This is a genomic window from Streptomyces sp. NPDC023157 (genome assembly GCF_055560575.1).
On the sequence record NZ_JBVHIL010000007.1, the window covers coordinates 1 to 110,116 of the forward strand.

The window sequence follows — 110,116 nt, forward strand, 5'->3', positions numbered from 1 at the left end:
ATCGCCGACTTCCAGGGCATCCAGTTCATGCTCGCCGACATGGCCATGAAGCTCGAAGCCGCCCGCCAGCTCACCTACGCCGCCGCCGCCAAGTCCGAACGACTCGACGGCGACCTCACCTTCTTCGGCGCCGCCGCCAAGTGCTTCGCCTCCGACGTCGCCATGGAGGTCACCACCGACGCCGTCCAGCTCCTCGGCGGCTACGGCTACACCCGCGACTACCCCGTCGAGCGCATGATGCGCGACGCCAAGATCACCCAGATCTACGAAGGCACCAACCAGGTCCAGCGCATCGTCATGGCCCGCAACCTCCCGTAACCACCCGCCCGTTGAAAGGAGACAGGCCGTGACCCTGAAGATCGCTGTCTGTGTGAAGTACGTTCCCGACGCCACCGGCGACCGCGGTTTCGCCGACGACCTGACCGTCGACCGCGACGAGGTGGACGGGCTGCTCTCGGAGCTCGACGAGTACGCGGTGGAGCAGGCTCTGCGGATCTCCGAGGAGGCCGACGACGCCGAGGTGACCGTGGTCACGGTCGGCCCCGACGACGCCAAGGACGCGCTGCGCAAGGCGCTGTCGATGGGCGCGGACAAGGCCGTGCACGTCAACGACGACTCCATCCACGGCTCGGACGTCATCGGCACCTCCGCGATCCTCGCCAAGGCCCTGGAGAAGACCGGGTTCGACCTGATCGTCTGCGGCATGGCCTCGACCGACGGCACCATGGGCGTGCTGCCCGCGCTGCTCGCCGAGCGCCTGAACCTGCCCCAGGCGACCCTGCTCTCCGAGGTGTCGGTCGAGGACGGGACCGTCAAGGGCCGCCGCGACGGGGACGCCGCCAGCGAGCAGCTGGAGGCCCCGCTGCCGGCCGTCGTCTCGGTCACCGACCAGTCGGGCGAGGCGCGCTACCCCTCCTTCAAGGGGATCATGGCCGCCAAGAAGAAGCCGGTCGAGGAGCTGGACCTGGACGACCTCGGCATCGACGCCGACGAGGTCGGCCTCGCGGGCTCCTGGACGCTGGTCGAGTCGGCGGACGCCCGCCCGGCCCGTACGCAGGGCACGATCGTCACGGACGAGGGCGACGGCGGCAAGCAGCTCGCCGCGTTCCTCGCCACCCAGAAGTTCATCTGACCCACCGTCACCATCCCTCAGGAGCAAGGAATCATGGCTGAGATCCTGGTTCTCGTGGACCACGCCGACGGTGCGGTCCGCAAGCCGGCCCTCGAACTGCTGACCCTGGCCCGCCGCATCGGCGAGCCCACGGCCGTCGTGCTCGGCGCCGGGGAGGCCGCGGCCTCCGTCGCCGCGAAGGCCGGCGAGTACGGCGCGGCGACCGTGTACGTCGTCGACGGCCCCGAGTTCGACGAGCAGCTCGTCGTGCCGAAGGTCGACGCGCTCACCCAGATCGCCCGGGACAAGGGCGTCGCCGCCGTCCTGGTGACCTCCTCCGGCGAGGGCAAGGAGGTCGCGGCGCGCGTGGCGCTGCGTCTGGGCTCGGGCCTGATCACCGACGCGGTGGAGCTGGAGGCCGGCGCCAACGGCCCGGTCGCCACCCAGTCGGTCTTCGCCGCCTCGTACCAGGTGAAGTCGGCCGTCTCGCACGGCGTTCCGGTCATCACCGTCAAGCCGAACTCCGCCGCCCCGGAGGCCGCTCCGGCCGCCGGTACGGTCGAGAACGTCTCCGTCGCCTTCACGGGCAACGCGGCCAGGGTCGTCTCGCGCACCCCGCGGGTCTCCACCGGGCGTCCGGAGCTGACCGAGTCGGCGATCGTGGTCTCCGGCGGCCGCGGTGTCGGCGCGGCCGAGGGCTTCGGCGTCGTGGAGACGCTGGCCGACTCGCTCGGCGCGGCCGTCGGCGCCTCGCGCGCCGCGGTGGACGCGGGCTGGTACCCGCACTCCAACCAGGTGGGCCAGACCGGCAAGCAGGTCTCCCCGCAGCTGTACATCGCGGCGGGCATCTCCGGCGCGATCCAGCACCGGGCCGGCATGCAGACCTCGAAGACGATCGTCGCGGTCAACAAGGACGCCGAGGCGCCGATCTTCGACCTGGTCGACTACGGCGTGGTGGGTGACCTGTTCGAGGTGCTGCCGCAGCTCACGGACGAGATCGGCGCGCGCTGACGCCGAGGTCATAGGAAAGGGGCGGGTGGCACTCTGTGCCACCCGCCCCTTTCGTGATCCCCTTCAGAACCAGCCGTCCAGCGCGACCTCCTCGCAGAGCCGGACGACCGGCCTGCGCCCCGCACCGAGGGTTCCGGGGGCGATCCTGACCCGGACGCCGGGGCGCACGGCGTGCGGCGGCCCGTCGACCCGGCAGCGCACGACGAAGCCCTCGGCCATGTGCACCGGCCAGAGGTCGGCCTCGGCGGCGGTGAAGCCGCGCCGTACCGATATCACGCCTTCCCCGGCGCTGAGTTCGGGGGCGAGGTCGGTCGACCCGCAGGTCGGGCAGAGCAGGCGCTGGAAGGTGGTGGTGTGGCACCAGCGGCAGCGCTGGAAGTGGAGCTCGGGCTCGGCGGCCGGTTCCTCGACGAGGACGGCGGTCCCGCTGCGCAGACCCGTGAATCCGGTGTGGAACACGATGCTTCTCCTAGCACTCGGCGGCTCAACCGTGCATGGAGCAAAGATATGGCACTGAGTGCCAGCAAATAAAGACCTGAGTTCCCTCAATTGACGATACTGAGATCCCCGCGGGTCCCTAGCTCTCCCCGAGACTCGACTCCACCTCGCGCACCACGCGCCACATCGGGGTGGAGCGCTTGGTGATCACCACGACCACGTCGTCGTCGCCCTCGACAGGGGCCGCCACGTCCGGGCTCCAGGTCTCCCGGACGAACTCCAGGGCCCGGTCCACCTCGACCAGCGGGTCGCCCTCGCCGCCCGAGCGCAGCCAGTGGCGCAGCGCGTGGTTGTGCGCGGCGACGACGGCGGCCGCGACCACGTTGGCCCGCAGGGTGCCGTCGCGGCGGTCGGCGAACCGGGTGCGGAGATAGTCGCCGAGGGTCTTCTCGTACCGCCAGACCACCGAAAGCTCATACGTCCGCAGGCCGGTCACCTCACGGGTGAGGCGGTAGCGCTGGACGGAGAAGGTGGGGTTCTCGGCGTACATCCGCATGACGAGCCGGGTGGCCTCGCAGACCCGGACCAGCGGGTCGTCGGCGTCCTCGCTCGCGGCGAGGAACTCGGTCATGTCGGCCAGGCTCTGCTCGTGGTCGGGGAAGACCACGTCCTCCTTGGACGGGAAGTACCGGAAGAAGGACCGCCGGCCCACCCCGGCCGTCTTCACGATGTCGTCGACCGTGGTCTGCTCGTAGCCGCGCTCCAGGAAGAGCTGGAAGGCCGCCGCGACGAGGGAGTCACGCATCGAGGGCTTGGCGGGGTGGGTGCTCATACCCCGAAATTTAGCACTCGGATCCCTCGCACGGCGGCACTTGGTGCCACGGCTGGGGTCAGCGGGCGGCCATGCGCAGGGCGCCGTCCATCCGGATGGTCTCGCCGTTGAGGTAGTCGTGCTCGGCGATCATGGTGACCAGGCGGGCGTACTCCTCGGGGCGGGCGAGCCGCTGGGGGAAGGTGACGCTCGCGGCGAGCCCGGCCCTGATCTCCTCGCTGAAGCCGGCCATCATCGGGGTGTCGACGATGCCGGGGGCGACCGTGACGACCCGGATGCCGTACTGGGCGAGGTCCCGGGCGGCGGTGACCGTCATCCCGGCGACGCCGGCCTTGGAGGCCGCGTACGCGATCTGGCCGACCTGCCCCTCGAAGGCGGCGATGGAGGCGGTGTTGACGACGAGTCCGCGCTGCCCGTTCCCGTCGGGCTCCCGGCGGGCGATGGACTCGGCGGCGAGGCGCAGCACGTTGAAGGTGCCGACCAGGTTGACGTCCAGGACGGTCCGGAAGAGCGCCAGGTCGTGCGGCCCCTTGCGGCCGAGGATCCGCGCCGAGGGGGCGATGCCCGCGCAGTTGACCGCGAGCCGCAGTTCGGCGCCGTCCTCGTCGATCCGCGCGAGCGCCGCCCGGACCTGCTCCTCGTCGGTGACGTCGGCGGCGATCAGGGTGACCCCGTCCACCCCGCCCTCGGCCCCCGCGACGGCCTTGTCGAGGTCGAGGCCGTAGACGGTGGCCCCCTTCGCGGCGAGCGCGGCGGCGGTGGCGGCCCCGAGCCCCGAGGCGGCACCGGTGACGAGTGCGGCGGAACCAGCGATGTCCATGGATCTCCTTGTGTGCGCGTGCGTCTGCTTACAGCGGCCTGCTCATGAAGAGGGCGGTCTCGCCCTCGCTCGCCGTCCCCCGGTAGAGGGTGGTGTCGAGCCCGCAGAGCTCGAAACCCATCCGGCGGTAGGCGCGGACGGCGGGCGCGTTCACGTTCGTCACCTCCAGCCACGCGGTGTGCGCGCCGAGGCGCCGCCCGTGGGCGCAGGCCCGCTCCATCAGGGCCTGTCCGACGCCGGCGCCGCGGTGGGTGGGCGCCACGGCGATGGTGTGGACGACGAGGCGCCGGTTCCACTCCTCCACGCCGACGGCGACGAAGCCGCGCACCAGACCGGCGTCGACGGCGACCTCGACGTGCAGGCCGCCGGAGCCGACGCCGCCGTCGTCCTCCTCCTCGGGGAACACCTTCACGAGCGGCGGGTCGACCGGGGTCTCGCGCAGCGTGAAGCCGTCCGGGCCGGCCAGCACCTCGTACACCCGGTCCGTCGTGAAGGAGTCGTCGACCGCCTCGATCGCCCCCCGGTCGTCAGGCTCCGCCGGCCGGTAGACGAGCGGCGGAGCGGGACGCGGGGTGGGACCCGGGGCGGGACCCGAGGTGGGGCTACTTCCATTCCCAGAGCTTCGCAGTGGCCTTACCGCTTTCTTCCGTCTCGAACTCGAAGACGCCGGCGATCGCGTTGAGCCGGCTGAAGGCCTCGGCGCCGGTCTCGAAGAAGATCGCGCCGCGCCAGTGCACCGTGCCCGCCTCGTCCATGCGGCCGACGCCGGAGCCGTGCCAGGTGATCGTGGCACCGCCCTGCGCCATGATGACGCCCTGGCCCTCCCCGAAGAGCGTGCCCTCGGCGTCCATGGCCGATTCGTACGTACCCAGGTCCTTGATCCCGACGCCCAGCAGCGTGCCGGTCGCCGCGAACGAGGCTTCGAGGATGGGGTGCCCGCCGTCCGTGGACAGCACCCGGATGCCCGTGGTCTGTCCCTGTTCCTCACCGATCAGGTCGCCCAGCATGAGGGGACTCCTCTCCGGTCATGACGGTGGGGGGTCCCCGGACGGAGCCTGGGGAGTCCCCTCTCCCGGACTACGCCCGTCGGGGTGGCCCGGCAACCGGAACGGGTCAGGCCTTCAGCTGGCGGCTGATGACCAGCCGCTGGATCTGGTTGGTGCCCTCGAAGATCTGCATGATCTTGGCCTCGCGCATGTACCGCTCGACCGGGAAGTCCCGGGTGTAGCCGTAGCCGCCGAGCACCTGGACGGCGTCCGTGGTGACCTTCATCGCCGTGTCAGTGGCGATCAGCTTGGCCGCGCTGGCCTGGCGGCTGAAGGGCCGGCCCAGGTCGCGGCGGCGGGCCGCGTCGAGGTAGGTGGCGCGGGCCGCGTCAACGGCGGCGGCCATGTCGGCGAGGAGGAAGCCCAGGCCCTGGTGGTCGACGATCTTGCGTCCGAAGGTGCTGCGCTCGTTGGCGTACGCGACGGCGGCGGACAGCGCGGCCTGGGCGAGGCCGGTGGCGCAGGCGGCGATACCGAGGCGGCCCGAGTCGAGGGCGCTGAACGCGATCTGGAGGCCCTGCCCCTCGTCGCCGATGCGCCGGCCGGCGTCGATGAGGGCGCCGTCCCAGTGGGCGGAGGTGGTGGGAACGGCCTGGAGGCCCATCTTGCGCTCGGGCTTGCCGAAGGTGAGGCCCTCGGTCTCGCCCGGGGCGAGGAAGCAGGAGATGCCGTGGCTGCCCGGCGCGGTGCGGGCGAAGAGGGTGTAGAAGCCGGCCTTGCCGCCGTGGGTGATCCACGCCTTGTTGCCGGTGACGCGGTAGGCCGCACCATCGGTGGTGAGCTCCGCCTTGCAGGAGAGTGCGGCGGCGTCGGAGCCGGCCTGCGGCTCGGAGAGGCTGTAGCCGCCGATGCGGCGCCCTTCGAGCATCTCGGGCAGCCAGCGCTCCTTCTGCTCGGGCGTGCCGAAGGCGTGCAGCGGGTGGCAGGCGAGCGTGTGGACGCTGGTGGCGACGGCGACGGCGGCCCAGCGGGCGGCGAGCTCTTCGAGGACCTGGAGGTACACCTCGTAGGGCTGGCCTCCGCCACCGAACTCCTCGGGGTACGCGAGACCGAGCAGCCCGGCCCCGCCGAGGGTCGCGAACAGGCCTTCCGGGTACGTCTCGGCGGCCTCGTGCTCGTCGACGCGGGGCGCGAGCTCCTTGTCGGCGATCTCCCGCGTGAGGGCGATGAGGTCCGCGGCTTCGGGGGTGGGAAGCAGGCGGTCGACATCCATGGCGACTCCAGTCAGGACGCGAGCAGATCGCGAAACGGTACTGCAAGGGGTACGGCAGTACCGGTGAGAGTAGCGCAGATGGGTGCGGGAGTAACCCCCCGAACGGGTCGACCCGGCATACTGTTCGGGTGATCGAGACCTCCGCCGCCGACGCGCCCAAGCTCACGGGCCGGGGTGCCGCCCGCCGCTCCGAGCTCTTCGAGAAGCTGGTGACGCTGCTCGTCGGCGAGGGGTTCGCCCAGCTGACCCTGGACGATCTCGCGGCCCGGCTGCACTGCTCCAAGCGCACCCTGTACGGACTGGCCGGCAGCAAGGAGCAGCTGGTCCGGGCCGCCGTCGTGCACTTCTTCAGGCGCGCGACCGTGCGCGTCGAGGCGGTGCTGGCCGCCGCGACCGGACCGGCCGAACGCCTGGCCGCCTATCTGCGGGCCGTCTCCGCCGAACTGGCCCCGGTCTCCCCGCGCTTCTTCGACGACGTGGCCGCCTTCGAACCGGCCGCCGAGGTGTACGAGCGCAACACGCGCGCGGCGGCCGGCCGGGTCCAGGAGCTCATCGAGGAGGGCGTGACGGCCGGCGTCTTCCGCGAGGTGCACGTCACCTTCGCCGCCGACGTCATCGCCTCGGTTATGGTCCGCATCCAGCGCCGCCAGGTCGCCACCGCCACCGGCCTCGCCGACGCCGAGGCCTACGACCAGCTGGCGGAACTCCTGCTCAACGGTCTGCGCCGGGGCTAGGCCACACCCCTCGCCGGGAACATGGCCGGTTCCCGCCCGCGTACGGTCACTCTGCGCTGATGATCCACTACCGTGTGGCGCGCAACCCGTCCCTTCCTGAGGAGACCTCCGCGTGGAGCACACCCGTACCGCCCTGAGAATCCGGGCCGTTCTCGCCGCCCTCGGCGTCACCGCCGCCCTCGCCACCGCGCCCGCCGCGGCCGAGCCGGCCCCCGCGCCCGCGCCCCGGGCGAAGGCCGCGCCGCACGAGCCGTGCACCGGCGAGTTCGAGGGCGACAAGCGGCTCGGGCCGAAGTACCTGCCGAAGAAGTGGCAGGAGCCCGTGGGCCCGCTGCTGAGGAACTACCACCGCACCGGCCGGCTCTCCTCCGCCGACTTCCTCAAGAAGTACTGGGAGGGCCCGGCCGACACCGGCAGCTGGAAGTACCCGCCGAACGACGGCTTCGGTGAGGTCAACGGGACCGTCGACAAGGCCCCCGAGCTGCTCCAGGAGGGTGAGCGGCTCGACCGATTCGGCTCCGAGTACGGGGGCTACCTCGCCCCCGCCGGCGACGCCTACGCCAAGCGGGCACTACCCCCGCAGAACCTCAACACCCGGGACGCGGCCTTCGTCTGCGACTACCACCTGTACGAAGTGACGAAGTCGTTCGTGGTCTGGGAGGGCTCCATCGCGCCCTGGTTCGAACAGCCGGGCGGCGGCCGCCAGATCAAGCTGGACGCGGCCTTCCTGAACCCGGGCGAGGGCCAGCGGCTCAACGTCAAGTGGCTGCTCGACAACGGCTATCTGGTACGACTGGCCGCGTGACCGAACGCGCACGGCTCGCGCGGGCACTCCGGGAGGCCGGGGTGCCCGACGAGCTCTACTGGATCGAGGGCGTGCACCAGCCCGTCCCCCCGCCGCCGGACTTCGTCTATCTGCGGGCGGCGCCGGACGGGCCCGGCTGGGAGACCGGCGTGTACGAGCGCGGCGCCCACCACCCGGTCGCCCGCCACGCCACGGAGGCGGAGGCCTGCGCCCACCTCCGTACGCTCGCGCTCTAGGGTCTGTCCGGCGGATCAGGGTCGGGTAGGTCGCGGCGTCTGGTGCGGTGCATCGCAAGGCGCCGGAGCGTCCTGATAGCGGAGCTATCGGGGCGTTTCGGCAACGCGGCGAGGTGCCGTGCCAGGCGCCGCGGCCCCGGCCATGATCCGCCGGACAGACCCTAGGCTCGCGCTCCCGGTCAGGCCACGGAGCCGAGCCGGCCGGCCGCTTCCAAAGGGCCGTCGTGGTGGATGGGGGTGTGCGCGCCGGTGAGCGCGGCGCCGGTGCCGCCGCGGCGGTTGGCGACGATCTCGGCGCCGATGGACAGGGCGGTCTCCTCCGGCGTACGGGCGCCGAGGTCGAGGCCGATCGGGGAGCGCAGCCTGGCGAGTTCGAGTTCGGTGACGCCGACCTCGCGCAGGCGCTTGTTGCGGTCCTCGTGGGTGCGGCGGGAGCCCATGGCGCCCACGTAGGCGACGGGCAGCTTGAGCGCGGCCTGGAGGAGGGGGACGTCGAACTTGGCGTCGTGGGTGAGGACGCACAGGACGGTGCGGGTGTCGACGTCGGTGGTGGCGAGGTAGCGGTGGGGCCAGGCGACGACGATCTCGTCGGCCTCGGGGAAGCGCGCCTCGGTGGCGAAGACCGGGCGGGCGTCGCAGACGGTGACGTGGTAGCCGAGGAACTTGCCGATCCGGACCAGCGCGGCGGCGAAGTCGATGGCGCCGAAGACGATCATGCGCGGGGCGGGGACGGAGGACTCCACGAGGAGGGTCAGCGGCTGTCCGCAGCGGCTGCCGTCCTCGCCTATCTCCACGGTCCCGGTGCGGCCCGCGTCCAGCATCGCGCGGGCCTCGGCGGCGGCCGTGCGGTCGAGCTCGGGATGGCCGCCGAGCACACCCTCGTACGAGCCGTCGGGGTGGACCAGGAGCGCCCGGCCCCTCAGGTCGTCGGGTCCTTCGACGATCCGGGCGAGGGCGGCCGCCTCACCGGAGACGGCGGCCGCGAGCGCGGCGGGGTAGACCCCGCCGTGGACCGGGGTGACGAGGATGTCGATGATCCCGCCGCAGGTCAGACCGACGGCGAAGGCGTCCTCGTCGCTGTAGCCGAAGCGCTCGACGACCGTGCGGCCGTCCTCCAGCGCCTGCTGGCACAGCTCGTAGACGGCGCCCTCCACACATCCGCCGGAGACCGATCCGATCGCCGTGCCGTCGCTGTCGACGGCGAGTGCGGCGCCCGGTTGCCGGGGCGCGCTCCCGCCGACCGCCACCACGGTGGCGACGGCGAACTCGCGTCCCTGCTCGACCCACCGGTGCAGCTCTTCGGCGATGTCCAGCATCTCGAACTCCTCGGATTGTTGTGTGGAGGGCGACGTTACGGGCGTCAGCCGACGCCCAGCCAACTCTCGATCGGGTGGATCGCGAAGTAGATGACGAAGACGGCCGTCAGCGCCCACATGAAGCCGCCGACCTCCCTCGCCTTGCCCTGCGCGCTCTTGATGACCGCGTAGGAGATGACGCCGGCCGCGACACCGGTGGTGATGGTGTACGTGAAGGGCATCAGGACCACGGTGAGGAACACCGGGATCGCGACGGAGCGGTCGCTCCAGTCGACGTGCTTGGCGTTCTGCATCATCATCGAGCCGATGACGACCAGGGCCGCGGCGGCGACCTCCTGCGGGACGATCGCGGTGAGCGGCGTGAAGAACAGGCACAGGGCGAAGAACGCGCCGGTGACCACGGAGGCCAGGCCGGTACGGGCGCCCTCGCCGACGCCGGTGGCGGACTCGACGAAGACCGTCTGGCCCGAGGCGCCGCCCGCTCCGCCGAGGATGCCGCCGGCGCCGTCGATGAACAGCGCCTTGGACAGGCCCGGCATGCGGCCCTTGTCGTCGGCCAGCTTGGCCTCGGTGCCGACGCCCAGGATGGTCGCCATGGCGTCGAAGAAGCCGGCCAGCACCAGGGTGAAGACGATCATGGTGATGGTGATGTACCCGACGTCGCCCCAGCCGCTGAAGGACACGTTCCCGATGAGCGAGAAGTCCGGGGCGGAGACGGCGCTGCCGTGCAGCTCGGGGGCGCCGGAGAACCAGGCCTTGGCCGGGATGTCGGCGACCGCGTTGAGGACGGCGGCGACGCCCGTGCCGGCGATGATGCCGATGAGGATGGCGCCGGGGATGTTGCGGGACTGCAGGGCGAAGATCAGCAGCAGGGTGAAGGCGAAGATCAGGACGGGCCAGCCTTCGAGCTCACCGGCCGGGCCGAGGGTCACGGGACCGCCGCCGGGGGCCGGGTTCTCGTGGACGAAGCCGGCCTTCACGAAGCCGATGATCGCGATGAAGAGACCGATGCCGATGGTGATGGCGTGCTTGAGCGCGAGGGGTATCGCGTTCATGATCATCTCGCGGAGGCCGGTGACCACCAGGAGACAGATCACCGCACCGTACGCGACCGACATGCCCATGGCCTGCGGCCAGGTCATGACCGGCACGACCTGCGAGGCCATCACGCCGGAGACGCTGAGGCCCGCGGCGAGGGCGAGCGGGACCTTGCCCCAGAAGCCCATCAGGAGAGTGGTCGCCGCCGCGCAGAGCGCGGTGGCGGTGATCAGCGCGGGCTGGCTGAGGACGTTTCCGTCGACATCCTTGCCGCCGAGGATCAGGGGGTTGAGCAGGAGAATGTACGCCATCGCCATGAAGGTGGTGACGCCGCCGCGGATCTCCGTCGCGACGGTGGATCCTCTCTCCGAGATGTGAAAGTACCGGTCGAGCCAAGACCTGCCGGCGGGGTTGCGCGAGCCGTTGCCCGCGTCCTCCGCCGTGGTCCTGGGCTCCACTGACGACTGGGTCATGGGGCCTACTCCCAAGGTTCAAAGGGGCACCCGCATCAGACTTCGAAGGTGTTCTGATCTGTGAAGCTGCGGGATTTGGGAAATCAAGTGGGCTGCACGACCCGGGGGACGGCCCGAGACGAACGGGTGTTACCGAGTACCGCGGTTCCCCGGACGGTGCGGGCGGGGGAAGTGTGACGTTCCTGGGAGGCACGCACCGTCCGGAGAGGTCCTACAGGGTGCCGGTGAGCGCCTCGGGGCGGACCGGCGTCTTGTTGAGCTCCAGGCCCGTCGCGTTCCGGATCGCCGCGAGGACGGCCGGGGTGGACGACAGGGTCGGGGCCTCGCCGAGTCCCCGCAGGCCGTACGGCGCGTTGGGGTCGGCCAGTTCGAGGACGTCGACCGGGATGGTCGGCGTGTCGAGGATCGTGGGGATCAGGTAGTCCGTGAAGGAGGGGTTGCGCACCTTCGCGGTCTTCGGGTCCACGATGATCTCTTCCATCACCGCGACGCCCAGGCCCTGGGTGGTGCCACCCTGGATCTGGCCGACGACGGAGAGCATGTTGAGCGCCTTGCCGACGTCCTGGGCGGTGGCGAGCTCGATGACCTTGACGAGGCCGAGCTCGGTGTCCACCTCCACCACCGCGCGGTGCGCGGCGAAGGTGTACTGGACGTGGCCGTCGCCCTGGCCGGTGACCAGGTCGAACGGCACGGTCGCACGGTGCCGGAACTCGAGTTCGAGGTCGATCGGCTCCTCGCCCTCCAGGATGTCCGCGAGGGTCGCGAGCACCTCGCCGCCGTCGGTGACGACCTTGCCGCCCTCCAGGAGCAGCTCGGCGGTCGCCCAGGCGGGGTGGTAGGAGCCGTTCTTGCGGCGGCCGATCTCCAGGACCTTCTCGCGGACGGCCTCGCAGGTGTTCTTCACCGCGCCACCGGTCATGTACGTCTGCCGGGAGGCGGACGTCGAACCGGCGGAACCGACCTGGGTGTCGGCCGGGTGGATGGTCACCTGCGTGACGCCGAGCTCCGTACGGGCGATCTGGGCGTGCACGGTGACACCGCCCTGGCCGACCTCGGCCATGGCCGTGTGGACCATCGCGACGGGTTCGCCGTTGATGACCTGGAGCACCACGCGGGCGGTCGAGTAGTCGTCGAAGCCCTCGGAGAAGCCGACGTTCTTGATGCCGACGGCGTAGCCGACGCCGCGGACGACGCCCTCGCCGTGCGTGGTGTTGGACAGGCCGCCGGGCAGCGCGCGGACGTCCGCGCCCTCGCCCGCGGTCTCCCACTGGCGCTCCATCGGCAGCGGCCGGGCCTTGACCCGGCGCAGCAGCTCGGCGACCGGGGCCGGCGAGTCCACGACCTGGCCGGTCGGCATGAGCGTGCCCTGCTCCATGGCGTTGATCTGGCGGAACTCGACCGGGTCCATGCCCAGCTTGGCCGCCAGCTTGTCCATCTGCGCCTCGTACGCGAAGCACGCCTGGACCGCGCCGAAGCCGCGCATGGCGCCGCAGGGCGGGTTGTTGGTGTAGAGGGCGACCGCCTCGATCTCGACGTCGTCGACCACGTACGGGCCGGCGCCGAGCGAGGAGGCGTTGCCGACGACGGCCGGGGAGGCCGAGGCGTAGGCACCGCCGTCGAGGACGATCCGGGCCTTCAGGTGGGTGAGCTTGCCGTCCTTGGTGGCGCCGTGCTCGTAGTGCAGCTTCGCCGGGTGGCGGTGCACGTGCCCGAAGAAGGACTCGAAGCGGTTGTAGACGATCTTGACCGGCTTGCCGGTGCGCAGCGCCAGCAGGCAGGCGTGGATCTGCATCGAGATGTCCTCGCGGCCGCCGAAGGCACCGCCGACGCCGGAGAGCGTCATGCGGACCTTCTCCTCGGGCAGGCCGAGGACGGGGGCGATCTGCTTGAGGTCCGAGTGCAGCCACTGGGTGGCGACGTAGAGGTCGACGCCGCCGTCCTCGGAGGGCACGGCCAGGCCGGACTCCGGGCCGAGGAAGGCCTGGTCCTGCATGCCGAAGACGTACTCGCCCTCGACGATCACGTCGGCCCGCTTGCGGGCCTCCGCCACGTCGCCGCGGATGATCGGCTGGCGGTGCACGATGTTCGGGTGCGGGACGTGGCCGGAGTGGTGGTCGTCGCGGCCCTCGTGGATCAGCGGCGCGTCGGGAGCGAGCGCGGAGGCCTCGTCGGTGACGACGGGCAGCTCCCGGTACTCGATCCTGATCTTGGCGGCGGCGCGGCGGGCGGTCTCCGGGTGGTCGGCGGCGACCAGCGCCACCGGCTCGCCGTGGTGCCGTACCTTGCCGTGGGCCAGGACGGGGGTGTCCTGGATCTCCAGGCCGTAGTGCTTCATCTCGGCCGGCAGGTCGTCGTAGGTCAGCACGGCGTAGACGCCGGACATCGCGACGGCCTCGGAGATGTCGATGGAGACGATCTCGGCGTGGGCGACGGTGGAGCGCAGGGTCTGGCCCCACAGCATGTCCTCGTGCCACATGTCCGAGGAGTAGGCGAACTCGCCGGTCACCTTGAGGGTGCCGTCGGGGCGGAGCGTGGACTCGCCGATGCCGCCCTTGGTGTGGTTCTGCGTGACGTTCGTCGGCGTGCCCGCCGGAACGGTGCGCGTGTTCTGCGCCATGGTCAGACCGCCTCTCCCTGACGGGCGGCCGCCAGGCGGACCGCGTCGAGGATCTTCTCGTAGCCCGTGCAGCGGCAGAGGTTGCCGGACAGGGCCTCGCGGATGTCCTGGTCGGACGGGTCGCCCTGGCGCTCCAGGAGCTCGTCGGCCGCGATCAGCAGGCCCGGGGTGCAGAATCCGCACTGGACGGCGCCGGCGTCGATGAACGCCTGCTGGATCGGGGAGAGCTCCACGCCCTCGCCGGTCTGCGAGTCCTGGCCCGGGCGCGCCTGCCACTTCTTGGCCTCGTCGAGCGAGGTGCCGCAGGCTCCGGAGGCGCAGCCCCCGTGCTCGGCCCCGTGCTCGGCGCGCTCCTTGGCGAACTCGGCGAGACCCTCGACGGTGACGACCTCGCGGCCCTCGACCTGGCCGGCGGCGACGAGGCAGGAACAGACCGGCACGCCGTCCAGGCGGACCGTGCAGGAACCGCACTCGCCCTGCTCGCAGGCGTTCTTGGAGCCGGGCAGGCCCATCCGCTCACGCAGCACGTAGAGGAGGGACTCGCCCTCCCAGACGTCGTCGGCTTCCTGCGGACGTCCGTTGACCGTGAAATTGACGCGCATGGTTATGCAGCTCCCTCAAGCGTGCGGCCGTTGCCGCGGTACTGCTCCCAGGTCCAGCCGAGCTGGCGGCGAGCCATGATGCCGACGGCGTGGCGGCGGTACTTGGCGGTGCCACGGACGTCGTCGATCGGGTTGGCGGCACCCGAGCACAGGTCGGCGAACTGCTTGGCGATCGACGGGGTGATGATCTTGCCGCTGTCCCAGAAGCCGCCCTCCTCCAGAGCCGCGTTCAGGAAGGCCTCGGCCTCCTTGGCGCGGATCGGGGTGGGCGCGGCGGAGCCGATGCCGGTCCGTACGGTCCGGGTCTCCGGGTGCAGCGCGAGGCCGAAGGCGCACACGGCGATGACCATCGCGTTGCGGGTGCCGACCTTGGAGTACTGCTGGGGACCGTCCGCCTTCTTCACGTGGACGGTCTTGATGAGCTCGTCGGGCTCCAGCGCGTTGCGCTTCACGCCCGTGTAGAACGCGTCGATCGGGATGAAGCGGGTGCCGCGCACCGACTCGACCTCGACCTCGGCACCGGCCGCGAGGAGCGCCGGGTGGGCGTCACCGGCGGGCGACGCGGTGCCCAGGTTGCCGCCGACGCCGCCGCGGTTGCGGATCTGCGGGGAGGCCACCGTGTGCGAGGCGAGCGCCAGACCGGGCAGCTCGGCCCGGAGGTTCTCCATGATCCGCGTGTACGGGACGGAGGCACCGAGGCGTACGTTCTCCTCGCCGACCTCCCACTCGCTCAGCAGCTCGATACGGTTCAGGTCCAGGAGGTACTCGGGACGCCGGTGGTCGAAGTTGATCTCGACCATGATGTCGGTACCACCCGCGATGGGCACGGCCGTGGGGTGCTCGGCCTTGGCGGCGAGCGCCTCCTCCCAGCTGGCGGGGCGAAGGAAGTCCATGGTGGCTCTCTTCTTGTGCTTCTAGTGAACGGGGGGTCGTCCTTACGGGGCTGGGGGGACGGCCGGCCCTCGACGATCTCTTCATGTGCTGTTAACGCGGTGTGTGGCCTAGTACACAAGCCCGTGTCGCCGGGGTGCAGTCACCGAAAACATGAAGGAGTTGGCTGGCTGCCATCCTCGTCTTGTAGATTCGAACGAAAGGCGGGAAACAGCAACCTCTTCGTTTTCCCCTGGAAACGGTGGCACCACGCCACCGGCGACAACGCGACACCCACGAGAAGGAACGGCGGCGACATCATGCGGCTGCGCGCACTGCTGGAGAACGACGCGCTGGGGCTGCGCCTGCTCGGCGGCGACGAGGAGCTGGACCGCACCGTCCGTGGCGTGATGACGACGGACCTCAAGGACCCCAGCCGCTATCTTTCGGGGGGCGAGCTGGTCCTCACCGGCCTCGCCTGGCTGCGGGACGCGACCGACGCCGAGCCCTTCGTACGGATCCTGGCCTCGGCCGGGGTGGCCGCGCTGGCCGCCGGAGAAGCCGAGCTCGGGGACATCCCCGACGACCTCGTACAGGCGTGTTCACGCCACCGGCTTCCCCTGTTCGCAGTAAACGAGTCCGTTGCTTTCGCGACGATCACCGAGCATGTTGTTCGACAGGTCTCCGGCGAGCGGGCAGGCGACCTGGCCGCCGTCGTCGACCGCCACAGACGCCTCATGACCTCCGGCCCGGCCGGCGGCGGCCCCGAGGTCGTCCTCGACCTCCTCGGCTCCGACCTGGACCTCCGTGCCTGGGTGCTCTCCCCCACCGGCCGCCAGATCGCCGGCGCCGGCGAGCCCCTGGAACCCTCCCTCGCCGCCACCCTGGCCGGCGAACACCTCGCCGCCACCCGCACCGGGCGGCGCGGCCCGCACCGCCTGAACCTCGGCGGAAACACCTACTCGCTCTTCCCGATCCGCAACACCGGCCGCGGCGCCGCCCCCGCCGCCGCGCGCGACGTCCGCGAGACCCTCCTCTCCGACTGGCTCCTCGCCGTCGAGGCCGACGCCGGCGACTGGCCGGCCGCCCGGCTCGACCTGCTCCAGGGCGTCACCCAGCTGATCGCCGTCGAACGGGACCGCCGCGACGCCTCCCGCACGGTGCGGCGCCGGCTCGCCCAGGAGGTCCTTGAGCTCGTCCAGTCCGGCGCCGCCCCCGCCGAGATCGCCGCCCGCCTGCGGGTCGCCGCCCCCGTGCTGCTGCCCGGCCTCGGCAGCGCCCCGCACTGGCAGGTCGTCGTCGCCCGGGTCGAGTGGGAGGAATCCGGACAGGGCCAGGCCATCGACAGCGGCCCCATCGCCCAGGCGCTCCTCGAGGAGATCCTCGTCGACCCCGCGAGCGCCGGCGCCGACTCCTCGGACCGCATCGCCGTCGCCCACAGCGGCGACGAGGCCATCGCCCTCGTCCCGCTCGCCGCCGCCCCGCTCCCCGACAGCGAGGACGAGCCGCCCGCCGTCGCCCTCGGCCTGCACGCCGACGCCCTGCTCGCCGCCGTCCGCGCCCCGCTCTCCTCCGGGCTCTCCGACGACGGCCGGCTCACCCTGGGCGTCAGCGCCGCCGTCCACTCCGCCGAGGGCCTGCGCGGCGCCCTGGAGGAGGCCCGGCACGCCCGCCGGGTCGCCGCCGCCCGCCCCGGCCGGGTCTGCGCCGCCGGACACCACGAGCTGGCCTCCCACGTCCTGCTGCTGCCCTTCGTCCCCGACGACGTGCGGCGCGCCTTCACCGCCCGGCTGCTCGACCCGCTGCGCGACTACGACCGCCGGCACCGCGCGGAGCTCATCCCGACCCTGGAGGCCTTCCTCGACTGCGACGGCTCCTGGACCCGCTGCGCCACCCGCCTGCACCTGCACGTGAACACGCTGCGGTACCGGGTCGGCCGGATCGAGCAGCTCACCGGCCGTGACCTGTCCCGCCTGGAGGACAAGCTGGACTTCTTCCTCGCGTTGCGGATGAGCTGACGGTTCATCTCTTCGGGTGATCACGGGAACTGACGGGGCGGCAGGCGACTGCCGCCCCTTTCCGCGCCCCGCGCGCCCTCCACTCCCCCTCCCCTTGTGAATTCTTTCACCCGACCCCTTGGCCCCGCCCCCGCGGGCGTGCTGAGATGCCGTCCTACTCACAGCTCAATGGCGCGCTCGGGGAGGGCAATGTGGCGTACGGCCGAGAAACCCCACTGGAGACCGCGGTCTGGAGACTCCGCTCCCGCGGTTGCTGGACGGACGCGGCCGAACTGCTCACCCCCCACGCGGCGGAGCCCGCCGCGGCCCTGGAGCGGGCGGCGCTCCTGATCGAACGCTGCCTCTACACCGAACAGGGCTGGGGCGACGCCGAGGAGGCCCTGCGGGCCGCCGAAGCCGTGGCCAGGACCGACGAGGAGCGCGGGGCCGCGGCCTGCGAACGCGGCTACCTCGCCTACGCCTCGACCCTGCTCGGAGTACGGGACCGGGCCGACGAGGCCCGTGCGGCGCTCGGCCGCGCGGCGGCCCTGATCGACCCCGACACCTCCGGGCGGGCCCTGCTCGACTTCCGGCGCGGGCTGATCGCCCAGAACCTCGGCGAGTCCCCGCAGGCCGCCCGGGCCGCTTACCGCCGGGCCCACGAAGGGGCGACTGCGCACGGCGACACCCTGCTGCTCTCCTTCACCTGGCGGCACCTCGCCGGACTCGCCCTGCGCGAGGGCGAGTTGGCCGAGGCCCGGCACGGGTTCACCGAATCGCTGCGGATCCGGGAGGAGTTGGGCTACCTGGTGGGTACCGCGCCCGCGCTGGCCTCGCTCGCCGAGGCCGAGACCGAACCTGAGGCGGGGCGGCTGCGGGCCGAGGCCGAGCGGCTGTTCCGGCTGCTGGGGGGCGTGCCTACGTGGCTGGCAGCGCAGTTGACGCCTCGGCCTGCGATCTGAGGGGGCGGGCGGCGGGAGTGGGTGCGGTTCGTTTGCCTCCTCAGGTGCGTTCCATGCACACCAGTGCCTCGTCCAGGCCCACCAGCAGGTGCCCGTCCGGTGTCACCGCCACCGCTCTCACGGGCGGGCCCGGGCGGTAGGAGCGGTGGGTCTTCTGCTCTATGTCGTGGAGTTCCACGGAGCCGTCGGACCAGGCCACGGCGGCGAAGGGGCCGTGCGGCGTCTCCGTCGCGTGGAGCGAGACGACCGGCGAGGGGCGCTCGGCCAGGGGCTGGGGCTCCGGGTCCCGGCCCGGGGTCCACAGGCGAACCGTTCCGTCGCCGCCTCCGCTGCACACGAACGGCGTCTCCGACTCCACCGCGCCCACCGCCGTCACCCGCCCGCTGTGGAGGGACGCCTGGTGCAGGCCGGTCAGGCCGAAGGCGTGCACGGAGCCGAGCCTGTCGCCCACGACGACCGAGCCGGAGATGGCTGCCAGCGCCGTGCCGGGGTGCCGGGTCAGGGTCGCCGAGACCGCTTCGGTGAGGCGCTGGAGGTAGGGCGGCCTCGGCTCCCTGCCCCGTACGGTGTGCAGCCGGCCGCGCTCGTCCAGGAGCAGGACCGTTCCGTCCGGTGCCGGCGCCAGGGCGATGACGCGGCCCGTGACCGGGTGGTCCAGTCGGCCCAGCGGGTGCGCGTCGGCCGCCCCCAGGAGGCGTACGGCGCCCCCCAGGTCGGCGGCCAGCAGCGTGCCGCCCTGCACGGCGAGCGCCGCCACGGGGCCCGGCCAGGGCGGGGCCACGTCCCCCACCACCCGGCTCCACCGCAGCCGCCAGCGCGCGGGCCCGGCCGCCTCTTCCAGCGCGGGGCGCAGTCTCGGGTCGGCCCCGTCGCCCAGGACGGCGAGCAGCGCCAGGGCCCGGTCGGCGGGGGTGCGGGCCATGCAGAGTGCCTGCCCGGCGCGCAGCCAGGCCGGGCGCAGGCCGCCGTGCTCGTCGGAGGCGTCACGGACGTACCCGGTGGTGACGGTGAAGGGGTCGGCCGCGCAGACCGCTACGGGGTCGGAGAGGTTCGGGGAGGCGTCGGCCGGTCCTTGCCTCGTTTCGGCCGTTTCACCTGTTTCGCCGCGGGCAGCCCCTCCGTCCGGTCTCTCCTCGCGCTCCTCGTCCCGCGGGTCCACTCTCGCGACCCGTCCCTCGGCGAGGAGCGCGTGCTCGGGGGTGCCCTCCCGGGTTTCCACGACCACCCGTACGCGGCCCAGGGTGGCGAGGTCCCGCAGCAGTTCGGCGATCGGGACGGGTTCGGCGGCGGCGTGCAGGGCGGGGAGGAGCAGGACGGTGCGGGGGGCTCGGCCGGTTTCCGTGGTGGCGAGGACGCGGACCAGGTCGGCGGGCGAGGTCGCGACGACGCCGAGGCGGCCCGCGACGGCCCACGCGGTGCCGAGGGCGGTCTGGCCGGTCAGCGGGACGAGGGCGCGGGCGGTGCGGCGGCGGCCCGCGCCACGGGGGCCGTGGCCCGCGAGCCAGTCGAGCAGGCCGGGCGCTTCGTTGACGAGGCAGAGGCGGGGGGCCTCGGGGTCGGTGAGCCAGCCGAGCAGGGCCGAGGCCCCGGGGAGCTCCGCGCGGACGGACGGCATGGGCACCTCTCGCGACGGATGTCGTGCTGACGTTGTCGACCTTAGTCGCCCGTGGCGCCCCAGTCGTCAGTCCTGCGCTCCGGTGAAATGCTCCCGCACGAGTGAGGAGACGACCGGCAGGTCCTGGGCGACGAGGGCGTCGAGCAGGGCGCCGTGTTCGGCGGCGTCCGCGACGAGGTCGCCGTGCCGGGTGGCGGGGGCGCTCACCAGCGGCCACTGGGAGCGGCGGTGGAGGTCGTCGGCGATGACGAGGAGCTGTTCGTTGCCGGCGAGGGCGAGGACGGCGCGGTGGAAGGCGCGGTCGGCCTCGGCGTAGTGGGCGCGGTCGCCCCGGGCGGCGGCGGCTCCGGTGGCCTCGGCGAGCGGGCGGAGTTCCGCCCAGCGGGCGGCGGGGACCGTGCGGGCGAGGCGGAGCATGACGGGGACCTCGATGAGCGCGCGGACCTCCGCGAGTTCGGCGAGCTCGCGCGGGGTGCGTTCGGTGACCCGGAAGCCCCGGTTGGGGACGACCTCGACGGCGCCCTCGGTGGCGAGCTGCTGCATGGCCTCGCGCACGGGGGTGGCGGAGACGCCGAAGCGTTCGCCGAGGGCGGGGGCGGAGTAGACCTCGCCGGGCACCAGCTCGCCGGCGACCAGGGCGGTGCGGAGGGCTTCGAGGATCTGGCCGCGGACGGAGTGGCGGCGGACGGCGCGCGGCGCGAGGCCGGGGGCCGGGGGTTCGCCGTGGGTGTGTTCGCCCCTGGCTTCGTGGACGCGGGCCTGCTCGGGGACCCGTGCGTCACCGTACGGCGACGCGGCCGAGCGGTCCGTGGTCCGCTCGCGCGTGCTGCCCTGCTCCACCCGGGTCCTCCTGCGCTTTGGTGCCGGGCCCGGCTCGCGGTGCCGGGGTCCCCCGTGCACGATAGGCGGACGGCGTCGCAGTTCAAACACCATGCGTATCGGGTAAGGTAAGGCTAACCTGCTAACGATCGCGATTCGGTGGTCCCGTATGGCCGTCCCCGCTCTGCTGCCGTCTCCCCCCGCCTCGCCCGTCGCGGCCTCCTACGCCCGGCTCGGCGAGGTCTTCTCCGGTCTGCGCGTCGACGAACTCGCCCGGGACGAACGGATGCCGCGCGGCGACGGCTGGGTCGGCGCGGACGAGCTCGGCGCCGGCGGCGGCGTCCTGGACGCCTTCCTCGCCTGGGACGAGGCGCAGGTGCTGCGCGACTACGGGCGCTCGGCCCGGCCCGACGTGGTGGCGAGTTTCGGACTGCACCGGTACGCCTGGCCCGCCTGCCTGCTCGTGACGCTCCCCTGGTTCCTGCACCGCCGGGTCCCCCGGCTGCCCGCGCGGAACGTGGCCTTCCAGCGTGCCCTCGGGCGGCTCGCGGTCCGGGTCGAGGAGTTCGCCTGTCTGCCCGGCGACCCCGCCGCCGCACTGCCCGGCGCCCGGGTGGTCCCGGACGAGGAGGCGCTGCGGGCCGAGGTGCGGGCCTCGCTCGGCGAGCACTTCGAGGAGCTGCTGGCCGGCTTCGGGCCCCGGATGCGCCGTGGCCGGCGGGCGCTGTGGGGCATGGTGACGGACGAGATCGTCGAGGGGCTCTGGTACGTCGGGGAGCTGCTCGACGAGGAGGACCGGGCCATGGCGGAGCTGGAGCTGCTGATGCCCGGCGCCTCCAAGCCGTTCGTGGGCGCCGCGGGCTTCCGTGCGCTCGAAGGCTCGGCCGAGGTGTGCGGAGCGACCCGTTCCACCCGCGACCGGGCGACCTGCTGCTTCTTCTACACGCTGCGCCCCGAGGACACCTGTCTGACCTGCCCGCGCACCGCCGACCCCGAGCGGGTCCGCAGGCTCGCCGTGACCGCCTGACCGACTCGTGCCGCTACGCCACCCCCAGGGGTGGCGTGATTCGAACTCAACTCCCGCTGTTCGCGTACGAGTTCGACCAGATGGCACCTATTCGTATGCCGTACGGCCCCGATGGCGTGCTCTTGTCCCGAAACCCCGTGGCCGCGCTGTCCGGTCGGCCAGTATGGGCGGCCGTATCGCCCTAACTGCGAGGCACCACTGCGAGGCAAGGGACATCGCCATGAGACTGACCGACATATCGCTGGACTGGCTGCTTCCGGGCGGCGTGATGGTGGCGGGAGTCCTGACGGCGGTGGCGGTGCTCGCGCGCGGGAAGCGCGCCGGTGACCAGGCCGCGGCCGACGACTCCTGGGAGCGCAGCGAGGAACGCCGCAGACGCAAGGAGGCGGTCTACGGCACCGCCTCCTACGTCCTGCTCTTCTGCTGCGCCGCGGTCGCGGCGGCGCTCTCGTTCCACGGCCTCGTCGGCTTCGGCCGGCAGAACCTCAACCTCACCGGGGGCTGGGAGTACCTGGTCCCGTTCGGCCTCGACGGCGCGGCGATGTTCTGCTCGGTGCTCGCCGTCCGCGAGGCCAGCCACGGCGACGCGGCCCTCGGCTCGCGCCTCCTGGTGTGGACCTTCGCGGGGGCCGCGGCCTGGTTCAACTGGGTGCACGCCCCGCGCGGCCTGGGCCACGCGGGGGCCCCGCAGTTCTTCTCGGGGATGTCCCTGTCGGCGGCGGTCCTCTTCGACCGGGCGCTGAAGCAGACCAGGCGGGCCGCGCTGCGCGAGCAGGGCCTGATCCCGAGGCCGCTGCCGCAGATCCGGATGGTCCGCTGGCTGCGGGCGCCCCGGGAGACCTTCGGCGCCTGGTCGCTGATGCTCCTGGAAGGCGTACGGACGCTGGACGAGGCCGTCGACGAGGTGCGCGAGGACCGCAAGGAGAGGGAGGCCAACCGGATCCGCAGACGGGAGCAGGCGAAGCTGGACCGGGCGCGCCTGAAGGCGCTCAACCGGCAGCACCGCGCGTTCGGGCGCGGCGGCGGCCGTCAGGTGGAGGTGTCGGCCCTGGGGACCGGCACGGGTGCGGGCTCCGCGACGCCGGTGCAGGCCGCCGTCGCGGAGCCCGCCATAGCGGACCCCGGACAGTTGCCGCTTCGACACCGGCCCTCCCTCCAAGCCGTGAAGGGCGCTGAGGCGCGCACGGGCGAGTCCCGGACGGTGGACCTCACCGCCGAGGACGACACCCAGACGCTGCCCCGGCTCGACTCCCTTGAGCGCAAACTGGCGGACCTGGAGCAGCAGTTCGGCTGAGCTCCGGTACGCGGGTACGCGCACGCCCCCCACTGGACGGCGGGGCCGCCCTCAGGCGGCCCCGCCGTTCAGTTCGAACCAGACCACCTTGCCCACGCCGTGGTTCTCGACCCCCCACGAGTCGGCGAGCGCCTGCACCAGGACCAGTCCTCTGCCGTGCGTGCCGTCCTCGGCGCGCGGCGTCCGCGAGCGGTGCAGCCCGGAGACGAAGTCCCGGACCTCGACCCGCAGCTGCTCGGGGGCGACGGTGGCGGTGACGACCGCCCCGTTGTCCGTGTGGATCAGGGCGTTGGTCACCAGCTCGCTGGTCAGCAGCTCCGCGACGTCGCCGGCGCCCGGCGCGCCCCACGTCGCGAGCATCGCCCGCAAGGCGTGCCGCACCTCGGGCACCGCGGTGAGATCCGCGCCCCCCACCTTTCTGAGCAGTTGAGTCGGCTGTCGCGCCTCCCCGGCCATATCCCCCACCCTGCGTCGGATCGAACAGGTTCACGGGGATGCATGCCCCCTGGGGAGGCCCGCATTCACGGGTGGGGCGGACCGTCAGGGGCGGGGCACGTTGCGCAGGTTGGATCGGGCCATCTGGAGCATCCGGCCCACTCCGCCGTCGAGGACGATCTTGCTGGCGGAGAGGGCGAAGCCGGTGACCATCTCGGCGCTGATCCTGGGCGGGATGGAGAGCGCGTTGGGGTCGGTGACGACGTCCACGAGGGCCGGGCCCCTGTGCTTGAAGGCGTCCTTGAGGGCGCTCGTGAGCTGTTTCGGCTTCTCCACGCGGACGCCGTAGGCGCCGGCCGCGCGGGCGATGGCGGCGAAGTCGGGGTTCTTGTTGGTGGTCCCGTACGAGGGGAGTCCGGACACGAGCATCTCCAGCTCGACCATGCCGAGCGAGGAGTTGTTGAAGACGATCACCTTCACCGGCAGGTCGTACTGGACCAGGGTGAGGAAGTCGCCCATCAGCATGGAGAAGCCGCCGTCGCCGGACATCGAGATCACCTGGCGGTTCCGGTCGGTGAACTGGGCACCGATCGCCTGCGGCAGGGCGTTGGCCATGGAGCCGTGGCTGAAGGAGCCGATGATGCGGCGGCGCCCGTTGGGTGAGACGTAGCGGGCGGCCCAGACGTTGCACATGCCGGTGTCGACGGTGAACACGGCGTCGTCGTCGGCGAGTTCGTCGAGGACGGAGGCGACGTACTCGGGGTGGATGGGGACGTGCTTCTCCACCTTGCGGGTGTACGCCTTGACCACGCCCTCCAGTGCGCCGGCGTGCTTCTTCAGCATCTTGTCCAGGAAGCGGCGGTCCGTCTTGGCCCGGACGCGCGGGATGACGCAGCGCAGGGTCTCGCGGACATCGCCCCAGACGGCGAGGTCGAGCCGGGAGCGCCGGCCGAGCCGCTCGGGCCGTACGTCCACCTGGACGATCTTGACGTCGTCGGGCAGGAAGGCGTTGTACGGGAAGTCGGTGCCGAGCAGGATCAGCAGGTCGCACTCGTGGGTGGCCTCGTAGGCGGCGCCGTAGCCGAGCAGTCCGCTCATGCCGACGTCGTACGGATTGTCGTACTGGATCCATTCCTTGCCGCGCAGCGCGTGTCCGACGGGTGCCTTCACGCGCTCGGCGAACTGCATGACCTCGGCGTGCGCGCCCGCGGTGCCGCTGCCGCAGAACAGCGTCACCCGTTCGGCGGAGTCGATCAGCCGGACGAGGGCTTCGATCTCGGTGTCGCCGGGGCGGACGGTGGGCCGGGAGGTGACCAGGGCGATCTCGGGGGCCTTCTCCGGCGCGGGCTCGGAGGCGACGTCGCCGGGCAGCGACACGACGCTGACGCCGCTCTGGCCGACCGCGTGCTGGATCGCGGTGTGGAGCAGCCGGGGCATCTGCTTCGGGGTGGAGATCAGCTCGCTGTAGTGGCTGCACTCGCGGAACAGCTGGTCCGGGTGGGTCTCCTGGAAGTAGCCGAGCCCGATCTCGCCGGACGGGATGTGGGAAGCCAGCGCGAGGACCGGGGCCATGGAGCGGTGGGCGTCGTACAGGCCGTTGATGAGGTGCAGGTTGCCCGGGCCGCAGGAGCCGGCGCAGGCGGCCAGCTTGCCGGTGATCTGGGCCTCGGCGCCGGCCGCGAAGGCGGCGACCTCTTCGTGCCGCACCTGGATCCAGTCGATGCCGGAGGTACGGCGGATCGCGTCGACGACCGGGTTCAGGCTGTCGCCGACCACTCCGTAGAGGCGCTGGACGCCCGCGCGGACGAGGATGTCGACGAACTGTTCTGCGACATTCTGTTTGGCCATGGGTCCATCAACCCATGGCCGGGGAGGTTACGCCTCCCAGACGCCCACCCCCGTGCGGTCGTCGGCGTAGCCGGTCACGCGCAACTGGGTGTCGGCGAGGAAGGCGGCCAGACCGGGCGGTTCGGCGCCCGCCCAGCGGGTGGCGAGCTCGCGGGCGAGGGCGGGTTCGCCGCGCAGCGGTTCGGCGAGGCCGTGGGAGGCGAGCAGCAGGGTGTCGCCTGGACGGGCGACGGAGGCGCGGAAGCGGAACGGTTCGGCCGGGGGCGGCAGCGGTTGCTCCACGAGGGGGCCGGGGGCGGTGGTGATGCCGAGGTCCATGGTGAGGCGGTCGCCCTCCTCGGTGGCCTCCGGCACGTCGGGCGTCCGCACGGGCGGCGAGCCGTAGCCCACGACGGGGGCGCCGACGGTGGTTTCGGGGAGCAGCGGTTCGATGTCCTGCCAGGCGCCGTCGCGCAGCCGGAAGAGGCCACCGGTGCCGATGCCGAAGAAGACCCGGGTGCGGCAGCCGGGGTCGGCGGAGAGCAGCAGACAGCGCAGGCCCGCCGTGTACGCGTCCGGGTCGAGGCCCCGTTCGGCGGCGCGGGTGCGCAGGCGGCCGTAGGTGCGGTCGGTGAGCCGGTGGAGGCCGGACTTGAGGTCGCCGCGGCGGCCGGAGCGGATGTCCTCGGAGAGCCGGGCGTGGCTGCGGCCGACGGCTTCGGCGATCCAGCGGCAGACGTCGGCGGCGGCGAGGTGGGCGTGTTCGGCGGCGCGCTGTCCGGCGGCGACGGCGACGAGGACGAGGGCGGCCTCGTCGTGGCCGAAGCGGGCGGTGAGGAGCGCGTCGCGGCGGGGTTCGCCGCGGAAGCGGGCGGAGTCGCCGCGGACGGAGGCGGCGCGCAGGGTGTAGGCGCCGTAGCGGGCCCCGTCGAGGACGGTGTCGGCGACGAGTTCGTCGAGCTCCCCGGGCCGGGCGGCGGGCAGGGCGGTGGGCTCGGCCTCGTAGGTGGGCGGCCGGCTGCCGACGTGTCCGGTACGGGGGCGGGGCGCGGGGACCTGGAGGGTGGGTGCCGTCAGGGGCTCGTCGGCGGGTGCCCCGAGGGGTGCCTCGGTGGGTGCCGGCACCGGCTTCTCCGCGGGCGGGCGGTCCGGGGGCGCCTCGTCAGGAGGCGTCTCCAGGGTCGTGGTCCTGGACGCGGAGTCGAAGCGGTCGTCGAGGCTGTCGGGCGTCGGGACGGGCCCGGTGTCCGGGGCCGAGGCGTCGTAGAGCTTGTCCCACCAGTTGTCCCCCTGCTGAGTCATGCCCTTATTGTCCACCGCACAGGCCGTCTGAAAACGGGACATCCGGAAATGTGTCGTGGAAAGCCCGGTGGCGAACGGGTGGGAAGGGAAATGGTCCGCCGGGCGACCCCACCCCCCACGGGAAGGACGCCCGGCGGACCGGCGTGATCAGCGCACGTCGTAAGCGCGGACCACGGTCTGGGTGACGGAGTTGCCGTTGGCGTCCGTCAGTTCGGTCTTCAGGGTGACCTGCTTGCCGGTCGCGCCCGCGTGGTTCACGGTCGCGGTCCAGCCGTCGCCCTGCTGGGAGACCCGGGCCGAGGTCCAGGTCTCACCTCCGTCGTAGGAGTACGAGAGCCTGGCCGAGGTGAGGGCCGCGGGGGTGTAGCCCGCGTGACCCGTCGCGCTGAGGCCGATCCGCTGGCCGTCGGCCGCGGCGAGGGTCTTGAGTCCGTCCTCCGGAAGGTCGTACCGGGGGAAGAGAATCGGGATGCCCTGAGAATAGACGCTCGGGTCCGACTTGGAGGTGAATTTCCACACCGAGTTGACGGACGTGGAGCGGGCCCACACCCTGCTGCCGATCTTCATGGTGTTCTGCTCGAGCGTGTACGCGCCGGGCTCGGCCGGGACCTCGAAGACGCCGAACGGCCAGCCGGTCTCGCCGATGGTCTCGCCGTCCCTGCTCAGGCGCAGGTTGCCGATGTCACCGAAGGAGCCGGGCTCGGCGTGGTGGGTGGTGTCGCCCCACAGGGCGTCGGCGAAGCCGATGAGGTCGCCCTGGCGTTCGGCGACGAGGACCGGCTTCCCGGTGGCGTCGCGCGGGGCGGTGGGGACGAGGACGCCGTCGTACCAGCGCTCGGTGCGCCGCTCGCCGGCGCGGTAGGTGTGCGCGCCGCCGACCATGAGCTCACCGAAGGGGAAGCTGCTGCCGATCAGCTGCCGCCAGGCCGTGTCGCCCGCGGAGTAGTACTCGGTGCGGGTGCCGGGCGCCGGGACGGTCTCCAGCGAACCGAAGGAGACGGCGGTGCCGTCGGGCCGGTAGGCGGCCGGGAACTCGACGAAGTCGGTGGCGATGCCGGAGGAGCCGTAGGTGGCCTCCGTGCGGCCGAGGGCGCGGTCCTCGACGCGGTGGTTCCGGTCGTCGCGGATCGGGCCGGTCTCGGGGAAGGCGAGGTTGTAGAGGTAGGGGCTCTTCGCGGTGGCCTTCCAGGAGAGGGTGACCTCGCCGGCGGAGAGCTTGCCGAGCAGCGCGACGGCCTCGTCGGCGGGGACGGAGAGCACCGGCAGACCGAGACCGGTGAACCCGCCGCCGGGGTACCAGCGCCCTGCGGCCTGGTGGTACGTGACGACGGCGACGGCTCCGGCCGCCTTGGCGTCGCGGGCGACGGTGCCCGCGCCGGTGCTGTCGTCGGGCAGGCGGACCAGGGCGATCCGGCCCCGCACTCCCGCGGCCTTGAGCTCGTCGGGGGTGCCGGTGCCCGCGTCGACGAGGCGGGCGGAGCCGGTGCCGTCGAGGTTGTCGGAGGCGATGGACGCGGTCAGCGGGTGCAGGCGCGTGCCGTCGTCGGTCGTGAGGCGCTCGATCTGCGGGGCGGCGGCGCGCCAGTAGCTGCCGAACTCGAAGTCGCCGTCGTCGGCGCGGCCTTCGACGGACGCATAGTAGCCGCGGACGGTGCGCGGTCCGGTGGCGGTGCCGGCGTGCAGCCAGGTGTCGTCCCACGAGCGGGCGAACGCGAGGGTGGCGCCTCGGGGTTCGGACGGCTTGTCGGTGCGGACCGTGAGGCGGTGGGCCTGCCGGGCGTCGAGGACGACGGTGGTGTCCTTCTTCAGCTCCAGCTGCGGGCGGGCCAGGTAGCTGATCGAGTCGGTCAGCTTGGCGCCCTCGCCGGCGTCGGGGGTGGTGACGAAGGAGGAGAGGAAGTAGCTGCCGGCGCGCAGGCGGTAGACCTGGTCGGCGGAGCCCTCGTTGAAGCGGCGGGAGCCGGAGGCGTCGTCGGTGCCGATGACGTCGACGGAGGAGGCTCCGTCGGCCGCCTTGCCCTGGCGGTCGATCAGCTTGACGCGCAGGGTGAGGGTCTCGGGCTCGACGTACAGCGCGAACGGGGTGGAGACGTGCACACGGCCCTTGCCGGCGGCGGCGCCGGTGGCGACCACGCGGCCGGTGACGTCGCCGTACTGGGCGCGCTCCAGGTGGGCGGCGGGGTCGATACGGAGCGGGACCTGGACGGTGGCGCCGGCCGCGACGGTGACGGTGCGCGCGCCGAGCCGGGCGACCGGGGAGCGGACGGCGGAGCCGTCGTTGCCGGTGAGCTTCTCGACGGCGAGGGAGAGCGTGACGGGCCGGTCGCCGGTGTTGGTGTAGGGGACGGTCACGGTGGTGCGGTCGCTGCTGTCCTGCGGCCAGTTGAAGGTGCCGCCCTGGACGGCGGGGGCGCTGAGGACGGTCTGGTCGACGGCGGCCTTGACGTCGAGGCGGCCGCCGCCGACCTGACGGGCGTCGCCGGGGACGCCGCTGTCGGCGGAGGAGACGAGGGCGGCCTTGATCTGCTGGGCGGTCCAGTCGGGGTGGCGCTGCTTGACGATGGCGGCGGCGCCCGCGACGTGCGGGGTGGCCATCGAGGTGCCGGACATCGACTGGTAGGCGTAGACGCCGCGGCCGCCGGCCGCCGCCGCGGAGATGCCGACGCCGGGCGCGGCGATCTCCGGCTTGAGGGTGTGGGCCGCGTCGGACGCCGGGCCTCGGCTGGAGAAGTACGCGGTGGAGTCGTCGCGGTCGGTGGCGCCGACGGTGAGGACGCCCGCCGCGCAGCCGGGCGAGGAGACGGTGTTGTTGCCGGGACCGGAGTTTCCGGCGGCGATGACGAACAACGTGCCCTTGCTCTGGGCGAGTTGTTCGGCGGCGACGCTCATCGGATCGGTGCAGTCGGTCTCGGAGGGGTTGCCGAGGCTCATGGAGACGACGTCGGCGCCCTGGGCGACGGCCCATTCCATGCCGGCGATGATCCACGAAGTGGCGCCGGAACCCGAGTCGTTGAGGACCTTGCCGTTGAGGAGGGCCGCGCCGGGCGCGACGCCCTTCTTCTTGCCGCCGCTGGCGGCGCCGGAGCCGCCGACGGTGGAGATGGTGTGGGTGCCGTGACCCTGGCGGTCGTCGGCGCTGTCGGAGTCGGTGAAGTTCTCCGAGGCGACGATCCGGCCCTTGAGGTCGGGGTGTTCGGCGTCGGCGCCGGTGTCGAGGACGGCGACCTTGGTGCCGGTGCCGTCGTAGCCGGCGGCCCAGGCCTCTGGGGCGTGGACCTGGGCGGTGGAACGCTCCAGGGTGGCCTGGACCTTGCGGTCGAGCCACAGCTTGCGCAGGCCGCCGGCCGAGCGGGCGGCGGGTGCGGTGACATCGGCCCAGAAGGTGGCGGCCTGCTTCTTGTCGGCCTTGAGGGCGACGGCGTCGACGGTCTTCAGGACCTGGCCGCGGGTGGCGCCGCGCGGGGCGGGCGGGACCGTGCGGGCGGTGGCCAGATCCATGCCGTACACGCCGATCAGCGGCAGGGTGGCGGAGGTGGCGTCGTCGTAGCCCTGGCGGACCAGGCCGGTGACGTTGAACAGCTCCTCGTCGACCCGGCCCGCGGCCAGCGCGGCGGTGGCGCCCTCGGGGTAGACGTACAGGTCCTGGCCGGAGCGGCGGGTCTGGACGAGCGGCACGGTGCCGTCCTCGCGGGGCAGCGCGGCGGCGGCCGGGTTGCCTTCGGCGTCGCGGGTGAGCACGACCCGGTCGCCGGTCACCAGGGTGACGGTGGCGGGCCGCTGCCCGCTCCTGGCGGCGGCGTCACTGCCGACCAGCGGTCGCTTGCCGGTCGCCTGGGCGTCCTGCGGCGCTGCGGCCGCGGACGCCGCGACCGCGGTGACGGCCAGGACGGCGGCGGTCGCCGCCCCCAGGGCCGTACGCGAAATCGGGCGCATCGCTCTCCCCATCTGATTCCGGCCATCCGGGCATAAGGGCCCTATGTCCGGAGGCTGTTGGTGCTGCGGTGGCGCCACATTGGCAGAGGTGAGGGTGGTGCAGGCAGGATGGGCGAGGCGGGAATGCGCCGTGGCCGTTTCCCGCCAACGCATCAACGGAACGAACGCGTCCGGTGGACATCCGGTGAATGTCCGGGTCGTCCGGGGACGTCCGGTGAGGGGTGGGGTCAGGGATGCTGGGTGCGATAGGACTCGACGAACGACAGGAGTCCGCCTACCGCGCGCTCGTCGCACTGGGCGCGGCGGAGGTCTCCGATCTCGCCCACCGCCTCGCGCTGCCGGAGAACGACACCGAGCGGGCGCTGCGCCGCCTCGAATCGCAGGGGCTCGCCGCCCAGTCCTCCGCGCGCACCGGCCGCTGGGTCGCCGCACCGCCCGGCGTCGCGCTCGGGGCGCTGCTCACCCAGCAGCGGCACGAGCTGGAGCAGGCCGAGCTGGCGGCGGCGCTGCTGGCCCAGGAGTACCGCGCCGAGGCGACCGAGCCCGCCGTGCACGACCTGGTGGAGGTGGTGACCGGCGCGGGCGCCGTCACCCACCGTTTCCTCCAGCTCCAGCTCGGCGCGACCGAGGAGGTCTGCGCGCTGGTGACGGGCAAGCCGATCGCGGTGTCCGGCATGGAGAACGACGCGGAGGCGCAGGCAGCGGAGCGGGGCGTGCGCTACCGGGTGGTCATCGAGCGCGAGGTGCTGACGCTGCCCTCGGGGCTGCTGGAGCTGTCGGCGGCGCTCGGCCGCGAGGAGCGGATCCGGATCGTGGACCGGGTGCCGACCAAGCTGGTGGTCGCGGACCGGTCCCTGGCCATGGTCCCGCTCACCGGCCGCGGCGCGGAGCCCGCCGCGCTCGTCGTGCACGCCAGCGGCCTGCTCGAATCGCTGATGGGCCTCTTCGAGTCGGTGTGGCGGGAGGCGCTGCCGCTGCGGCTCGGCGCGGGCGCGCAGGTCACCCAGGACGAGAACCCCGGCCCGGACCCGACGGACCTGGAGATCCTCTCGCTGCTGCTCGCCGGGATGACGGACGCGAGCGTGGCGAAGCAGCTGGAGCTGGGCCTGCGCACGGTCCAGCGGCGGGTGAAGGGCCTGATGGAGCTGACCGGGGTGACGACCCGGCTGCAGCTGGGGTGGCACGCGTACGAGAAGGGGTGGGTGGCCCGGCGGTAGGGGCGGGGGCGGGGCCGGGCGGTAGCAGCGGGGGCGTGGCCGGGTGGCGGACCGGGCGTCAGGGGCGGAGGCACGGCCCGGTGGCGGGGCCCGGCGTCGGGAGGCAGGGGCGGTGACGGGGGCGCCGTGGGGTGGCCGTAAGGTGGCGGCCGATTTCCGCCTCCATCCCCCACCTCGTATCTCCCCTTCCTGCCAAGGAGCACCCCCATGAACGGAAGGCGCCGCCGCGCCCTGCTGGCCGCCGTCACCCCGATGCTGGAGCCCGGGGAGCGGGTGGAGGTGACGACCATCGTGGGTCTCAGCACCGTGTCGGTGCGCCGGACGGCGGCCTTCGGGGTCGCCTCGGCGATCGCGAGCGGCGGGGCGCTGACGGTGGTTCCGGTGCCCACGCCCATGTACCTGGCGATGACCGACCGCCGGCTGCTGGTCTTCGAGGCCGACCAGACCTTCGCGAAGCCGGTGGGGCACCGGATGACGATCCAGCGCGCGCACCTCTTCCGCTCGGAGATCAAGGAGCGGCTCCTCAACTCCTCCTTCGTGCTCTCCTCGCCGTACAGCGAGAGCTCGCTGAAGATCGTCTTTCCGCTGATCAGCCGCCGGGAACGGCACCTGGTCGCCGCCGCGATACCGCTCGCCGGCTGACCCGTACGTCCGCCGCGACCTGCGAGAACGGGCGGATTCCTGCACCCTTGGCAGATGGGTGTGTGGCAGCTCCTGCTGATCGCGATGGTGATGCTGCTCGGACTGTTCGGGGTGCTGACGCCCGGCGTGCCGGGGACGTGGCTGGTGTGGGCGGCCATGCTCTGGTGGGCGCTGCACGAGCAGACCGGGCTGGCGTGGATCCTGCTGGTCTCCTCGACGGGTCTGCTGCTCCTCACCCAGGTGGTCGTATGGCAGCTGCCGCCGCGCCGCTTCCGGGGCGTCGGCATCACCCGGCGGATGGTCGCGTACGCGGGAGTGGGCGCCGTCCTGGGGTTTCTGCTGATCCCGGTGGTCGGCGCGATCCCCGGTTTCGTCGGCGGCGTCTACCTCTCCGAGCGGCTGCGGCTCGGCGGCCACGGCCAGGCGCGGGCGGCCACCCGCACGGTGATGCGGGCGGCCGGGACGAGCGTCCTGGTGGAGCTGTTCGCCTGTCTGCTGATCGTGGGGGCGTGGGCGGGCGCGGTGATCTGGGGCTGAGGCCCGCCTCTCGGGGGTTCAGCCGGTGACGCGCAGGTAGCGGGCGGCGTACGAGCGCCAGGGCCGCCACTCCGGACGGTCCGGCAGGCCCTCCGGGGCGACGTCGGGGTCGCCGAGGGCGCGGGTGCGGATGACGGCGGCGGCGCGGGCGGTCAGGCCCGGCACGGCGGCCAGGGCGGCGGCGGTGGCGGCGCGGTCGGCGCCCGGGTCGAGCCGGACGGTGCCGTCGGCGAGCGCGGTGGCGAGCGGGCCCGCGAGCGGGTCGCCCGTCAGGGCGGCGGGCTCGGGGAAGACGTGGGTGAGGCTGCCGCAGGCGGTCTCCAGCGGGGTGCCGTGCGCCCCGACGAGCCGGGCGGCGTGCGCCGGGCCGACGAGGGTCCGTACCGCGAACTCCTCCGGTTCGGCCGTGCCCGGCGAGCGGACGCCCGGACGGGCCGCGACCTCGACGGCGAGGGCGGGGTCGGCGCCGAGCCGGTCGGCGACCGCGTACGGGTCGGCGTCCAGGTCGAGGAGTCTGCGCAGCCGCTGGACGGCGGTGGTGAGGTCGCGCAGCTCGGTGAGGTGGATGCGGGCCTCCAGCCAGCGGCCCGGGGAGCGTTCGTCGACGGAGACGATCCCGGTGCCGTACGGGAGGCGCAGGGTGCGCCGGTAGGTGCGGGCGCCGGGGGTCCCGACGACCTCCTCGACACCGGGCAGGGCCTCGGCGGCGAGCAGGTCGAAGACCTCACCCGCCGCGTACGGGCCCCGGTGGGCCAGCCGCAGCGGCACCCCGGCGGCGAGCGCGGTGCGCGGCCCGGCGCCGGTGCCGGACTCCTCGCGCAGCTGGGTCGGGGTGCGGGCGTAGATCGCGCGGATGGTGTCGTTGAACTGGCGGACGCTGGCGAACCCGGCCGCGAAGGCGATCTCGGTGACGGGCAGGCCGGTGGTCTGCAGGAGAAGTCGCGCGGTGTGGGCGCGCTGGGCGCGGGCCAGGGCGACCGGCCCGGCGCCGAGCTCGGCGGTGAGCTGGCGCTGCACCTGCCGGGCGCTGTAGCCGAGCCGGTCGGCGAGACCGGGCACACCCTCGCGGTCGACGACACCGTCGCCGATCATGCGTACGGCGCGCCCGACGACGTCGGCCCGGACGTTCCACTCGGCGGAGCCGGGCACGGCGTCGGGGCGGCAGCGGCGGCAGGCCCGGAAGCCGTGGCCCTGGGCGGCCGCGGCGGTGGGGAAGAAGCTGACGTTGCGCCGCTTGGGGGTGACGGCGGGGCAGCTGGGGCGGCAGTAGATGCCGGTGGTGGAGACGGCGAAGAAGAACACGCCGTCGAAGCGGGCGTCGCGGCTGCTGACCGCCTCGTACCGGGTGTCCTCGTCGGTGCCCCGGGGCGGGGGCGTGAGCGTCTCCGTCATGCCTTCCAGTGTGCGGGAGCGCCCTGGACCCGGCTGGCGGTTTTCGGACGCCGAGAGCCGAGAGCCGGGGCTGGAAGCCGGGAGCCGTCGGTGGGGGCGGGGGCACGGTGCCCCCGCCCCCGCCGACGGCGCGGCCGGGCCGGTTCAGCGGACGCGGCCCCGCTTGATGTCCATGGCGGCGCGGCCCTCGGCGCCCCTGCGCTTCCAGTCCTTCAGCATCTCCGTGCGCAGCCGCGCGTCGGTCTTGGCGGCGAGCCGCTGGTTCTCGCGGATCAGCTTGCGGTAGCTGTCGAGGCGCCGCTCGGGCAGGGTGCCGTCCTCGATGGCGGCGGCGACGGCGCAGCCGGGCTCCGTCTCGTGGGCGCAGTCCGGGAAGCGGCAGTCGGCGGCCAGCTCCTCGATCTCGCTGAAGACCTGGCCGACGCCCGCCTCGGCGTCCCAGAGGCCGACGCCGCGCAGTCCGGGCGTGTCGATGAGCACCCCGCCGCCGGGCAGCACGAGCAGGTTGCGGGTGGTGGTGGTGTGCCGGCCCTTGCCGTCCACGTCGCGGGCGGCCTGGACCTCCATCGCGTCCTGGCCGAGCAGCGTGTTGGCGAGGGTCGACTTCCCGGCGCCGGAGACGCCGAGCAGCACGCTCGTACCGCCCGAGGCGACAGCGTGGAGCACGTCGAGCCCCTCGCCGGTGTGCGAGCTGACGGGCAGCACCTGGACACCGGGGGCGACGGTCTCGACGTCCTCGACCAGGTAGGAGAGTCCGACCGGGTCGGGCACCAGGTCGGCCTTGCTCAGCACGACGAGCGGCTGGGCGCCGGACTCCCAGGCCAGGGCGAGGAAGCGTTCGATGCGCCCGAGGTCGAGCTCGACGGCGAGCGAGACCGTGATGATCGCGTGGTCGACGTTGGCGGCGAGGATCTGCCCCTCGGACCGCTTGGACGAGGTGGACCGGGCGAACGCGGTACGGCGGGGCAGGCAGGCCCGTACGTAACGCGGGTCGTTGACGCCCTCGGGGTCGACGGCGGCCCAGTCGCCGGTGCAGATGACCCGCAGCGGGTCGTGCGGGGTGACGAAGGCCGTGTCGGCGCGCACGAGTCCGGCCTCGGTCATGAGGTCGCACTGGCCGCGGTCGACCCGGACGACCCGGCCGGGCAGCAGGCCCTGCGCCGCGTACGGAGCGAACTCGGCGGCCCAGGCGTCGTCCCAGCCGTAGGCGCGCAGGGAGGACGGGTCGAGGGTGGAGCGGGAATCGGCGGTGGAACGGGAAGTGGAACGGGAAAGCGAGGAAGACAAGGGGGACCCTTCACAGGGGTGGCCCCGGCATCGCGCGTCGGTGCGCGCGGAAAGTGGGAGACGTCAGCCGGTGGGGAACGTCAGCCGGTGGCCACGGAGGTGGTGTGGACAAACATCTGGATGTGGGCGGCGCCCGTCGTGACGACAGCCATCGGTCACACCTCCTGGTCGTGTGGGTCTCCTGACCGCGATCTTCGCGGTGCGCTCACCGTAACGGAGGCCGGGCCGGAGGCGCCAAGCATTTTCCGGGCGGTCATCTGCCCGTGGTGGTGCGGCACCGGCGCTCGGGTGGTTTTCGAGCCGCTGCCCGCCGATACCGCTGGTGCACACACGGTGAGGATCGTGGTGGTGGGCACCGCCGGCCGCCCGACCGTCACCACGGGCGGCCTGGTCCACCTCACGTAGCGGCCCGGCAGCCCCTCCGCGCGCTCACGGCCCCGGTGTCCGATCCGTACAAGACGGGCGGCCCGGGGCCGTCTACGTTCGGGGACATGGACACCAAGCGACCCACCCCGCGCCTCGACGTCATCGGCCTGGTCACCGCCGACCTGGGCGCCTCCCTCGCCTTCTACCGGCTGCTCGGCCTGGACCTCCCGCCCGGCGCCGAGAACGCCCCGCACGTGGAGCTGGCCCTGCCCGGCGGGCCGCGCGTGCTGTGGGACACGGAGGAGACCGTCCGCTCCTACGATCCGGCCTGGACCCGCCCCTCCGGCGGCGACCGGGTCGCCCTCGCCTTCCGCTGCCAGGACCCCGACGAGGTCGACGCGGTCTACGCGACCCTGACCGACGCCGGACACCGCGGGCACCTCAAGCCCTGGGACGCCGTGTGGGGCCAGCGGTACGCGGTGGTGCTCGACCCGGACGGAGCGGCGGTGTCGCTCTACGCCGACCACGCCGACGCGGCGGCGGACGGGGCCCCTGGGGCGGACGCCGCGTAGGACGCCGTTTCAGCCGCCACATAGGACGCCGTATAGCCCGTCAGGGTCGTCCCCGTCAGGGCCCGCATCTCGCGGGCCAGATGGGCCTGGTCGACGCAGCCCGCGCGGTACGCCGCCTCCGCGTACGGCACGCCCGCCCGCACCAGCGCGAGCGCCCGCCGCAAGCGCAGGATCCGGGCCAGTGTCTTCGGCCCGTAGCCGAAGGCGGCGAGGGAACGCCGGTGCAACTGCCGGGCGCCCAGCCCGACCGCGTCGGCGGCGGCCCCGACCCCGTCGCCCGCCCGCAGCCGGGCGACGACGGCCCGCAGCAGCGGATCGGGGGCGGGCGCCCCGGCGGCCCGGCGCAGCACCAGGCCCTCCAGGGCGGCGGCGCGGTCGGCGGCGCCGGTCACGCCGTCGGCGAGCCGGCGGGCCTCGCGGGCGCCCCACAGGTCGGCGAGGTCGACCCGCCGGTCGCGCAGGGCGCTCGCCTCGACGCCGAGCACGCCCGGTGCCTCACCGGGCGCGAACCGCAGGCCCGCGTAGTGTGCGGCGAAGCCGTCCGGGAGGTACGCGCGAGTGTCCGGGCCCGCGACCAGGAGACGGCCGTCGGCCCAGATCAGGTCCATGCACCCGTCCGGCAGGACCGGTCGGGTGCCGGGGTCGGCGGGGCCGGTGGCACGGGTCCAGACGACCGCGCCGGCGAGCCGGGCGGGGCGCTCCTCGTACATCCCACCAGGGTAGGCCGGGCCCGGCCCTGCCGCTGATCCGCTGACACGGGCGGGGCCGTCGGACAGAATGGGGCCCGAACCAACTGTTCGGGCCACGGGGGTAGTTGTGGGCACACTTATGGAGTTCGGCACGGCGGACGGCACGGTCCTGGTCGAAGCGGACGGTGATCAGCCGGGCGCCCGGCCCGTCTCCCGTGGCGGCAACTCCCTGGTCAGGGCGGGCCAGACGCTGGACGAGGCGCTCGTGGGGATCCGCGCGGCGGCCGAGTCCGCGCTCGCCGTGTTCCGGGGCGGTGCGCTCCGGCCGGACGCGGTGGAGCTGGAGTTCGGGGTGAAGCTGACGGCCGAGGCGGGCGCGGTGATCGCGAAGACGGCCGTCGAGGGGCATCTGACGGTGAAGCTGTCCTGGACACCGGACGGCGACGGCCCGCAGGCCACGGTCACGGCGCCGACGGCCGCCTCGGACGGGACAACGGGCACGTCGGGCACGGCGGGCACGGCGGCGGACGGGACGGCCACGGGCTCGGCGCCGAACCGGACGCCGGACGGGACCTCGGACGCCACGGCGGGCGCTCCCGCCACCAGCGCGACGGGCACCGCGGGCGCGGGCGCCGCCGAGGCGGGTGCCGGAGCCATCGCCGGCCCGCGCTGATGGGCTCCCCCGCCTGGCACGTGCGGGTCGACGGTGCGGGGCTGGTGCTGGGCTCCGGGTTCCTCGTCGCCGCCGACACCGTGCTGACCTGCGCCCATGTGGTCGACGGCCTCGCGGACGCCACGGTCTGGTTCCCCGGCGCCCACGGCCTCGGCGAGGTGCCGGCCCGGGTCGCCCGGCGGGGCCCCTGGGGCGGTGGCCGCACCGACCCCGGCGATGTCGCGGTGCTGACCCTGGACCGGCCGGTGCCGGTCCCGCCGATCGCGTTCGCGGGGCCCGAGGGCGTCGGCGAGGACGGGGAACCCCCGCGGCTCGTGGCGTACGGCTTCCCCGACGGGTACGCGCGGGAGGGCGCCCAGACGGAGCTGCGGACGACCTCGGCCGGGCAGCTGATCCACGACGAGTGGCAGCAGGCGGAGTACTGGAAGGGGTTCGGGCAGGAGCCCTCGCACGGGTTCAGCGGGGCCGCGGCCATGCGCGCCGCCGACGGGGCCGTGGTCGGGATGGTCGCCTCGTACGACCCGGTGGTGCGCAACGCCCGGATCATCCCCGCCCGGATCCTGGCCCGCTACGTCCCGGCCCTCGCCGCGCTCGTGCCCACGCCGGGCTGTTCCCCCGAGGAGAAGCGCGGCCTCCTCGACCTGGTGGAGCGGGCCGGGCCGCTGCCCGTCCCGGTGGAGCGGCTGCTCGCCGCGGCGACCGGCCCGCTGGGCCCCGTGCTGCCGCCCGCGCCGCCCCGCGACCTGTGGCAGGGCGTGTGGCACCTGCTCACCGAGACCACGCCGGGGCGCGGCCGGGTGCCGCTCGCCGAACTCGCCCTGCGGGTGGCCGACCTGATGGACGACGAGGAGCTGCGGCGCGCGTTCCGGGTGTGGGCGCGGGCGCACCGGGACCGGCACCAGGGGCCCCGGCCGGTGTCCGGGTGCGACGACGAGCCCCGGCACGAGACCGCGCCGTACGCCCCGCACGGCCATGCCCGTGAGCGCGCCCAGCCGGCCGCGCCGGCGGCGGCGCCGGGCGGTCCGCTGCCCTGGGCGCCGATCCTGGTCGAGGTGCGGCGCAGCGGCGCCGACGGCAGCACCGTGATCGCGGAGGTGTCGGTGTACCGGGGCGGGGACCGCATCCTCGTCAGCGAACGGCGCCTGGTCGCCGCCAAGTTACGGGGCTGGGTCCTCGACCGGATCGACGAGGCGTACGAGGAGATCGTCGACGGGCGTCCGCTGATCGCGTTCGCGCTGCCCCGGTCCTGGCTGAACAAGGACGTCGACCAGTGGACCCGCAAGCGCGGCAAGGAGCCTCCGCTGGGCTGTAGTTCGCCGGTGGTCGTGCTCGATCACGACCGGCGTTCCAAGGGCCGGCAGCAGTTCGCGCTCAAGCGGGTGTGGGAGGAGCTGGACCGGCAGGACGGCTCGCCGCTGCACCGGGTCGCCTGCGCCACCCCGCAGGGGGCCGCGCAGCTGTCGGTGCTCCTCCAGGACGTGCGCGGCGCGGTGGGTTTCGCCCGGCCGCCGACGGCGTCCCGGGAGCGCAGTCTGTACGGCGCGGCGCTGGACGCGCCCGCGCCGATCGTGCTGTGGCCGCGCAACGGCTGCCCGCCGGGCGGGCCGTGCACGGGGAACTGCTCGGGCACCGGCTTCCTGGACCGGATCGCGGAGCGGATCTCCCGGCTCCCTCCGGCCGAACTCCCGGACGTCGTCTTCCGGTTGCGCAAGGAGGCCTTTCTGCACGAGGGGCCCGAACCGCACTGGGCGGCGCACGTGTCCCTGGTGTGGGAGGACCCGCGCCGGTTTCCCGAGGTCCGTCCCCTGCGCCACTCCCCCGTCGGCTGAACGTCCGTCCCGTACCCACTCCTTGGAGCAGCAGGCATGTCCCTCTGGCCCGTCTACACCGGATCCAGCGCGCCGCACGACGGCGTCGACGCGCTGCCCGCGCCGCCGCCGTGGCGCGCGTTCGACGGCGGGCCGGCGCTGCCGGCGGCCCGGGAGGAGGACGCGGCGGGCGGTGCGCCGGGCCGGGTGCACCGGGCCCGCACGTACCAGCCGACGCCGGAGACGGTGCAGCTGGTCAACGCGGCGCTGCATCTGCGACGGCCGCTGCTCGTGACGGGCCCGCCGGGGAGCGGCAAGTCCAGCCTGCCGTACGCGGTGGCGCGCGAGCTGCGGCTCGGCCGGGTGCTGCGGTGGAACGTCACGAGCCGCACGGCGCTGACCGACGGCCTCTACCGTTACGACCCGCTGTCGCGGCTGTACGCGGCCGGGCGGGCCGTCGCCAGTGAGCCGCTGCCCGGGGAGGCGGCGGTCGAGGACCATCTGCGGCTCGGCCCGCTGGGCACCGCCCTGCTGCCGTACGAGCGGCCCCGGGTGCTGCTCATCGACGAGATCGACAAGAGCGACCTCGACCTCCCCAACGACCTGCTGCACGTCCTGGAGGAGGGGCAGTACGAGATCCCCGAGCTGGTGCGGGCGGCCCGCTCGCATCCGGTGGCCGAGGTGATGGTCGCGGACGCGGAGGAGCGGGTGCCGGTCCGGCACGGCGAGGTGCGGTGCCGGGCCTTCCCGTTCGTCGTCCTCACCAGCAACGGCGAGCGGGAGTTCCCGCCGGCGTTCCTGCGCCGCTGTGTGCGGCTCGAACTGCACCAGCCGCCGCGCCGGCAGCTGGAGGACATCGTGCGGGCGCACCTGGGCGAGCTCGACGAGCGGGACCACGCGCTCGTCGACACGTTCCTGCGCCGGGGCAGCGCGGGCGAACTCGCCACGGACCAGCTGCTCAACGCGATCTACCTGACCCGGACGGCCGGCCTGGACGCCGGGTCGCGGGAGGAGCTGGCGAAGGCGCTGATGCCGTATCTGGGACGGGCGGCGGAGTCCTGGGACGTCGATGACGTCTGACCGGGCGGCCGGGGAGGCGCTGACCGCCCTGGCGGGCATCCTGACGGCGGCCGGGCAGGAGCCGCCGACCGGGCGGGAGCTGGCGGAACTGCTGTGGCTGGCGCGGCAGATGGGGACGCCTGAGCGGCCGGCGGAGCGGCCGGTGCGGCCCGCTCCGGAGCCCGCGCCGCCCGACTGGCGGCCCTCGGAGCCGCTCCGGCCGACGCCCCTCGCGCTCCCTCCCGGTCCGGACCCGGCCCCGGCCGCGCCGCCCCGGGTGCCGCTGCACACCCCCGCCGCCGCGCCCGAGCCGAGGCCCTCGCCGCGGCCCGCGTCCCGGCCGGGGCCCGCCGCGCCCTCACACACCTCGCTGCTGGCGCCCGCGCCGCCGATGCTGGCCCGGCCGCTCGCCCTCCAGCGTTCGCTGCGCCCGCTGCGCCGGACCGTGCCGAGCGCGGCCGGGCGGGAGCTGGACGAGGCCGCGACCGCCGACCGGATCGCCGCGCTCGGGGCCCGGCGGCGGTTGTGGCTGCCGGTGCTGCGGCCCCGGCAGGAGCGCTGGCTGCACCTGCGGATCGTCCTCGACACGGGCCCGACGATGACGATGTGGCGTCCGCTGGCGCGCGAGCTGCACACGGCCCTCGCGCAGACCGGGGCGTTCCGCACGCTCGACGTGCTGCGGCTCGGCGAGGACGGGCGACTGCCCCGGCGCCACCGGGAGCGGGGGCGTACGGCGGTGCTCGTGGTCAGCGACGCGATGGGGCCGCAGTGGCACGAGGGGCCGGCCGGCATGCGGTGGCGGGGCACGCTCGCCGCGCTGGCCCGGGAGGCGCCCGTCGCGCTGCTCCAGCCGCTGCCGGAGCGCCTGTGGCGGCACACGGCGGCGCCCGCCGTGCCGGGCCGGTTCGTCTCGCCGGCGGCGGGGGTCCCCAACGCGGCCCTGGAGTTCACCCCGTACGACGGCGCACCCGGCCGGGCGGGCGTCCCGCTGCCCGTCCTGGAGCCGACCGACGTGTGGCTCGGCCACTGGGCCGCGCTGGTCGCCTCCCCGGCCGGTACGGAGGTGCCGGGCGCGGCGGCCTTCGTGACGCCCTGCGGGCCGGCGGCCCCGGACGACGCGCTCGTCCCGGAGGACACCGACCCCGAGGAACTGGTGCTGCGCTTCCGCGCCCTGGCCTCGCCGCAGGCCTTCCGGCTCGCCGCGCACCTGGCGGTCGGCTCGGCGCGGCTGCCGGTGATGCGGCTGGTCCAGGCGGCGGTGGAGGAACGCCCCGAGCCGCAGCACCTGGCGGAGGTCGTCCTCAGCGGCATGCTCCGCGCCCACCCGGGCGCGGACCCCGGCGCGTACGCGTTCCGCCCCGGGGTCCGCGAGGTCCTCCTCGGCGCCCTCCCCCGCACCTCCCTCATCCGCACGGCCGCACTCCTGGCCCGCGTCAGCGCCGAGATCGACGCCCGCGCGGGCGCCCTGCCGGGCGAGTTCCGCGCCCTGGTGGAGAGCCTGGAGGGGCGGGGCGCGGACCGCGCGATGGGACGGCCGTTCGCGCTGGTGAGCGAGGAGAGCGTGCGGTTGCTGCGGGGGCCGGAGTGGGTGCCGCCGGCCTCGGCGGCGGAGCCGGACCCGGAGCCGGACGCGGCTCGGCCGCGGCTGCTCGCCGGGCGCTACGCGCTCCTGGAGGCCCGGCCCGGCCCGGCGGGCGAGGAGCTGTGGCAGGCCCACGACCGCGAGCAGGACCGCCGGGTCCTGATCCGTATCCATCCCTTCCCCGCACCGCCCGGCTTCGCGGCCCGCGTGGAGGCCCTGCGGGGCGTCGGCCACCCCCACCTCCTCAGCGTCCTGGACGGCCTGGAGCTCGAAGGCCGGTGCGCCGTCGTCCTGCCGGGCATCGCCGGCACGACGCTGCGCGAGCAGTTGACCGCCTCTCCCGACGGCCTGCCGTCGTTCCGCGCCCTGTACGGCGCCGGTGAGATCGCCTCCGCCCTCCTCGCGCTGCACGAGGCCGGGTTCGTGCACGGCGCCGTGCGGACGGACCGCGTCCTGCTGACCCGGCAGGAGAGGCCGCTGCTCGGAGAGCCGGCTCCGGCGCCGGAGCAACGGGCCGAGGACGACCTGTACGACCTGGGCCGGCTGCTGTACGAGATGGCCACCGGCAGGGACCTGCGGGCCGAGGACGACCCGGACGACCCCCAGGCGTCCGTCCGCGCCGTGCGACAGGACGTGCCCCTCGCGCTCGAACAGGGCATCCTCGGCCTGCTGTCCGACCACCTCGCGCACCGCCACGACGCCCTGCGCCGGCTGGCGGGCCTGGTCCGCTCCCTCGGGGCGCGCCCGTGGGGCGCCGTGCCCGGCCCGAGCTACCGGATCCTCGGGCCGGTCAAGGCCTGGTTCGACCCGCTGCCCGAACGGGACGCACTCCTGCTGGCCGGGCTGCTTCTGGAACGAGGACAGTTCGTCGACATGGGAGCCCTGCCGTTCTACACCGGCGGCGAGCCCCACCTCATCACCGACGTGATGGCCCATCTGGAGCGGCTGCGGGCCGACGGGCACCCGATCGAGACGGAGGGGCCGGCGGCCCGGATCGACCTGTCCGACACGCGCTTCGACCTGGTCGCCTCCGAGCGGCTCGCGGAGCGCGCGGCCGAGGCGGCGCGGAACGGCGACCGCGCGGCGGGCACCGAGCTGTACCGGGCGGCCCTCGCGCTGTGGCGGTCGGAGCCCCTGGCGGGCCTCCCGGGCCGGTGGGCGAGCCTGGAGCGGCGCAAGCTGACGAGTCTGCGGGCGAGCTGGCAGGAGCGGCTGGCGGCGCTGTCGGAGGGCGCGGAGGCGCGGGGTGCGCGGCTGCTGGCCGTCGCCACGGGCGCTGACGCCGGGGGCTCCGCCATCAGGGAGTTCGCGTCCGTGCTGCGCGTCCTCGGGCTGGAGGGCGTCGGCTCCACGCCGATGACCCGCCTCTCGGACTTCCCGCCCGAGGTGGCGGTCCGGCTGGCCGCGGACGCCGCCGTCGCCGACTGGCGCGAGCCGGGGCCGCGACGGCCCGTCGTCCTGCGGCTGGTCGTGGCCGGCGAGGCAGTCGACACGGAGGACCTCACGCGGGTGGTCCTGGCTCAGGCCGCGCGGGCCGGGGCGGCGGCTGAGCGGGGGCCGCAGCTGCTGCTCGCGTATCCGCGGTGGATCCACGACGCCCTGCCCGAGAGGCTCCGCCTGCGGGCGCGCGGGGCGCCGGGACCGCAGGGCTGGATGTGGCTGAAGATCGTTCCACCGCTGGAGGTGACGCCGACGTCGGTGCCGCAACCCGCGGTTCCCGTCCCCTGGCCGCAGGAGCCGGCCCCGGCGCGACCCCGTGGCTTCCTGTCCCGCCTCTTCCGGCGGAAGCCCCCGCCCTAGGCTGTGTGTCGAAAGTGGATCTGGTGCTGTGGATGATCACGGTTCATGGGTCGGGGAGATCTCACGGACGAGCAGTGGGCGGTGCTGGAGCCGTTGTTGCCGAAGGGCACGAAGGCGGGCCGGCCACCTGTCTGGCCTCGGCGGCAGCTGATCGACGGCATACGGTTCCGTGTCCGTACAGGGGTTCCCTGGCGGGACGTGCCCGTCGAGTACGGGCCGTGGGGCCGGGTCTACGACTTGTTCCGCCGGTGGCAGCGGAACGGCACCTGGCATCAGGTCTTCACCCGGCTGCAGTCCTTGGCCGACGCGAAGGGGAGGATCACGTGGGACCTGAGCGTCGACTCCATGGTCTGTCGTGCTCATCAGCATGCGGCTGGGGCCCGCAGGCAGGGTGACCTGCAGAAGGAACCGCCAGGCGGTGTGTTCACCGAACCCGAGGATCACGGACTGGGTCGCTCACGCGGCGGGTTCACCACCAAGTTGCACCTGGCCATCGAGCAGGGTCAGAAACCCATGTCGATCGTGATCACGGCCGGGCAGCGCGGCGACTCGCCGCAGTTCGAACCCGTGTTGGACAAGGTCCGCGTGCCCCGCATCGGTCCGGGACGGCCACGCGTCCGCCCCAACCGCGTGCGGGCCGACACAAGGCGTACGCCTCCCGCAGGAACCGCGGCTACCTGCGCCGCCGCGGGATTCGCTGCACCATCCCGGACAAGGCCGACCAGGCCCGCAACCGCCGAAGGCTCGGTTCCCGCGGCGGCCGGCCGCCGCGCTTCGACCCGGCCGACTACCGCGAGCGCCACGCGGTCGAGTGTGGGATCAACCGCCTCAAGAGGAACCGCGCTGTCGCCACGCGGTACGACAAACTCGCTGTCCGCTACGAAGCGACAGTCCTGGTCGCGGCGATCAACGAGTGGCTGTAATCCTTCACTGAAAAGGCATCGGGGTCCACAGCAACGCCTCCCGCCAGCCCTGTCGATCGTGAGCCCAGTCCATCATCACCTTGGCGGTCGACTCTTCTGGGCCGAACACTTCATGAAGCCTTGGAACGTGGGCCTGGTAGTGCTTGTCTGCACTGCCTTCGCGGTACTCGACCTGGTAGCTGAGGTCGTCGTTCAGGTACACCTGAATGTAATGCTGATCCACAAGCTCCAGATCGAGTCTTTCCAGGATCACAAACCGGTGCGACAAGTTCATCTCAGACAGCAGGTCGTGCAGAACCTCCTCGGTCGGATCGTCCACGGTACGACCGCCCGCTTCAACTACACGCAGCACTGGCTTTAGCATGCACGCGACTGTACCGACCCATAGGACTCAACTGCCCAGCCGTCCACAACCTCCCGAGGCAGAACACCTAAGGCGCGTCCTTGTCCCACCCCGAGTGCAGCCGTGACTTCACGTCGTCCGGCGGCAGGAACTTCGACCAGCGTTCGGGGAACTCCGACGGCATGTCCGGGTCGTCCTCGTCCACGTCGTCCTCCTCCGACCGCAGCCGGGCGACCAGGTCGGCGGCCTGGACGGCGCGGGCGCGTTCGCCGGCCTCGCGGGCGGCGGCGGTGGCGACGGAGGGCCAGACGCGGTCGATGGCCGCGTTGACGGCGGCGCCGACGAGGACGGCGAAGGCGGAGATGCCGATCCACAGGAGGACGGCGATGGGGGCGGCGAGGGAGCCGTAGATGGTGGGGCCCTCGACCTGGCTGGTCAGGTAGATGCGGAGGAGGAAGCTGCCGAGGACCCACATGGCGAGGGCGACGAGCGCGCCGGGGATGTCCTCGATCCACGGGGAGCGGACCGGGACGGACACGTGGTACAGGGTCGTCAGGAAGGCGATGGAGAGCAGGATGACCGTCGGCCAGTACAGGACGGAGACGACTTCCGTGCCCCAGGGGAGGAGCTCGACGATCCGGTCCGGTCCGACGACCGCGAGCGGCAGTACGACGGCGCCGATCAGCAGGGCCACGATGTAGAGGAGGAAGGAGAGGAGCCTGGTCTTCACGATGCCGCGGTGGCCGTCGAGGCCGTACATGACGGTGATGGTGTCGATGAAGACGTTGACGGCGCGGGAGCCCGACCAGAGGGCGATGGCGAAGCCCAGGGAGATCAGCTCGGGCCGTTTGCCCTCGGTGACGCCTTCCAGCAGGGGGCGGGCGAACTCGTTGACGCCCCGGTCGGAGAGGACCGTTCCGGCGGCGTGGAGGATGTTCTCCTCAAGGCTGGAGACGGTGTTGGTGTTGGTCCAGTCGTCGGCGTAGCCGAGGAGGGCGATCAGGCCGAGCAGCAGGGGTGGCAGGGACAGCAGGGTGAAGAACGCGGCTTCGGCGGCGAGCCCGAGGATCCGGTACTCGATGCACGAGTTCACGGTGTCCTTGAGGAGCAGCCAGGCCATCTTCCGCTTCGAGACGTTGCGGTAGAGGACGCGAGCGCGGTGGAGCCGGCTCCAGGGCCGCCGCTCGGGCCTGTCGGGTGTTTCGTTTGCTGCCTGCACCTCCTTACCGTATCGGCATGACTGACGGCACCCACACCGTGACCAACCAGGCTCCGCCCCTGGTCGGCCATGACGTCTTCTCGACCGACCGGGCCCTCGCAGAGGCCGTGGAACGGCATCTGCCGCCGGAGCTGTACGCGCAGGCGCGCGAGGAGCTCGTGGCCTTCGGCGTCTCGGCGGGCTCGGCCCAGGCACTGGAGTGGGGGACGCTCGCGAACGCCTGTGCGCCCCGGTTGCGGACCCACGACCGGTACGGCAACCGGATCGACGAGGTGGAGTTCCATCCGGCCTGGCACCGGCTGCTCGGGCGCGGGGTGGCGGCGGGTCTGACGGACGCGTGGGGCCGGCCGGGCGGGCATGTGCGGCGGGCGGCGGGTTTCCTGCTGGCCTCGCAGGTGGAGGCGGGCCACGGCTGCCCGCTGTCGATGACGCACGCGGCGGTGCCGGCGCTGCGGGCGGAGCCGGAACTGGCGGCGCTCTGGGAGCCGCTGATCGCCTCCCGGGTGTACGAGCAGGGGCTGCGGCCGCCGCTGGAGAAGACGGGCGTGCTGCTCGGGATGGGGATGACGGAGAAGCAGGGCGGCAGCGACGTCCGGGCGAACACCACCCGGGCGGAGCCGCTGGCGGAGGACGGGGCGTACGTCCTGACGGGGCACAAGTGGTTCTGTTCGGCGCCGATGTCGGACGGGTTCCTGGTGCTGGCGCAGGCTCCTGGTGGCCTGACGTGTTTTCTGGTGCCCCGGGTGCTGCCGGACGGCACGCGCAACGCGTTCGCGATCCAGCGGCTCAAGGACAAGCTGGGCAACCGGTCGAACGCCTCCGCCGAGGTCGAGTTCGACGGGTCGACCTGGGCGCGCCGGGTCGGCGAGGAGGGGCGCGGGGTGCGCACGATCATCGGGATGGTGGCGGCGACCCGGCTCGACTGCGTGCTGGGCTCTGCGGCGCTGATGCGGCAGGCGGTGGCGCAGGCGGTGCACCACGCCTCGTACCGGAAGGCGTTCGGCGGGCTGCTCGTCGACAAGCCGCTGATGCGCAACGTGCTCGCCGATCTGGCACTGGAGTCGGAGGCGGCGACGGTGCTGGGGCTGCGGCTCGCGGCGGCGTACGACGGCGGGAGCGAGGCGGACCGGGCGCTGCTGCGGATCGCGGTGCCGGTGGCGAAGTTCTGGGTGACGAAGCGGTGCACGCCGGTGGTGGCGGAGGCGCTGGAGTGCCTGGGCGGGAACGGGTACGTGGAGGAGTCGGGGCTGCCGCGGCTGCTGCGGGAGTCGCCGCTGAACTCGGTCTGGGAGGGCGCGGGCAATGTGCAGGCGCTCGACGTGCTGCGGGTGCTCCAGCGGGAGCCGGCGGCGTTGAACGCCTTCCTGGGCGAGGTGGGGCGGGCGCGCGGCGCGGATCACCGGCTGGACCGGGCGATCCGGGACATGCTGGCCGAGCTCGCCGACCTGGAGGGCATCGAGGCGCGGGCCCGGCGGCTGGTGGAGCGGATGGCGCGGGTGCTCCAGGGGGCGCTGCTGGTGCGGTGGGCGCCGCCCGAGGTGGCGGACGCGTTCTGCGCCTCGCGGCTGGGCGGGGACTGGGGGGCGTCGTTCGGGACGCTGCCGCACACGCTGGACCTGGCGGCGGTGGTGGAGCGGGCCCGACCGGCCGCCTGAACGCTGTGCGGTGAGCGGGCCCGACCGGCCGCGTGAACGCTGTGCGGTGAGCGGGCCTGACCGGCCGCGTGAACTCGCGTGCGGTCGGCCCGTCTTCGGGGTGATGTCCGCGCGTGCCCAGGGGTGGACCCGTGGGGGCGGCCGCCGGTCGGCGGGCGCTCCGGGGGGGTCGGCACGCGCGGAAAAGCCGAGGGTGGTGCTGCGCCGACACGGCACCACCCTCCGCTTCGGCTCCAGACTCCTCGACGGGGGCGGGGGTCGCCAGAGTTGCAAAGGGTTGCAGGATTACCCGAAGCACCCCGCGCGTCGCTCTCCGGAGCGGCACGATGGGCGGCAGAACTCCGGACCGGGCACGACCACCCGGGGACCGAACCGACACAGCACCGCGGGGAGCTGGGAGGGACCGATGAACAACAAGAAGCTGGACCTGAACCGGCTCGCCGCGATGGACGCCGGCAAGGCGAGCCGGCTGCTGCACCAGGTGCGCGAGGAGACCCTGGCCGGCCGGACGCCGCCGGTGGCGCCCCGCCCGGTCATCGACGCGTCCTGGCAGCGCATGTTCCGGATCGGCCTCGACCCGGACCAGACCACGAGCAGTGTGCTCCTGGAGCGCGAGGAGCTGGAGCAGCGGCGCCGGGCGACGGTGCTCGGCGAGGTGATGCGGACGCTGAGCGCGGGCCTGGCGGGGATCGCCGACGCCTCCCTGCAGATCATGGTCGTGACGGACGAGCAGGGCCGGGTGCTGTGGCGCGAGGGCAACCTGGGGGTGCTGCGGCAGGCCAACGGGATCTGTCTGGAGGAGGGCGCGGCCTGGAGCGAGCAGTCGACCGGGACGAACGCGGTGGGCACGGCGCTCGCGATGGACCGGGCCGTGCAGGTCCACTCGGCCGAGCACTACGTGCACACCCTGCACAACTGGACCTGCGCCGCCGCACCGGTGCACGATCCGCGCGACCAGCGGCTGCTCGGCATCGTCGACGTGAGCGGCCCGGCGTCCAGCTTCCATCCGGCGACGCTGGCGCTGGTCGGTTCGGTGGCGCAGCTCGCCGAGGCGGAGATGCGCCAGCGGCATCTGCGGTCGATCGAGCGGCTGCGGTCGGTGGCGGCGCCGATCCTGTGCCGGGTGGGCGGCCGGGCCGTCGCCGTCGACACCCACGGCTGGACGGCCGCGGTGACCGGGATGGCGCCGGTGGACCGGCTCGCGCTGCCCAAGTCATTCCGGGCCGGCCGGGTGTGGCTGCCCTCGCTGGGGATGTGCGCGGTGGAGCCGCTGCCGGGCGGCTGGCTGCTGCGGGCCGAGGAGGAGACGCGGGCGGCCGACACCGCCTCGGGCGCGGTGAGCCGGGTGGTGCTCGACCTGACCGGGCCGCGCCGCTGCACGGTGTCCGTGTCGGGCGCGGTCGGCAGCTGGTCCCAGGAGCTGAGCCCGCGCCACGCCGAGCTGCTGTACGTGCTCGCGCTGCACCCGGAGGGCCGGACGGCGGCGGAGCTGGCGCAGGACGTGTTCGGGGACCGGACGCGGACGGTGACGGTACGGGCCGAGATGTCGCGGGTGCGGCGCAACCTGGCGGGGGTCCTCGCCCACCGCCCGTACCGCTTCGGCGAGGAGGTCGAGGTGGAGCTGCGCCGCCCCGCCCACCCGGCGGACCTGCTGCCCCGGTCCACGGCCCCCGCGGTCCTGGCCGCGCGGACGGCGACGGGACCGCGGGGCTAGCGGGCCCGGCGGCCCGGAGCCCGGAGCCCGGCGCCCCGGCAGCCCGGCGACCCGGCGACCCGGCAGCCCGGCAGCCCCCGCAGTCCCCGCGTCGCGCACCCCCGCCGTACCCCTTACTGATCGTTTCAGAAAGAAGTCCGCAAGTTCGACGGCAGGCACTACTCGTCTCGATCAAGCGGTATTCGGTGTCCCCGGACGGTCGCCCTCCTGGTCCGGCCATTCAGCGGCCCGGTTCGGCGAAGAGGACACCAGGCCCCACGCCTTCTCCTTCCCCGTGTGCAGCACCAGCCCGGTGGGACGGGTCGATGGTCTCAGCGAGGGTGACCCGCCGTCCGTATACGCGGGTGATCGTCGGCGTGTGGTGGCGGACTGTCTCGGACCCGGGCACCGGTTCCGGCCATTCTTGTCGAAGTGTGTTTTTCTGGTGATCATTCTGTGTAATTTCGCGTTCCGAAAAGCGTCGTTCGCCCTGGCGCCCGGCGCGGACGGTGCCTGGCGTCGTGGCGGCTCCATCCCCTTCCGCAGACAGGAATCGTGATGACCACCCCGAGCACTGGAACACCCGACACCGCTCCGACGAGCACGGCCCCTGCGGCGAGCAAGCCGCCCGGGTTCGAGGTGGACAAGGCGATGCTGGACGGCGCGACGCCGAAGGACCTGCTCCCGTCCACCGGCAACTACCCGACGGAGGTCGTCCGGTACCAGTCGGTGGTGCTCACCGACATCCCCGGGGCGACGCCGGCGCGTGCCCTGACCGGCGCGATCGACCTCGGCGAGGAGAACCTGCCGTTCTACGACCGGCCCGCCGAGGGCATGGTCGTCACGACGGAGCAGAGCTGGTCGGCCCAGGGCGTCACGCTCGGCCGGCTGCTGCACAGCCTGGCCCTCGCGCCCGGCGAGAGCACCCGGGTCGCGGTCGTCGACTGGCAGCACACCACCCGGGCCACCGGCACCGAGAACGCGTCCGAGAACGACGTGCTGTCCGGGACGACCGACCAGAACCGATCGATCAGCGAGGTCGCGAACGCGATCGCCCGCGAGGAGCAGTACGGCAGCTCCCAGGGCTTCGAGTTCGGCCAGTCGTCCAGCTCCGGGGGCAGTGTCGGCGTCGCGCTCTTCGGCCTCGGCGGCGGCGGCAACTGGAGCAAGTCGTCGAACATGGGCATCGCGAGCGCGGTCTCGCGTTCCACGGGCGTGCGGTCGGTGGCGCAGGAGGCGACGCAGCGGATCAGCGCGCGGACCCAGCAGCTGGCGACCGCTGCACGCAGCCGGAACATGACTGTCGTACGCGAGACATCGCAGACGGAGAAAGACCAGGTCATGACCCGGGTCGTGACCAACTACAACCACATGCACGCCATGTCGGTGCAGTACTACGAGGTCGTCCAGGTCTACACCGTGACGACGAAGCCGACCAGGCTGGAACGCTGTCTGTTCATCCCGCTGCAGGAGCTGACCTTCACCCACACCAGCCTCCAGCGGTACAAGGACGTCCTCGCGTCGGTGGCGCCGGTCGACTGGGCGGAGAAGATCCGCACGGCGAACCCGTTCGACACCGCCGTGCGCAAGCTCGACGTGTGCGCGGCGCCGGAAGCTGCGGAGAAGCAGGACTTCGGCGGGGTGGAGCTGGCCGACATCGCCGCTTCGGCCATGGGCGTGTACGGGGTACGCAAGGCCGACGGCAACCCCGTCAAGTTCGATCCCGCGACCCAGCAGTGGAAGCCGCTGCCCACCACGGGACTGAGCGGCGGCCTGAGCCGGATCGCACCGGGCAAGGACACCGTCTGGGCGATCCGGGCCGACAAGTCCGTCATGCAGTTCGACGGGACGACCTGGCGCAGCGACACGGGGGCCGCCGGGACGCGCGTCGCCTGCGGCGCGGACGGCACGGTCTACCACGTGGGTGGCCTCAACACTCTCTACCAACGCACCCTGAACGGCACATGGACGGACCTGGGGGTCGCGGCCGACGAGATAGCCGCCACCGGCAAGGACAAGGTGTGGTACTCCCGGCAGGGAGTCGTGTACGAGCGCAGCGGCACCGGCTGGGCGCAGCGCAACGGGGCCGGGGTGCAGCGCCTGTCGGCCACTGCCGACGGTGCGGTCTGGGCCGTCGTGCAGTCCCCGACCAGCACGGAGACCATGCTCTTCCGTCTGGAGCCCGGTGCGACGACCTTGGTGCGCCCTGCGACGGGCGCCCTCCGCGACGTCGTCGGGGTGGCGCAGGTCGCCTCGGCCGCCCCCGGCGACTACTGGGCGCTCATGAACAACGGCACGCTCAGCCGGATCCTGGCGCGCGAGGCGCCGATAGCCTTCGAGGACCAGCCGAAGGCCGACTCCGCCTACGCGTCCAGGATCGACGTCTGGACCGACGACGCGGGGATCCGCGGCATCCAGGTGGTCTTCCCCAGCCACGCCTTCAGCTGCGGCGACACCGGCGGCTCGGGCCTGCAGCAGGCGTCCTACGTCTTCGGCGGCGCCGACAAGCTGATCTCCTACGAAGCCTGGTCCGGCACGGCCGCCCGCGGCAGCCTCGCCGGGCTGCGCCTGAAGATGACCTCGGGCGTGGCGAACTTCGGCATCGCCGCGACCACCACCGTCGCACCCGACCTGTCCGAGGACGCCGGCGGCGCCTCCGCGATCTGCGGCCTCTTCGGCTCGACCGTGCGCTCCGGCAGCCGCACCTACGTCGCGTCCATCGGCTTCCACGTACGGGGCGGGAACGTGCCCCAGGCGGTCTTGGACCACCTGAACGACAACCGCCGCCACTACAGCCAGGCCGTATGGGCCAACGCCGACGAGCTCACCCTCAGCCGCATCCTCGCCAACTACTCCTACACCCCGGCGGGATCCAGTCAGGGGCCCGTCCCCCTCGGCATGCTCCTTGACCCGAAGCCCATCGCCGCCACCGGCAACTACCTCGGCTTCCGCTGGAACTTCGCCAGCGAGCAGGAGCGCGAGGAGTGGACCAAGGCTCGCCAGCCGGGCGACAGCACCTTCGGTACGCCGGTGGCCCACACGATCGCCATCGCCACCAACGGCGTCTTCGCAGAGGCCGTCCTCGGCCGGTCCAACTCGGCCGAGAAGATCGACCTCACCCGCTTCTGGAACTGGAAGGACTCGCCCATCCAGATCACACCGGCCGACATCGCCCCGGTGTCCACCGGCAGCCGCGGGCAGAACCTCGACACCACGGCGGCCGGCCTGGGCGTCTCCCAGGCGCAGTTCACGCCGCTGGTGGCGATGCCCGACCCGGTCGGCCTCCAGACGGCGGCGCAGACCCTGGCCACCGCGAACCTGTTCCGCGACATGAGCGGCCTCGACAGCATGAGCCAGGTGCTCAGCAAGGGAATCGAGGCCGCCGCCGGGAACGACAAGGAAGCCGGCATACGCGCCCAGGAAGCGCTGAAGACCGCCACCGAACACGTGCAGAAGATGGCCCAGATCGCGGTCGACGCCGTCGGCAAGGTGGCACCGCTCGCGACCGGCGGAGCCGGAGGAGGCAACCTCAGCGCCCTCGGCGGCATGCTCAACCAGGGCGGCAAGGCCGACGCGCCCGAGTCCACGCCCGCCCCCGCCTCCGCCTCCGGCGGGCAGTCCGACGCGAAGGCCTGACCACCGCACCGAGCGGGTCCGGTCCGTAACCCGGGCCCGCCCCACCAAACGAACAGCGACACCCCACACGTGGGTGTGCCGGAGACTCATGGCTCGCACGTCTTCTTCCAGGGCCCTTCGCTCCGCAACGAGTCGAATCCCGGACGATCTGTGGGAGCGGATGGCTCCCCTGCCGCCACCCGCTCCCGAGCGACGCCACCGCCATCCCGGGCGACCCCGAGTTCCGGACAGGACGGCTCTCGTCGGCATCCTGTACGTGCTGCGGACGGGCGTCGCCTGGCGTGACGTCCCCGCCGAGACCGTGAGCTGCTCCGGAGTGATGATCAGTTAGTACCGCTGATGCCGCGCCGCGCCCGAGGGAGCCGTCCGCGGCCTGTCCGCATGCCGGACAATGTGTCCGAGGACACCCGGTCCACCCCCGTCGCCTGTAGGAATCCGCCGCTCCACATGATGCGATAAGCCCATGAGCATCACTCTCACCACCTGGTCGCTGGAACAGACCTCGCCGTCCGATCTGAACCCGGTCGCCCCGCCGGAGGGCGTCGATCTGCGGATCGAGCGCGCCGGGGTGCCCTCGGCGGAGTTCAGCCGCTTCCTCTATACCGCGGTCGGCGGCGACATCCGCTGGACCGACCGGCTGTCGCTGACCTACCCGCAGTGGCAGGAGATCGTGGAGAAGCCGGGCGCCGAGATCTGGGTGGCGTACGAGAACGGGACACCGGCCGGCTATGTCGAGCTGGACCCGCAGGACGACGGGGTCGTGGAGATCGTCTACTTCGGCCTGATCCCCGCCTTCCGGGGCCGGCGGATCGGCGGCCGCCTGCTGTCGTACGGGGTGGAGCGCGCCTGGGACCTGGCCGAGCGCTGGCCGGACCGGGAGCCGACCAAGCGGGTCTGGCTGCACACCTGCTCCCTGGACGGCCCGCACGCGATGAGCAACTACGAGCGCCGCGGCTTCCGTCTGTTCGACACGAAAACCGAGGAGACCGAGGAGACCGCGAACCCGGGGCCGTGGCCGGGCGCGTACGCCTGAGCCATCGCGTTCCACTCGCCGAAGGGGCCCTGAACTGGGCCCCTTTCGCGTGACCCAGACCACACCATCTCGCTCTTCGAGACACCGATGTCCACATTCTGGATAATGCTGGACTGGGTCCAAAGTCCCGTGACACGCTTCCGTCATGTCTGGAACTGGAATTGCCTTGGTGAGTCGGCGGCACGTCGACCTAGGCCGCATGTCCAGCGCCATCTGTTCGGCGCGCTGATCGAACCAGCACCGCCGCGCATCTTCCTGCTGTCCCTTTCTCTGCGCACTGTCGCGCCGCCCTCCATCCTGAGCGCGAGTGTGCAGGTCAGAGCCGCCCTCCCGCAGTCCCGAAGGACATATCGCCATGGCCGCCACCCCGGAAAACCCCACTCCCGCCGCCGCCCGCCGCAAGACCGGGCGCCACCGCGGCGAGGGTCAGTGGGCCGCGGGGCACTTCACCCCGCTGAACGGCAATGAGCAGTTCAAGAAGGACGACGACGGTCTCAATGTACGGACACGTATTGAGACGATCTACTCCAAGCGTGGATTCGACTCCATCGACCCCAACGACCTGCGCGGCCGGATGCGCTGGTGGGGCCTGTACACCCAGCGCCGCGAGGGTCTGGACGGCACCAAGACCGGTGTCCTGGAGCCGGAGGAGCTGGACGCCGAGTACTTCATGCTCCGCGTCCGCGTCGACGGCGGCCGGCTGACCACCGAGCAGCTGCGGGTCATCGGCGAGATCTCACAGGAGTTCGCGCGCGGCACCGCCGACCTCACCGACCGGCAGAACGTCCAGTACCACTGGATCCGGATCGAGGACGTCCCGGAGATCTGGAACCGCCTGGAGGCGGTCGGCCTCTCCACCACCGAGGCCTGCGGCGACACCCCGCGCGTCATCCTCGGCTCGCCCGTCGCCGGCATCGCCGTGAACGAGATCATCGACGGCACCCCCGCCATCGAGGAGATCCAGCGCCGCATCGTCGGCAACCCGGAGTTCTCCAACCTGCCCCGCAAGTTCAAGTCGGCGGTCTCCGGCTCGCCGCTGCTCGACGTGGCGCACGAGATCAACGACATCTCCTTCGTCGGCGTGCACCACCCGGAGCACGGCCCCGGCTTCGACGTCTGGGTCGGCGGCGGCCTCTCCACCAACCCCAAGCTGGGCGTCCGGCTCGGCACCTGGGTCTCCCTGGACGAGGTGCCCGACGTCTACGAGGGCGTCATCTCGATCTTCCGCGACTACGGCTACCGCCGGCTGCGCACCCGCGCCCGCCTGAAGTTCCTGGTCGCCGACTGGGGCCCGGAGAAGTTCCGCCAGGTCCTGGAGGACGAGTACCTCCAGCGCAAGCTGACCGACGGGCCCGCCCCCGAGCAGCCGGCCGGCCGCTGGCGCGACCACGTGGGCGTCCACAAGCAGCTCGACGGGCGCTTCTACGTGGGCTTCGCCCCGCGCGTCGGCCGGGTCGACGGCACCACCCTGACGAAGATCGCCGAGATCGCCGAGGCGCACGGTTCGGGCCGGGTCCGCACCACCGCCGAGCAGAAGATGATCGTCCTGGACATCGAGGAGGCGCAGGTCGACTCGATCGTCTCCGCCCTGGAGTCCCTGGACCTGCGGGTGACCCCCTCGCCGTTCCGGCGCGGCACGATGGCCTGCACCGGCATCGAGTTCTGCAAGCTGGCCATCGTCGAGACCAAGGCGCGCGGCGCCTCGCTCATCGACGAACTGGAGCGCCGCATCCCGGAGTTCGACGAGCCGATCACCATCAACATCAACGGCTGCCCGAACGCCTGCGCCCGCATCCAGGTCGCCGACATCGGTCTCAAGGGCCAGCTGGTCCTGGACGACGAGGGCAACCGGGTCGAGGGCTACCAGGTGCACCTCGGCGGCGCGCTCGGCCTGGAGGCCGGCTTCGGCCGCAAGGTCCGCGGCCTCAAGGTCACCTCGGCCGAGCTGCCCGACTACGTCGAGCGGGTCCTCACGCGCTTCCAGGCGGAGCGCGAGGACGGCGAGCGCTTCGCCACCTGGGCGGCGCGCGCGTCGGAGGAGGCGCTGTCGTGAGCGAGCGAGCCGCCCCCTTCCACTGCCCCTACTGCGGGGACGAGGACCTGCGTCCGCACGAGCAGGGCCATGGCGCGTGGGAATGCAGGGCCTGCAGTCGAGCCTTCCAGCTGAAGTTCCTGGGGCTCCTCGCCCCGGAGACTTCGGGCAACACCCCTGGGAGGGAACAGATATGACGGTCACTCGGATCGCGCGGGACGCCACCGCGGCCGACCTTCAGGCACTCGCCGAGCAGGCCGGCCGCGAGCTGGAGGACGCCTCCGCGCTGGAGATCCTCCAGTGGGCCGCCGGCACCTTCGGGGAGCGCTTCTGCGTCACCTCCTCCATGGAGGACGCGGTCGTCGCCCACCTCGCCTCCCGCGCCCTGCCCGGTGTCGACGTCGTCTTCCTCGACACCGGCTACCACTTCCCCGAGACGATCGGCACCCGTGACGCGGTCGACGCGGTCATGGACGTCAACGTCATCACCCTGACCCCGCGTCAGACGGTGGAGGAGCAGGACGCCGAGTACGGCGCGAAGCTCCACGAGCGCGACCCCGACCTGTGCTGCGCGCTGCGCAAGGTCAAGCCGCTGGAGGAGGGCCTGACCGCGTACGCCGCGTGGGCCACCGGCCTGCGCCGCGACGAGTCCCCGACCCGGGCGGACACCCCGGTCGTCGGCTGGGACGAGAAGCGCCAGAAGGTCAAGGTCTCCCCCATCGCCCGCTGGACCCAGGACGACGTGGACGCGTACGTCCTGGAGCACGGGGTGCTCACCAACCCGCTCCTCATGGACGGTTACGCCTCCGTCGGCTGCGCCCCCTGCACCCGCCGGGTCGAGGACGGCGAGGACGCACGGGCCGGCCGCTGGGCCGGCCGGGCCAAGACCGAGTGCGGACTGCACGCCTGATGACCACCACCCCCACCCCCCGCATCGAGACCTCCCAGGAGAACCACGTGACCGGTGCCACCGTCTGGCTCACCGGCCTGCCGAGCGCCGGCAAGACGACCATCGCGTACGAGCTGGCCGGCCGGCTGCGCGTCGAAGGGCAGCGCGTCGAGATCCTCGACGGCGACGAGATCCGCGAGTTCCTCTCCGCGGGCCTCGGCTTCAGCCGCGAGGACCGGCACACCAACGTGCAGCGCATCGGCTTCGTCGCGGAACTGCTCGCCTCCAACGGCGTGACGGTCCTGGTCCCGGTCATCGCGCCGTACGAGGACAGCCGCGAGGCGGTCCGCAAGCGCCACGCGGCCCAGGACACCCCGTACGTCGAGGTGCACGTCGCCACTCCGGTGGACGTGTGCTCGGTGCGGGACGTGAAGGGGCTGTACGCCAAGCAGGCCGCGGGTGAGATCAGCGGTCTCACCGGCGTCGACGACCCGTACGACGAGCCGCGGAACCCGGATCTGCGGATCGAGTCCCACACCCAGACCGTGCAGGAGTCCGCGGCGCAGCTCCACGCGCTGCTCACCGAGAGGGGTCTGCTGTGACCACTGTCGCTCATGTCCACGAGGCGACCGACAGCCCGTTCGCGCTGTCGCACCTCGACTCCCTGGAGTCCGAGGCCGTCCACATCTTCCGTGAGGTGGCGGGTGAGTTCGAGCGGCCGGTGATCCTCTTCTCCGGCGGCAAGGACTCGATCGTCATGCTGCACCTGGCGCTGAAGGCCTTCGCCCCGGCGCCGGTCCCCTTCACGCTGCTGCACGTCGACACCGGGCACAACTTCCCCGAGGTCCTGGAGTACCGCGACCGGGTCGTGGCCCAGCACGGGCTGCGGCTGCACGTGGCCTCCGTGCAGGAGTACATCGACGCGGGCAAGCTGCGCGAGCGCCCCGACGGCACCCGCAACCCGTTGCAGACCGTCCCGCTGACGGAGGCGATCCAGCAGCACCGATTCGACGCCGTGTTCGGTGGCGGGCGGCGCGACGAGGAGAAGGCCCGCGCCAAGGAGCGGGTGTTCAGCCTGCGCGACGAGTTCTCCCAGTGGGACCCGCGCCGGCAGCGGCCCGAGCTGTGGCAGCTGTACAACGGCCGGCACGCCCCCGGTGAGCACGTCCGGGTCTTCCCGCTCTCCAACTGGACCGAGCTGGACGTGTGGCAGTACATCGCCCGCGAGGGCATCGAGCTGCCGGAGATCTACTTCGCCCACGAGCGCGAGGTCTTCGCCCGCAACGGCATGTGGCTGACGGCCGGCGAGTGGGGCGGCGCCAAGGACACCGAGACGGTCGAGAAGCGGCTCATCCGCTACCGCACCGTCGGCGACATGTCCTGCACCGGCGCCGTCGACTCCGACGCCACCACGCTCGACGCCGTCATCGCCGAGATCGCCGCCTCCCGTCTCACCGAGCGGGGCGCGACCCGCGCCGACGACAAGATGTCCGAGGCCGCGATGGAAGACCGCAAGCGCGAAGGGTACTTCTAATGAGCACGTCCACCGAGCAGTTCGCCGACGTCTCGGCCACCACCCTGCTGCGTTTCGCCACCGCCGGGTCCGTCGACGACGGTAAGTCCACCCTGGTGGGCCGCCTGCTGCACGACTCCAAGTCGGTCCTCACCGACCAGCTGGAGGCCGTCGAGGCCGCGTCCATCAAGCGCGGCCAGGAGGCTCCGGACCTGGCGCTGCTGACCGACGGCCTGCGGGCCGAGCGGGAGCAGGGCATCACCATCGACGTGGCGTACCGCTACTTCGCGACGCCGCGGCGCCGGTTCATCCTCGCCGACACCCCCGGGCACGTGCAGTACACCCGGAACATGGTGACGGGCGCCTCGACGGCCGAGCTGGCCGTGGTCCTCGTCGACGCCCGCAACGGTGTCGTGGAGCAGACCCGCCGGCACGCCGCGGTGGCCGCCCTGCTGCGGGTGCCGCACGTGGTCCTCGCGGTGAACAAGATGGACCTGGTCGAGTACCGCGAGGCCGTCTTCGCCTCCATCGCCGAGGAGTTCACGACGTACGCCTCCGAGCTGGGCGTCCCGGAGATCACCGCGATCCCGATCTCGGCGCTCGCCGGTGACAACGTGGTGGAGCCGTCGGCGAACATGGACTGGTACGGCGGTCCGACGGTCCTGGAGCACCTGGAGACCGTCCCGGTCAGCCACGACCTGACGGCCTGCCACGCGCGCTTCCCGGTCCAGTACGTGATCCGCCCGCAGACGGCCGAGCACCCCGACTACCGGGGATACGCGGGCCAGATCGCGGCCGGTGCCTTCCGCGTCGGCGAGGAGATCACCGTCCTGCCCTCGGGGAAGACGACGACGATCGCCGGGATCGACGCGCTCGGCGAGTCCGTGGACATCGCGTGGGCGCCGCAGTCGGTGACCATCCGGCTGACCGACGACCTCGACATCTCGCGCGGCGACCTGCTCGCCCCGGTCGGCGACGCCCCGGCCACCAGCCAGGACGTCGAGGCGACCGTCTGCCACGTGGCGGACCGGCCGCTGGCCGTGGGGCAGCGGGTGCTCCTCAAGCACACCACCCGCACGGTCAAGGCGATCGTGAAGGAGATCCCGTCCCGGCTCACCCTGGACGACCTCTCCCAGCACCCGGAGCCCGGGCAGCTGGTCGCCAACGACATCGGCCGGGTCAAGGTCCGCACCGCCGAGCCGCTCGCGCTCGACGCGTACGCCGACTCACGCCGTACGGGCTCGTTCCTGCTGATCGACCCCGCGGACGGCACCACGCTCGCGGCCGGCATGGCGGGCGAGTCGTTCGCCTCGGCCAAGCCGGCGGCGCCCGTGGCCGTCGAGAACGACGAAGAAGGATGGGATTTCTGACGATGACTCAGGATTTTTGGGCCACCTTCGCCAAGGAGGGCGGCCGGGTCGGTTCCGGTGCGCTCGGCGCGGGCCGGGGAGGTGTCGCGCGATGTGCGTGCTGACCTCGATGCGCCGTTGCGACGGCGCGATGCCGCTCGACCCGTTCCACCCCGTACGACATAGACACAGACGAAGACTTCGCAGAAGCTGAATCGAGGGGAACACCTCCCGTGCCTGCCACCACCCGTACCACCCTGCGCCGCGGCCTGGCCGCCGCTGCCGCCCTGCCCCTGCTCATCGGGGCGCTCGCCTCCTGCGGCTACGGCTCCGAGGCCAAGAACAACGACGAGAAGAAGGTGGCCGCCGAGGGCGCGAAGCTCTCCGCCGACACCGTACGGCTCGGGTACTTCCCCAACCTGACGCACGCCACCGCGCTGGTCGGCGACCAGGAGGGCATCTTCCAGAAGGAGCTGGGCGGCACCCAGTTGAAGGTGTCGACCTTCAACGCCGGCCCCTCCGAGATCGAGGCGCTCAACGCCGACTCGATCGACATCGGCTTCATCGGCCCCTCGCCGTCCATCAACGGCTTCACCAAGTCCAAGGGCACCAACCTGCGCATCGTCGGCGGCTCGGCCTCCGGCGGCGTGAAGCTGGTCGTCAACCCGGCGAAGATCAAGTCGCTCGACGAGGTCAAGGGCAAGCGGATCGCCACCCCGCAGCTGGGCAACACGCAGGACGTGGCCTTCCTCAACTGGATCTCGGAGAAGGGCTGGAGCGTCGACGCCCAGAGCGGCAAGGGCGACGTCTCCGTGGTCCGCACGGACAACAAGATCACCCCGGACGCCTACAAGTCCGGCTCCATCGACGGCGCCTGGGTGCCGGAGCCGACCGCGTCGAAGCTGGTCAGCCAGGGCGCGAAGGTGCTGCTCGACGAGTCCGACCTGTGGCCGGACAAGAAGTTCGTCATCACCAACATCATCGTGTCGCAGAAGTTCCTGAAGGCGCACCCCGACGTGGTGGAGGCGGTGCTGCGCGGTTCGGTGAAGACCAACGAGTGGATCAACGCCAACCAGGACAAGGCGAAGGCCTCGGCCAACGCCAAGCTGAAGGAGCTGTCCGGCAAGCCGCTCGGCGCCAAGGTGATCGACAGTGCCTGGCCGTCGATCCAGTTCATCGACGACCCGCTGGCGGCCACCCTGCGGGCGCAGGCCGACCACGCGGTGAAGGCCGGTCTCCTCAAGCAGCCCGACCTGAACGGCATCTACGACCTGAAGGCGCTCAACAAGGTCCTGAAGGCCGCGGGCAAGCCCGAGGTCTCCGACGCCGGTCTCGGCGCGAAGTAACCCAGCCGCAGCTCAACCCAGGAGGTGACGACCATGGCCACGACCACGACGCTCGCCAAGGCCGAGGACCGCGCGGGCGCGGTGGGTCACGCCGCGCGCATCGAGCACGTCTCGAAGTCCTTCGGCGGTCCCGCCGGCGGACAGCTCGTCCTCGACGACATCTCGCTCGATGTCGCCCCGGGTGAGTTCGTCACCCTCCTGGGCGCCTCGGGCTGCGGCAAGTCCACCCTGCTCAACCTGGTCGCCGGGCTCGACCGGCCGTCCGCGGGGTCCATCGAGACCCCCGGCGGCCGGCCGGCCCTGATGTTCCAGGAGCACGCCCTGTTCCCGTGGCTCACCGCGGGCAAGAACATCGAGCTCGCGCTGAAGCTGCGCGGGCTGCCGAAGGCCGAGCGCCGCCCGGAGGCCGAGCGGCTGCTCGAACTGGTGCGGCTCGGCGGCTCGTACGACAAGCGCGTCCACGAGCTGTCCGGCGGCATGCGGCAGCGGGTGGCTCTGGCCCGGGCGCTCGCCCAGGACAGCGACCTGCTGCTGATGGACGAGCCGTTCGCCGCGCTCGACGCGATCACCCGGGACGTGCTGCACGACGAGCTCACCCGGATCTGGCGGGAGACCCGGCTCTCGGTCCTCTTCGTCACGCACAACGTGCGCGAGGCCGTGCGGCTGGCCGAGCGCGTCGTCCTGCTGTCCTCCCGGCCCGGCCGGATCGCCCGCGAGTGGACCATCGGCATTCCGCAGCCGCGCCGCATCGAGGACGCCGCCGTGGCGGAGCTGTCCGTCGAGATCACCGAAGAACTGCGTGGGGAGATCCGCCGCCATGGCCAGCACTGAGACGACGCCGCCCGCCGAGCGGGTGAAGGCCGACGACCTCGCCGGTCTGGAGGCCGGACTCGACGCGCTCGACAGCGTGCAGGTCCGGCGGGCCCCGGTGCGCGAGGTCCTCCTGAAGAAGGTTCTGCCGCCGGTCCTCGCCATCGCGCTGGTGCTGGTGGTGTGGCAGCTCCTGGTGACCTTCGAGGTCGCCGACGCGGGCAAGCTGCCCTCCCCGGGCGCCGTGTGGGACAGCCTGTCCGCGATGTGGCTGGAGGGCACCCTCCTCGAAGTCCTGTGGACCAGCGTGTCCCGAGCCCTGCTGGGCTTCCTGCTCGCCCTCGCGATCGGCACTCCGCTGGGCCTGCTGGTCGCCCGGGTGAGTGTGGTGCGGACGGCGATCGGCCCGATCCTGTCCGGACTGCAGTCACTGCCGTCGGTCGCCTGGGTGGCGCCCGCGGTCCTGTGGCTGGGCCTCAACGACAGCATGATGTACGCGGTGATCCTGCTCGGCGCGGTCCCGTCCATCGCCAACGGCCTGGTGGCCGGCGTGGACCAGGTGCCGCCGCTGTTCCTGCGGGCCGGGCGGACGCTCGGCGCGACCGGACTGAAGGGCGCCTGGCACATCGTGATGCCGGCCGCGCTGCCCGGCTACCTCGCGGGCCTGAAGCAGGGCTGGGCGTTCTCGTGGCGCTCGCTCATGGCGGCGGAGATCATCGCCTCCTCCCCCGACCTGGGCCTCGGCCTCGGCCAGCTCCTGGAGAACGGGCGCAACAACTTCGACATGCCGGGGATCTTCCTGGCGATCTTCCTGATCCTGCTCGTCGGTGTCGCCATCGACCTGCTGGTGTTCAGCCCGGTGGAGCGTGCCGTACTGCGCCGCCGCGGCCTGCTGGTGAAGGCCTGATCCCCATGACCGCCCCGACTCTGCTCGTCATCGCCCACGGCAGCCGCGACCCGCGGCACGCGGCGACCGTCCAGGCGCTGGTCCGCCGGGCCGGCGCGCTGCGGCCGGGGCTGCGGGTGGAGACGGCGTTCCTGGACTTCAACCTGCCGTCGGTGCCGGGGGTGCTCGACCGGCTCGCCGCCGACGGGGTGCGGGAGGTGGTGGCGCTGCCGCTGCTGCTGACCCGCGCCTTCCACGCGAAGGCCGACATCCCCGCCGTCCTGCGGCAGGCCCCGGCCGGGCTGCGGGTCCGGCAGGCGGAGGTCCTCGGCCCCTCGCCGCTGCTGCTCGCGGCGGTGGAACGGCGGCTGTACGAGGCCGGGCTCACGCCCGGCGACAAGAGCGCGACCGGGGTCGTCCTGGCCTCGGCGGGCTCCACCGACCCGGAGGCGATCGCAGTGATCGCAGAAACGGCGCGGGAGCTGCGGCGCACCGGTTGGTGCTCCGTGCGGCCTGCGTTCGCCTCCGCATCTCTGCCGCGTACGGACGAGGCGGTACGGGCGCTCCGCGCCGAGCCCGGCGTCCGCCGGGTGGCCGTGGCCCCGTACGTGATCGCGCCGGGCCGCCTCCCGGACCGCATCGCGGCGGGCGCGGCCGACGCCGACGTCCTCGCGGACGTCCTGGGGCCCGCCCCGGAGCTGGCCCGGCTGCTCCTGGAGCGGTACGCGTCCGCCGTGAGCGCCCCGGCCGACCGGTTGACCGGCTAGGGGCAGGACACCCCTCTAGCCCTTCGGCGTACGCCCGCTGAGGGCGAGGGCCCGGGTGAAGGGGTCGGCGTCGTCGGGGACGGCGACCGGCTCGGCGAAGCCGTCGTACTGGCGGAAGATCTCCGCGTACCGCTCGACGACGCCGAGCAGGAAGACGGCGGTGTCCTCGGGGACCGCGAAGGATCCGCCGGTGGAGGCGGCCAGGTCCCAGCCGTGCAGGGCGAGTTCCTTGACCAGCATCGACGCGATCTCGGGGGCGGCGACGGAGCTGCCGCCGAGGTCGACCTCGCCGTCCCATGCCTCGGGCTTCTCCCAGGCGGCGAGCGCCCGGTCGAGCTGGGCGGCGTACCGCTCGGCCCAGTCGGTGTCGGCGGTGAAGTCGCGCTGGACGGTCTCCTCGGGCAGCTGGGTGCGCAGGGCGCGGTGTTCGAGGCCGTGCGCGCTGTAGAGGACCAGGTGGTTGGCGAGTTCGCGGACCGTCCAGTCGGCGCAGACGGACGGCGCGGCGAGCTGCTGCGGGGTGATCCCCCGGGTGACGCGGGCGGCTTCGGCGGCGCAGACGGTGAGGTGTGCGTGGATCTCGTTCATGCCGTCGACGCTACGGGGGCCGCCCGGCCCGGTCTTGAATTTTCGCGACAGGGGCCGCCGGGCCGGGGCCAGGCCCCACGGGCCCGGCCTGGCCCGAAGGACGGGCCTAGGCGAAGTCGAGGCCGCCGGTGCGGGTGCGCTTGAGCTCGAAGAGGTCGGGGTGGGCGGTCAGCACGCGGTAGCTGTCGAAGAGTTCGGCGGCCCGCTCGCCGCGCGGGATGGCCCGCAGCACGGGCCCGAACCAGGCGGTGCCGTCGACGTGCAGGGTGGGGGTGCCGACGTAGGCGTCGGCCTCGGGGTCCTTGCCGGCGTCGTGACTGCGCCGGACGGCCTCGTCGTACGCGGGGTCGTGGGCGGCCTCGGCGAGGGCGGCGGGCAGGCCGAGTTCGGCGAGGGACTCGGCGATCACGGCGTCGAAGTCCTTGTTCTTCTGCTCGTGGATGCGGGTGCCGTACGCGGTGTAGAGCGGGCGCAGGATCTCCTCGCCGTGCTGTGCGGCAGCGGCGGCGGCGACCCGGACGGGGCCGATGGAGGCGTCGACGAGGGTGCGGTACCAGTCGGGCAGGTCGTTGCCCTCGTTGTGGAGGTAGAGGCTCATCACGCGGAAGCGCAGGTCGAGGTCGCGGTGCCGCTCGACTTCGAGGATCCAGCGGGAGGTGATCCAGGCGAAGGGGCAGGCGGGGTCGAAGTAGAAGTCCACGGTGGTCGTCATGGAAGAGACCCTAGCCAGCCGATGGCCCGGAACACCGGGCCATTCGCACCTCGTCGCACTGGGCCATTCACCCCTCGGCCGCGGTCATCTCCACCAGCTTGACGACGGTGTTCCAGTTGCGGGCGGTGACGGTGACGTCCTTGTTGAGGGAGGGCCGGGAGACGGCCTCGGCGAGTTTGGAGGTGCCGAGGCCGCCGGGGACGTAGAGGTAGAGGACCCGGTCGCCGAGGGCGAAGGCCTCGGGCAGGAACGCCTCCTGGTCGATCCTGGCGAAGCGGTCCGCCGTGACGGGCCCGGAGTAGTAGAGGGCGTGCAGCTGCTTGCCCTCCAGTTCGGCCGCGGGGAACGGGCAGGCTTCGGCGACGGCCGCGAGATAGGCGTGGTCGCGCACGAGGCAGGGGACGCGGAAGCCGAAGTGCTCCTCGATCGCCGCTTCGAGGGCGGCGGCGAGCTCGTCCTCGGAGTCCTCGCGGTCGGTGGTGAAGACGGCGTTGCCGCTCTGCAGATAGGTGCGCACCCCGCGGTGGCCGAGCCCTTCGAGGACGGAACGGAGCTCCGCCATGGGGACCTTGTTGCGTCCGCTCACGTTGATCCCGCGCAGCAGGGCCGCGTACGTCGTGTTCATGCCCACACCCTAGGACGGCCGCCGTGCCCCGTGGGGGAGGGCGCGACGGCCGCCGGCCGCGGGGGGCTCCTGGAACGGAGCTCTCCGGTAGCTGGCCGAAACCCTGTCCGATGGGAGGGGGTGAATCAAGGGCTCCACGCGGCTGTGACTTATTCAACAACGTTTCGTAATAAGGAATCGGGACGAGCCGTCCGATTGCGACGGAGCACGTCCGCGGTCCCGGCCGGCCCGGCGCCCCGCATCCACCCCGTCCGCGTTCGGTTAGGGTTACCTTGCCTGGCGTACGGGCGGGCAAGGAACCCGGAGGACGGAACCGTCGTGGATAAGATCGCGCTCACGGCCGGCGCCCTGTACGTCATCATCCTGCTCCGCGCCGGAGGGACGTTCGCCGTCGGCTGGCTCGCCGGCGCCGGCGCCCGGCGCAGCAGGTTCGCCGGGCGGATCTCCTCGGAGAAGTTCCTGCGCGCCGAGCGGTCGATCCAGCGGTGGGGCGCCCCGGTGGTGGCCGTCTCCTTCCTGACCGTCGGCTTCCAGACCGCCGCCAACTTCCTCGCGGGCAGCATGCGCATGCCGTTGCCGCGCTACCTCCCCGCCCTGTTCGTGGGCGGGGCGGCCTGGGCCCTGGTCTACGCGACCGCTGGCCTCGGCGTGCTCGAAGTGCTGGGCCGCCTCTTCGCCGAGCACACGGCCCTCGGGGTGTCCGCCGTGGCCGCCCTCCTCCTCGCTGTGTGCGCTGTGATGGCGTACCGCAGGAGGCGGACGGCGGTGCCCGCGGCCGACACGGCGGCCGAGGAGGCCTGAGCCCCGGACAGGGGTGCGGGCCGCCCGCGTGGAGGGACCTACGGGAGTTCCGCCTCGATCAGGTCGGCCGCGCGGCGCGTCCCGCCCTCATGGGCCATCGCCTCCTGGATCAGCCGGGCGCGGCGGGCCACCTCGGGGTCGGCGACGAGGGTGAGCACGGCCTCGCGCAGGCGCTCGGGCGTGACCTCGTCCTTCGGCAGGTGGCGGGCGACGCCGAGCGACTGGAGCATGTCGGCGTTGCCGAACTGGTCGACCGCCTGCGGCACGGCGACCATCGGGATCGCCGTGGCCAGGCCCTCCTGGCTGCCGCCCGCGCCCGCGTGGGTGACGAAGGCGTCGGCCTCCGCCAGGATCGCGGGCTGCGGGACCCAGGAGCGCACCTCGATGTTGTCCGGGACCTCGCCGAGCTCGGCCGGGTCGACGAACTTCCCGATCTGGAGGACGACATGCCAGTCGTCGAGGCCGCCGAAGGCCTCGACGCAGTCCCGGTAGAAGGCCGGCTGCTTGGTGTAGGAGGAGCCGAGCGAGACCAGGAGCAGCTTTCCGGCGCCCTCCGGCCGCCGCCACCGCGCGGGCTCGGCGCGCTCGCCGCGACAGGCGCCGACGAAGGTGAAGACGGACTCGTCGACCCGGTCGGCGTGCGGCTGGAGCGCCCGGGGGATGAGCACGAGCCCGCGGCGCGGGCGGCCCACGAACGCGTCGGGGTGGGTGGGGACGCCGTGCGCGGTGAGCCACGCGGTGAAGCGCGCGTAGTACGCCTGGCCGCGCGGCGTGGCCTTGAGCTCCGCGTACATCGGCTCGGCGACCTCCTCCTCGTACCCCTCCCAGGGGACGAGGTTCGGCCAGAGCGAGACGGCGGGGACGCCCCAGGTGTGGGCGAGGACGCGGGCGGGGTACGAGGTGATGTCGTGCAGCACCAGGTCCGGCCGGTCGCCGTCGAAGGCCGCGTCGAGCTGCGGGAGAGCCTGGATCGCGTCGGCGAGGAAGGGCTCGATGTTGTCGATGAGTTCGGTGCCCCACGCGTCGGGGTCGTCGTCGACTGGGAGGGTCGAGCCGTAGACGACGGGGGTGGCGCCGGTCGCGGCGACCTTCTCGGCGAAGGCGGCGGGGATCGCGTAGCTCACCCGGTGGCCCCGGTCGACGAGCTCGCGGATCACGTCGAGGCTGGGGTTCACATGCCCGTGGGCGGCGATGGAGAACATGGCGATGTGGGAGCGGGGGGTCGTGGTCATGCGCCCAGACTAAGTGAGACGATACGTCTCGTCTAAGGAATTACGCGGTTCCCCGGACGCCTCCGCTCCTCGCGTCTACTCGCGCTGATAGCGGGCCAGGACCCTGTTCCCGTCCACCACCAGGCGGGTGCGCAGCTCGGCGGTGTCGATGGCGCCGCTGTAGTACTCCTGGAACGCGGGGGTGGCGACCTTGTCCTTCCACTCCGGGTAGCCGCGCACCGACTGGGCGGGCGCCGGGCTGAGCTGCCGGGCGACGGCCGCGCCGGTGGCCCAGCCGTACGCGGGGGTGTGCAGGGCCGGGTCGGCGAGGGCGGTGGTGGAGGTGGGCAGCATCCAGTCGCCGCGCGCCAGCCGGACCGTGTTGCGGGGCTGGAGGAAGAAGTCGAGGAACCGCGCCGCCTCCTTCTTGTGGGGGCTGTCCTCGGCGATGGACAGGGTCTGCGGGCTGACGCCCTGGGCCAGCCCGCCCGCCCCGGCGGGGGCCGGCAACACCGTCCAGTCGAAGCCCTTCGGCGCCTGCCGGACGATCTGCTGCCGGTACGAGAAGCCCAGCGGGACCATCGCGTACTTCCCGCCGAAGAAGCCGGGCAGGGTGTCCGAGCCGCCGCTGCCGAGGGTGGCGCGGGAGGCGGTGCGGTCGGTGTCCACCATGGCCCGGATGGTGCCGGGCACGACGGCGTCGCCCTCCTCGAACCGCAGCACGGCCTTGCCGTCGGGATCGCGGTGGAAGAGCCGGCCGCCGGCGGAGAGGCCGAGGTTGAGGGAGACGGACACCGGCTCCTTCAGCGGCCAGGCGACCGCGTACCGCCCCTCCCCCATGGCCGCCGTCAGGTCCTTGGCGACCTGCCGGAACTCCGCCCAGCTCCACGGGTGTTCGGCGGTCGGGACGCGCACCCCGGCCTCCTTCAGGAGGGTCCGGTTGGCCATGATCATGCGGGGTTCCTGGAGGAACGGCACCCCGTAGATCCCGTCCCCGAAGGTGGTGGTCCGCCAGCTGCGCGCGGGGATGTCGGCGCGCAGCCGGGCGGGCAGCAGCCCGCGCAGGTCGGCGAGGTAGCCGCCGTACGCGAAGTCGGCGAGGTCGTCGGAGGCGTCATGGATGAGGTCGGGTGCCTCGCCGCCCTCGAAGGAGGTGAGCAGCTGGTCGTGGACCGAGTCCCAGCTGCCCTGCACGTAGTCGACCTGGATGCGGGGGTGGGCGGCGTTCCACTCCCGCACCAGTTCCCTGTTGGCGTCGACGGACTCCGGCTGCCAGGCGAGGGACTGGAAGCGGAGCCGGACCACGCCGTCGGCGGACGGGCCGTCCGTGGCCGAGCAGCCGGTGAGGAGCAGGGTGAGCGCGGCCGCCGCGGCGGTCACCAGGCGTCCGTACCTCATGACTTCACCGCCCCGGCCATCATGCCGCCGGTGATCCGCCGCTGGATGACGGCGAAGACGACGAGGGACGGGAGGGTCGCCAGGAACGCCGCCGCGGCGAGCGGGCCGAGGTCGGCGACGCCCTCGGCGCCGAGGAAGTGGGTGAGGACCACGGGCAGGGTCTGTTTCTCGGGAGTCTTGAGCAGGACCAGCGCGAAGAAGAACTCGTTCCACGCGGTGATGAACGCGAACAGGGCGGTGGCGACGATGCCGGGGCCGAGCAGCGGTGCGGTGACCGAGACGAGGACGCGCAGGCGGCCCGCGCCGTCGACGGCCGCCGCCTCCTCCAGTTCGACGGGGACGGCGCGGACGTACCCGGTGAGCATCCACAGCGCGAACGGCAGCGACCACACCACGTACACCGCCGTCAGGCCGGCCAGGCTGTTCACCAGGTGCAGGTTCTTCAGGACGAGGAAGAGCGGGATGATCAGCAGCACGAACGGGAAGGCCTGGCTGACCACGACCCAGCCGGTGGCGGCGGCCGTCAGCCGGGAGCGGTGCCGGGCCAGCACATAGGCCATGGGCGTGGCGACCAGGACCGCGACGAGGGCGGCGGCGAGCGCCGCGAGCAGGCTGTTCCCGGCCGCGCGGAGCAGCGGCTGCTCGTCGAAGGCCTGCCGGAAGTTGTCGAGCGTGGGGTCGCGCGGGATCCAGGTGGGGTGCGGGGAGCCCAGCTCGGCGGCGGGCTTGAAGGCGGTGGAGATCAGCCAGAGGAAGGGGAAGGCGAGGAAGACCAGGTACGCGAGGAGCGCGAGGTACTGGCCGAACCGCGCGGGCCCGCTGGTGCGGAAGGCGCTCACCGGTCCTCGTCCCCCCTCAGGCGTCCGACGAGATACAGGGCGAGGAGGACGGAGATCACCGCGACCATCACACAGCCCATGGCGGCGGCGTAGCCGAACTGGCCGTAGCGGAAGGCCTCCTCGTAGGCGAAGAGCATGGGCAGCCGGGTCCGGCCGCCCGGTCCGCCGCCGGTCAGCACGTAGACCAGGGCGAAGGAGTTGAAGTTCCAGATCAGGTTGAGGGCGCTGATCGCGAGGGCGACCGGGCGCAGCGCGGGCCAGGTGACGGTGCGGAAACGCTGCCAGGCCCCGGCGCCGTCGAGGGCGGCGGCCTCGTGCAGCTCGCGCGGGGTGTTCTGGAGACCGGCGAGCAGGGCGACGGTCGTCTGCGGCATGCCGGCCCAGACGCCGACCACGAGGACGGCGGGCAGGGCGGTGGCGAGACCGCCGAGCCAGACCCGGTCCTCACCGAGGCCGAGGCCGCGCAGGGTCTCGTTGAGGATGCCCGCGTCCGGGTTGTAGACCAGCCGCCACATGATGCCGACGACGACCTCGGGCATCGCCCAGGGGACGATCGCGAGCGCCCGGGCCAGCCAGCGCAGCCGCAGCTTCTGGTCGAGCAGCAGGGCGAGGCCGAGGGCGAGCAGGAACTGCGGGACGGTGACGCCGACCGCCCAGACGAGGCCGATGCGGAACGAGTCCCAGAACAGGGTGTCGTGCAGCAGGTCCCGGAAGTTGAGGGCGCCGATCCAGCCGGTGGCCTGGGTGCGCCCCGACTGGGCGTCGGTGAAGGCCAGCGCGATGCCGTACAGGATCGGGCCGACGCTGAGCAGCAGGATGGGCAGGAGGGCCGGCAGCACCAGGAACCAGGGACTCTGAAAGGGGCCGGGGCTCGGGCGGGGGCGGCGGGCGCCGGGGGTCCGGGCGGGTGTCCGGCGTCTCGCGGACCGCCGGTCCGCGGTCGTCGCACTCACAGACCTGCCCCCTTCGCGCGGTCGACCCGGGGCCCGGCCGAGCCGGTCCGCCCGGTGAGCCGCCTCGCACCGGTCACGCTGTCCAGGGCGGTCATCGTCCTGAGGGGCCGTCGGTTCGTCAAGGCGACCTGCGCGGATGCGAGACTTTGGCGGAAACGCGACGGCTGTGGGGAGAGAACGATGGACGAGGCGCGGGCACGGGAGATCCTGGCCGCCGCCGGACTGCGGGCGGCCGACGCGGCGCTGCTCGCGCTGGGCGAGAACGCGGTCTTCGCCCTCGGCGAGCTGGTGGTCAAGGTCGGCCGGGACGCCGAGCTGCTGCCGCGCGCCGAGCGGGAGCTGGCGCTGGCCGGCTGGCTCGCGGAGGCCGGTGTGCCGGCGGTACGGGCGGCGGAGCCCGCGCCGCGGGTCGCGGAGGGGCACCCGGTCACCCTGTGGCAGCGGCTGCCCGAGGCGGTCCGGCCCACCGAGCCCCGGGATCTGGCGCCGCTGCTCCGGCTGGTGCACGCGCTGCCCGAGCCCGCCGCGTTCACGCTGCCGCGCCGGGAGCTGCTCGGCGGGGTGGAGCGCTGGCTGCGGCTGGCGGGCGACGCGATCGACCCGGCCGACGCGGCGTTCCTGCGCGAGCGCCGCGACGCCTTCGCCCCGGCGGCCGCCGCCCTCACCCCGCGGCTGACGCCCGGCCCGATCCACGGCGACGCGCTCCCCCGCAACGTCCACGTCGGGCCCGAGGGGCCGGTCCTCGTGGACCTGGAGACCTTCTCCTCCGATCTGCGCGAGCACGACCTGGTGGTGCTGGCCCTCTCCCGCGACCGCTACGGCCTCGACCCGGCCGCGTACGACGCCTTCACCGAGGCGTACGGCTGGGACGTGCGCGCCTGGGAGGGCTGCGCGGTACTGCGCGGGGCGCGGGAGACCGCGAGCTGCGCCTGGGTCGCGCAGCACGCGCCGGCCAACCCGAAGGCGCTCGCCGAGTTCGAGCGGCGGGTCGCCTCGCTGCGGGACGGCGACCCCGAGGTGCGCTGGTACCCGTTCTGAAAGGGGTACGACAGCCCTGCGCCGGTCCTGCGGCGGCCGACCTGACATCATGAATCCCTGTCGAACCGGCTGCCGGGAACGGGGTGTTGTCATGCGGGTGGAGCTTTCGGACGTCACGCTGGACGTCGAGGTGAGCGGCGAGGGTCCGGCCGTGCTGCTGGTGCACGGCTTCCCGGACTCCCACCATCTGTGGCGGCACCAGGTGTCCGCGCTGAACGCCGCCGGATACCGGACGATCGCGCCGACCCTGCGGGGCTTCGGCGCCTCGGACCGGCCGGAGGGCGGCCCGGAGGCCTACTCCCCGGCGGCGTCGGCGGCGAACCTGGTGGAGCTGCTGGGGCGCCTGGAGATCGACCGGGCGCACGTGGTCGGCCACGACTGGGGCTCGGGCATCGTGCAGGGCCTCGCCCAGGTCCGGCCGGAGCTGGTGCGGAGTCTGGCCATCCTGTCCGTCGGCCACTTCGGGGCCATCCGGGGCGCGGGCTGGGAGCAGCGGCAGCGCTCCTGGTACATGCTGCTGTTCCAGCTGCCGGAGCTCGCAGAGAACTGGCTGTCCCACGACGACTTCGCCCACCTGCGCGACATGCTGGGCGAGCACCCCGACGCGGAGGCCGTGCTGGAGCCGCTGCGGGCGCCGGGCGCGCTGACGGCGGCGCTGAACATCTACCGCTCGGGCGTGCCGGCCGAGGTCCAGTTCGCCCCGGCGCTGCCGCTGCCGCCGCTGCCGGCGCAGGTCCCCGTGATGGGCGTCTGGTCCACCGGCGACCGTTTTCTCACCGAGGCGCAGATGACGGGCACGGCCGCGTACGTCGCCGGGTCCTGGCGCTACGAGCGGGTGGAGGACGCGGGCCACTGGCTCCAGCTGGACCAGCCGGAGACTGTCAACGAGCTGCTGCTCTCCTTCCTCAAGGAGAACGGCTAGGGGCACGCCCCGCCGCCCCGCCGAGCCCCCGCGTACGAACGGATGAACAGACAGGTGCCCCAGCACGCCCAGGCCATGCGCCGTCACTTCCACGAGGCGGCGGCACGACGCGGCTTCTCCGTCGCCCCCGCGCAGGAGGCCGCCGTCGAGCGGCTGGCCCGGTTGGCGGGCGAACTCGCCCGGCCGGCCTGGACCTTCCCCAGGCCGCCGCGCGACCTGTACGTCTGGGGCCCGGTGGGCCGGGGGAAGTCCTGGCTGGTGGACACCTTCTACGAGGGGCTGCCGACCGGGCGCAAGCGCCGGCTGCACTTCCACGACTTCTTCCGCCGGCTGCACGACGGGGTGGCCGGTCCGGGCGCCCGGCACGACGGGCAGAGCGCCGTCGACAGCGCCCTCGACGAGCTGATCGGCGACAGCCGGGTCCTGGTCTTCGACGAGTTCCACGCCCACGACGCGGGCGACGCGATGCTGATCGCCCGCCTCTTCCGTACCCTGCTCGACCGGCGGATCACGCTGGTCACCACCTCGAACTACCCGCCCGCCGGGCTGATGCCGGACCCGCTCTACCACCACCTGTTCGAGCCGACCATCCGGCTCATCGAGGAGCGGATGGACGTCCTGGACGTCACGGGGCCGGTGGACTTCCGCCGGGTCGCGGCGCCCGAGACGGGCGACGGTGGCCGCCGGTTCGCGACGGGCCTGTGCCTGCCCCCGGGCGACACCGGCCTGGAAGCGCTCGGCCTCCCCGCCCCGGAGCCCGCGGAGGCCACCGCCGTCCACGCCCACCTGCGGGAGCTGCCGGCCCGCGCGGTGCGCGGCGAGCTCGTCTGGTTCGCCTTCGACGCCCTGTGCGAGGCGGCGACGGGCGTGCCCGACTACCTGGCCCTCGCCGAACGCTTCCCCACCCTGGTCCTCGACGGGGTGCCCGCGCTGACCGAGGCCTCGGCGGACGGACGGCAGCGGTTCGCGAACCTCGTCGACGTGGCCTGCGACCGGGACATCCGACTGGTCCTCATCGGCGCCGACCCTTTGGCCGCGCTCCCCGCCGGCCAGGCCCTCACCCGCGACCTGGACCGCACGGCCAGCCGTCTCGCGATGCTCCGGCGGACGGACCCGGCCCGCTCCGTCTGACCGCTCTGCCCGGCGCGCCCCGGCTAGGCCCTAGCCCACGACCGGCGCCGGGGTGCGCAGCGGCCAGACCGGGTCGACGACCGCGTCGGCGCTGCCCTTGCGGCGCAGGAAGGACTGGAAGTCCTCGGCCCACTCCCGGTACCAGTCGATCTGACGTTCGTGCAGCTCGGCCGGGGCGAGGGCGGCGACGGACGCGTGCCGTTCGGCTATCGCGACGGCCACCTCCACCGCGGCGAGCGCGTCGGCGGCGGCCTGGTGGGCGCTGGTGAGCACCACCCCGTACTCGGTGCAGACCGCTTCGAGGGTGCGCTTGCCGCGCCGGTAGCGGTCGACGGCCCGGTCGATGGTGTACGGGTCGATGACGGGGCCTATGGAGGGGGCGGGGGTGCCCAGGCGCTCGCTGAGCGAGGGCAGTCCGTGCCGGCGCAGCTCGGCGGAGAGCAGGGTCAGGTCGAACGAGGCGTTGTAGGCGACGACCGGGACGCCCTCCCGCCAGTACCCCGTGAGCGTGTCGGCGACCTCGTCGGCGACCTCGCGCACCGGCCGGCCCTCGGCCGCGGCCCGCTCGCTGCTGATGCCGTGGATCGCGGAGGCCTGCTCCGGGATGCGGATGCCGGGGTCGGCGAGCCAGTCGTGCCGGCGGACCACCCGGCCGCCGTGGACGCCGACGACCGAGGCCGTGACGATCCGGGCCTCGAGCGGTTCGGTGCCGGTGGTCTCCAGGTCGAAGCCGACCAGCGGTTCCGCGTGCCAAGCCATCGGGTCCTCCTTACGTGATCTCCCCCGTGGTGCTGCACACCCTCGCACGCGCCACTGACAATCCGGCCGGGGGGCGGCCGGAAAGCGGCCGCGGGGGTCAGGAGACGGGTCGGGAATCGAGCCACACGGACTCGAATTCCTCCCGGTATGTCGCGAAAAGTCCGTGGTCCGCGTCACGGTCGGGGCCGTGTCCGGCGCGCACCACGTTCCGCCCGCCGCCGCGCAGCACCAGCACGGGGGCCTCCATGCCGCGCGCCTTGCGCAGGTACGACTGGATGACGGCGAGCCCGTCCGGGCCGTCCCCGTCGACCAGGTAGGCGGTGAACCGCGGGGTCTCGTCGAAGACGTGGATCTGGAAGGCGCCGGGATCGCGCAGCTTGGAGCGGACCCGGCGCATGTGGAGGATGTTCATCTCCACCGCGCGGCTCAGCTCGCCCTTCTTGAGGCCGAGTTCCCGCTCGCGCCGCTTGACCGCACTGCTGGCCGGGTTGAGGAAGAGCAGCCGGATCCGGCAGCCGGACTCGGCGAGCCGGATCATCCGGCGCCCGGAGAAGTTCTGCACGAGCAGGTTCAGGCCTATGCCGGTGGCGTCGAGCCGCCGGGCCCCGCCGAACAGGTCCTCGGCGGGCAGCTGCCGCTGGAGCCTGACCCGGTCCGGGTGGACGGAGACGACGTCGGCGTACCGGTCGCCGACCAGGTCCTCGACGGCGTCGACCGGCAGCCGGTCGGCGGAGGGTACCCCCGCCCCGCTCCCGAGGATCTCCAGGAGCCGGGCGGAGGCCCGCTCGGACTGGGCGAGCACGGTCAGCGACAGGGCCCGGTTGCGGGAGACGACGTTACGGGTCACCTCCAGCTCGTCCAGGGCCAGTTCGACCTCGCGCCGGTCGTCGAAGTAGGGCTCGAAGCACGGCCAGTGCTGCACCATCAGCTCCCGCAGCTGCGGGAGGGTGAGGAAGCTGAGCACGTTGTCGTCGGCCGGGTCGAGCAGATAGCCCTTGCGCCGCGAGACCTCACGGACGGCCACCGCCCGCTGGACCCACTCCTGGCCGGCCGGCCCGGCCGCGGCCACCACCCACTCCTCGCCGTGCACCGGCTCGTACACCGGCCGCAGCACCGCCGCGACGACGGCCCGCAGCCGCTGCTCGACGAGGTTGAGCCAGATGTAGGCGCGGCCGGCCCGCTGGGCCCGGGTGCGCACCTCGCTCCACGCCTCCGCGCCCCAGTCGAGCTCGGCCCCGATCTCCACCGGGCGGGCGACGGAGACCGCGCCGGGCGGCGCGTCCGCCGGGTCCGCGGGATCCGACTCGTGACCCGCGTCCCCTGGGGGCAGCTCCAGACCTCCCGAGCTCACCCGCGCACCGCCTTCTGCTCCCGACACCCGCACTGACAACGATCAAGGAAGGGTACTCCGGGAGCGGGAGGCGATGTGCGGGATCGCCCGGGTCGTTGCTCAACTGCGCGGAACCGGGGCCCCGTTCTGGCCGGCGAGATCAGCCGGAGTGAGCGGATTCATAGCGGTTACGTCCCGGGGGGCGAGCTGGAATCCCTGCCAGTGGACCGGCATCGGCTGCTGGTCCTCGTCCCGGGCGATGTGGTGGAAACCGATGTTGACCCACACCGCCGGGTTGGTCAGGGTCTCCCCGTTGACCCACTTGTCCACGCTGTCCGGGGCGTTCGGGCCGCAGTTGAGGATGTTGTTGCTGGCGAACTGCTCGCAGGCCCGCGCCTGGGTGAAGTAGACGTCGTGCTGGGTGAACGGGCGGCCGGCGTAGCTGTTGGTGTGGCCGGGCACGATCTCGTACGAGCGGGCGTGGCCGTCCTTGTTCTTGCCGGTGGCGCTCACCACCCGCCACCAGCGCATGTTCTTCGCGTCGCCGGCGAGCTCCTTGGTGACCGGGGTGCGGGTGGTCTTCACGGTCGGGCTGCCGTCCCGGGCTGGCGGGGTGACCTTGGAGTCGTACTGCTCGATCCGGCCCTTGGAGCTGCCGTCCAGGCCGAAGTCCAGCTTCCAGAAGACGTTGTGGGCGTGGCTGGTGGCGTAGTCGCGGGCGCCCTTGCCGATGGGCCAGCCGCGTCCGTCGGTGGCGTTGTAGTCGACGGGCGAGAGGCTGCCGGTGGCGCCGACGTTGGCGCCTATCATCCCGTCGGAGGAGAACCGCCACTCGGTGATGTACTCGTACCAGCCGACCTTGTTGACGGTGTAGACGAGCAGGTCCTTGCCCTGTGCCTGCCAGACTTTGCCGCCCTCGTCGGCGGCCATCCGGTAGGCGTGGCCGCGGGCCCGGGTGGTGGTGCACAGTCCGTTGACCTTGCCGACCTCGGGGACCTTCACCGAGGTGATGGTGCCGCCGGGACACTCGCCGGGCTTCAGGTTCTGCAGGCCCCAGCCGAAGCCGGCGCCGGTGAGGTCGTCGTACTCGGCGTTGCCGTCGTCGTACGGGACGTGGATCTGGGCCAGCTTGGCGCTGTTGAGGACCCGGATCGGGGCGGGCTCGCCGGGCGGCTGGTAGGTGACCTTGTCCAGGACGAGCCCGGAGTCGGTGTCGTAGCGCCAGCACATGCGCCAGACGGTGCCGCCGTCCAGCTTCTGCTCGATGCGGTAGGCGGCGGAGCAGTCGGGGCGCGGCGGCGCGGGTGCGGCGGCCACGGGGGTGGCCGCGGTCGTGGTGGCGACGGTGCTGCCGAGCAGGGCGCCGGCGGCGAGGACGGCGCCCCGCCTGCGGGCACGCCGAAGTCGCGGTACGGACATGGGTGCGTACTCCCTCGGTACGGGTGTGCGGGTGGTCTCCCCGGCCGGTGGTCGGCCGACGCGGGGTGGTGCGGGCCGGTGGTCAGCCGACGCGCGTGACGGTCCTGGCGCTGAGGTCGACGATCAGGTTGCGGGTGTCGATCCAGGCGCCGTTGAGGACCTTGGTGACGAGCCGGACGCACCGGTGCTCGCCGCACTTGGCGAGCGGTGCGGGGACCTTCGCCTCGCGGTAGGTGCGGTAGAGGTCGCCGTTGAACCAGAGCTGGTCGGTGGAGGTGAGCTCCTTGCCCGTGGCGTCCTTGTAGTCCTCCTTGACGCCCTTGCCCAGCGGGCTCGCCAGGATCAGGCCGAGGGCCGCGCGCAGCTCCTCGGGGTGGGCGGAGGGCTGTACCCCGCGCTGGGCGCCGGAGTGCTCGACCTTGCCGGTGTCGAGGTTGACGGTGCGGGTGAGGAGCTCGTCGCGCCCGTAGTCGTAGAAGCGGACCTCGGCGCGGCGCGGGCCGCCGGACTGTTCGCCGGGCAGGGGGTCGGCCAGCTCGGTGGCGAGGTGCTGCGGTCCGCGGCCGCCCTCGACGTTCCTCTGGGCGGCGGCGCCCGGCGGGGTCAGCGCCAGGGCCTCGGCCCGTTTCAGCTCGTCGTCGGTGAGCGGGTCGGTCCCGATGCCCTTGGCCCCCTCGGGCGGCGCCGAGGCGAGGGCCGCCGGTCCCGGCGCGGGCCCGGGATCACCCGTGCTCCCGCCGGCCGCCCGCGAGCCCTGGGCCGCGGTGCGGCCCGGCGGGGCGTCGTCGGCCCCCGCGCTGCCCGGCACCGCGACCGCGACGGCTATGGCGGTCCCCGTCACCGCCATGGCCGTACCGGCCACCACCTTCCCCAGGTGACGGCGCACTATTTCGTACACACTTCCCCCCTTGAAGCAGGATTTCCCCTATTTCTCTGTGGTCACCCGGTAGGACGGGCCGAAGTCCTAGGAGGTTGCCCCTCTTTCGGGCAGGATCTGGCCGAAGTACACCCCTTGTACCCGGATCAGAGAGGGAAGAGTTCGCCTATGCAGGTCTGGCCGGGTCAGGCATACCCCCTGGGCGCCACCTACGACGGCGCCGGCACGAATTTCGCGGTCTTCTCCGAGGCCGCGCACCGGATCGAGCTGTGTCTGCTCCATGACGACGGCTCGGAGACGGCGGTGGAGCTGCGCGAGACCGACGCGTTCGTGCGGCACGCCTATCTGCCGGGCGTGATGCCCGGCCAGCGGTACGGTTTCCGGGTCCACGGCCCGTACGCGCCGGAGCGCGGGCTGCGCTGCAACGCGGCGAAGCTGCTGCTCGACCCGTACGCGCGTGCGGTCTCGGGCGCGGTGCGGTGGGGCGAGTCGGTGTACGGCTACCCCTTCGGGCGGCCGGACGCGCGCAACGACCTGGACTCGGCGCCGGACACGATGACCTCGGTCGTGGTCAACCCGTACTTCGACTGGGGCGACGACCGGCGGCCGCGCACCGAGTACCACCACACGGTGATCTACGAGGCCCATGTGAAGGGTCTGACCATGCTCCACCCGGACCTGCCGGAGGAGCTGCGCGGCACCTACGCGGGGCTCGCGCACCCCTCGATCATCGGACACCTGAAGGAACTGGGCGTCACGGCCCTGGAGTTGATGCCGGTCCACCAGTTCGTCAACGACCACCGACTGGTGGACGCGGGCCTGTCGAACTACTGGGGCTACAACACGATCGGCTTCTTCGCCCCGCACAACGCCTACGCCTCCTGGGGCGACCGGGGCCAGCAGGTCCTGGAGTTCAAGTCGGCGGTGCGGGCGCTGCACAAGGCGGGCATCGAGGTGATCCTCGACGTGGTCTACAACCACACCGCCGAGGGCAACCACCTGGGCCCGACGCTCTCGTTCCGGGGCCTGGACAACCCCTCGTACTACCGGCTGGGCAACGACCCGCGCACCTACACGGACACCACCGGCACCGGGAACTCGCTCCTGATGCGGTCCCCGCACGTCCTCCAGATGATCATGGACAGTCTGCGGTACTGGGTGACGGACATGCACGTGGACGGCTTCCGCTTCGACCTGGCGGCCACCCTGGCCCGCCAGTTCCACGAGGTGGACCGACTCTCGTCCTTCTTCGACCTGGTGCAGCAGGACCCGGTGGTCAGCCAGGTGAAGCTGATCGCCGAGCCGTGGGACCTGGGCGAGGGCGGCTACCAGGTGGGCAACTTCCCGCCGCAGTGGGCCGAGTGGAACGGCAAGTACCGGGACTGCGTACGGGACCTGTGGCGCGGCGAGCCGCGCACGCTGGCCGAGTTCGCCTCCCGGCTGACCGGCTCCTCGGACCTCTACCAGGACGACGGGCGGCGCCCGCTCGCCTCGGTCAACTTCGTCACCTGCCACGACGGCTTCACCCTGCGCGACCTGGTGTCGTACAACGACAAGCACAACGAGGCGAACGGCGAGGGCAACCGGGACGGCGAGAGCTACAACCGCTCCTGGAACTGCGGCGCCGAGGGCGACACCGACGACATCGGGATCGGCGAGCTGCGGGCCCGCCAGACACGCAACTTCCTGGCGACGCTGATGCTGTCGCAGGGCGTGCCGATGCTCAGCCACGGCGACGAGTTCGGGCGCACCCAGGGCGGCAACAACAACGCCTACTGCCAGGACAACGAGGTGTCCTGGGTGCGCTGGCCCAAGCCGGGCGGCGAACCGGAGGCCACGCTCCTGGAGTTCACCCGGGCGATGGTGCGGCTGCGCCGGGACCATCCGGTGTTCCGGCGCCGCCGCTTCTTCCACGGGCGGCCGGTGGAGGGCACCCACGACGAGCTCACCGACATCGCCTGGTTCACGCCCGAGGGCGAGGAGATGACCTCCCGGGACTGGCAGGCGGCGCACGCCCAGGCGCTGACCGTCTTCCTGAACGGCAACGCGATCTCGGAGCCGGGCCCGCAGGGCGAGCAGATCTCCGACGACTCCTTCCTGCTGATGTTCAACGCCTCGGCGCAGGAGCTGGAGTTCGCGGTGCCGGACAGTCACGGCGAGTCGTGGAAGATCGTGGTGGACACCTCCCATCCGGAGGGCATGCCGCCCGAGGTGGGCCCGACGGTGGCGGCGGGCGAGCGGGTGACGCTCGCCCCGCTCACGCTGACGGTGCTGCGACGGCCCGCCTGACCTGGCCGGTACGGAGGCGGACCGTCCAGGAGAGGACCGCGCAGGCCACGGCCGCCCCGGCCGCCACCCCGAAGGCGGCCGGGGCGCCGTGCGTGTCGGCGAGCCGGGCCGCCGCGGCCAGCGCGAGGGCCTGGCCGCCGACGATGCCGCTGGTGAGGAAGGCCATGGACTCGGCGAGCCGGGCGGGCGGCACGATCCGCTCGGTCAGGCCGAAGACGGTGATGAGGTGCGGGGCGTACGCCACGCCGAGGACGACGACGCCCGCGTAGAGCCCGCCGAGCGTGTCGACGAGGACCAGGGGCGCGGCGAGCACGACGAGGGCGGCGGTCGCGGCGCGCCAGCGGGTGCCCAGTCCGATCCGGGCGGGCACGGCGGCCATCGCGAACCCGGCGGCGGCGCTCGTCACGCCCATCGCGGCGTAGACGAGCCCGGCCTGGTCGGGTGCGCCGAGGCCTTCGGTGAGGGCGGTGATGCCGGCCTGCGAGGCGCCGAACATGGCGCCCTGGAGGACCATCGTGATCCGCAGGGCGTACGCGGCGGAGGGCAGCCGCGTCCGTTCGGCGGCACTCGAACGGGTGGCCTCGCGGACGGTCGCCGGCCGGGCGGTGGGGTGCAGGGCGAAGGCGGTGCCGCAGACCGCGAGGAGCGCGGCGGCGGTGAGCAGGGCGGCGGCCGGGTGGGCGACGGCGGCGGCCAGGCCCACCAGGGCGGGGCCGAGGACGAAGGAGACCTCGTCGAGAGTGCCCTCGAAGGAGAGGACGGTGCCCACCGCCCGGTCGTCGGCGCCGGCGGCGCGGGCCAGGTTCACCGAGCGGGTCCGGGCGAGCGGGCCGATCTGCGGGACGGTCGCGCCGGCGAGGGCGCCGAGCACCATGAGGAGGCCGGTGCCGGCCCGGTCGAGGGCGGCGAGCACCAGGGCGGTGACGGCGACCGCGTTGGCGAGCGCGGCGGCCAGGACCACGGGCCGCTGGCCGTGCCGGTCGGCGAGCCGTCCGATCAGCGGGCCGGCGAGGGTCTGCCCGGCGGCGAGCGCGCCGCCCGCGAGACCCGCCGTGGTCAGGGAGCCGCTGGTCTCCGCGACCAGGAGGAGGCTGCCGAGCTGGCACATGGCGGTCGGCAGCCGCCCCAGGAAGGAGACGACCGGCAGGGCCGGCCCGAGCAGGGACAGCGTGTCGCGATACATCCGGAGCATCACGCGAACGTAACGCGATGCACACGAACGGGCGCATGCGTCGATGACACAGAAGCCTCCGGGCCGGGTACGTACGTTCGCATGACGTCCTCATCGCCGGCCCGGCCCGGACCCCCCTCGTCCGAGCGGACGCTGCCCAGCGCCACCTACCGGCTCCAGCTCCAGCCGGACTTCCCGTTCGCCGCCGCCGAGCGCGCCGTGCCGTACCTCGCCGGTCTGGGGGTCTCGCACCTGCATCTCTCCCCGGTCCTGGAGGCCGTGCCCGGCTCGACGCACGGCTACGACGTGACCGACCACCGGGCCGTACGGGCCGAACTGGGCGGTGAGGCCGGGCTGCGGGCGCTCGCCGCGACGGCCCGCGCGCACGGCCTGGGGCTCGTGCTCGACCTGGTGCCCAACCACATGGCGGCCGCGCCGCGCCACAACCACGCCCTGCGGGCGGTGCTCCGGGACGGCCCGGACTCGCCGTACGCCCGCTGGTTCGACATCGACTGGGCGGCGGGCGGCGGGCGGATGCTGCTGCCGGTGCTGCCCGCCCGGCTCCCGGAGGTACGGGACCGGATGCGGGTCGCGGACGGCGTACTGTCCCTGGACGGCCAGGAGTTCCCGCTGCGGCCGGGCACCGAGGGGCTGCCGCTGGACGCGCTGCTCGACGCCCAGTGGTACCGCCTCGCCTGGTGGCGGCTGGCCCGCACCGATCTCAACTACCGTCGTTTCTTCACCATCTCCGATCTGATCGGGCTGCGCGTCGAGGACCCGGAGGTCTTCGAGGCCACCCACGCGAAGGTCCTGGAGCTGGTCGCGGACGGCGTGGTGGAAGGACTGCGCATCGACCACCCGGACGGGCTCGCCGACCCGGAGGGGTATCTGGAACGGCTCGACGCGGCGACGGGCGGGCGGTGCTGGACGGTCGTGGAGAAGATCCTCACCGGCCCCGAACCGCTGCCCGCGTCCTGGCCGGTCGCCGGGACCACCGGCTACGACGCGCTGCGGCACGTGGACGGGGTGTTCACCGACCCGCTCGGCTCGGACGAACTGGGCGACGTCTACCGGGAGTTCGTCGGGCGGGCCGGCGACCGGGGCGGCTACTGGGAGGCGACCGCCCGGCGCGCCGCGTACAAGGTGGTCACCCATGAACTGGCCGCGGAGACGGCCGCGCTGGCCCGGCTCGCCGGCCGGATCTGCGCCGCCGACCCGGAGCTGCGCGACCACGCGCCCTGGGCGCTGCACACGGCGGTGCGCGAACTCCTCGTACGGGTGCCGGTGTACCGGACCTACCGCACCGGCGGCGAGCAGGTGCTCACCCCTGAGGCGGCGCGCGGCGCGAAGGCGGCGTTCGCGGTGCCGGAGGAGGCGACGGCGGTGGACACCGTACGGGAGCTGGCGCTGGGGACGCGTGGCGACGGGCCCGACCACCGGGCGTTCCGGGCCCGGTTCGCGCAGACCTCCTCGGCGTTGCGGGCCAAGTCGGTGGAGGACACGGCCTTCTACCGCTACACGCCGCTGCTCTCGGCCAACGAGGTCGGCGGCGACCCGGGGCGCCCCGCGGTGCACCCGGACGAGTTCCACGCGTACTGCGCCCGCATCGCGCGCGACTGGCCGGGCACGGGCACGGTCCTCACCACCCACGACACCAAACGCAGCGCGGACGTACGGGCCGGGATCGCGGTCCTCGCCCAATGCCCGGAGCGCTGGGCCGAGTTCCTGGAGGAGACCTCCGGCGTGCCCGCGCCCGACCCCCATCTGGCGTGGACGGCCTGGCAGACCGCGTTCGGCTTCGGCGCCCCGGACGCGGCGCGGCTGGGCCCGGCGGTCCTGAAGTCGGTACGGGAGGCCGGGCTCCACACCAGCTGGACCGAGCCGGACGAGGCGTACGAGCGGGCCGTCACCGACTTCGTGGCGGCGGGGCCCGGCCGCATCCCGCTGCGCACGGCGGCGCCGGCGGCCCTGGCCCTCGAACCCCACATCCGCGCGCAGATCCTCGGGGCGACCCTGGTCCACCTCACGATGCCGGGGGTGCCGGAGCTCTACCAGGGCACCGAACGCGTGTACCGGGCCCTGGTCGACCCGGACAACCGGGCGCCGTTCGCACCGGGCCCGGACGACGACAAGACGGCTGTGGTCCGCGCCGCGCTCCGCCTGCGGCGCACCCGCCCCGCCCTCTTCGGGCCCCTCTCCACGTACCGGCCCCTGTCCGCCACGGGCCCGGCCGCCCCGCACTGCCTGGCCTTCTCCCGCTCCGACCACGTCCTGACCGCCGTCACCCGGCTCTCGCTGCGCCTCGCCGAGACGGGCGGCTGGCGCGACTCGTCCCTCGCCCTCCCGGAGGGCCGCTGGCTCGACCTCCTGGACGGGGGGCGGGAGTTCACGGGCGGGGCGGAGAAGCCGCTGAGGCTGGCCGAGCTGTTCGAGGGGAGGCCGGTGGGGCTGCTCGTACGGGCGGAGTAATACTGATGATCATGACAAGGGATCGAACCGGCCGGATCATCGGCGCCTCCTTCGGACTGTTCTTCGTCCAGGCGAACGCGGGAGCGCTGCCGACCCGGATCGGCACCCCGCTGCGCGTGCTGGCCGCGGCCGCCTTCGTCGCCCTGGTCGTGTTCGGGGGGCGGGGCAGCGGGACCGGGAGCACGGAGCGGACGACGGGCGGCGCCGGCTTCGGGCGGCGCTACTGGTACGTGGTGGCGGCCGAGGTGGCCGGGCTCGCGGCCGGCCTCGTCGTGATCAGCCGGGTGCTGCACGCCCCGCAGGCCGCCGTGGGATGGATCGCCTTCGTGGTCGGCGTGCACTTCTTCGGCCTCGCGGCGGCCTGGCGCCGCCCGGAGCTGCACGTCCTGGGCGCGGCCCTCACGGCCTGCGGCACGGGCGGCCTCGCCCTCGCGGCCCTCGGGGCGCCCGCCGCCGCCATCGCGACGGTCGCTGGAATCCTGCCGGGCGTGCTGCTGCTCGGCTCGGTGTGGTGGTCGGGGCGGGCGCGGCGGGTCGTCGCGCCCTAGGGCGGTCCGACGGGCTCAGCCTCCTGGCCGGACCACCAGGCTCCGCGGGGAGCGGGTGATCACGCCCGTCCACTCCGGCCGGAAGCCGTCCGCGAGGCGGAGGCGGGGCATGGCCTGGAAGAGGGCCCGGAGGGCGTATTCGGCCTCCAGGGCCGCCAGGTCGACGGCGGGGCACAGGCCGCTGCCGTAGGTGAGCTGGCCCGGGTCGTCGCGGAGCGGGTCGAAGCGGTCCGGGTCGCGGAAGCGCTCCGGGTCGCGGCCGGCGGCGCCGATCAGCAGGGCGACCTGGGCGCCCGCGGGCAGGACGCCCGCTCCGACGCGCACCTCGCCGCGGGTGCGGCGCATGACGATCTGGACCGGGGGGTCGCGGCGCAGCGACTCCGTCCAGGCGCGGGCGACCAGGCCAGAGGGGGCGTCCCGGAGCGCGGCGACCTGGTCGGGGTCGCTGAGGACGGCGGCGAGGAAGGCGGCCAGGGCCTTCTCCCGTACCGCGATCTGGCCCGTGCACTGTCCGACGAGCGAGGACGCGGCCCGGCCGCGGACCAGCCGCATCATGTCCCGGTACGGCACGCCGACGGCGGCGGCCACGGTGCCGCCCGGCAGCCAGTGGCAGAAGTCGGCGACCAGGTCGGCCTGCGGGCGGGCGGCGATCCGGTGGGCGAGGACGAACGCGGTGCGTTCGGCGACGGCCCGCAGCTCGCCGTCGTCGATGTCCGTGTGGGTCTCCGCGCACGGCGGGTCGCCGGGCCGGTGCCCGTGGGTGAAGCGGGCGTCGGTGAGGGCGCTCGCCACGTCCGCGTACCGGCTGAGCACCCAGGCCCGCAGCAGCGGGTCGTGGGTGAGCGGGAACTCCTCCCGCAGCACCCGGTAGGTGCGGTAGGGGTCGCGGGTGGCGCCCGGCTCCAGGGGGCTGGGCGCGATCCGGCGGACCGCGTGGTCCTTCGGCGTGGCGGCGGCCCCGCGTGTGGCGGGTGTCATCGTCGGCAGAGCGGCCCAGTGGTTTCGCCACGGGGTGTGCGGGTGGTTCGGCTCGTCGCTCATCTCGCCCCCTCGTCGGTCAGCGGCGCGCGTCTCCCCAGCCCATCACCGGGCAGACCCGGTCGCAGCAGGTATACCGCCGATCGGGTGACAGGTGGAGGCGTCGGGGCGCCAGTTCCGCGTCAGTTCGGCGAGAGCCGGAAGACCATCTGGCCGAAGCCCACCATGTCCCCGGCGCGCACCACGACGGCTCCCGTCACCCGGCGCCCGTTGACCGTGGTGCCGTTGGTGGAGCCGAGGTCGCGCAGCACCCACAGGCCGCCCTGCTGGGACAGTTCGGCGTGCAGGCGGGAGACCGTCTCGTGGCTGAGCCGCAGCCCGTTCACCGGGTCGCGGCCGATCCGCAGCGGGTGCGGGCCCGGGAGCGGCATGAGCAGCTTCGGGAGCCGCTCGGCCCGCCAGGCGCGGCGGATGCTCACGGTGAACGCGGACATCTTCTCCACCGCGCCCACCACCCGCCGGGTCCAGGGCGACGGGGCCGTCAGGTCCGCGGTGAGCAGGGCGAGTTCGTCGGAGCGGCGGGCGGCGAGCGCCCGCTCCATGCGGAACAGGAAGGTGTCGTGCGACAGACGCCCTTGCGCGGCGCCCTCACGGAGCACCGCGAGCGCGCGCTCCCGCTCGGCGTCGGTGAGCCGAGGGGCGTCCGGCGGGTTGGCCGGGAGCTCGAAGGGTGTCGTCACACCGTGATTGTCGGACGGACGCCCCCGGGGTGTCCAGAAGGGCCCCGATATCTCGCAGGCGCCCTGCCCACCTGCGCTGATACGGTCTGCCGACTCGTACTACCAGGGGGACTCCCGTACATGACTGTTGTCGTTCGACCGCTCGCCGGACCTGACGAGCTGGATCTCTTCCAGGGCCTCGACTACGTGCTCGACCACGAGCTCGCCGACGACCTGGCCACCGGCCGCCGCCGGCCCGACTGGATGTGGGTGGCGCTGCGCGGCGACCGGCTGCTGGGGCGGATCTCCTGGTGGACCGGACGGGAGGGCACCGACCCGCAGGCGCTCGACTTCTTCGACCTGGACCCGGCGCTGCCGGCGCGGGAGGCGGCCGAGATCGGTCTGCGCCTCCTGGAGACGGCGGCCGCCGCCGTCGTCCCGGCGGGCGCGGCCCGCCCCGAGTTCATCCGGTTCATGCCGGCGGACTGGCGCGAGGTCCCGGAGACCCGTGCGGCCCTGGAGACCCTGTTCGGCGTGCTGACCGCCTCGGGCGCCCGCCCGCTGGTGGAGCGGCTGCGCCTGGAGTGGCGGGCGGGTTCGCCGGTGCCGGAGCCGAGCGGGCGCCTGGTGTTCCGTCCGGTACGGGACCGCGAGGACCTGCTCGGCCTGATGACCCCGGTCATGGAGGGCACCCTCGACGCTCACGGCCAGGCCGACCTGGCCTCCGGCCTCTCGCCGCGCGAGGCGGCCGAGCAGCACTACGACGAGGAGTTCGCGCACTACTCGACGCCCCGGGAGTGGTGGCGGATCGCGGAGCTGCCGGGGACCGGGGAGCCGGTCGGCTTCGTCGTCCCCGCGCGCAACAGCTACCACCCGATCATCGCGTACATCGGTGTCCTGCCCGCCCACCGCGGCCACGGCTACATCGACGACATCCTCGCCGAGGGCACCCGGGTCCTCGTCGCCCAGGACGTCCCGAACATCCGGGCCGCCACCGACCTGGGCAACGTCCCCATGGCGAAGTCCTTCGCCCGGGCGGGCTACGTGAACTTCGAGCGGGCCGTCAACTACGTGTGGGACGCCCCGCCGCGTCCCTGACGTCAAGATCGCCGATGCACCGGGCGGGGCGTGCCTCCGGCTGCCAGGATGGTCCCGTAGCCGTTGACCAGTCGACGAGGGGACCGTCCCGTGCTGTTCGAGGTGTGGGCGCCGCACGCCCGTGACCGGGTGACGCTGGAACTGAACGGCGGCGGTCACCCGCTGGAGCGGGACGCCGAGCGCCCGGGCTGGTGGACCGGCGTCGCCCCCGCCGCCGACGGCGACCGCTACGGCTACTCCCTCGACGGCGGCCCCCTGCTGCCCGACCCCCGGGCCCGGCGCCTGCCCGACGGGCCGGACGGACTCGCCGCCGTCGTCGACCACGACGCGTACACCTGGCGGAACGCCGCCCCGCGGCTGCGGATGCGCAGCGGCGTCCTGTACGAGCTGCATGTCGGCACCTTCACCCCGGAGGGCACCCTCGACGCGGCGGCGGCGCGGCTCGGGGAGCTCGCGGGGCTCGGCATCACCCATGTGGAGCTGATGCCGCTGTGCCCGTTCCCCGGGGTGCGCGGCTGGGGGTACGACGGGGTGGCACCGTGGGCGGTCCACGAGCCGTACGGCGGGCCCGAGGCGCTCAAGCGCTTCGTGGACACGGCCCACGGTCTCGGCCTGGGCGTGGTCCTGGACGTGGTGCACAACCACCTGGGCCCGTCCGGCAACCACCTGCCGTCCTTCGGCCCGTACTTCACCGACACCCACCACACCCCGTGGGGCGCCGCGGTGAACCTGGACGCGCCCGGCTCCGACGAGGTCCGGGCGTACTTCCTGGGCAGCGCGCTCGCCTGGCTGCGGGACTACCGGATCGACGGGCTGCGGCTCGACGCGGTGCACGCGCTCGCCGACACCCGGGCGCTGCACTTCCTGGAGGAGCTGTCGGCGGCCGTCGACGAGCTGGCCAAGGAGCAGGGCCGGCAGCACTTCCTGATCGCCGAGTCCGACGCGGGCGACCCGCGCACCACCACCCCGCGCCAGGCCGGCGGCCTCGGCGTCCACGCCCAGTGGAACGACGACTTCCACCACGCCCTGCACACCGCCCTCACCGGCGAGTCGCAGGGCTACTACGCGGACTTCGCCCGCGCCCCGATGGGCGCGCTCGCCAAGACCCTCACCCGGGTCTTCTTCCACGACGGCACCTACTCCGGCTTCCGGGGCCGCCACCACGGGCGCCCCGTGGACCGCGAGCGGACCCCGGCGCACCGTTTCCTCGGCTACTCCCAGACCCACGACCAGGTCGGCAACCGGGCGACCGGCGACCGCCTTTCGGCCACCCTCTCCCCCGGCCTGCTCGCCTGCGCGGCGACCCTCGTCCTGACCGGCCCGTCGGTGCCGATGCTGTTCATGGGCGAGGAGTGGGGCGCGCTGACCCCCTGGATGTACTTCACCGACCACACCGACCCCGAACTCGCGGAGGCGGTCCGGCGCGGCCGGCGCCGGGAGTTCGCCGCGCACGGCTGGGCGGAGGAGGACGTGCCCGACCCGCAGGACCCCACCACCCGCGACCGCTCGGTCCTGGACCGCACCGAACGCGAACGCGACCCGCACAAGCGGCTGCTCGCCTGGTACCGCGAGCTGATCGCCCTGCGCCGCACCCTGCCGGACCTCACCGACCCCGACCTGGCCGGCGTGAAGGTCGCCTTCGACGAGGAGGCCCGCTGGCTGGTCTTCCGCCGCGGCGACATCCGCGTGGCGGCCAACCTCGGCAAGCACCCGGCGGATATCCCCCTCGGCTCCAACGGCCGCGACCGGGTCCTCGCCGCCTGGGAACGGACGGAGGCACCCGGCCGGGACGGCGTGCTCAGGCTGCCGGCGGAGTCGGCGGTGGTGCTGACGGACGGCTGAGCGCCGCTCTACGGTTGAGCGCTGCTCTTACGAAGCAGGTGTCACTCCACGATCGCCATCTCCCTCGGCGTGTTGTTGAAGCGGTGGCCGGTGCCGTTCTCCGTCAGGGTGACGATGTCCTCGATGCGGACGCCGAAGCGGCCCGGCAGGTAGACGCCCGGCTCGATGGAGAAGCACATGCCGGGGACGACCGGACGCTCCTCGCCCTCGATCATGTACGGCGGCTCGTGGGTGGTGACGCCGATGCCGTGGCCGGTGCGGTGGATGAAGTACTCGCCGTAGCCGGCGTCCGCGATCACCTGCCGGGCGGCGCGGTCCACGTCCTGGCAGGCGATCCCGGAGCGCACCGCCTCGAACCCGGCCTGCTGGGCTTCCCGTACGAGGTCGTGGACGCGCCGCTCCTCGTCGGTGGGTTCGCCGACGTGCACGGTACGGGTGGTGTCGGAGCCGTAGCCGTGCTTGAGGCCGCCGAAGTCGAGGACGACCATGTCGCCGCGTTCGATGGTCCGGTCGCCGGCCTCGTGGTGCGGGTTGGCGCCGTTGGGCCCGGAGCCGACGACGGTGAAGTCGACCTGGGAGTGCCCGAACTCCATGAGCAGCCGGGCGAGGTCGGCGGCCACCTCGGTCTCTTTGCGGCCGGCGAAGCGGACCTTGAGGATCTCGCCGTACGCCTGGTCGGCGGCGGCCCCGGCGGCGGCGATCCTCGCCAGCTCGTGCTCGTCCTTGACGGCCCGCAGCATCGGCAGGGCCTCGGTGAGGGAGACGTACGAGGTGGTGGGCAGGGCCTGCTGGAGGCCGAGCAGGTGCATGGCCCAGGCGTTGTCGCTGACGCCGAAGCGCCCCTCGGCATCGAGCAGGGGCGCGGTGACCGCGTACGGGTCCTTGCCGTCGGTCCAGTCGCGCAGGGTGAGCGCCGGGGCGCCGACGGCCTTCTCCGCGTCCGGGGCCTCCAGGGTGGGGACGACGAGCACGGGGTCCTGGCCGGGGGCGATGACGAGGACGGTGAGGCGTTCGGTGATCGCGGTCGGCTGGTAGCCGGTCAGGTAGACCAGGTCGGGGCCGGGGGCGACGAGCACGCCGGCGAGTCCCGCCTCGGCTGCGGAGTCGGCGGCGCGGGCCATCCTGGCGCGGTAGTCGTCGGCGGTGAAAGGGGTGGGTGCGGTGCTCTCGGGCATGGGGGATCTCCTCCTCGACGTACAGCATCCTGCCGCGCGCGGGCGGCGGGCGCGACCGGTCGGCCGGGGCGGAGGGGTGTGCCGGGGCGGTGTGCGGGGGCGCCCGTCACGGGCCCTGGACGATGAGCCGTTCCAGGAGGGCCTGGAAGTCGTCGCCGACGACGATGCGCAGTTGCCCGTCCTCCTCGGCGTACTCGCTGAGCTGGGTGAGCGTGCCGCCCCGCCACCAGAAGACGTACGGGCTGATCGCGCCCGGTGTGTCCTCGTAGCCGGAGGCTGCGAAGGAGGCCATCGCGCCGAGCGCGGGCACGATGCTGGTGTCGCGGATGGGGTGGAAGGCGAGCTGGTGCCGGAAGGGCAGTGCGACGAGCGCGCCGTCCGCGCCGAGCGGCCGGCCGGTGACGCGGCGGACGACGGCGTCGAGGTCGAGGACGCGGCTGGCGGTGTAGAAGGAGTCGCCGAGGATGACCTCGAAGCGCATGCCGTCGGCGTCCTTGACGGTCTCGTGGCCCTCGACGGGCAGGTCGCGCAGGTTGTGCAGGGCCCGTTCGCGCAGCCGCGCGGGGTCGCCGAGGCGTTCGAGGGCGTCGTCGGTGAGCGTCATCACGCTCTCCGGCAGGTCGAGGGCGAGCACCTCGTACAGGCCGGGGGCGACCGTGCGGGCGTAGCCGAAGGTGCCGGGGTCGATGCCCTCGTCGCTGACCACCCGGGGGTAGAGCTGGGCGCGGATCTGCTCGGGCGGCAGGGTGTCGAGGGCGGAGGGGCCGTCGAGGGCACGCACCCAGAGGCGGACGTGGCGGCGGACGAGGTCGGGCCAGACGGGGGTGCCGCGCGGGTCCTGGTGGCAGACGGCGGCGAGGGTGCCGAGGCCGAAGCGGCGTCCGGAGTCGTCGGTGACGGCGTCGGCGTACACGGTCACTTCGAGTCCGAGTTCGGCGAAGGCCTCGCGGACCCGGCCCCGGAAGAGGGCGGCCTCGCGCTCGGAGAAGTACGAGAACTGCGGGTCCCTGGGGGCGTCCTCGCCGTCCCGCCTGGGCCCTCGCCGGAACCACCCCACGTCCGCCCGCCTCTCGTCGTCGTTCGTTCCGTCCGTTCCGTTCGGGTCAGACTAGCGACCGGTCGCGGGCGGGGCGTCGAGTCGGGCGATCAACTCGGCGGCGAGGCCGGTCGGTTCGCCGTTCGGACGGAGCAGTTCGGTGCGGTGGACCAGGCGGGGCGCGGTGAGCGGGACGGCGGCGGCCCCCGGGATCCCGGTGGCGGCCGGGGCGGGCAGCAGGGCCAGGCCGTGGCCGGCGGCGGCCAGCGCGGCGACGGTCCGGGCGTCGGTGCCCTCGTAGCGCAGGGCCGGGCGGAAGCCGTGGCCCGCGGGCCCGGCGTGCGCGGCGCGCAGCCGGTCGAGCGGGAAGGCCGCCTCGGGGGCGTCGAGCCAGCGGGCGTCGACCAGGTCGGCGAGCCGCAGCCCCGGGCGCCCGGCGAGCGGGTGGCCGGCGGGCAGGACGACGGCGAGCGGCTCCTCGGCGACCCGCCGGGCGGTGAACGGGGCGACGTCGGGGAGCCGCAGCGGATCGCTGGGGGCGGCGATGCCGTCGACGAGCCCGAGGTCGGCGGCCCCGGTGGCGACGGCGGCCGGCACCTCGTCGCGGGGCAGCGTCCGCAGGGTGACCCCGGCGGCGGGGAGCGCGGCGAGGGTGCGCGGCGCCAGGGCCAGCGGGGCGGCGACGAGGGTGAGCGTCTCGCGGGGCGCGGCGGCGAACCGGGCGAGGTCGGCCCGCGCCGCGTCGAGCCGCAGCAGCAGCGAACCCGCGTGCTCCAGGAGCCGTTCACCGGCCGGGGTCGGGCCGACGGGCCTGCGCGTGAGCAGCGGAAGCCCGAGGTCCGCTTCGAGTGCGGCGATGTGCTGGGAGACGGCGGACTGGGTGTAGCCGAGTGTCCGCGCCGCCTCCGAGAAGGAGCCGAGCCGGGCGACGGTGAGGTAGGTGCGGAGGAGGTGCGGGTCCATGGGGGCGGGGGTGCCGGGCCGGTCAGGACGCGTCGGGCTCGGTGCCCAGCAGGGCCCGGGCGTAGTACGCGAGGGAGCGGTTGTAGCGGGGCAGCAGGGGGGCCAGGGCGCCGAGGGCGAGGGAGGCGGCCTCGCGGTCGCGGCCGGTGTCGGCGAGGGCGAGCGCGAGGAAGGCGTCGACGGCACCGGCCAGGGCGGTCTCGTCGGCGTCGAGCCGCTCGGCGGGGATCGCCCGCTCCTCGGTGAGGAGTTCGACGCTCCGGTCGGGGCGTCCGAGGTTGCGCAGGCTGCTGGCGAGCTGGATGACGGCACGGCGTCGCCGCAGTCCGGTGAGGCCCGCGTCGAGGGCCCGCTGGTAGAGGCGCACGGCCTCTTCGGGGAGGCCGGTGGAGTCGTGCGCGGCGCCGCGCTCGAAGAGGGCGGCGGGGTCGTCGGCGGGGCGCTCGTCGGCGAGTTCGGCGATCCGGGCGCGGAACTCGGCCGGGTCCTCGTACGTGTCGAGCGCGGCCCAGAGGGCGTCGACGCGGCGCTCCCAGTCCCCGGTGTCGCTGCTGGTGGCGGTCATGGCCTCACCCTACCCACCGCGAGATGAGCGAGATAAGTGATCGTGATGGACGGTGCACGAATCATCGTTGGACGTGAACGGGAACGCCCGCCGAGCATGGTCCCCATGAACACCGCAGACACCGCAGCCACCGCAGACACCACAGCCACAGCCACCGCCGTGACCGCCGTCGCTTCAGGCGCGCCGTCCCCCCGCACCCCCCGTATCGCCCTCGTCGGCGACCGCTCCCCCCACGTGAAGTCCCATGTCCGCATCCCGCTGCTCCTCGACGCGCTGGCCGAGCGGGACGGGCTCGTGCTCGACGCCTACTGGATCCCGTCGGGTGACGCGGAGGTGCCGGGCGCGGTGAGCGGGTTCGACGCGGTGTGGCTGCTGCCGGGCAGTCCGTACGTGAGCGAGGCCGGGGCGCTCGCGGCGATCCGTACCGCGCGCGAGGAGGGGATCCCGTTCCTGGGGACCTGCGCCGGATTCCAGCACGCGCTGGTCGAGTTCGCGCGTGAGGTGTGCGGGCTCGAACGCGCCGCGCACGCCGAGAACGACCCGGAGGCGGACCCGGAGGACCTGCTGCTCGCCCCGCTCGCCTGCTCCCTCGTCGGCCACGAGGGCGCGGTACGGGTGACTCCCGGCTCGCTCGCGGAGGCGGTGTTCGGGGCGGAGCGGACGACCGAGCGCTACCACTGCGCGTACGGTCCGGACGGGCGCCACCTGGACACCCTGGAGCGCCACGGGATGCGGTTCACCGGCGCGGACGACGAGGGCCAGATCCGGATCGCGGAGCTGCCGGGGCACCCCTTCTTCCTGGCGACCCTGTTCCAGCCCGAGCTGGCGGGCGACGGCAGCCGGCCGCATCCGGTGGTGCGGGCGCTCGCGCGGGCGGCCGTGGAGCGCGCGGCGGGCTAGTGCTGTGACCGCACACCGTGTACGCGACAGAAGGATGCCCCTCAGGAGGCGGACGGTTCGATCTCCCCCGCGAAGACGATGACCTGGTCGATGAGGCTCCGCCGCAGATGGACGACGTCCGTTCCCGCCAGGCGGGGGCCTCCGTCCGGCGTGGTGAAGACCCACTGGTACCGGGCCCATTCGCCGGGCATGTCCACCGCCGAGCAGCGCACCATCGTGCCGGTCCCCGCCGGGTGGTGCCGGATGTCCAGCACGAACCGCTCGACCGCCGCGATTCCTTCGCTGCGGCCCAACGGCCCCCAGAAGACCACGTCCGAGGTCAGAGCCTGGGAGAGCAGGGCCGTCACATAGCTGTCGTCCGAGGCGTTGAACGCGGAGACGAACGTGTCGATCGCGGAGCGTGCAATCTCTTCCTGCATGCCCCAGTAATACCAGCCGCTTCGCGTGCGCTCGTCCCCCGAGCCGCCTTCCGGTCACGGTGAACCATCCCGGTCACCGCATCTAGGACGCCCCGGCGGGCGCGCCGAAGTCGACCTCGGCGGCGGGCAGGACGCGGATGCTGCGGCCGGGGAAGTCGAGGTGGCGGAAGATCTCGTTGTGGTGGGCGACGGACCGGTCGGGCTCGGCGTAGGGGCCCTCGGCGCCGCGTACCGAGGTGGTGTGCCCGTCGGCGACGAGGACGAGGTCGTAGCGGCGGCTGAGGGCCTGGCGGGCCGTGGTGTCGACGCAGATCTCGGTGGCGAAGCCGGTGACGAGGAGCTCGGTGACGCCGAGCGCGGCGAGGGTGGCGTCGAGGCGGGTGTCGAGGAAGCTGTCGGCGCCGGTCTTGGCGACGACGGACTCGCCTTCCTCCGGGGCCAGTTCGGGGACGATCCGCCAGCCGTCGGTGCCGGGGGCGAGTTCGCCGCCGGGCGGGCCGTGGTGCTGGACGGTGACGACGGGGACCCCGGCGGCGCGGGCCCGGGCGCGCAGCCCGGCGATCACGGCGATCGTCTCGGGGGCGCGGTGGGCGATCTCCGCGAGGGCGTTCTGCATGTCGATGACGAGGAGCGCCGGCGCGTGGGTCATGGGCCCACCGTACCGGCGCGGCCGGGTCCCGCGTACGGGTCAGTCGCCGCGCACGACGAGGTGGGCGCGGCCTCTCCCGCGTTCCACGAGGCGGGCGTTGGCCTCGTCGGAGTCGGCGACCCACCGGCGGGCGTGCTCCTCGTCCTTGCCGAAGCGGACGTGGCGGGCGACGAGCCGGGGCACCCGGTGGCGGGCGTCGAGGTCGAGGTACCAGGCCTCGTCGAGCAGCGGCAGCACGGCGGCCCAGGGGCCCTCGTCGTGCAGCAGGTAGTTCCCCTCGGTGATCACCAGCGGGAGTTCGGGCGGCACGGCGATCGATCCGGCGACGGGCTCCTCCAGGGAGCGGTCGAAGGCGGGCGCGTAGACGGTGGTGCCGGGTTCGGCGGCGCGCAGGCGGCGGAGCAGGGCCGCGTATCCGGCGGCGTCGAAGGTGTCCGGGGCGCCCTTGCGGCCGGCCCGTCCGAGTCGCTCCAGTTCGGCCTGGGCCAGGTGGAAGCCGTCCATGGGGACGAGGACGGCGCGTCCGTCGAGGCGGGCGGCCAGCCGGGCGGCGAGGGTCGACTTGCCGGCGCCGGGCGGCCCGGCGATGCCGAGCACCCGGCGCCCGCCGGCGTCGGCGAGGGCCCGCGCCCGCTCGGCGAGCCGATCCAGTGCCGTCACGTCCATGCGGGGCATTGTCGCACCGCGCGTCCGTTGGCGGCCCTCGCGTCATACGTATTACGTTGCCCTCATGACCGACCTGACCGACCCGCCCTCCTCGTCCACGGGCCCCTCCGCGCCCCTCCTCCCCGCCCTCGCGCTGGTCACCCTCGTCGTCCGTGACTACGACGAGGCCGTCGACTTCTACACCCGCGCCCTCGGCTTCGACCTCGTCGAGGACACCGACCGTGGCGACGGCACCCGCTGGGTCGTCGTCCGCCCGCGCGGCGCGCACGGCACCGGCCTGCTGCTGGCCCGCGCGAAGGACGCCACCCAGGCGGCGGCCGTCGGCGCCCAGACCGGCGGCCGGGTCGGCTTCTTCCTGCACACCGACGACTTCTCCCGCGACCACGCCCGGATGACCGCCGCCGGGGTCCGCTTCCTCGAAGCCCCCCGGCACGAGCCGTACGGCTCCGTCGCCGTCTTCGAGGACCTGTACGGCAACCGCTGGGACCTCCTCCAGCCGGCCCCGGCCGGGGACTGACCCCGGCCCGCGCGGCGCGTCCGCCCGGATCTCACCCTTCGGACCCGCACCGCGCGGTTTCGGTCAACGGCCCCGCCCTGCGGCCGACTTCGCGCGGGGTGGGGATGAGGGTGCCGTACCGGGAGATGGTTGACGCGGGCGGCGCCGGCGCCTGCTCGAACAGCCGGACCGGCGGGGCGCAGACCCCGCAGGTCCCGCAGGGGGCGTCGGCGGGCTCGGCGGCGGGCCTGTCGGCGGACTCGGAGGTGGGCCCGGCGGCGGGCTCCGAGGTGGGCCCGGCGGCGGGCTCCGAGGCGGACTCGGCGGCGGACTCGGAGGCGGACTCGGAGGCAGTCCTGGACCGCCCCACTCCAGGCTGGGGGCCACTCTCGACGGCGGGCCCGGACAGCCCCTCGCGGACCCCTTCCCCCAGCTCCCCCGACTCTCCCCGCTCGCCCCGCTCGCCCCTCTCGCCCAGCTCCCCCAGCTCCCCCGCCTCCCCCACCGCCTCCGCCTCGAGCCCGTCCAGGGCCGCGCCGAGCTGTCGCAGGGCCTCGCGGGCGGCTGCGATCAGTCCGCCGAGTTCCTCGCTGGCGGCCGGGGTCCGGCGCACGAGGAGCCGGTTGCGGACCAGGACCCGGTGGATCGTGGTCCGTGAGGGGGCGTCGGGCACTCCGAGCCGGTCGAGGGCCGCGCGGAGCCGGCCCGCGCCCCAGCCCGGGTGCCGTTCGCGCAGCGAACAGATCAGCGCCTCCACGGCGGGCGGGATCCGCGCGGGGCTCTCGTGCGGGCGTCGTGAGCGGTCCGCGAGACCGCCCTCGCCGTGCGCCGCGTACCGCTTCCGCCAGGCGTACAGCGTCTGACGGGAGACGCCGTGGCGCCGTGCGACCTCGGCGACGGGCCGCCCGGCGAGCACCTCCCGCACGGCCCGGTGGCGCTGTGCCGCACTCGCGTGTCGGGTCACCGATCCTCCCCCCTCGCGTCGGAGCGTTCCGGTCCGACTCCCGCCTATCGGTGTAGACCACGGCACGTTTCAGCGATGTCTCCGCTCCTGGGGAACCGTGTCAAGAATGTCGTGGAACTCCTGACGGAACGGTGCCGCAGAAACCCCCTGGAAGGTAATTGGACAGGGCACGTTGAAGCGTTGACAGCCCTCCACGGTGCTGACGAGTATCGGTGCCGCTCCGCACAGTTGTACGGAGTTCCTGAAACACCAGGAAACGGGAGGGAACATGGAAGAGCGCAATTCGTTGCGGCCGGACGAGATCGAGGTCTCGCCGTCCCCGATCGCGACGCCCGATTTCGTGATCTCGGACAACGACCCGACCGACCCGGTCTTCGTGATCGCCGACAACGACCCGTCGGACCCGGTGATCTGACCGTATGGCCGTGACCCACGGCGGGTGGAAGGCTGCGCCCCAGGCGCAGCCTTCGCTCGGCCTCAGCAGCCTCCTGTCCCCCGTGACCCCCGACGAGTTCAAGCACGCGTACTGGGAGAAGAAACCCCTCGTCGTGCACCGGGAGAATCCCGACCATTTCGCGGCCTCGCTGAGTTTCCGCGATGTCGACCATATTCTTTCCACTTCCAGTGTCCGTTCCTCCGAACTCAAGGTCGTGGTGAACGGGCAGGAGATTCCGCTCGTCGAAATGGCGGCGTCGGGTCCGGGCGGGCCGAGCAACGGGCTCGAAGTCCTCTACGACCTGTACCGGCGCGGCTCGACCGTCGTCTTCAAGTTCCTGCACGAGCGCTGGGAGCCGCTCGGCCGACTGTGCCGCACACTGTCGGGCGAGTTCAGCGCCGGGTTCCAGGCGAACGCCTATCTGACCCCGGCCGGCGCGCAGGGCCTCACCAGCCACTACGACACGCATGACGTCTTCGTGCTCCAGGTGTGGGGGTCGAAGCGCTGGCGGCTGTACGAGTCGCCCGACGAGCTGCCGCTGGCCAACCAGCCGTACCGCAGGCCCAAGGACGGTCCCGGCGCCCCGGTCCGCGAGTTCGACCTGCGGCCCGGCGACCTGATGTACATGCCGCGCGGCACCGTGCACGACGCCACCTCCAACGACGAGGCCTCGCTGCACATCACGCTCGGCGTGCTGCCGGTGCTCTGGTCGACGGTGCTCAAGGACGCCCTGGACCGGGCGATCGAGGGCGATCCGCGCTACCGGGGCGCCCTGCCGCCCGGCTTCGCGCTCGACCCGGAACTGCGGGCCGGGGCCGCCGCGACCCTCGCGGAGCTGCTCGGCTCGGTCGCCGGGGCGGTCGATCCGGCGGAGCTGGTCGAGCGGGCCGCGAGCCGGGCCCTGGTGGGCCGCCGCCCGGTCCTGGACGGGCATCTGCTGGACCTGGAGGGGCTGCGCACGCTCGGCCCCGACACCCGGGTGCGGCGCAGGGCCGAGCTGCTGTGGTCGCTGCGCCCGGAGGACACGGGGCTCCAGCTGGAGTTCCACGGCAAGGTGGTGCGGCTGCCGGCCCGGATCGAGCCGGAGCTGCGGTACGTGCTCGACGCGCGGGCCCCGTTCACGGCCCGTGACGTGACCGGCCGGCTGGACGTCGAGGGCCGCCTGGTGCTGGTCCGCCGGCTGCTCCAGGAGGGTCTGCTGACCCTGGCGTAGAGAGAGCCGGTCCGGGCCGGGCCCCCGTCCGGCCCGGACCGCCCCTCACGCCTCGTACCGGCCGCCGAGGTGTTCCGCGAGGAAACGCTCGGCGGCCGCGTAGAACGCCAGTCGGTTGCGGGGCCGGACGAAGCCGTGCCCCTCGTCGGGAAAGAGCAGGTACTCATGGGGAACGCCGCCGCTCCGCAGCGCGGCGACGAGCTGCTCGGACTCCTCGCGCCGCACCCGCGGGTCCCGCGCGCCCTGCCCGATGAGCAGCGGGATCCGGATGCGGTCGGCGGCGAACAGCGGGGAGCGGGCGCGCAGGAACTCCGCGTCGTCCTCCGGCGAGCCGACCCGTCGGCGCAGCATCGCCGCCATCGGCCCCCAGGTCGCGGGCACGGACTCGATGAAGGTGAGCAGCGAGGAGGGTGCGGCGACGGCGACGGCGCAGCGGTAGTCGCCGGGGGTGAAGGCGGCTCCGGCGAGCGCCGCGTAGCCGCCGTAGGAGCCGCCGTAGATCGCGACCCGGCCGGGGTCGGTGTGGCCGAGGGCGACGGCGTGGCGGACGGCGTCCTGGAGGTCGTCCTGCATCCGGCCGCCCCACTCGCGGTCGCCGGCGCGGGTGAACTCCTTGCCGTAGCCGGTGGAGCCGCGGAAGTTGACCTGGAGGCAGAGGTAGCCGCGGTCGGCGAGCCACTGGCTCTCGGCGCGGAAGCCCCACTGGTCGCGGGTCCAGGGTCCGCCGTGGACGCTCAGGACGGTCGGCAGCCGGTGGCGGCCGGCGCCGGGCGGGAAGGTGAGGTAGCCGTGGACGCGCAGCCCGTCGCGGGCGGTGAAGGAGAAGGGTTCGACGGGGGCGAGCGGGCGTCCCTCCAGGGCCGGGAGGTGGCTGAACAGGTACTCGACGCGGGCCGGCCGGCCCGCCGCGGCCCGGTGCAGCACCCGGTAGCCGGCGGGCGCGTCGTCGGTGTTGTGCTGGACCAGCCAGTGCCGGTCGGCGCGGTCCCGGCCCAGCACGCTGACGTCGCCCGGGGCGGCGGCCCGCAGCGCGGCGAAGTCCTCGGCGAGGGCCGGGTCGAGGAGTTCGAGGTCGTTGCGGGCGCGCCGGACGAGGACGAACTGCGGTTCCCCGGTGCCCGGGTGGGCGCCGACGCCCTCGACGTCGTGCTCCGGGTCCGCGTACACCGCCTTCGCCGCGCCGGTCGCCGTGTCGAGACGCAGCAGCCGGGCGGTGTCGGAGCCCTCGGAGGAGAGCACCAGCAGGGTCCGGCCGCCGGTGGTGAAGCCGAACGGGCGCAGCGCCGGAGCGTCCTCGGGTCCGGCGCGGTGCAGTTCGCGCCACGGCGCCGTCTCCGTGTCCCGTACGAGCAGGCTCACGGAACCGTCCGGGTGCGGGCGCAGCGCGCCGCGCACCCGCAGCCGGTCGTCGGCGATCCAGCGGCTGAACCCCTCGTCGAGGGCGGCGAGTTCGAGCGCGCCGGTGGCCGGGTCGAGGCGGTAGGCGTCGTGGACGGCCGGGTCGCGCAGGTTGAGCCCGACGAGCAGCCGGTCGGGGCGGCGCGGGTCGAGGGAGACGATCCTGGCCTGGACGCCCTCGTAGGGGGTGAGGTCACGGGCCGAGCCGGGCCCGTCGGCGGGGTCGACGGCGTACAGGTGCGTGTTCTCGTCGCCGTCGCGGTCCTGGACGTACAGGATGTGCCGTCCGTCGGCGGACCAGGCGAAGGCGCGGACGCCGCGTCCCGCGTCGGCGGTGACGGGGCGGAAGTCCCGGGTGCGCCAGGGCCCGGCGTGGACGTTGAGGACTCCGGAGGCGGCGGGCGCGAGGTAGGCGAGCCGTTCGCCGTCCGGGGAGAGCGCCGGGCTCATGCGGTGCGGGTTGCCGAAGAGCACCGCGCGCGGGATCAGGGGCGGGGCGGTCGTCATGGAGCACGTCCTGTCGTGTGGGGCCATGTGGCGGGCGAGCGGGAGGAGTGCTGATGCGGCAGATGGTGTTCACGGCCCGGGAGGCGGCGAGCAGCGGCGGCAGCGGTCTGACCGGCCCCGTCGACTTCCCCGCCCCAGGACCGGAAGGGTCGGCGCGGCGTGGTCCGGTGGCCGCGCTGCGGGGCGCCGGGCGCGCCACGGCCCGCACGGTGGCGGGGCTCGGCCGGGTGCTGGCCCTGGTGTGGGCGGCGAGCCCGGGGCTCACGGTGGCGCTCGCGCTGTCGACGGTCCTGGTCGGCCTGGTGCCGGCGGCGGTCGCGATGACGGCCCGGCTGCTCGTCGACACGGTGGTGCGGGGCGCCGCGCTGCACGGTTCGGGGGACCCCGACCGGATCGCGCTCGCCGTGGACCTGCCGGGCTTCACCTGGCATCCGCCCGCGACGACGACCGTGACGGCCCTGGTGGCGCTGGCGGCCGTGCAGTGCGGGGTGTTCGCGCTGAGCGCGCTGGCGACGGCGGTGCGGAGCATCGCCCAGCAGCTGCTCCAGGAGCGGGCGACGCAGAGCGTGCAGGTGCGGGTGATGGAGCACGCGGGCCGGCTGCCGCTGTCGTTCTTCGAGGACTCCGCCTCGTACGACCTGCTGCGGCAGGCCCAGCAGGAGGCGTCGACGCGGCCGGTGATGATGATCGGCGGGGCGTTCACGCTGCTCCAGCACACGGTGACCTTCGCGAGCATGGTGGGCCTGCTGTTCGGGCTCGGGCCGCTGGTCGCGGTGGTGGCGCTGCTCGCGCCCGTCCCGGCGTTCGTCTCCGACGCGCGCTACGGGATGCGCGGCTTCCAGGTGACGCTGTGGTCCTCGCCGATCCGGCGCCGGATGGAGTACCTGTCGCGGCTGGTGTCGACCGACGCGTACGCGAAGGAGATCAAGGTCTTCGGTCTCGCGCCGTTCCTGACGGAGCGGTTCCGGCTGCTCGGCGCGGCGGCCTACCGGGCCCTGCGCGGCGTGGTGACGGCACGTCATCTCGTGGGCAACGCCTGGTCGTTGCTGACGACGCTGGCCGGTTCGCTGACGTATCTGTACGTGGCGCTGCAGGCCGTGCGCGGGCGTCTGAGCCTCGGCGACCTCATCCTGTACACGTCGGCGGCGACCGCCGTCGCGACCGCCGTCCAGGGCGTGTTCGGCGGCGCCTCCGGCATGTACGAGCACCATCTGTACCTGCGGAAGCTGTACGAACTGCTGGCCGTCCGCACCGGTTCCGAGGGCGGCCGGCCGCTGACCGGCCCGGTGCGCGGCCATCTCGTCCTGGAACACGTCACGTTCCGCTACCCGGGCGCGGAACGGCCCGCGCTCGACGACGTCTGCCTGGAGATCCCCGCCGGGGCCACGCTCGCCGTCGTGGGCCGCAACGGGGCCGGCAAGTCCACCCTGATCAAACTGCTCTGCCGACTGTACGAGCCCGACTCCGGCCGCATCCTGCTGGACGGCACCGACATCCGCGAGCTCGACCCGGAGGCGCTGCGGCGCCAGGTCGCCGCCATGTTCCAGGACTTCGTCACCTACCAGGCCACGGTCGCGGAGAACATCGGACTCGGCGACCTGCCCGGCCTGGAGGACGGCGAGCGGATCGCGGAGGCCGCCGGACGCGCCGGGGCCGCCGGGCTCGTCGAACGGCTGCCGCACGGGTACGGGACGGCGCTCGGCAAGTGGTTCGACACCGGGGTCGAGCTGTCCGGCGGGGAGTGGCAGAAGGTGGCGCTGGCCCGGGCGTTCATGCGGCGCGGGGCGCTGCTCGTCCTGGACGAACCGACGTCGGCGCTGGACGCGGAGGCGGAGCACGAACTGTTCTCCCGGCTCCGTGAGCTGGCGGCGGGCCGCACGACCGTCTACATCTCGCACCGCTTCTCGACGGTGCGGCGGGCGGACCTGATCGTCCTCATCGAGGACGGCCGGGCCGCCGAACAGGGCACCCACGAGGAGCTGATGCGCCTGGGCGGCTCGTACGCACGCCTGTTCGCCCTCCAGGCGGCGGCGTACACGGACGCGCCGGGGGCGGCGGGCGGGGGCGTCGCTCCGGCTGCGCCCGCGGTGGTCCCGGGCGCGGCTCCCGCTCCCTCCCCCGTTCCCGTGACCGGCCCGGGCCCCGGCCCCGGCCCCGGCGCGGCCAAGGCCGCCGCCATCGCGGCCGCGCTCGCCGCGAAGGGGAAGATCGTCCCGTAACCCGGCCCGTAACCCGGCCCGCAGTCCGCCCCGTACCCCGGCCTGCGGCCCATCCCACGACCGGACCCCGGCCCCTCCGGCCCCTCCGGCCCCTCCGGTCACATCGGCACCGTGACCCGGACGACGAGACCGCCGTCGGCGGGGGCGGTGAGGCCGACCGTGCCGCCGTGTGCCTGGGCGATGGAGCGGACGATCGACAGGCCCAGGCCCGCGCCGTCGCCGGTGCGGGAGAGCCTGCGGAAGGGTTCGAGGAGGCTGTCGGTCTCGCCCGGCGGGACGACCGGCCCGGTGTTGCGGACGGTGAGGGTCCCGTCGGGGCCGGTGGTGACCTCGACCGACCCGCCGGGCACGTTGTGGCGGACCGCGTTCTGCACGAGGTTGCCGACGAGCTGGTGCAGCAGGACCGGGTCCCCGGTGACCGGCAGGGGCCGCAGGTCGAGGGCGAGCCGCAGGCCGGCCGTGTGGATCGCGGGCCTGCTCTGCCCCACCGCCTCGGCGGCGATCAGGGCCAGGTCGGCGGGCTCCCGCCGGTCGAGGCCACGGTCGGTGGTGGCGAGGGTGAGCAGCCCCTCGATGAGCCGTTCGCTGCGCCGGTTGGTGTCGAGCAGCTCCTCCTGGATGCGGGGCAGGTCCTCCGGGCGGGCGCGGCCGAGCCGGATCTGGATCGCGGCCCGCTGCACGGCGAGCGGGGTGCGCAGCTCGTGGGAGGCGTTGGCGACGAAGCGGCGCTGGGCCTCGAAGGCCGCGTGCAGCCGGTCGAGGAGGGCGTCGAAGGTGTCGGCGAGGTTCTTCAGCTCGTCGTCGGGTCCGGTGAGGCCGATGCGTTCGTGGAGGGTGGCGGCGGAGAGGCGCTGGGCGGTCGCGGCGATGGTGTGCAGGGGGCGCAGGGCGCGGCCGGCGACGAGCCAGCCGAGCGCGACGGAGGCGACGAGCATGACCAGCAGGGCGAGCAGCGACATCAGCAGGAGCTGGTCGAGGGCGTCCTCGCGGAGCCGCTCGGCGAGGGCGGCGACCTGTGCTTTGGAGAGGGACGGCGCGGTGCCGGCGTACGGGGCGTCCTTGGGAAGCACGAGGACGGTGGTGCCGGTGAGACGTTCGCGGAAGAGGAGGTAGGTGAGGCCGAGGAGGAGCAGCCCGGTGACGGAGAAGAGTCCGCTGTAGAGCGCGGTGAGGCGCAGGCGCAGCGAGCGCTGCGCGGGGCGGAGGAAACGCGTCACGACGGCCTTCAGATCCGGTATCCGCTGCCGGGCAGCGTCTCGATGAGCTGGGGCTCGCCGAGTTTGGCGCGCAGCTTGCTCATGGTGATGCGGACGGCGCTGGTGAAGGGGTCGGCGTTCTCGTCCCAGGCGCGTTCCAGGAGTTCCTCGGTGGAGACGACGGCTCCCTCGGCGGCGAGCAGGACCTCCAGGACGGCGAACTCCTTGGGCGAGAGCCGCAGATACCGTCCGTCGCGGAAGGCCTGGCGGCGCGGGGTGTCCAGGGTGATGCCGGCCCGTTCGAGCACGGGCGGCAGGGCGCGGGTGGTCCGCCGTCCCAACGCCTGCACGCGGGCGACGAGTTCGGGGTACTCGAAGGGCTTGGAGAGGTAGTCGTCGGCACCGAGCGCGAACCCGGCGACGAGGTCGGTGGTCTGCCCGGCGGCGGTGAGCATGAGGATCCGGGTGCGCGCTTCGGAGGCGACGACCTCGCGGCAGACCTCGTCGCCGTGGGTGCCGGGCAGGTCGCGGTCGAGGACGAGGACGTCGTAGTCGTTGACGGTGAGGCGTTCCAGGGCCTCGTCGCCGTCGAGGGCCACGTCGACGGCCATGCCGTGGGCGCGCAGCCCCTCCGCGACCAGTTCGGCGAGCATCCGCTCGTCCTCCGCCACCAGTACCCGCATGGGTGCGCGTCCCTTCGTCGTCGCCGATGACAACAGCCCGTTGCCCGTACGGCACTCGTGATACCCGCCGCGATGTTTCGCCACCGTAAGCGGGTACGGAGACGGCCCGGCAACCCCGCCCTCGGTACATCTGTCACCACGAACGCCCGAGGATGGGAGCGCACATGACGATCACGGGACGGCTCCGGCGCGGAGCCCTGGCGGTGGCGGCCCTCGCGGCCCTGGCGACGGGGTGCGGCGGCGGTGGCGGCGACACCCCGGGGGTGGCGAGCGGCGGCGGGACCCGGTCGGCGTCGGCGTCCGCGTCGGCGTCCCCCAGCGGCAGCCGGCAGGACCAGCTCGTGGCCTTCGCGGGCTGCATGCGCGAGCACGGCATCGAGGTGGCCGACCCGGCCCCCGGCGACGAGAACGTGCAGCTGCCGCCGGGCACCAAGGGCGACACGCGGACCCAGAAGGCGCTCGCCGAGTGCCAGGGGCTGCTGGGCGCGGGCGGCAAGGAGGGCACGGACGCCACGGCGCAGGACAAGGCGGTCCGGCTGGCCCGCTGCCTGCGGGAGAAGGGCCTGGACGTGGCGGACCCGGAGCCGGGCAAGCCGCTCCAGCTGACCGGTGCGGCGAACGACCCGAAGGCGCGGACGGCGATCACCGAGTGCCGGGCGTCGGTCCGGTGACGGAGCCCCTCACCCTCACCGCCGACGAGGAGCACGAGGAGCCTCCGCCGCGCGGCCGGGGCCGCCGCGGGCTGCTGACCGGCGCCGCCGTGCTGGTGCTCGGCGCGGTCGCCGCCGGCGGGGTCGTGCTGTCGTCCCGTACGGACGGACCGGACGCCCCGGCCGCCGGGCCGCGCACGGGCACGGCGGCGGTGGTCCGCACCGACCTCGTGCAGAGCGAGCGGATCGACGGCACCCTCGGCTACGCGGGCGCGTACACGGTGACCGCGCCCCGGGCCGGCGGGATCGTCACCTGGCTGCCGGACGTCGGCGTCACCGTCACCCGCGGGCAGCGCGCGTACGCCGTGGACGGGGTCGCCGTACCCCTGTTCTACGGTGCGACCCCGCTCTACCGCACGCTGGAGGAGGACGTGGACGACGGCCCTGACGTACGGGTCGTCAAGCGCAACCTGAAGGCGCTCGGGTACGGGGACGAGCTCGCCGACGACTCCCGTTTCACGCCCGGCACGGCGGAGGCGGTACGGGACTGGCAGGAGGACCGGGGCCGCGAGCGCACCGGGAAGGTGGCCCCGGGCGAGGTACTGGTGGAGCCGGGCCCGGTGCGGGTGACGGAGATCCCCGGCATCGTCGGTGCCCCCGCCGAGGGCCCGCTGCTCCACCTCACCGGCACCCGGCGGGTCGTCACCGTGGACATGCCGGTCGGACGCCAGCAGCTCGCCAGGAACGGCGCCGCCGTCCGGGTACGGCTGCCCGGCGGGAAGGCGACGGACGGCAAGGTCTCCCGGGTGGGCACGGTGGCCCGCGCGGCGGCCACCGGCGGCCCGGACCGGCAGGCGCAGGGCGCGCCGGGCGACGCGACCGTACCGGTCGAGGTGACCCTGTCGAAGCCGGCGGACGTGGGGGCGCTGGACGGCGCCCCGGTCCAGGTCGACTTCACGAGCGAGCGCCGCGACGGCGTCCTCGCCGTCCCGGTGCCCGCGCTGCTCGCCCTCGCGGAGGGCGGGTACGCGGTGGAGACCCCGGAGGGCCGGCTGGTGCCGGTGACGCTCGGGGTGTTCGCGCAGGGCCGGGTGGAGGTCTCGGGCGCGGGGCTGCGCGAGGGGATGCGGGTGGAGGTGCCGCTGCCGTGACCGAGCCTGTGATCGAGCCTGTCGCCGACCCCGCGACGGAGCCCGTGATCGCTCTGGAGGGGGTCTCCAAGACGTACCCCGGCGGTGTCCGGGCGCTGCACGGCGTCGATCTGACCGTACGGGAGGGCGAACTCCTCGCGGTGGTCGGCCGATCCGGGTCGGGGAAGTCGACGATGCTGCACCTGATGGGGACCCTGGACGCCCCGAGCGCGGGGCGGGTGCGGCTGCGCGGCCACGACGTGGCGACGCTGACCGACCGCCAGATCTCGGCGGTGCGGGCGCGCTGGATCGGCTTCGTCTTCCAGCAGTTCTTCCTGTCGCCGGGGCGCAGCGCCGTCGACAACGTCGCCGAGGGCCTGCTCTACCACGGCATCCCGGCCCGCCGGCGTCGGGCGCTCGCCGTGGCCGCGCTGCGCCAGGTGGGCCTGGGGCACCGGCTCGGCCACCGGCCGCACGAGATGTCCGGCGGCGAGCGGCAGCGGACGGCGATCGCGCGGGCGGTCGCGATCCGCCCGTCGGTGATCCTCGCCGACGAGCCGACCGGCAACCTGGACTCGGCGGCGGGCGCGGGCGTGCTCGACCTGCTGCGGGAGCTGAACGCGCAGGGGACGACGATCGTGGTCATCACCCACGACCCGGGCCTCGCGGCGGTCCTGCCGCGCCGGGTGGAGGTACTGGACGGGCGGATCCGGGCGGACTCGGGCCGGGAGCCGATCCCGGCCCCGCACGCCTCCGCCCCGGCCCGTGGGGCGGCGTCATGACCCCCCGGGCCTCCCGTTCCGGCCTCCCCCGCCCCGCCCGTATGCCGGTCGCCGACGTGCTGCGCGTGGGCCTGGTGGGGATGCGGGCCCGGCCCACCCGGGCGGTGCTGTCCGCGCTCGGGATCGCGATCGGGATCGCCGCGATGGTGGCGGTCCTCGGGATCAGCAACGCGGGCCAGGCCGAGCTGATGAGCCGGATCAGCCGGCTCGGCACCAACCTGCTGACGGTCTCCCCCGGCCGGGACCTCTTCGGTGCGGAGGCGCGGCTGCCGAAGGACGCGGTCGAGATGGTCCGCCGCATCGGTCCGGTCCAGTCGGTCACGGCGACCGGCGCGCTGCCCGGCGTGACGGTCCGCCGCACCGACCGCATCGACCCGCTGGCGGGCGGCGGGATCGGCGTGAGCGCGGCCCGTACCGATCTGCTCGGCACGATCGGCGGCACGGTCCGCGAGGGCGGGTTCCTCAACGGGGCCACCGGCCGCTACCCGGCGGTCGTGCTCGGCTCGGTGGCCGCGCAGCGCCTCGGCATCGACCGGACGGGACGTCAGGTGTACCTGGGCGAACGCTGGTTCACGGTCACCGGCATCCTCGACCCGGTGGCGCTCGCGCCGGAGATCGACCGCTCGGCCCTCGTAGGCTGGGAGGCGGCCCGCACCCTGTTCGGCTTCGAGGGGCATCCGACGACGGTGTACGAGCGGTCCCCGGACGAGTCGGTGGAAGCGGTCCGCGCGGTCCTGGCGGCGACCGCGAACCCGGAGAGTCCGCAGGACGTCAAGGTCAGCCGCCCGTCCGACGCGCTGGAGGCGCAACTGGCCGCCAAGTCCGCGTTCACGTCGCTCTTCCTCGGCCTCGGCGCGGTCGCGCTGCTCGTCGGCGGCGTCGGCGTGGCCAACACGATGGTCATCTCCGTCCTGGAACGCCGCCCGGAGATCGGCCTGCGCCGCTCGCTGGGCGCGGGCCGCGGCCAGATCCGCCTCCAGTTCCTCACCGAGTCCGTCGCCCTCTCGGGCGCCGGCGGCACGGCGGGCGTCGCCCTGGGCGCGCTGGTCACGGCGGGCTGGTCCCTCTCCCAGGGCTGGCCGCTGGTGCTGCCGGTGGACATCCTGGTGGCGGGCGTGGCGGCCGCGGCCCTGATCGGGACGGCGGCCGGCCTGTACCCGGCGGGGCGCGCGGCCCGGCTGACACCGACGGAGGCGCTGGGGGCGGTGTGAGCCCCCGGCGCGTCGGCGGCGCGCTTCGAAGGGGCGCCCTTCAAACGGCACGACCACCACCTACGTCGACAACAGCACCCGCAGGTCCCGCCACCCCGTGGGGCTCGTTGTCCTCCGGTCGGACACGCGAAGGTCAGCGGTCCGGGTTGATGCCTCGGGCGACGGAGTTCACCCGGGCGACCTGGACCTCCGCCACATGCCGCACGTTTCCGGTGTCGGAGTCGTTCGTGTCGACGTAGGCGACGACGCTGCCGATGCGCATCACGACGAGGCTGCGGTCGCCGTCCCGGAACGCGTCGGTCTCGTCGGCGCCCGCGTCCAGGGTGAACGGCTTCGGCGGTGTGCCGTTCTCCGCGATCCGCTTCCGCCGCCGGTCCGCCAGGCCCTTCATCGCGGTGCCCGCCTGCTCCGGCGTGGCGAAGGTGAAGAGGGTGAACTCGACCTTCCGCTCGTCCGCCGAGCCGCGCGCCACCGACTCCTTCTTCCCGGCGGCCTGGAACCCGGCGCACTCCGTGCCCGTCTCGTCGGTACAGGCGACACGGCCCTCGCCGCCCTGCACCACGACGGGGTCCTGGCCGACGAAGACGTCCCCCACGTTGGCGTCGGTGGGGAGCGCGGAGAACAGTCCCGTCGCGTCGATCCAGACGGGCGGCGTCTGCGTCCCCGCCCCGGACTGCCCGCCGGAGGCAGCCGCCGCCCCCGCGCCGGCCGCCGCCGCACCGCCCGCCGTCGGAACACCCGTCCCCGCACCGCCCGCCGCCGGCGCTTTCCCGTCCTCGCACCCCGTCAGGGCGAGCGCCACCAGCGCGGCGACAGCGGCCCCCCGTACAACAGCCTTCACGTGAACTCCTCTGGCGCCCCGGCCACGGCCGGACCGCCCACGATGATCCATTGACATGCACACCCAACAACATCGGCCGCTGATCAGCCAATTCACGAGCCCTGCCCTCGCACGCTGCCCTCACACACCTGGCGCGGAGCAGCACCAGCACGGCGCGGGCTGCGGCCACGAGCAGCGCTCGGTGCAGCGCTCGGCCGTCCACGACGTGC

General features: G+C 73.5%; 102 protein-coding genes. 54 read left to right on the forward strand and 48 right to left on the reverse strand.

Going from position 1 to position 110,116, the window contains the following annotated elements; all coding sequences use genetic code 11:
- The 3 genes from ACZ3ZE_RS24720 to ACZ3ZE_RS24730 form a co-directional block, all read left to right on the forward strand.
- A partial coding sequence (locus tag ACZ3ZE_RS24720; protein ID WP_361629426.1) for an acyl-CoA dehydrogenase family protein occupies positions 1–318 on the forward strand: 318 nt, incomplete at its 5' end.
- A 28-nt stretch (positions 319–346) separates the two neighbouring features.
- On the forward strand, positions 347–1,132 hold the full coding sequence (locus tag ACZ3ZE_RS24725; protein ID WP_361180231.1) for an electron transfer flavoprotein subunit beta/FixA family protein: 786 nt from the start codon (positions 347–349) through the stop codon (positions 1,130–1,132).
- Positions 1,133–1,165: 33 nt separating this feature from the next.
- A complete protein-coding gene (locus tag ACZ3ZE_RS24730) occupies positions 1,166–2,122 on the forward strand; it encodes an electron transfer flavoprotein subunit alpha/FixB family protein (RefSeq protein WP_361180233.1) in 957 nt (318 codons plus the stop codon).
- 63 nt (positions 2,123–2,185) lie between these two features.
- Here the strand turns inward: ACZ3ZE_RS24730 and ACZ3ZE_RS24735 are convergent, their stop codons facing one another.
- The 6 genes from ACZ3ZE_RS24735 to ACZ3ZE_RS24760 form a co-directional block, all read right to left on the reverse strand.
- Complete coding sequence (locus ACZ3ZE_RS24735) at positions 2,186–2,581, reverse strand: Zn-ribbon domain-containing OB-fold protein (protein WP_467260742.1); 396 nt, start codon at positions 2,579–2,581, stop codon at positions 2,186–2,188.
- A 118-nt stretch (positions 2,582–2,699) separates the two neighbouring features.
- Positions 2,700–3,392, reverse strand: a complete 693-nt coding sequence (locus ACZ3ZE_RS24740) for a TetR/AcrR family transcriptional regulator (protein WP_442306024.1) — start codon at positions 3,390–3,392, stop codon at positions 2,700–2,702.
- 58 nt (positions 3,393–3,450) lie between these two features.
- A complete protein-coding gene (locus ACZ3ZE_RS24745) occupies positions 3,451–4,212 on the reverse strand; it encodes an SDR family NAD(P)-dependent oxidoreductase (RefSeq protein WP_361180240.1) in 762 nt (253 codons plus the stop codon).
- A gap of 28 nt (positions 4,213–4,240) precedes the next feature.
- A complete protein-coding gene (locus tag ACZ3ZE_RS24750; protein ID WP_467260966.1) occupies positions 4,241–4,726 on the reverse strand; it encodes a GNAT family N-acetyltransferase in 486 nt (161 codons plus the stop codon).
- An 88-nt stretch (positions 4,727–4,814) separates the two neighbouring features.
- Positions 4,815–5,219 (reverse strand): hypothetical protein, encoded by a 405-nt coding sequence (locus tag ACZ3ZE_RS24755; RefSeq protein WP_442306023.1) that lies wholly within the window; start codon positions 5,217–5,219, stop codon positions 4,815–4,817.
- 106 nt (positions 5,220–5,325) lie between these two features.
- Entirely contained in the window at positions 5,326–6,471 is a 1,146-nt protein-coding gene (locus tag ACZ3ZE_RS24760; RefSeq protein WP_361180245.1) for an acyl-CoA dehydrogenase family protein, read from the reverse strand.
- Between the two features lie 128 nt (positions 6,472–6,599).
- On the opposite strand from ACZ3ZE_RS24760, the gene ACZ3ZE_RS24765 reads away from it, so the two are divergent.
- From ACZ3ZE_RS24765 to ACZ3ZE_RS24775, 3 genes are all read left to right on the forward strand, one after another.
- Positions 6,600–7,205, forward strand: coding sequence for a TetR/AcrR family transcriptional regulator (locus ACZ3ZE_RS24765; protein WP_361180247.1), 606 nt, complete (start codon positions 6,600–6,602; stop codon positions 7,203–7,205).
- A 112-nt stretch (positions 7,206–7,317) separates the two neighbouring features.
- Positions 7,318–8,010 carry a TNT domain-containing protein gene (locus ACZ3ZE_RS24770; RefSeq protein ID WP_361180250.1) on the forward strand — a complete coding sequence of 231 codons (693 nt, stop codon included), beginning with the start codon at positions 7,318–7,320 and terminating at the stop codon, positions 8,008–8,010.
- A complete protein-coding gene (locus ACZ3ZE_RS24775; protein ID WP_363292844.1) occupies positions 8,007–8,246 on the forward strand; it encodes a hypothetical protein in 240 nt (79 codons plus the stop codon). Before ACZ3ZE_RS24770 ends, ACZ3ZE_RS24775 begins: the two co-directional genes overlap by 4 nt.
- 179 nt (positions 8,247–8,425) lie before the next feature.
- On the opposite strand, the gene ACZ3ZE_RS24780 is transcribed toward ACZ3ZE_RS24775, so the two are convergent.
- The 5 genes from ACZ3ZE_RS24780 to ACZ3ZE_RS24800 form a co-directional block, all read right to left on the reverse strand.
- Positions 8,426–9,562: an XdhC family protein gene (locus ACZ3ZE_RS24780; RefSeq protein WP_442306021.1), complete on the reverse strand. Its 1,137-nt coding sequence runs from the start codon at positions 9,560–9,562 to the stop codon at positions 8,426–8,428.
- 44 nt (positions 9,563–9,606) lie between these two features.
- The gene (locus tag ACZ3ZE_RS24785; RefSeq protein ID WP_361177160.1) at positions 9,607–11,073 is read right to left on the reverse strand and encodes an NCS2 family permease; all 1,467 of its coding nucleotides are present in this window, start codon (positions 11,071–11,073) and stop codon (positions 9,607–9,609) included.
- A 211-nt stretch (positions 11,074–11,284) separates the two neighbouring features.
- Positions 11,285–13,690 (reverse strand): xanthine dehydrogenase subunit D, encoded by a 2,406-nt coding sequence (gene pucD / locus ACZ3ZE_RS24790; RefSeq protein WP_361177158.1) that lies wholly within the window; start codon positions 13,688–13,690, stop codon positions 11,285–11,287.
- 2 nt (positions 13,691–13,692) lie between these two features.
- Positions 13,693–14,292, reverse strand: a complete 600-nt coding sequence (locus ACZ3ZE_RS24795; protein ID WP_361629414.1) for a (2Fe-2S)-binding protein — start codon at positions 14,290–14,292, stop codon at positions 13,693–13,695.
- A 2-nt stretch (positions 14,293–14,294) separates the two neighbouring features.
- Entirely contained in the window at positions 14,295–15,185 is an 891-nt protein-coding gene (locus ACZ3ZE_RS24800) for an FAD binding domain-containing protein (RefSeq protein WP_361177154.1), read from the reverse strand.
- Between the two features lie 297 nt (positions 15,186–15,482).
- Between ACZ3ZE_RS24800 and ACZ3ZE_RS24805 the strand changes: the two genes are divergently transcribed.
- Positions 15,483–17,180 (forward strand): PucR family transcriptional regulator, encoded by a 1,698-nt coding sequence (locus tag ACZ3ZE_RS24805; RefSeq protein WP_361177152.1) that lies wholly within the window; start codon positions 15,483–15,485, stop codon positions 17,178–17,180.
- A 146-nt stretch (positions 17,181–17,326) separates the two neighbouring features.
- Positions 17,327–18,121: a hypothetical protein gene (locus ACZ3ZE_RS24810; protein ID WP_467260745.1), complete on the forward strand. Its 795-nt coding sequence runs from the start codon at positions 17,327–17,329 to the stop codon at positions 18,119–18,121.
- Between the two features lie 40 nt (positions 18,122–18,161).
- On the opposite strand, the gene ACZ3ZE_RS24815 is transcribed toward ACZ3ZE_RS24810, so the two are convergent.
- Positions 18,162–19,736, reverse strand: a complete 1,575-nt coding sequence (locus ACZ3ZE_RS24815; RefSeq protein ID WP_467260748.1) for a WD40 repeat domain-containing protein — start codon at positions 19,734–19,736, stop codon at positions 18,162–18,164.
- A gap of 66 nt (positions 19,737–19,802) precedes the next feature.
- Entirely contained in the window at positions 19,803–20,576 is a 774-nt protein-coding gene (locus tag ACZ3ZE_RS24820; protein ID WP_361177146.1) for a GntR family transcriptional regulator, read from the reverse strand.
- Positions 20,577–20,724: 148 nt separating this feature from the next.
- Between ACZ3ZE_RS24820 and ACZ3ZE_RS24825 the strand changes: the two genes are divergently transcribed.
- Together ACZ3ZE_RS24825 and ACZ3ZE_RS24830 are read left to right on the forward strand one after the other, a co-directional pair.
- Entirely contained in the window at positions 20,725–21,582 is an 858-nt protein-coding gene (locus ACZ3ZE_RS24825) for a (2Fe-2S)-binding protein (protein ID WP_361177144.1), read from the forward strand.
- Between the two features lie 220 nt (positions 21,583–21,802).
- Positions 21,803–22,876, forward strand: a complete 1,074-nt coding sequence (locus tag ACZ3ZE_RS24830) for a DUF2637 domain-containing protein (RefSeq protein ID WP_361177142.1) — start codon at positions 21,803–21,805, stop codon at positions 22,874–22,876.
- Positions 22,877–22,927: 51 nt separating this feature from the next.
- Here the strand turns inward: ACZ3ZE_RS24830 and ACZ3ZE_RS24835 are convergent, their stop codons facing one another.
- From ACZ3ZE_RS24835 to ACZ3ZE_RS24850, 4 genes are all read right to left on the reverse strand, one after another.
- Complete coding sequence (locus tag ACZ3ZE_RS24835) at positions 22,928–23,332, reverse strand: ATP-binding protein (RefSeq protein WP_361177141.1); 405 nt, start codon at positions 23,330–23,332, stop codon at positions 22,928–22,930.
- Between the two features lie 84 nt (positions 23,333–23,416).
- The gene (locus tag ACZ3ZE_RS24840) at positions 23,417–25,159 is read right to left on the reverse strand and encodes a pyruvate dehydrogenase (protein ID WP_361177139.1); all 1,743 of its coding nucleotides are present in this window, start codon (positions 25,157–25,159) and stop codon (positions 23,417–23,419) included.
- 27 nt (positions 25,160–25,186) lie between these two features.
- Positions 25,187–26,440, reverse strand: coding sequence for a protein phosphatase 2C domain-containing protein (locus ACZ3ZE_RS24845; protein ID WP_361629396.1), 1,254 nt, complete (start codon positions 26,438–26,440; stop codon positions 25,187–25,189).
- Positions 26,441–26,587: 147 nt separating this feature from the next.
- Positions 26,588–30,373, reverse strand: a complete 3,786-nt coding sequence (locus ACZ3ZE_RS24850; protein WP_467260751.1) for a S8 family peptidase — start codon at positions 30,371–30,373, stop codon at positions 26,588–26,590.
- A 233-nt stretch (positions 30,374–30,606) separates the two neighbouring features.
- Between ACZ3ZE_RS24850 and ACZ3ZE_RS24855 the strand changes: the two genes are divergently transcribed.
- From ACZ3ZE_RS24855 to ACZ3ZE_RS24865, 3 genes are all read left to right on the forward strand, one after another.
- On the forward strand, positions 30,607–31,590 hold the full coding sequence (locus tag ACZ3ZE_RS24855; protein ID WP_361177133.1) for a helix-turn-helix domain-containing protein: 984 nt from the start codon (positions 30,607–30,609) through the stop codon (positions 31,588–31,590).
- A gap of 207 nt (positions 31,591–31,797) precedes the next feature.
- On the forward strand, positions 31,798–32,232 hold the full coding sequence (locus tag ACZ3ZE_RS24860) for a hypothetical protein (RefSeq protein WP_361177131.1): 435 nt from the start codon (positions 31,798–31,800) through the stop codon (positions 32,230–32,232).
- Positions 32,233–32,286: 54 nt separating this feature from the next.
- Positions 32,287–32,769: a DUF456 domain-containing protein gene (locus ACZ3ZE_RS24865; protein ID WP_361177129.1), complete on the forward strand. Its 483-nt coding sequence runs from the start codon at positions 32,287–32,289 to the stop codon at positions 32,767–32,769.
- A gap of 18 nt (positions 32,770–32,787) precedes the next feature.
- On the opposite strand, the gene ACZ3ZE_RS24870 is transcribed toward ACZ3ZE_RS24865, so the two are convergent.
- Together ACZ3ZE_RS24870 and rsgA are read right to left on the reverse strand one after the other, a co-directional pair.
- Positions 32,788–34,161, reverse strand: coding sequence for a bifunctional transcriptional activator/DNA repair enzyme AdaA (locus tag ACZ3ZE_RS24870; protein ID WP_361177127.1), 1,374 nt, complete (start codon positions 34,159–34,161; stop codon positions 32,788–32,790).
- A gap of 144 nt (positions 34,162–34,305) precedes the next feature.
- Complete coding sequence (gene rsgA, locus ACZ3ZE_RS24875) at positions 34,306–35,448, reverse strand: ribosome small subunit-dependent GTPase A (protein WP_361177125.1); 1,143 nt, start codon at positions 35,446–35,448, stop codon at positions 34,306–34,308.
- A gap of 87 nt (positions 35,449–35,535) precedes the next feature.
- Between rsgA and ACZ3ZE_RS24880 the strand changes: the two genes are divergently transcribed.
- Positions 35,536–35,853, forward strand: coding sequence for a hypothetical protein (locus ACZ3ZE_RS24880; RefSeq protein ID WP_467260754.1), 318 nt, complete (start codon positions 35,536–35,538; stop codon positions 35,851–35,853).
- A gap of 86 nt (positions 35,854–35,939) precedes the next feature.
- Positions 35,940–36,386, forward strand: a complete 447-nt coding sequence (locus ACZ3ZE_RS24885; RefSeq protein WP_361177123.1) for a VOC family protein — start codon at positions 35,940–35,942, stop codon at positions 36,384–36,386.
- On the opposite strand, the gene ACZ3ZE_RS24890 is transcribed toward ACZ3ZE_RS24885, so the two are convergent.
- Positions 36,329–37,096 (reverse strand): helix-turn-helix domain-containing protein, encoded by a 768-nt coding sequence (locus ACZ3ZE_RS24890; RefSeq protein WP_361177121.1) that lies wholly within the window; start codon positions 37,094–37,096, stop codon positions 36,329–36,331. The genes ACZ3ZE_RS24885 and ACZ3ZE_RS24890 overlap by 58 nt on opposite strands.
- Before the next feature lie 106 nt (positions 37,097–37,202).
- On the opposite strand from ACZ3ZE_RS24890, the gene ACZ3ZE_RS24895 reads away from it, so the two are divergent.
- The 5 genes from ACZ3ZE_RS24895 to ACZ3ZE_RS24915 all read left to right on the forward strand — a co-directional run bounded on the left by ACZ3ZE_RS24895 (position 37,203) and on the right by ACZ3ZE_RS24915 (position 44,920).
- Positions 37,203–37,748, forward strand: coding sequence for a CU044_2847 family protein (locus tag ACZ3ZE_RS24895; protein ID WP_361177119.1), 546 nt, complete (start codon positions 37,203–37,205; stop codon positions 37,746–37,748).
- Positions 37,748–39,577 carry a VMAP-C domain-containing protein gene (locus tag ACZ3ZE_RS24900; RefSeq protein ID WP_467260756.1) on the forward strand — a complete coding sequence of 610 codons (1,830 nt, stop codon included), beginning with the start codon at positions 37,748–37,750 and terminating at the stop codon, positions 39,575–39,577. The genes ACZ3ZE_RS24895 and ACZ3ZE_RS24900 overlap by 1 nt, the downstream gene beginning before the upstream one ends.
- 36 nt (positions 39,578–39,613) lie before the next feature.
- Entirely contained in the window at positions 39,614–40,636 is a 1,023-nt protein-coding gene (locus ACZ3ZE_RS24905) for an AAA family ATPase (RefSeq protein ID WP_361177115.1), read from the forward strand.
- The gene (locus ACZ3ZE_RS24910; protein ID WP_467260758.1) at positions 40,626–43,997 is read left to right on the forward strand and encodes an SAV_2336 N-terminal domain-related protein; all 3,372 of its coding nucleotides are present in this window, start codon (positions 40,626–40,628) and stop codon (positions 43,995–43,997) included. Before ACZ3ZE_RS24905 ends, ACZ3ZE_RS24910 begins: the two co-directional genes overlap by 11 nt.
- 45 nt (positions 43,998–44,042) lie before the next feature.
- A protein-coding gene (locus ACZ3ZE_RS24915; protein ID WP_467260760.1) for an IS5 family transposase occupies positions 44,043–44,920 on the forward strand; the annotation gives its coding sequence in 2 pieces (ribosomal slippage) (positions 44,043–44,639 and positions 44,642–44,920; 876 coding nt in all).
- Positions 44,921–44,924: 4 nt separating this feature from the next.
- Here the strand turns inward: ACZ3ZE_RS24915 and ACZ3ZE_RS24920 are convergent.
- On the reverse strand, positions 44,925–45,284 hold the full coding sequence (locus ACZ3ZE_RS24920; RefSeq protein WP_361177107.1) for a hypothetical protein: 360 nt from the start codon (positions 45,282–45,284) through the stop codon (positions 44,925–44,927).
- 67 nt (positions 45,285–45,351) lie between these two features.
- Positions 45,352–46,482, reverse strand: coding sequence for a YihY/virulence factor BrkB family protein (locus ACZ3ZE_RS24925; RefSeq protein WP_361177105.1), 1,131 nt, complete (start codon positions 46,480–46,482; stop codon positions 45,352–45,354).
- A gap of 17 nt (positions 46,483–46,499) precedes the next feature.
- On the opposite strand from ACZ3ZE_RS24925, the gene ACZ3ZE_RS24930 reads away from it, so the two are divergent.
- The 16 genes from ACZ3ZE_RS24930 to ACZ3ZE_RS25005 all read left to right on the forward strand — a co-directional run bounded on the left by ACZ3ZE_RS24930 (position 46,500) and on the right by ACZ3ZE_RS25005 (position 64,091).
- A complete protein-coding gene (locus tag ACZ3ZE_RS24930) occupies positions 46,500–48,137 on the forward strand; it encodes an acyl-CoA dehydrogenase family protein (protein WP_361177103.1) in 1,638 nt (545 codons plus the stop codon).
- A gap of 406 nt (positions 48,138–48,543) precedes the next feature.
- Entirely contained in the window at positions 48,544–49,851 is a 1,308-nt protein-coding gene (locus tag ACZ3ZE_RS24935) for a GAF domain-containing protein (protein ID WP_361177101.1), read from the forward strand.
- A 537-nt stretch (positions 49,852–50,388) separates the two neighbouring features.
- The gene (locus tag ACZ3ZE_RS24940) at positions 50,389–53,466 is read left to right on the forward strand and encodes a hypothetical protein (RefSeq protein WP_467260762.1); all 3,078 of its coding nucleotides are present in this window, start codon (positions 50,389–50,391) and stop codon (positions 53,464–53,466) included.
- Positions 53,467–53,554: 88 nt separating this feature from the next.
- Entirely contained in the window at positions 53,555–53,797 is a 243-nt protein-coding gene (locus ACZ3ZE_RS24945; RefSeq protein WP_442305637.1) for a transposase, read from the forward strand.
- Positions 53,798–53,929: 132 nt separating this feature from the next.
- Entirely contained in the window at positions 53,930–54,499 is a 570-nt protein-coding gene (locus ACZ3ZE_RS24950) for a GNAT family N-acetyltransferase (RefSeq protein ID WP_361177097.1), read from the forward strand.
- Between the two features lie 145 nt (positions 54,500–54,644).
- The gene (locus tag ACZ3ZE_RS24955; protein ID WP_351188065.1) at positions 54,645–54,728 is read left to right on the forward strand and encodes a putative leader peptide; all 84 of its coding nucleotides are present in this window, start codon (positions 54,645–54,647) and stop codon (positions 54,726–54,728) included.
- Between the two features lie 126 nt (positions 54,729–54,854).
- Positions 54,855–56,552 (forward strand): nitrite/sulfite reductase, encoded by a 1,698-nt coding sequence (locus ACZ3ZE_RS24960; protein WP_361177095.1) that lies wholly within the window; start codon positions 54,855–54,857, stop codon positions 56,550–56,552.
- Positions 56,549–56,728, forward strand: a complete 180-nt coding sequence (locus ACZ3ZE_RS24965; RefSeq protein ID WP_329425321.1) for a hypothetical protein — start codon at positions 56,549–56,551, stop codon at positions 56,726–56,728. Before ACZ3ZE_RS24960 ends, ACZ3ZE_RS24965 begins: the two co-directional genes overlap by 4 nt.
- A complete protein-coding gene (locus tag ACZ3ZE_RS24970; RefSeq protein WP_361177093.1) occupies positions 56,725–57,441 on the forward strand; it encodes a phosphoadenylyl-sulfate reductase in 717 nt (238 codons plus the stop codon). Before ACZ3ZE_RS24965 ends, ACZ3ZE_RS24970 begins: the two co-directional genes overlap by 4 nt.
- Positions 57,441–58,022, forward strand: a complete 582-nt coding sequence (gene cysC / locus ACZ3ZE_RS24975) for an adenylyl-sulfate kinase (RefSeq protein WP_467260765.1) — start codon at positions 57,441–57,443, stop codon at positions 58,020–58,022. Before ACZ3ZE_RS24970 ends, cysC begins: the two co-directional genes overlap by 1 nt.
- The gene (gene cysD / locus ACZ3ZE_RS24980) at positions 58,019–58,954 is read left to right on the forward strand and encodes a sulfate adenylyltransferase subunit CysD (protein WP_361177089.1); all 936 of its coding nucleotides are present in this window, start codon (positions 58,019–58,021) and stop codon (positions 58,952–58,954) included. Before cysC ends, cysD begins: the two co-directional genes overlap by 4 nt.
- Positions 58,954–60,303 carry a sulfate adenylyltransferase subunit 1 gene (locus ACZ3ZE_RS24985; protein WP_361177087.1) on the forward strand — a complete coding sequence of 450 codons (1,350 nt, stop codon included), beginning with the start codon at positions 58,954–58,956 and terminating at the stop codon, positions 60,301–60,303. The genes cysD and ACZ3ZE_RS24985 overlap by 1 nt, the downstream gene beginning before the upstream one ends.
- 212 nt (positions 60,304–60,515) lie before the next feature.
- On the forward strand, positions 60,516–61,628 hold the full coding sequence (locus tag ACZ3ZE_RS24990) for an ABC transporter substrate-binding protein (RefSeq protein ID WP_361177085.1): 1,113 nt from the start codon (positions 60,516–60,518) through the stop codon (positions 61,626–61,628).
- Between the two features lie 33 nt (positions 61,629–61,661).
- The gene (locus ACZ3ZE_RS24995) at positions 61,662–62,459 is read left to right on the forward strand and encodes an ABC transporter ATP-binding protein (RefSeq protein ID WP_361177083.1); all 798 of its coding nucleotides are present in this window, start codon (positions 61,662–61,664) and stop codon (positions 62,457–62,459) included.
- Entirely contained in the window at positions 62,446–63,345 is a 900-nt protein-coding gene (locus tag ACZ3ZE_RS25000) for an ABC transporter permease (RefSeq protein WP_361177081.1), read from the forward strand. The genes ACZ3ZE_RS24995 and ACZ3ZE_RS25000 overlap by 14 nt, the downstream gene beginning before the upstream one ends.
- Positions 63,346–63,350: 5 nt before the next feature.
- The gene (locus tag ACZ3ZE_RS25005; protein WP_361177079.1) at positions 63,351–64,091 is read left to right on the forward strand and encodes a sirohydrochlorin chelatase; all 741 of its coding nucleotides are present in this window, start codon (positions 63,351–63,353) and stop codon (positions 64,089–64,091) included.
- A gap of 15 nt (positions 64,092–64,106) precedes the next feature.
- Here ACZ3ZE_RS25005 and ACZ3ZE_RS25010 read toward each other — a convergent pair whose 3' ends face one another.
- The 3 genes from ACZ3ZE_RS25010 to ACZ3ZE_RS25020 all read right to left on the reverse strand — a co-directional run bounded on the left by ACZ3ZE_RS25010 (position 64,107) and on the right by ACZ3ZE_RS25020 (position 66,016).
- Entirely contained in the window at positions 64,107–64,679 is a 573-nt protein-coding gene (locus ACZ3ZE_RS25010; protein ID WP_361177077.1) for a TIGR03086 family metal-binding protein, read from the reverse strand.
- Between the two features lie 106 nt (positions 64,680–64,785).
- The gene (locus ACZ3ZE_RS25015) at positions 64,786–65,391 is read right to left on the reverse strand and encodes a mycothiol-dependent nitroreductase Rv2466c family protein (RefSeq protein ID WP_361177075.1); all 606 of its coding nucleotides are present in this window, start codon (positions 65,389–65,391) and stop codon (positions 64,786–64,788) included.
- A 67-nt stretch (positions 65,392–65,458) separates the two neighbouring features.
- Positions 65,459–66,016: a DUF1697 domain-containing protein gene (locus tag ACZ3ZE_RS25020; protein ID WP_361628960.1), complete on the reverse strand. Its 558-nt coding sequence runs from the start codon at positions 66,014–66,016 to the stop codon at positions 65,459–65,461.
- A 318-nt stretch (positions 66,017–66,334) separates the two neighbouring features.
- Here ACZ3ZE_RS25020 and ACZ3ZE_RS25025 point away from each other — a divergent pair, with 318 nt between their 5' ends.
- The gene (locus ACZ3ZE_RS25025; protein ID WP_467260767.1) at positions 66,335–66,817 is read left to right on the forward strand and encodes a DedA family protein; all 483 of its coding nucleotides are present in this window, start codon (positions 66,335–66,337) and stop codon (positions 66,815–66,817) included.
- A 38-nt stretch (positions 66,818–66,855) separates the two neighbouring features.
- Here ACZ3ZE_RS25025 and mgt read toward each other — a convergent pair whose 3' ends face one another.
- The 4 genes from mgt to ACZ3ZE_RS25045 form a co-directional block, all read right to left on the reverse strand.
- Positions 66,856–68,049, reverse strand: coding sequence for a macrolide-inactivating glycosyltransferase (gene mgt, locus ACZ3ZE_RS25030; protein ID WP_467260769.1), 1,194 nt, complete (start codon positions 68,047–68,049; stop codon positions 66,856–66,858).
- A 75-nt stretch (positions 68,050–68,124) separates the two neighbouring features.
- Entirely contained in the window at positions 68,125–69,426 is a 1,302-nt protein-coding gene (locus ACZ3ZE_RS25035; RefSeq protein ID WP_361177066.1) for an ABC transporter substrate-binding protein, read from the reverse strand.
- Positions 69,423–70,265: a carbohydrate ABC transporter permease gene (locus ACZ3ZE_RS25040; RefSeq protein WP_361177064.1), complete on the reverse strand. Its 843-nt coding sequence runs from the start codon at positions 70,263–70,265 to the stop codon at positions 69,423–69,425. Before ACZ3ZE_RS25040 ends, ACZ3ZE_RS25035 begins: the two co-directional genes overlap by 4 nt.
- Entirely contained in the window at positions 70,262–71,218 is a 957-nt protein-coding gene (locus ACZ3ZE_RS25045) for a carbohydrate ABC transporter permease (RefSeq protein ID WP_467260772.1), read from the reverse strand. Before ACZ3ZE_RS25045 ends, ACZ3ZE_RS25040 begins: the two co-directional genes overlap by 4 nt.
- Before the next feature lie 180 nt (positions 71,219–71,398).
- Between ACZ3ZE_RS25045 and ACZ3ZE_RS25050 the strand changes: the two genes are divergently transcribed.
- From ACZ3ZE_RS25050 to zapE, 3 genes are all read left to right on the forward strand, one after another.
- A complete protein-coding gene (locus tag ACZ3ZE_RS25050) occupies positions 71,399–72,256 on the forward strand; it encodes a phosphotransferase (protein WP_467260775.1) in 858 nt (285 codons plus the stop codon).
- Between the two features lie 91 nt (positions 72,257–72,347).
- Positions 72,348–73,178, forward strand: a complete 831-nt coding sequence (locus ACZ3ZE_RS25055; protein ID WP_467260777.1) for an alpha/beta fold hydrolase — start codon at positions 72,348–72,350, stop codon at positions 73,176–73,178.
- A 54-nt stretch (positions 73,179–73,232) separates the two neighbouring features.
- A complete protein-coding gene (gene zapE, locus ACZ3ZE_RS25060) occupies positions 73,233–74,309 on the forward strand; it encodes a cell division protein ZapE (RefSeq protein WP_363293093.1) in 1,077 nt (358 codons plus the stop codon).
- A 30-nt stretch (positions 74,310–74,339) separates the two neighbouring features.
- Here the strand turns inward: zapE and ACZ3ZE_RS25065 are convergent, their stop codons facing one another.
- The 4 genes from ACZ3ZE_RS25065 to ACZ3ZE_RS25080 all read right to left on the reverse strand — a co-directional run bounded on the left by ACZ3ZE_RS25065 (position 74,340) and on the right by ACZ3ZE_RS25080 (position 78,715).
- The gene (locus tag ACZ3ZE_RS25065; RefSeq protein WP_361177054.1) at positions 74,340–75,068 is read right to left on the reverse strand and encodes an exonuclease domain-containing protein; all 729 of its coding nucleotides are present in this window, start codon (positions 75,066–75,068) and stop codon (positions 74,340–74,342) included.
- A 97-nt stretch (positions 75,069–75,165) separates the two neighbouring features.
- The gene (locus ACZ3ZE_RS25070) at positions 75,166–76,419 is read right to left on the reverse strand and encodes an SAV2148 family HEPN domain-containing protein (RefSeq protein ID WP_361177052.1); all 1,254 of its coding nucleotides are present in this window, start codon (positions 76,417–76,419) and stop codon (positions 75,166–75,168) included.
- A 99-nt stretch (positions 76,420–76,518) separates the two neighbouring features.
- Positions 76,519–77,817: a copper amine oxidase gene (locus tag ACZ3ZE_RS25075; RefSeq protein WP_361628945.1), complete on the reverse strand. Its 1,299-nt coding sequence runs from the start codon at positions 77,815–77,817 to the stop codon at positions 76,519–76,521.
- Positions 77,818–77,899: 82 nt separating this feature from the next.
- Positions 77,900–78,715, reverse strand: coding sequence for a Tat pathway signal sequence domain protein (locus tag ACZ3ZE_RS25080; protein ID WP_361177048.1), 816 nt, complete (start codon positions 78,713–78,715; stop codon positions 77,900–77,902).
- Positions 78,716–78,862: 147 nt separating this feature from the next.
- Between ACZ3ZE_RS25080 and glgX the strand changes: the two genes are divergently transcribed.
- Positions 78,863–80,983 carry a glycogen debranching protein GlgX gene (gene glgX, locus ACZ3ZE_RS25085; RefSeq protein ID WP_467260779.1) on the forward strand — a complete coding sequence of 707 codons (2,121 nt, stop codon included), beginning with the start codon at positions 78,863–78,865 and terminating at the stop codon, positions 80,981–80,983.
- On the opposite strand, the gene ACZ3ZE_RS25090 is transcribed toward glgX, so the two are convergent.
- Positions 80,952–82,166, reverse strand: coding sequence for an MFS transporter (locus ACZ3ZE_RS25090; protein WP_361628972.1), 1,215 nt, complete (start codon positions 82,164–82,166; stop codon positions 80,952–80,954). The two genes, glgX and ACZ3ZE_RS25090, sit on opposite strands and share 32 nt — an antisense overlap.
- Before the next feature lie 90 nt (positions 82,167–82,256).
- Here ACZ3ZE_RS25090 and treY point away from each other — a divergent pair, with 90 nt between their 5' ends.
- Positions 82,257–84,623 (forward strand): malto-oligosyltrehalose synthase, encoded by a 2,367-nt coding sequence (gene treY, locus ACZ3ZE_RS25095; protein ID WP_361177044.1) that lies wholly within the window; start codon positions 82,257–82,259, stop codon positions 84,621–84,623.
- Positions 84,624–84,634: 11 nt separating this feature from the next.
- Complete coding sequence (locus tag ACZ3ZE_RS25100; RefSeq protein ID WP_467260780.1) at positions 84,635–85,171, forward strand: hypothetical protein; 537 nt, start codon at positions 84,635–84,637, stop codon at positions 85,169–85,171.
- A 15-nt stretch (positions 85,172–85,186) separates the two neighbouring features.
- Here the strand turns inward: ACZ3ZE_RS25100 and ACZ3ZE_RS25105 are convergent, their stop codons facing one another.
- Entirely contained in the window at positions 85,187–86,212 is a 1,026-nt protein-coding gene (locus ACZ3ZE_RS25105; RefSeq protein WP_442305644.1) for a cytochrome P450, read from the reverse strand.
- Between the two features lie 119 nt (positions 86,213–86,331).
- Complete coding sequence (locus ACZ3ZE_RS25110) at positions 86,332–86,889, reverse strand: DUF1707 and FHA domain-containing protein (protein WP_361628933.1); 558 nt, start codon at positions 86,887–86,889, stop codon at positions 86,332–86,334.
- Positions 86,890–87,009: 120 nt separating this feature from the next.
- Between ACZ3ZE_RS25110 and ACZ3ZE_RS25115 the strand changes: the two genes are divergently transcribed.
- Together ACZ3ZE_RS25115 and treZ are read left to right on the forward strand one after the other, a co-directional pair.
- Complete coding sequence (locus ACZ3ZE_RS25115; RefSeq protein WP_361177036.1) at positions 87,010–87,966, forward strand: GNAT family N-acetyltransferase; 957 nt, start codon at positions 87,010–87,012, stop codon at positions 87,964–87,966.
- Between the two features lie 90 nt (positions 87,967–88,056).
- Complete coding sequence (treZ, locus tag ACZ3ZE_RS25120; RefSeq protein WP_467260782.1) at positions 88,057–89,808, forward strand: malto-oligosyltrehalose trehalohydrolase; 1,752 nt, start codon at positions 88,057–88,059, stop codon at positions 89,806–89,808.
- Between the two features lie 41 nt (positions 89,809–89,849).
- Here the strand turns inward: treZ and ACZ3ZE_RS25125 are convergent, their stop codons facing one another.
- The 4 genes from ACZ3ZE_RS25125 to ACZ3ZE_RS25140 form a co-directional block, all read right to left on the reverse strand.
- On the reverse strand, positions 89,850–90,983 hold the full coding sequence (locus tag ACZ3ZE_RS25125) for an aminopeptidase P family protein (RefSeq protein ID WP_361177031.1): 1,134 nt from the start codon (positions 90,981–90,983) through the stop codon (positions 89,850–89,852).
- Between the two features lie 106 nt (positions 90,984–91,089).
- Positions 91,090–92,040: a DUF1444 domain-containing protein gene (locus ACZ3ZE_RS25130; protein WP_361177029.1), complete on the reverse strand. Its 951-nt coding sequence runs from the start codon at positions 92,038–92,040 to the stop codon at positions 91,090–91,092.
- Between the two features lie 51 nt (positions 92,041–92,091).
- Positions 92,092–92,982 (reverse strand): LysR family transcriptional regulator, encoded by an 891-nt coding sequence (locus ACZ3ZE_RS25135; protein ID WP_361177027.1) that lies wholly within the window; start codon positions 92,980–92,982, stop codon positions 92,092–92,094.
- A 22-nt stretch (positions 92,983–93,004) separates the two neighbouring features.
- Positions 93,005–93,547 (reverse strand): tetratricopeptide repeat protein, encoded by a 543-nt coding sequence (locus ACZ3ZE_RS25140; protein ID WP_361177025.1) that lies wholly within the window; start codon positions 93,545–93,547, stop codon positions 93,005–93,007.
- A 105-nt stretch (positions 93,548–93,652) separates the two neighbouring features.
- Between ACZ3ZE_RS25140 and ACZ3ZE_RS25145 the strand changes: the two genes are divergently transcribed.
- Positions 93,653–94,447 (forward strand): CTP synthase C-terminal region-related (seleno)protein, encoded by a 795-nt coding sequence (locus ACZ3ZE_RS25145; protein ID WP_467260783.1) that lies wholly within the window; start codon positions 93,653–93,655, stop codon positions 94,445–94,447.
- 41 nt (positions 94,448–94,488) lie between these two features.
- Here ACZ3ZE_RS25145 and ACZ3ZE_RS25150 read toward each other — a convergent pair whose 3' ends face one another.
- The 3 genes from ACZ3ZE_RS25150 to ACZ3ZE_RS25160 all read right to left on the reverse strand — a co-directional run bounded on the left by ACZ3ZE_RS25150 (position 94,489) and on the right by ACZ3ZE_RS25160 (position 96,190).
- Entirely contained in the window at positions 94,489–94,866 is a 378-nt protein-coding gene (locus tag ACZ3ZE_RS25150) for a nuclear transport factor 2 family protein (RefSeq protein ID WP_361177021.1), read from the reverse strand.
- An 82-nt stretch (positions 94,867–94,948) separates the two neighbouring features.
- A complete protein-coding gene (locus tag ACZ3ZE_RS25155) occupies positions 94,949–95,515 on the reverse strand; it encodes an isochorismatase family protein (protein WP_361628921.1) in 567 nt (188 codons plus the stop codon).
- Between the two features lie 39 nt (positions 95,516–95,554).
- Positions 95,555–96,190, reverse strand: coding sequence for a nucleoside/nucleotide kinase family protein (locus ACZ3ZE_RS25160; RefSeq protein WP_467260785.1), 636 nt, complete (start codon positions 96,188–96,190; stop codon positions 95,555–95,557).
- A 55-nt stretch (positions 96,191–96,245) separates the two neighbouring features.
- Here ACZ3ZE_RS25160 and ACZ3ZE_RS25165 point away from each other — a divergent pair, with 55 nt between their 5' ends.
- Complete coding sequence (locus ACZ3ZE_RS25165; protein ID WP_467260787.1) at positions 96,246–96,698, forward strand: VOC family protein; 453 nt, start codon at positions 96,246–96,248, stop codon at positions 96,696–96,698.
- Between the two features lie 31 nt (positions 96,699–96,729).
- Here ACZ3ZE_RS25165 and ACZ3ZE_RS25170 read toward each other — a convergent pair whose 3' ends face one another.
- Positions 96,730–97,641 (reverse strand): helix-turn-helix domain-containing protein, encoded by a 912-nt coding sequence (locus tag ACZ3ZE_RS25170; RefSeq protein ID WP_467260789.1) that lies wholly within the window; start codon positions 97,639–97,641, stop codon positions 96,730–96,732.
- Positions 97,642–97,909: 268 nt separating this feature from the next.
- Here ACZ3ZE_RS25170 and ACZ3ZE_RS25175 point away from each other — a divergent pair, with 268 nt between their 5' ends.
- Together ACZ3ZE_RS25175 and ACZ3ZE_RS25180 are read left to right on the forward strand one after the other, a co-directional pair.
- Positions 97,910–98,056, forward strand: coding sequence for a hypothetical protein (locus ACZ3ZE_RS25175; RefSeq protein WP_165590942.1), 147 nt, complete (start codon positions 97,910–97,912; stop codon positions 98,054–98,056).
- Between the two features lie 4 nt (positions 98,057–98,060).
- Positions 98,061–99,290: a cupin domain-containing protein gene (locus ACZ3ZE_RS25180; RefSeq protein WP_361177013.1), complete on the forward strand. Its 1,230-nt coding sequence runs from the start codon at positions 98,061–98,063 to the stop codon at positions 99,288–99,290.
- A 45-nt stretch (positions 99,291–99,335) separates the two neighbouring features.
- On the opposite strand, the gene ACZ3ZE_RS25185 is transcribed toward ACZ3ZE_RS25180, so the two are convergent.
- Positions 99,336–101,195 (reverse strand): S9 family peptidase, encoded by a 1,860-nt coding sequence (locus tag ACZ3ZE_RS25185; RefSeq protein ID WP_467260791.1) that lies wholly within the window; start codon positions 101,193–101,195, stop codon positions 99,336–99,338.
- A gap of 53 nt (positions 101,196–101,248) precedes the next feature.
- Between ACZ3ZE_RS25185 and ACZ3ZE_RS25190 the strand changes: the two genes are divergently transcribed.
- Positions 101,249–103,414 (forward strand): ABC transporter ATP-binding protein, encoded by a 2,166-nt coding sequence (locus tag ACZ3ZE_RS25190; RefSeq protein WP_467260793.1) that lies wholly within the window; start codon positions 101,249–101,251, stop codon positions 103,412–103,414.
- Positions 103,415–103,512: 98 nt separating this feature from the next.
- On the opposite strand, the gene ACZ3ZE_RS25195 is transcribed toward ACZ3ZE_RS25190, so the two are convergent.
- A complete protein-coding gene (locus ACZ3ZE_RS25195; protein ID WP_361177007.1) occupies positions 103,513–104,631 on the reverse strand; it encodes a sensor histidine kinase in 1,119 nt (372 codons plus the stop codon).
- A gap of 8 nt (positions 104,632–104,639) precedes the next feature.
- The gene (locus ACZ3ZE_RS25200) at positions 104,640–105,293 is read right to left on the reverse strand and encodes a response regulator transcription factor (RefSeq protein ID WP_361177005.1); all 654 of its coding nucleotides are present in this window, start codon (positions 105,291–105,293) and stop codon (positions 104,640–104,642) included.
- Positions 105,294–105,457: 164 nt separating this feature from the next.
- Between ACZ3ZE_RS25200 and ACZ3ZE_RS25205 the strand changes: the two genes are divergently transcribed.
- The 4 genes from ACZ3ZE_RS25205 to ACZ3ZE_RS25220 are packed head-to-tail and all read left to right on the forward strand — an operon-like array spanning position 105,458 to position 109,066.
- On the forward strand, positions 105,458–105,964 hold the full coding sequence (locus tag ACZ3ZE_RS25205) for a hypothetical protein (protein WP_361177003.1): 507 nt from the start codon (positions 105,458–105,460) through the stop codon (positions 105,962–105,964).
- On the forward strand, positions 105,961–107,094 hold the full coding sequence (locus ACZ3ZE_RS25210; RefSeq protein WP_361628906.1) for a peptidoglycan-binding domain-containing protein: 1,134 nt from the start codon (positions 105,961–105,963) through the stop codon (positions 107,092–107,094). Before ACZ3ZE_RS25205 ends, ACZ3ZE_RS25210 begins: the two co-directional genes overlap by 4 nt.
- Positions 107,091–107,855: an ABC transporter ATP-binding protein gene (locus tag ACZ3ZE_RS25215; protein ID WP_363293079.1), complete on the forward strand. Its 765-nt coding sequence runs from the start codon at positions 107,091–107,093 to the stop codon at positions 107,853–107,855. The genes ACZ3ZE_RS25210 and ACZ3ZE_RS25215 overlap by 4 nt, the downstream gene beginning before the upstream one ends.
- Positions 107,852–109,066, forward strand: coding sequence for an ABC transporter permease (locus ACZ3ZE_RS25220; protein ID WP_361628900.1), 1,215 nt, complete (start codon positions 107,852–107,854; stop codon positions 109,064–109,066). Before ACZ3ZE_RS25215 ends, ACZ3ZE_RS25220 begins: the two co-directional genes overlap by 4 nt.
- Positions 109,067–109,199: 133 nt before the next feature.
- Here ACZ3ZE_RS25220 and ACZ3ZE_RS25225 read toward each other — a convergent pair whose 3' ends face one another.
- A complete protein-coding gene (locus ACZ3ZE_RS25225; RefSeq protein WP_361176995.1) occupies positions 109,200–109,907 on the reverse strand; it encodes a hypothetical protein in 708 nt (235 codons plus the stop codon).
- Between the last annotated feature and the right edge of the window lie 209 nt (positions 109,908–110,116).

Bases quoted from the DNA above. Each gene is read 5' to 3' on its own strand.
- ACZ3ZE_RS24780 (WP_442306021.1), bottom strand. From the start codon at position 9,562: ATGCTGGACATCGCCGAAGAGCTGCACCGGTGGGTCGAGCAGGGACGC.
- ACZ3ZE_RS25145 (WP_467260783.1), top strand. From the start codon at position 93,653: ATGAACACCGCAGACACCGCAGCCACCGCAGACACCACAGCCACAGCC.
- mgt (WP_467260769.1), bottom strand. From the start codon at position 68,049: ATGACCACGACCCCCCGCTCCCACATCGCCATGTTCTCCATCGCCGCC.
- ACZ3ZE_RS25090 (WP_361628972.1), bottom strand. From the start codon at position 82,166: ATGTATCGCGACACGCTGTCCCTGCTCGGGCCGGCCCTGCCGGTCGTC.
- glgX (WP_467260779.1), top strand. From the start codon at position 78,863: ATGCAGGTCTGGCCGGGTCAGGCATACCCCCTGGGCGCCACCTACGAC.
- ACZ3ZE_RS24935 (WP_361177101.1), top strand. From the start codon at position 48,544: ATGAACAACAAGAAGCTGGACCTGAACCGGCTCGCCGCGATGGACGCC.
- ACZ3ZE_RS24930 (WP_361177103.1), top strand. From the start codon at position 46,500: ATGACTGACGGCACCCACACCGTGACCAACCAGGCTCCGCCCCTGGTC.
- cysC (WP_467260765.1), top strand. From the start codon at position 57,441: ATGACCACCACCCCCACCCCCCGCATCGAGACCTCCCAGGAGAACCAC.
- ACZ3ZE_RS25200 (WP_361177005.1), bottom strand. From the start codon at position 105,293: ATGCGGGTACTGGTGGCGGAGGACGAGCGGATGCTCGCCGAACTGGTC.
- ACZ3ZE_RS24830 (WP_361177142.1), top strand. From the start codon at position 21,803: ATGAGACTGACCGACATATCGCTGGACTGGCTGCTTCCGGGCGGCGTG.
- ACZ3ZE_RS25115 (WP_361177036.1), top strand. From the start codon at position 87,010: ATGACTGTTGTCGTTCGACCGCTCGCCGGACCTGACGAGCTGGATCTC.
- ACZ3ZE_RS25190 (WP_467260793.1), top strand. From the start codon at position 101,249: ATGCGGCAGATGGTGTTCACGGCCCGGGAGGCGGCGAGCAGCGGCGGC.
- ACZ3ZE_RS24740 (WP_442306024.1), bottom strand. From the start codon at position 3,392: ATGAGCACCCACCCCGCCAAGCCCTCGATGCGTGACTCCCTCGTCGCG.
- ACZ3ZE_RS24845 (WP_361629396.1), bottom strand. From the start codon at position 26,440: ATGACTCAGCAGGGGGACAACTGGTGGGACAAGCTCTACGACGCCTCG.
- ACZ3ZE_RS24730 (WP_361180233.1), top strand. From the start codon at position 1,166: ATGGCTGAGATCCTGGTTCTCGTGGACCACGCCGACGGTGCGGTCCGC.
- ACZ3ZE_RS25135 (WP_361177027.1), bottom strand. From the start codon at position 92,982: ATGGACCCGCACCTCCTCCGCACCTACCTCACCGTCGCCCGGCTCGGC.
- ACZ3ZE_RS25180 (WP_361177013.1), top strand. From the start codon at position 98,061: ATGGCCGTGACCCACGGCGGGTGGAAGGCTGCGCCCCAGGCGCAGCCT.
- ACZ3ZE_RS24860 (WP_361177131.1), top strand. From the start codon at position 31,798: ATGAACGGAAGGCGCCGCCGCGCCCTGCTGGCCGCCGTCACCCCGATG.
- ACZ3ZE_RS24815 (WP_467260748.1), bottom strand. From the start codon at position 19,736: ATGCCGTCCGTCCGCGCGGAGCTCCCCGGGGCCTCGGCCCTGCTCGGC.
- ACZ3ZE_RS24825 (WP_361177144.1), top strand. From the start codon at position 20,725: ATGGCCGTCCCCGCTCTGCTGCCGTCTCCCCCCGCCTCGCCCGTCGCG.
- ACZ3ZE_RS25035 (WP_361177066.1), bottom strand. From the start codon at position 69,426: ATGAGGTACGGACGCCTGGTGACCGCCGCGGCGGCCGCGCTCACCCTG.
- ACZ3ZE_RS24905 (WP_361177115.1), top strand. From the start codon at position 39,614: ATGTCCCTCTGGCCCGTCTACACCGGATCCAGCGCGCCGCACGACGGC.
- ACZ3ZE_RS25065 (WP_361177054.1), bottom strand. From the start codon at position 75,068: ATGGCTTGGCACGCGGAACCGCTGGTCGGCTTCGACCTGGAGACCACC.
- ACZ3ZE_RS24840 (WP_361177139.1), bottom strand. From the start codon at position 25,159: ATGGCCAAACAGAATGTCGCAGAACAGTTCGTCGACATCCTCGTCCGC.
- ACZ3ZE_RS24985 (WP_361177087.1), top strand. From the start codon at position 58,954: ATGAGCACGTCCACCGAGCAGTTCGCCGACGTCTCGGCCACCACCCTG.
- ACZ3ZE_RS24785 (WP_361177160.1), bottom strand. From the start codon at position 11,073: ATGACCCAGTCGTCAGTGGAGCCCAGGACCACGGCGGAGGACGCGGGC.
- ACZ3ZE_RS24755 (WP_442306023.1), bottom strand. From the start codon at position 5,219: ATGCTGGGCGACCTGATCGGTGAGGAACAGGGACAGACCACGGGCATC.
- ACZ3ZE_RS25075 (WP_361628945.1), bottom strand. From the start codon at position 77,817: ATGTCCGTACCGCGACTTCGGCGTGCCCGCAGGCGGGGCGCCGTCCTC.
- ACZ3ZE_RS25050 (WP_467260775.1), top strand. From the start codon at position 71,399: ATGGACGAGGCGCGGGCACGGGAGATCCTGGCCGCCGCCGGACTGCGG.
- ACZ3ZE_RS24910 (WP_467260758.1), top strand. From the start codon at position 40,626: ATGACGTCTGACCGGGCGGCCGGGGAGGCGCTGACCGCCCTGGCGGGC.
- ACZ3ZE_RS24940 (WP_467260762.1), top strand. From the start codon at position 50,389: ATGACCACCCCGAGCACTGGAACACCCGACACCGCTCCGACGAGCACG.
- ACZ3ZE_RS24800 (WP_361177154.1), bottom strand. From the start codon at position 15,185: ATGGACTTCCTTCGCCCCGCCAGCTGGGAGGAGGCGCTCGCCGCCAAG.
- ACZ3ZE_RS25015 (WP_361177075.1), bottom strand. From the start codon at position 65,391: ATGACGACCACCGTGGACTTCTACTTCGACCCCGCCTGCCCCTTCGCC.
- ACZ3ZE_RS25160 (WP_467260785.1), bottom strand. From the start codon at position 96,190: ATGCCCCGCATGGACGTGACGGCACTGGATCGGCTCGCCGAGCGGGCG.
- ACZ3ZE_RS24970 (WP_361177093.1), top strand. From the start codon at position 56,725: ATGACGGTCACTCGGATCGCGCGGGACGCCACCGCGGCCGACCTTCAG.
- ACZ3ZE_RS24810 (WP_467260745.1), top strand. From the start codon at position 17,327: ATGCCGTCCTACTCACAGCTCAATGGCGCGCTCGGGGAGGGCAATGTG.
- ACZ3ZE_RS24885 (WP_361177123.1), top strand. From the start codon at position 35,940: ATGGACACCAAGCGACCCACCCCGCGCCTCGACGTCATCGGCCTGGTC.
- ACZ3ZE_RS24900 (WP_467260756.1), top strand. From the start codon at position 37,748: ATGGGCTCCCCCGCCTGGCACGTGCGGGTCGACGGTGCGGGGCTGGTG.
- ACZ3ZE_RS25220 (WP_361628900.1), top strand. From the start codon at position 107,852: ATGACCCCCCGGGCCTCCCGTTCCGGCCTCCCCCGCCCCGCCCGTATG.
- ACZ3ZE_RS25140 (WP_361177025.1), bottom strand. From the start codon at position 93,547: ATGACCGCCACCAGCAGCGACACCGGGGACTGGGAGCGCCGCGTCGAC.
- ACZ3ZE_RS25005 (WP_361177079.1), top strand. From the start codon at position 63,351: ATGACCGCCCCGACTCTGCTCGTCATCGCCCACGGCAGCCGCGACCCG.
- ACZ3ZE_RS25185 (WP_467260791.1), bottom strand. From the start codon at position 101,195: ATGACGACCGCCCCGCCCCTGATCCCGCGCGCGGTGCTCTTCGGCAAC.
- ACZ3ZE_RS25125 (WP_361177031.1), bottom strand. From the start codon at position 90,983: ATGCCCGAGAGCACCGCACCCACCCCTTTCACCGCCGACGACTACCGC.
- ACZ3ZE_RS24850 (WP_467260751.1), bottom strand. From the start codon at position 30,373: ATGCGCCCGATTTCGCGTACGGCCCTGGGGGCGGCGACCGCCGCCGTC.
- ACZ3ZE_RS25010 (WP_361177077.1), bottom strand. From the start codon at position 64,679: ATGAACGAGATCCACGCACACCTCACCGTCTGCGCCGCCGAAGCCGCC.
- ACZ3ZE_RS25205 (WP_361177003.1), top strand. From the start codon at position 105,458: ATGACGATCACGGGACGGCTCCGGCGCGGAGCCCTGGCGGTGGCGGCC.
- ACZ3ZE_RS24870 (WP_361177127.1), bottom strand. From the start codon at position 34,161: ATGACGGAGACGCTCACGCCCCCGCCCCGGGGCACCGACGAGGACACC.
- ACZ3ZE_RS24865 (WP_361177129.1), top strand. From the start codon at position 32,287: ATGGGTGTGTGGCAGCTCCTGCTGATCGCGATGGTGATGCTGCTCGGA.
- ACZ3ZE_RS24795 (WP_361629414.1), bottom strand. From the start codon at position 14,292: ATGCGCGTCAATTTCACGGTCAACGGACGTCCGCAGGAAGCCGACGAC.
- ACZ3ZE_RS24995 (WP_361177083.1), top strand. From the start codon at position 61,662: ATGGCCACGACCACGACGCTCGCCAAGGCCGAGGACCGCGCGGGCGCG.
- ACZ3ZE_RS24950 (WP_361177097.1), top strand. From the start codon at position 53,930: ATGAGCATCACTCTCACCACCTGGTCGCTGGAACAGACCTCGCCGTCC.
- ACZ3ZE_RS25105 (WP_442305644.1), bottom strand. From the start codon at position 86,212: ATGAGCGACGAGCCGAACCACCCGCACACCCCGTGGCGAAACCACTGG.
- ACZ3ZE_RS25020 (WP_361628960.1), bottom strand. From the start codon at position 66,016: ATGAACACGACGTACGCGGCCCTGCTGCGCGGGATCAACGTGAGCGGA.
- ACZ3ZE_RS25165 (WP_467260787.1), top strand. From the start codon at position 96,246: ATGACCGACCTGACCGACCCGCCCTCCTCGTCCACGGGCCCCTCCGCG.
- ACZ3ZE_RS25175 (WP_165590942.1), top strand. From the start codon at position 97,910: ATGGAAGAGCGCAATTCGTTGCGGCCGGACGAGATCGAGGTCTCGCCG.
- ACZ3ZE_RS24920 (WP_361177107.1), bottom strand. From the start codon at position 45,284: ATGCTAAAGCCAGTGCTGCGTGTAGTTGAAGCGGGCGGTCGTACCGTG.
- ACZ3ZE_RS24745 (WP_361180240.1), bottom strand. From the start codon at position 4,212: ATGGACATCGCTGGTTCCGCCGCACTCGTCACCGGTGCCGCCTCGGGG.
- treY (WP_361177044.1), top strand. From the start codon at position 82,257: ATGACGTCCTCATCGCCGGCCCGGCCCGGACCCCCCTCGTCCGAGCGG.
- pucD (WP_361177158.1), bottom strand. From the start codon at position 13,690: ATGGCGCAGAACACGCGCACCGTTCCGGCGGGCACGCCGACGAACGTC.
- ACZ3ZE_RS25150 (WP_361177021.1), bottom strand. From the start codon at position 94,866: ATGCAGGAAGAGATTGCACGCTCCGCGATCGACACGTTCGTCTCCGCG.
- ACZ3ZE_RS25100 (WP_467260780.1), top strand. From the start codon at position 84,635: ATGACAAGGGATCGAACCGGCCGGATCATCGGCGCCTCCTTCGGACTG.
- ACZ3ZE_RS24955 (WP_351188065.1), top strand. From the start codon at position 54,645: ATGTCTGGAACTGGAATTGCCTTGGTGAGTCGGCGGCACGTCGACCTA.
- ACZ3ZE_RS24890 (WP_361177121.1), bottom strand. From the start codon at position 37,096: ATGTACGAGGAGCGCCCCGCCCGGCTCGCCGGCGCGGTCGTCTGGACC.
- ACZ3ZE_RS25155 (WP_361628921.1), bottom strand. From the start codon at position 95,515: ATGACCCACGCGCCGGCGCTCCTCGTCATCGACATGCAGAACGCCCTC.
- ACZ3ZE_RS24960 (WP_361177095.1), top strand. From the start codon at position 54,855: ATGGCCGCCACCCCGGAAAACCCCACTCCCGCCGCCGCCCGCCGCAAG.
- ACZ3ZE_RS24760 (WP_361180245.1), bottom strand. From the start codon at position 6,471: ATGGATGTCGACCGCCTGCTTCCCACCCCCGAAGCCGCGGACCTCATC.
- ACZ3ZE_RS24835 (WP_361177141.1), bottom strand. From the start codon at position 23,332: ATGGCCGGGGAGGCGCGACAGCCGACTCAACTGCTCAGAAAGGTGGGG.
- ACZ3ZE_RS25055 (WP_467260777.1), top strand. From the start codon at position 72,348: ATGCGGGTGGAGCTTTCGGACGTCACGCTGGACGTCGAGGTGAGCGGC.
- ACZ3ZE_RS24855 (WP_361177133.1), top strand. From the start codon at position 30,607: ATGCTGGGTGCGATAGGACTCGACGAACGACAGGAGTCCGCCTACCGC.
- ACZ3ZE_RS25000 (WP_361177081.1), top strand. From the start codon at position 62,446: ATGGCCAGCACTGAGACGACGCCGCCCGCCGAGCGGGTGAAGGCCGAC.
- ACZ3ZE_RS24805 (WP_361177152.1), top strand. From the start codon at position 15,483: ATGCGGCTGCGCGCACTGCTGGAGAACGACGCGCTGGGGCTGCGCCTG.
- ACZ3ZE_RS24945 (WP_442305637.1), top strand. From the start codon at position 53,555: ATGGCTCGCACGTCTTCTTCCAGGGCCCTTCGCTCCGCAACGAGTCGA.